The following is a 111,437-nucleotide window of genomic DNA, read 5'->3' as shown; positions in this document are numbered from 1 at the left end:
TACGGGCGTCGGCGCGCTGAGCATCGAGGACCGCGGACCGGTACGCCTCGGCGAGGTCCGGGGCGATGTCGACGTCACCCACCGGTTCCGGCACGCGCCCGGAAGCAGGGGGCAGGACCGGGCGCTCGTCCGACAGCGGCGGCTCGCCCGCAGCCACGCTCCGCAAGAACTCGGCTGCCGACTCCCGCAGCACTTCAGCCTCGGCAGCGTCGTAGGGGACGGTGTACTCGCGGTAGTCCTGTCCTGCCACCAGGACCGCGACGTGAGCCGTGTCGAGACCGAGGGTGTCGAGCTGCCAAAGGACCTGGCAGCGGTAGTAGAGGGGAACGCCGTCGGCCCAGTCCTCTTCGTGACGGCTGGTCTTGATCTCCAGCAGGGACGCCGGCCCGCCGTCGGCGGGGGTGAGGATGCGGTCCGGGGTGGCGCGCTGCCAGCCCCGGGCCCGGTTGGCCCACGTGCCCGTGGTGTGGACGGCGAGGTCCGGGTGGGCTTCCGCGAAGACGTCGGCGATCACCGGCTCCAGGCGGGTGCCCCACTTCATGGCGGCTGTGGATGCGACCGTCTTTGCCGGGGCGGTCCCGGCCTTCCTGTGCCACAGGGACGCGCGGGTCCGCCAGGGCGACAGTCCCATGACGGCCGCAACTTCTGTAGCAGTGATAACGAGGCCCGAACGGGCGCGATCCCACTCGGCCGTGCCCGGGGCGAAGGTGCCCAGGAGGCGGGCGGCGGGTATCTGCGGTGTGGTCATCGGATGTCACCCCCGCGGTGCCGGCCACGTCGGCGGCCGGGCATGCCCTCGGTACGGATGAGCCACGCCGCGGTCGCCCCGCCGACGAGCAGGGACCCGACGATGACCCAGGCGCTCATGCCGCCCACCGCTCACTCACGCGGCGGCCGGACCGGTCGCGCTTCGGCCGCGCCTGGTTGAGCGGGTTCAACTCCGGGTTCGACCGGGAGTCGGCCGCCTCACACGCGTCCAAGTAGGCGTCGAGTTCGACGAGTCGGTAGACAACGTGGCCTTCCATGCGGAAGGACTTGGGCCCGCGGCGGCGGTGACGCCAGGTGCGCAGGGTCGGGACGGCCACGCCGAGGTAGGCGGCGGCCTGCGCGGTGCGCAGGACAGCCGGCCGGATGACGTCTGCATGGGCCGTGGATGAGGCGATGACGGCGCCAGTGATCACAAAACCCCCCTGGGTTCAGCGGGGGCCTTGTTGCCCCCCGCGCCATCAACTTAGACAACGAAGGACAACGAAACAAGCGTTAAAAGCCATTCGATTGACATCGATGACCTCATGGCGTTCCATGGCGTTGCGGCGCGTTTCGACGCGTTGCAGATCAAGAGAAGGGGGACGTACTTTGACCACGACCGGGGAAACCACGGCTAGCCAACGACGGGGCAAGGATCGTGACCGACATGCCACAAGAGCGCTGGCCGGTACTCAGCGCCGCCCTGCGCCAGGAGCGGGAGCGCCAGGGCCTGAGCCAGCAGGAACTCGCCGAACGCGCCGGCGTGTCCGTGGGCAGCGTGAAGAACGCCGAGCGAGGTACCGCCCCGAAAGGTCGGCGACCGTACACCCTGACACTCATCGCGACCGCGCTGGGCTGGGCGCCCAGTTGCGTCGACGACGTTCTATCCGGCATGCCCGCCCCGACCTCGGCCCCCGAGGTACCCGTGGTGGAGGCGGAAGTGAAGCCCGCCATGAGCGGAATCGATGAGGTCGCCCGAGCCATGTACGGCGCACTCAAGTTCCAGATGGCATGTCAGCAGCACGGAGCCCCGCCGGAGGCGATCGCAGATTTTGAGGCAGCCACCCAAAGGCTCCTCGCCTTCACCATGCGCGCGCAGTCGGAGCGCCCACGGCTGACCCAGGAGCATTTCGAAGCGGTCGCGCATTCCGCCAAGGGCGACGGCGGGCCCGAGAGCGACCGCAACGCGGTGGACGAGGCCGTCCGCCGGTTTGACGGGGAAAACCTGTAAACCTGTAACAGGTTCGTCCCAAACACAACCCCATTTCAAGCAAATACCACTGTAAATGCCACTTGCACGCATCTGTGCAGCCGATTCATGATCGGACGGCCGCTTCACAGTTTGAAATGGGGGGACGAATGATGACCCATGCCTACAACCGGAAGGCCGCAACGGCACGGCTTTCCCCTGACCCCGTGTGCGCCCGCGTACCCGAATCTGCCGGGGAGCTCTACTCCCCCTTGGAGCGGGCCGAGCAGCTTGGCCTGCACGTCCGGTACGCGGAGCTGTCCGATTCATGGGCGTGGTGGGTCCCGTCCCGTCGTCTGATCCTCCTTGCCAACCGGCTTACGGCCGTCCAAGAGCGGTGCGCGCTCGCCCACGAGGTTGAGCACGCGCACCGCGGTGACGTCGACTGCCGCGCGGTTGAACACCCCGCCGCCCACATCTGGGGCCGCCGGCAGGAAAGCCGCGCCGATGAGGCCGCGGCCCGCCGGCTGATCTCCACCGCCGCCCTTGAGGCCGCGATGCGCTGGGCGGACTCCTACGAAGAAGCGGCGCAGGAGCTGCAAGTCACGGAGCACATGCTTCGGGTGCGGCTCCGCCTTCACAGAAGAGACCTTGAGTGCCTGGATACATTGAGGATCGCTGGCTGACCAAGAAGAAAGACCCGGTCACCGGCAAGCGCAAGCGGACTGCCCGTTACGGGAAAGGCAAGCGATACCGGGTGGCCGGCATACCCGGTGTCGCGGACTGTTCGTTCGAGCTGGAGGGCGACGCTAAGGCGTGGCTCTCCACCTCTCAGACGGACGTAAGCCGCGGCACCTTCGCCGACCCGCGCGACGGCCTGATTACCCTCTCTGAGTACATCACCACTGTGTGGTTGGAGGGCAAGGGCGGCACGGAGAAGAGCTCGCGGAACGTCCGCCACCAGCTCAACCACATCCACAACTTCGTCGGCCACCTGTCGCTGATTCACATCGATGCCGCGGTGGTGCGTAAGTTCATCGTCCAGTTGGACAAGGTGGCCAAGCTTGCCAACACCTATGCACACAGCATCTGTTCGACGCTGCGAAACATCCTCGATGTTGCGGTGGATGACAAGCGCATTGCGCAGAATCCGGCTCGGTCCAAGTCGGTTGTCTTCCCGTCGAAGAAGATCAAGGAGAAGCGGGAAGCGTGGGCTGCGGCGGTCGTCCAGCGGGTCCTGGCGGCGATCTCCCCCCGCCATCGCCTGTCAGTCGTGCTCGGCACCGGGTGCGGCCTGCGGCAGGGCGAGGTCTTCGGTCTCGCGGAAGAGGACTTCGACTTCGAACAGCATGTGATCCATGTGCGCCGGCAGGTGCAGATGATCAACAACAAGATCTTCTACAAGCTCCCCAAGGGCGAGAAGACCCGCGTCGTCCCCATGGCCCCCTCCGTGGAGGCGGAGGCGCGTGATCACATGGCGAAGTTTCCGCCCGTCGCGGTGGAGCTTCCGTGGGGCGAGTCGACGGCCACGGAGACGCAGACTCACCGCTTGGTGATGACCACGGTCAACGGGGCGGCGAACAACTTCAACACCTGGAACCTGCGCACCTGGAAACCGGCCCTCGTCAAAGCCGGCGTGATCCCCGCTCCGCCCCCGGGGGCCCGGCGCGGGACGTTCAAGATGCCCCGCAAGCTCGGATTCCACATCACGCGCCACACGTACGCCTCCACCGTGCTCCAGGGCGGCGAGGACATCGTCACGCTGTCTCACTGGCTCGGCCACGAGACGCCTACGATCACGTTCGAGCACTACGCGCACTTCATGCCGCAGTCCGGCCAGAAGGGGGCCGACGCCGTCGACCGCATGATGGGCTACGTCCCGCCCGCGGCGCCCGCCGCTCCCCCGGTGCTGAAACTCCCCAGATTCTCCCCAGAGCACATCTGGAAGCCCTACCCGCACCACAAACCCGCAGGTCAGACGGTGCGAGTAGGGGCGACGGCTCGAGTCTCCCCCCTCTTGACTCGAGCCGTCGTGGCCGGACGCGCGACCCCCGCACGAATGACCACCCGGTCAAGGCTAGTTGACTCTGCGTCAGTGTCCAATCACACCGGCGACACAGCCCTATCGACTTATTTATAGTTCCCCTACGACCGGCAAGCACCGAGTCAGGGGAGACGGCATGGATCTGGCCCTGCTGCGCACGTTCGTCACGGTGCACCGGGCCGGGTCCTTCACCCGCGCCGCGGCCCTCCTCGGCCTCTCCCAGCCCGCCGTCACCGGCCAGATCCGCACGCTGGAGACGCAGTTGGGCCGCCCCCTCTTCCTCCGCCTGGCCCGCGGCGTGCGCCCCACCACCACCGGCGAGGAACTGGCCCACAAGATCGCGCCGCACGTCGACGCGCTCCTGGAGATCACCGAGGCCGGCATCGACGAGGAGGGGGCGCCGAAGCGCACCCTCCACCTCGCCGGCCCTCCCGAGTTCACCGGCCTGCGCGCCCTCCCCGCGCTCACCCCCCTCATCGCCCAGGGCCTGACCGTGCGCGTCGCCCACGGCACGTCCGACGAGCTCTTCGAGAGCCTGTCCGCCGGCCACCACGACCTCGCGATCACCACCGTGCGCCCGCGAGGCCGGCTGCTGACCGCCACCCCGCTCTGCGACGAGGAGCACGTCCTCGTGGCGGCGCCGCGCTGGGCGGCGCGGCTGGGGGGACCGGCCGTCGTGCGCGACAAGGGCGTACGGGCCCTGGAGCACCTGCCCGTGGTCGAGGTCCACGAGACCCTGCCGCTCGTCACCCGCTACTGGGCCGCCGTCTTCGACACCGAGCCCGTCGCCTCCGGCAGCGTCGTCGTCCCCGACCTGCGGGCCGTCCTCTCCTGCGTCGTCGCGGGCGCCGGCATCGGCGTGCTGCCCCGCTACCTGTGCGCGGACGCCCTCGACACGGGCGAGCTCGTCGCCCTCCTGGACCCGCCCGTCCCCCCGCTGCGCACCTATTTCCTCGTCGTACGGACCGGCACGCTGGCCCACCCGCACCTCGCACGGGCACACGAGTGGCTGCTGCGCGCTGCCGTTTCCTGGTGAGAAAGGGCTGCCGCCAGGGGTTTCGCCGACCGCCGTACGCGGCAGATGTCCCCTATGACCGAACGTCCAGTGGTCAAGCGCACCGCTCGCGCCATCCTCCTCGACAGCGGCGGCGATCCAGGGCCCCACGCCGCCCTGGAGATGATCCTGATCAAGCGCACCAAACCCGGTCAGGCGCCGTACTGGATCACCCCCGGCGGCGGCATGGAGCCGGAGGACACCACGGTGGTCGCCGCGCTCCACCGCGAGGTCGACGAAGAGCTCGGCGCCAAGGTCGTCGATGTCGTCCCCGCCTTCGTCGACACCGTCACGCACTCCCTCCACCACGCCGCCCACGGCGTCAAGGTGCAGCACTTCTTCGTCTGTCGGCTCGCCTCCATGGACCTTTCACTGCGACACGGCCCCGAAGTCGACGAGCCGCGCGGGACGTACGAGGTGGTGCGGATCCCCTTCACGCGGGCCGGGATCGCCTCGGTGGAGCTGGTGCCCCCGTCGCTGCGCGCCTACCTCGACGCGAACATCGAGGGCGTACGGGCGCTGCTGGCCGACGACCTGGGGTAGTTCCCCGCGCCTCCGTGTTCGTTGTTCGTTCCGTGGTTCGTGCAGGTCAGCCCGGTGCTGCCGCCATGAGGCCGCCGATCTCGTCGTGACGTATGCGGTGGGACGGGATGCCGATGCCCACCAGCGTGTCCACACCGCTGCGGATCATCCCGGGCGGGCCGGACAGGTAGGCGTCGTAGGCGGGCCAGGGGCCGTACTGGCGCACGATGGCGGGGAGTTCGCCGCTCAGGCCGCGGGTGGGGCCGTCGGAGACGACCGGCCGCACCGAGAGCCAGTTGTGAGCCCGCTGCAACTGCAGCATGGTGTCGATGTCGTAGAGGTCACCGGCGTGGCGCGCCCCGTAGAAGACCTCGACGGGGCGGGAGCGGCCGTGCTCGGCGACGTCCTCCACCAGCGCCTTGATCGGGGCGATGCCGGTGCCGCCGCCCAGGCACAACAGGCCGTTGTCAGTGCTGTGGTCCACAATCATGGAACCGGCGGGGGGACCGAGCCGCAGGACATCGCCCGGGCGGGCGCGGTGGACGAGGGCGCCGGACACCCAGCCGGCGGGCACGGCCTTCACGTGGAAGGAGAGCAGCCCGTCCGGACGGGGCGCGGCGGAGAAGGAGTAGGGCCGCCACACACGCGGCCACCAGGGGGTTTCGAGGGTCGTGTACTGGCCCGCGAGGAAGGGGTACGGCTGGTCGGGCCGTACGGTCACGACGGCGATGTCCGGCGTGCGCAGCTCGTGGCGCACGATCTCGGCCTGCCACCAGGCGGGGGACTGCTCCTCGTCCTCGGCGGCCGCGTCGATCATGATCTGGGAGATCGCCGTGTACGTGCGCACCCAGGCGGCTTCGGTGGCCTCGTTCCAGGTGGCCGGGGCGTAGCGGGCGAGGGCGGCGAGCAGGCACTCGCCGACGGCGGGGTAGTGCTCGGGCAGCGTGCCGTACTTCCTGTGCCCGCGGCCGAGCCGGGAGAGGTAGGCGGTGAGGGCGACGGAGTCGTCCGCGTGCCGGGCGGCGGTCAGCAGCGCCTTGAAGAGACGGTCGCGCTGGGCGTCCATGGCCACGGGGAACAGGGCACGGAGATCGGGATTCCGTATGAACAGAAGCGCGTAGAAGTACGAGGTGGCCTTGTCGGCCACGGGTTCCAGCTCCGCCAGAGTGCTGCGGAGGGCGTGGGCGTCGGGGGACTGCGCCGCTCCGGTCGCGGGGGCGGGGGCCGGAGCGGGGCGGAACCTCTGGTCGGGCGGTGGTTCGGCCGGCCGCTGGTGCTCGGGTGGCCAGTGGTGTTCGGGTGGCCGGTGGTGTTCGGCCGGCCGCCGGTGCTCGGGCGGGGGAGAAGGGGGAGCGGCCGGGGGAGGGGCGGGGGCGGGAGCAGCCGGCGCCGGAGGCCTCACCGACCGCACCGCCACCCACTTTCCCGGCTGTGGCTTTCCCGGCTGTGGCTTTCCCGGCTGCGGCGCGGGCCGTACGGCTTCCGCCGCCCCGTGGCCCGGCGGCGGGCTGCCCTCCCCCGGCCTGCTGTGCCCGTCCGGGGCGGGTGCCCCGGCTCCGTCCGGCGGCTGCGTCGGGGTGAACCAGCCCCGGTCGCTTCCTCTGCCGTGCGCGCCGCCGTCGGCCGACCTGGTCGGAGCGTCCTTCATCGTCTCGCCTCGAACATCTCTCGGTCCGTCCTCGCACTTCCGTCCTAGCCGGAAGTGTTCGCATTTCCCCGCTCTGCTCATGGGTCGCTGTTCAGGCTGCGCAGCATGCCATCTTCTGTGCGGCCTCGCGCGAATCGCGGGAAGTGCGAGTGGTACGGCCCCGGTTGAGGCTAGGATCAGCCGCTCCCCCACCCGCGGGAACAGACCCCATGGACGGTTATGGCGAGGCAATGCCCTTTCCGCGAACGGACGTTGACCCTACCGCGCTACGCACCGGAGCCGACGAGTTCATACGCCTCTCTGAGGTCCCGGCCCGCATATGCGTGGACCGCGATATCCCGTACGTGGTGGTCCGCGTTCACCGCCACGGAAACCGGGACCACGGAGAACAGCTGGGCGTCGGACATCGAGTCCCCGTAGGCCACGCAGTCGGCGCGGGTCAGACCGAATTCCGCACAGAGCCCGTCGGCGATCCGCACCTTCGCCCCGGCGTCGAGGATCCCCGCCGGATCGACCGGATCCCGGAACGGCACCGCGGGCCAGAGCGAGCCGTGTGCGGCGTCGGCGCCCCAGGTCAGCAGGCGTTCCACGAAGAAGCCGGGGGACAGCGAAATCACGGCGCACCGCTCGCCGCGGGCCCGGATCTCCGCCCACACGTCGCGGATTCCGGCCATCCAGGGCGCCCCGTCGAAAGCCGCGGCGACGTGTTCTTCGGTGAGTTCCCGCCACAGTGCGCAGGCCAGTTCCGCGAAGCGCGGCGGGTCGAGCTCGCGGGCCGCGAAGGCCCTTTCCAGTTCGGCGATCTCCCGCTCGACCCCGAGCTGCCGGGATATCTCGATCGCCGCCGCGGACCCGTGCATCAGGGTCCCGTCCATGTCGAACAAATGCAGTCTGCTCACGGACCCCGAGCGTAGGCGGCCCGGCACCGGAGGACACGCGAATAGTGCGCGGCCGGTGCCGGGCCGGTGCCTGCGGTGCCGGGCCGGTGCGGGGCGTCAGCCGCCCAGCACCTCCTTGATCGCGGTCAGGGCGATGCCGTGGTCCTGGTCCGGCGCCCCGCCACCCACGCCGATGGCGCCGACGAGGCGGCCGTCGCGGTGCAGCGGCACTCCCCCGGCGATGAAGAGCAGCGGGCGGTCCAGGGCCGTGGGCAGGGTGTGGAAGAGCCCGTCGGGCCGGACGGCGTCGACCAGGTCCGCCGTCGGCGCGTCCAGCTGCAGCGCGGTGAACGCCTTGCGCGTGCTGGTCTCCCCCGCGATCAGCACGGCCCGGTCGTCCCGGCGGAAGGCCAGCAGGTGGCCGCCGGCGTCGAGGACGGTCACGGCGATCCGTACGCCCTGCTCGTCCGCGGCCCGGCGGGCGGCGGCGACGAGCGCATCGGCGTCGTCCGTGGAGAGGGGGAGGACGGGGGTGGCGGTGGCGGAGGTGGTCATCGGGTTCTCCTAGGTGGTGCGTGGTGCTGTCGTGCGTGGTGCTGTCGTGCGTGGGTTCTGTGCGCGTGGTGCTGTTCGCGCTTGGCGCTTGCGCTGTGATGCGTGGTGCTGAGGTGAAGCGGTACGAGGCGTGAAAGCCGTACGGGGTACCGGCGCGGCGCCCGCCGAGTTACGAGTGCTGCCGCTCCGGCGCGGACTCCTGCCGCGCCACGACGCGGCCCGCCCGCGCGCCGGCCGCGCCCGTCTCGCCCCGGGCTCCCATGCGGCGCTCCAGCGCCCGGGAGACGAGCGCCAGGAGGAGCGCGGAGGCGGCCATGGCCGCACCGACCCAGTTGGGCGCCGTGTAGCCGAAGCCGGCGGAGATCACGAGGCCGCCGAGCCAGGCGGCGATCGCGTTGCCCAGGTTGAAGGCGCCGATATTGGCGGCGGAGGCGAGGGTGGGGGCGTCCGCGGCCTGGTCCAGGACGCGCTTCTGCAGGGGCGGGACCGTCGCGAAGCCCGCCGCCCCGATCAGCGGGACGGCGATCACCGTGGCGATCTTGTTGTGGGCGGCGAGCGGCAGCAGCGCGAGGACGATCGCGAGGCCGGTGAGGGCGGTGAGCAGCATGGGCATCAGCGCGCGGTCGGCGTACCGGCCGCCGACGAGGTTGCCGGCCACCATGCCCAGGCCGAAGAGGACGAGGAGCCAGGTGACGGAGGAGGAGGCGAAGCCCGCCGCCTCGGTCATCATCGGCGTGAAGTAGGTGGTCATGGTGAAGACGCCGCCGAAGCCGAGGACGGTCATCGCCATCGCGAGGACGACCTGGGGGTTGCGGAAGGCGGCCAGTTCGCCGCTGATCCGGGCCCGTTCGGGGCGGGGCTGCCGTGGTACGAGCGCGGCGATGCCGAGGACGGCGAGGACGCCCAGTCCGGCGATGAGGAAGAACGTGATCCGCCAGCCGGCGCTCTGGCCGACCATCGTGCCCATCGGCACGCCCACCACGTTGGCCACCGTCAGCCCCGTGAACATCATCGAGATCGCGGCCGCCTTCTTCTGCGGGGCGACGAGCCCGGCGGCGACGATCGCGCCGATGCCGAAGAACGCGCCGTGCGCGAACGAGGCGACGACCCGTCCGGCCAGCATCACCGAGAAGACGGGGGCGGCGGCCGAGAGCGCGTTGCCGGCGACGAACAGGCCCATCAGGGCCATGAGCATCGCCTTGCGCGGCACCCGGTTGCCGAGGGTCGCGAGGATCGGGGCCCCGATCAGGACGCCGAGCGCGTAGCCGGTCGTCAGGTAGCCGGCGGTCGGGATGGAGACGCCGAAGTCGTCCGCGATCTCCGGGAGCAGGCCCGAGGTGACGAATTCGGTGGTGCCGATACCGAAGGCGCCGATGGCGAGCGCCAGCAGTGCGAGGGGCATGACGGGGTCCTTCAGGGAGGGGAGGGGTGGGGGATCCGGTCCGATGGAGGGATCCCAGGCCGCGCCGATCTCATTGCGATCGACCCTTACCGGCGTAGACAATAATTGCCTACGCCGATACTTGCAAGCGCGGGCTATTGCGGATGGGAGATATCCTGGTAGGTGACGACACGCGTGTGCGGTCAGAAGGAGGGCCACCCATGTCCCGCACCCCGGATCCCGCTCTGCTCGGCCTGGCGCAGGGCTGGTGCGCGCTGTCCGCCCTGCACGGCCGGATCGAGGCGCACATCGAGCGGGCGCTGCAGGCCGCGCACGGCCTGAGCGTGCGCGAGTTCTCCGTGCTCGACGTGCTCAGCAGGCAGCACAGCGGCGAGGGCGGCCACCTGCGGATGAACGAGGTCGCCGAGGCCGTCGTGCTCAGCCAGAGCGCGACGACGCGCCTGGTCAACCGCTTGGAGGACCGCGGCCTGCTGACCCGCTACCTCTGCCTCACCGACCGCCGGGGCATCTACACCGACGTCACGGAGGCGGGCCTCGCCCTCCTCGGACAGGCCCGGCCGACGAACGACACCGCCCTGCGCGAGGCCCTCGACGAGGCCTCCAAGCGCAAGGAGCTGGCCCCGCTCGTCACAGCCGTGGAGTCACTCGCTCCCGTCTCGTAACGGCGCCGGCTCCGACCTGCAGGCCCCTGGCAGCCCTGATGGCAGCCGGGGGCCTACGCGCGCGTCCTGGCCCGCTCCCGGTGGGCCTTCTGCCGGCAGGCCGCGCCGCAGTACCGGGCAGGCCGCCCCGTACGCGCGGGGGCCACCACGCCTCCGCACACCCCGCACTGCGTTTCGTTACGCCCAGTGGGCGGATTCGCCGGTAGTTTCGTTACGCGGCGGCCCGGACGGAGGCTGTCGCACGCCAGGGCCGTCAGCCTCCCCTGCGCCACACCCGCGCCGCGCCGCTGCTCCATCGACAGACAGCCCAGGAGCAGGGCCATCAGGTCGTCGATGGTCACGTCTTTCCGTACGGCATCGGCCTGTTGAGCCCGCTGCAGCAGGACGGAGAGGGCCTCCCGGAACGCCTCCTCGACGCCGGGAGAGGCCTCGAAACGGCCCTCCAGGGCCTCGCACAGCGCCTTGTTCCGCACGGTCAGCCGTATGACCGCCGAAAGGTAGCGGTAGAAGACCGCTCCGGGGTCGCCGGCATCCGCCAACTCCCGTGCGCTGTCCGTGAAAAGCCCGATCCGGTCACTGACGGCCGCTCTGAACAGGGCTTCCTTGGAGGGGAAATGGCGGTAGACCGTGCCCGTACCGACGCCTGCGCGGCGCGCGATCTCACCGAGCGGCACCCCCAACCCGGCTTCCTCGAAGGCGGATCGGGCCGCCTGGAGGACCAGCGCACGGTTGCGCCGGGCGTCCGAGCGCAGGGATGCGGAGGCCTGCGAGGGCAGCGAAGAGAGTCTGCGCTCTGCCATGCGGGAATGCCTCCGGAGGCCGGGAATCGAAACGGGTCGCCGGTTCCGATTTTATCCGGGCCTGTGAACGAGGGGCGCGACACGCCATATCGGGGCAAATCAAAGGAAGAGGGAGGGAAAGGGCGGCGGAAGGAGCGCAAAGCAAAAAGGCCGCCGCCGGTGCGTGCAGCACCGGCGGCGGCCCTGGGGCACGCCGAAGAACCGGGGGTCAGCCCGGGATCACCGCATCCCACGCCTTCCCCGCCGCCGTCAGTGCCGCCGCCGCGTCCGCGACCGGCACGCCCAGCGCGCGCAGCCCCTCTCCGAGCGCCGCCACCGAGGCCAGGACGACCTCGCGGTCCGCGTCGAGGCCGTAGTGGTTGACGCGGATCATCTCCTTGGCCAGCGGTCCGGCCGCCGCCTGGACGGGCACGGAGGCGTCGGCCGCCAGGGCGGCGGCCACCACATCGCGTGCGTCCTTGCCGTCAGGGGCGCGCAGGGTGGTGGCGACCGGGGCCGCGTCCTCGTCCCGGACGACGTACGGGGACAGGCCGTCCAGGGCCCGGACGCCGGCGCGCGTGGCGGCGGCGGCAGCGCGGTGGCGGGCCATGACGGCCTCCAGGCCGTCCTCCTCGATGCGGTCGACGGCCTGCTCCAGGGCCAGCATCTCCAGCTGCGCCGGGGCGTGCGGCAGGGCCGCGCGGCCGCCGTCGATCCAGCGCTCCTTCCAGTCCAGCAGGGAGAGGTACGAGCGGCGCGGCGCCTGCTCGTTGGCGGCGATGCGCTCCCAGGCACGGGCACTGACCGAGACGACGGAGACGCCGGCCGGGCCCGCCATGGCCTTCTGGCCGCCGATGACGCACAGGTCGACGCCCCACTCGTCGGTGAGGAGCGGCTCGGCGCCGACGGACGCGACCGCGTCCAGCATCAGCAGCGCGCCGTGCGCGCGTACGACCTCACCGATCGCGGCCACGGGGTTGGTGTTGCCCGTGGCCGCCTCGGCGTGCACCAGGCTGACGAAGTCGATCCCGGGGTGCGCGCGCAGCGCCTCCGCGACCTGCTCGGCGCCGACCGCGCCGCTGAACGGCGCCGAGATCGTGATCACTTCGGCGCCGCAGGAGCGCAGCCAGCCGCCGAACGTCTCGCCGTACGGGCCGGTGATGATGTTGAGCGCGGTGCTGCCGGGCCGGACGGCCGAGCGGATCGCGGCCTCCAGCGGCAGCAGCGCCTCTCCCTGCATCGTGACGACCGTCTCGCGCGTGCGCATCAGCGACGCGATCTTGTCCTCGATGCGCGCGAAGTGACCGGCGCCCAGCGGCGCGAGGTCGAGCAGGTCCGGTGCGTCCGGTGCGGTGTTCGCAGTCACGGTGCCAGTGCCTTCCGGGTGTCGCGCCGGCTGTCCGGCGCCCGCCAATCTCCCCCTGACCCTACGTCCGTGACCGGTTGCGCGCCGACCGTCATCCACAGGGCCGGAGGGATTATCGGACCGGCGCGGTCTCCTCCGGCATCCCCTCGGGTCCGGCGTCCGCCGCCTCGGCTCCGGCGTCCGCCGCCCGCCACCCCTCCGCGTCCACGCCTCCCGGCACCGGGGCCCCCGCCTCGTACGGTTCGCGGGTGAAGACGAACGTGCCGAGGTCGAGGTGGGTCACCCGGTCCCCTGCCGTACTGCGTACGGCCGTCAGCGTCTCCCCCGCGTAGTAGCCGTCGAGCCCGGTCCACGTGCCGTCCGCCTCCGGGCGGAAGCGCGCGGCGCGCCCGCCCGCGCCGAGGGGGGAGAGCTCCAGGGCTCCGCCGGCCTCCAGCCGCAGGGAGAACGGTGCCGCGCCCCAGTACCAGGGACCGGTCAGCTCCAGGTGCTCGTCCTTCACCTCCGTGAGGGGACGCCAGGGCGCGGGGAGCCGCGGTTCGAGATCGGCGACCGTCGTCAGCAGGTCCACCGCGACGCCTCCGGCCTCGAAGCAGGACGTGCGGTTGGCGAGCGCCACACCGGCCAGCCCGTCCCGCGGGCTCGCCAGCAGCATCGCCACGAAGCCCGGCATGGTGCCCATGTGCCCCACGAGCGTCCGGCCGTCCCGCTGCACCACCTGCAGGCCGAGGCCGTATCCGGTGGTCCAGCCCTGGTCCTTCGGGCCGCCCTCCGGGGCGCGCATCTCGGCGAGCGTCCGCGCCGCGAGCACCCTGTCGTCCCCGTCCAGCAGGAAGGTCGCGAACCGGCACAGATCGGCCGCCGTCGACCAGAGCTGACCCGCCGGCGCCATCCGCCCGGTGTCCACGGCGGGCTCGGGAAGGAGGACATCGGCCCAGGGGTGCACGGCCCAGCCCTCCGCGTGGGGCGCGACGGGCGCGAGCGTCGTCCGGTCCATGCCGAGCGGTTCGAGCACCTCGCGGCGCAGCACCGCGTACCAGCTCTCCCCACGGAGCCGTTCGACGAGCGCACCGAGCAGCGCGTAGCCGGGGTTGGAGTAGTGGTGCAGCCGTCCGGGGGTGTGGAGCTGGGGGCGGTCGCCGAAGAGATCGCCGAGCTCGGGGCGCAGCGCGCCGTCCGTGCGCTCCCACCACGGCCCGCGCGCCTCCGCCGCGAGCCCCGAGGTGTGCGACAGGAGCTGGGCGATGGTCGCGTCGCCTCCCGCCGGGGTGTCGAGGTACGCGCCGAGCCTGTCCTCCAGCTTCAGCAACCCCTCGTCGCGCAGCCGCATCACCAGCACGGCGACGAACGTCTTGGTGATCGAGCCGATGCGGTACTGGACGTCCTCGGCCCGTGCCCCGCCGGGGAGTTCGCCGCGGCCCGAGCTCCACACCAGGTGCCCGTCCCGCGTCACCGCCCCCACCATCGACGGCGCGCGCCCCTCGGACTGCCCGGTGGCGAGGCGGTGGAGGAGCGCGCGGCGGGTGGCCGGCAGCAGATCAGCGTCTTCGTACGGAGTGTCGATCATGTCCGCACCCTAACCAGCGTCCCGCCCCTGGACTTGACGTCAGCGTGAAGGTTTACGGTCGTGGCCATGCGCATCGGGGAACTGGCCCGGCAGGCGGGCACCACCACCCGCACGCTGCGGCACTACGAGGAACTCGGGCTCCTGCCCGCCCGCCGCACCGGCAACGGCTACCGCACCTACGACGACGGAGACCTCCGGCTGCTCCAGCAGATCCGCACGCTGCAGGACTTCGGCTTCGGCCTGGAGGAGACCCGCCCGTTCGTGGACTGCCTGCGCGCCGGGCACCCGGCCGGCGACTCCTGTCCCGCCTCCCTCGACGTCTACCGCCGCAAGCTCGCGGAGCTGGACGAGTGCATCGCGGACCTGCGGCGGATCCGGGCCGAAGTGGGCGCCCAGCTCGCCCGCGCCGAGCTGGAGGCGGCGGCCGACGTCCCCGGCGGCCCTCCGCCGCTGTGCGCCTTCGCCCCACCACCCGAACACGGAAGGGAAACCGGCACGCCATGACCACTGCCACGAACGCCCCGGCCACGCCTGTCGTGACCGTCACCGACGACACCTTCGCCGCCGAGGTCCTCGACGAGCGGCTGCCCGTCCTCGTCGACTTCACCGCCTCGTGGTGCCCGCCCTGCCGCATGATCGAGCCCGTGCTCGCCGAACTGGCGACGGAGGAGGCGGGACGCCTCAAGATCGTCCGGCTGGACGTGGACACCAGCCCGCGGACCCGGGCCGCCTACGGGGTCCTGTCCATGCCGACCCTCGTGCTCTTCCGCGGGGGCGAGCGCGTGACGACCCTCGTGGGCGCCCGCTCCAAGGCCCGCCTGCTCCGCGACCTCGGCGACGGCCTGGACTGATCAGGTCTGCGCCATGTCCACGAAGCGCGAGTAGTGGCCCTGGAAGGCCACCGTGATCGTGGCCGTCGGGCCGTTACGGTGCTTGCCGACGATGATGTCCGCCTCGCCCGCGCGGGGCGACTCCTTCTCGTAGGCGTCCTCGCGGTGGAGCAGGATGACCATGTCCGCGTCCTGCTCGATGGAGCCGGATTCACGCAGGTCGGAGACCATCGGCTTCTTGTCCGTACGCTGCTCGGGGCCACGGTTCAGCTGGGACAGCGCGATGACGGGCAGCTCCAGCTCCTTGGCCAGCAGCTTGAGGTTCCGGGACATGTCCGAGACCTCCTGCTGACGGCTCTCGGCGCGCTTGGAGCCGCCGGCCTGCATCAGCTGCAGATAGTCGATGATGACCAGCTTGATGTCGCTGCGCTGCTTCAGGCGGCGGCACTTGGCACGGATCTCCATCATCGACAGGTTCGGCGAGTCGTCGATGAACAGCGGGGCCTGGGAGACGTCCGGCATGCGGCGCGCGAGCCGCGTCCAGTCCTCGTCCGTCATGGAGCCCGAGCGCATGTGGTGCAGGGCCACGCGGGCCTCCGCGGACAGCAGGCGCATCGCGATCTCGTTGCGCCCCATTTCGAGCGAGAAGATCACGCTGGCCATGTTGTGCTTGATCGAGCAGGCGCGGGCGAAGTCCAGGGCCAGGGTGGACTTACCCATGGCGGGACGGGCCGCGATGACGATCATCTGGCCGGGGTGCAGACCGTTCGTCAGGGCGTCGAGGTCGGTGAAGCCCGTCGGGACGCCGGTCATCTCGCCGCTGCGCGAGCCGATCGCCTCGATCTCGTCGAGCGCGCCCTCCATGATGTCGCCGAGGGGGAGGTAGTCCTCGCTGGTGCGCTGCTCGGTGACGGCGTAGACCTCGGCCTGGGCCTTGTTGACGATGTCGTCCACGTCGCCGTCGGCCGCGTATCCCATCTGGGTGATGCGGGTGCCGGCCTCGACCAGGCGGCGCAGGACGGCGCGCTCGTGGACGATCTCGGCGTAGTACTCGGCGTTGGCCGCGGTGGGGACGGTCTGCACCAGGGAGTGCAGGTACGGCGCGCCGCCGACGCGGGTGATCTCGCCACGCTTGGTGAGCTCGGCGGCGACGGTGATCGGGTCGGCCGGCTCGCCCTTGGCGTAGAGGTCGAGGATGGCCTGGTAGATCGTCTCGTGCGCCGGGCGGTAGAAGTCGTGGCCCTTGAGGACCTCGACGACGTCGGCGATGGCGTCCTTGGAGAGCAGCATGCCGCCGAGGACGGACTGCTCGGCATCCAGGTCCTGCGGCGGGACGCGCTCGAAGCCCGCGGCCTCCGGCGGCCGGCCCTGGCCGCCGTCGCCCCGGGACCAGGAGCCGTCCTCCGCGCCGCGGTCGTGGCGCTCGCCGCGCCCCGGGCCGTCGCCGCGGCGGGGACGGGAGACGGGGAGTCGGTCGCCGGGACCCGCATCCGCCCAGGGGTCGTCCATGGGCTCGGGGATGCTCATCCCGCCACCTCCTCCCGTCCGCGAAGCGGACCTTGCCGTGCTGTTCTTTCTTACGGCACGGCTCTGACAAACAGGCCGCCCGACTCCGGTTCCGGCGCGTCGAGTTCAGGGCGGTCCCGTCAGGTCCGTCGGGCCCTTCGGGCTCCGGGAACAGGCGGCGGCCGCCGGTCCACGGTAGGCCCGCGGGCACCGTCAGCCAATCTGGTTATCCACAGGCCGTGTGGATGACGGGCCCCATCCTGTGGAGAACTCCGTGGATCCTGTGTACGGGGCGGGGGAAACCGCTGTGGACAAACCCACAGCCCCTCTTGCCGCAAGCCTCTGACCTGCAGCTTCACCATCCACCGGCTGTTGAGGAGAAAAACTTTCCCTCGCCGCCGGAGATCGCGACAAACGGCGCAGAGAAGATCGGACCGAGCAGCACAATGTAAGGGTCCAGATCCAGTTGCACCGATTACCTGTGGAAGATTAGGTTGGGGACATGACCCAGGCTCCCGCGCGTCCGCCGCGCACCGCCCGCCGGCACGACCGCGAGATCCTCTCGCTGGCCGTGCCCGCCTTCGGCGCCCTCGTCGCGGAGCCCCTCTTCGTCATGGCCGACAGCGCCATCGTCGGCCACCTCGGCACGCCCGAGCTCGCCGGGCTCGGCATCGCCGCGGCCCTGCTCACCACCGCCGCCGGCGTCTTCGTCTTCCTCGCCTACGCCACCACCGCGGCCGTCTCCCGGCGCGTGGGCGCGGGCGACCTCAAGGGCGCGATACGCCAGGGCATGGACGGCATCTGGCTCGCCGCACTCCTCGGCGCGGCCCTCGTGGCAGCCGTCCTGCCCACCGCCCCCGCGGTCGTCGACCTCCTCGGCGCCTCCCCGACCGCCGCCCCGCACGCCACGGACTACCTGCGGATCAGCTCGCTCGGCGTGCCGGCCATGCTGATCGTCCTCGCCGCCACCGGCGTCCTGCGCGGCCTGCAGGACACGCGCACGCCGCTCTACGTGGCCGTGGGCGGCTTCGCCCTCAACGGCGCCCTCAACGCCGGCCTCGTCTACGGCACGGACCTCGGCATCGCCGGCTCCGCCTGGGGCACGGTCATCGCCCAGTGGGCCATGACCGCCGTCTACCTCGCCGTGGTCCTCCGGGGCGCCCGCCGCCACGACGCCTCCCTGCGGCCCGACGCCGCGGGCATCCGGGCCTGCGCCCGGGCCGGCGTCCCGCTGCTCGTCCGCACGCTCTCGCTGCGCGCGGTCCTCGTGATCGCCACGGCCGTCGCGGCCCGGCTCGGCGACACCCAGATCGCCGCCCACCAGATCGTGCTCAGCCTGTGGAGCCTGCTGGCCTTCGCCCTCGACGCCATAGCCATCGCCGGCCAGGCGATCATCGGGCGCTACCTGGGCGCGGGGGACGCGGACGGGGCGCGGGCGGCCTGCCGGCGCATGGTGCAGTGGGGCATCGTCTCCGGCGCGGTGCTGGGGGTGCTGGTGGTGGCGGCGCGACCGCTGTTCATCCCGCTCTTCACCTCCGACGGCACGGTCCGGGACGCCCTGCTGCCGGCCCTGCTGGTGGTCGCCCTGTCCCAGCCCGTCGCCGGGGTGGTCTTCGTCCTGGACGGGGTGCTGATGGGGGCCGGGGACGGCACCTACCTGGCCTGGGCCATGGTCCTGGTGCTCGCCGCCTTCGCCCCCGCCGCCCTGCTCGTCCCCGAGCTCGGCGGCGGCGTGACGGCCCTGTGGTGGGCGATGACGCTGATGATGACGGTCCGGATGGTCACCGTATGGCTCCGGGCGCGGTCGGGGCGCTGGATAGTCACCGGGGCGACCCGCTGAAGAAACACAGCCGGAGAAACGTACCGGCGGAAGCCGGGCGCCCACAGCGCAGAACAGCAGGAGGGCCGTACCCCCGCAGGGGTACGGCCCTCCTTCAGGCTCTACCGATCACTGGTGGGTGATCAGGCAGCGACGACCTCGATGCCGAGCTTGGCAACGACGTCGGCGTGCAGACGCACGGAGACCTGGTGGGCGCCCAGGGTCTTGATGGGCGAGCCCACCTCGACGCGGCGCTTGTCGACGTCCGGGCCACCGGCAGCCTTGATCGCGGCAGCGACGTCGGCCTGGGTCACGGAGCCGAACAGGCGGCCGGCCTCGCCGGAGCGGGTGGCCAGGCGGACCTTGAGGCCCTCCAGCTGACCCTTGACCTCGTTGGCCTGCTCGATCGTGGCGATCTCGCGGATCTTGCGAGCGCGGCGGATCTGAGCGACGTCCTGCTCGCCACCCTTGGTCCAGCGGATCGCGAAACCGCGCGGGACCAGGTAGTTGCGGGCGTAGCCGTCCTTGACGTCGACGACGTCACCGGCGGTGCCGAGGCCGGAGACCTCGTGGGTGAGGATGATCTTCATTAGTTGGTCACCCTTCCCTTATCGCGCGGACGAGGTGTAGGGCAGCAGCGCCATCTCACGGCTGTTCTTCACGGCCGTGGCGACGTCACGCTGGTGCTGGGTGCAGTTGCCGGTCACGCGACGGGCACGGATCTTGCCGCGGTCGGAAATGAACTTCCGCAGCATGTTCGTGTCCTTGTAGTCCACGTAAGCGGTCTTGTCCTTGCAGAAAGCGCAGACCTTCTTCTTAGGCTTGCGCGGCGGGGGCTTCGCCATTGTCTCTCTCCTGTGTGATCAAGAAGTTTGTGTGCTGCTCGCCCTTAGAAGGGCGGCTCGTCCGAGTAGCCGCCGGAGTTGCCGGAGCCGCCGCCCCAGCCGCCTCCGCCGCCGCCCTGCTGGCCGCCGGACGGCGCGCTGGTGGCCCAGGGGTCGTCGGCGGGAGCGCCGCCGCCCTGCTGCTGCTGACCGCCGGGGCCACCGCCCCAGCCGCCCTGCTGCTGGCCACCGCCGTAGCCACCCTGGCCACCGCGACCCGCGGTCTTGGTGACCTTCGCCGTGGCGTTCTTCAGGCTGGCGCCGACCTCTTCGACGTCGAGCTCGTAGACCGTGCGCTTGACGCCCTCGCGGTCCTCGTAGGACCGCTGCTTCAGACGGCCCTGCACGATGACGCGCATGCCGCGCTGGAGCGACTCGGCGACGTTCTCCGCCGCCTGCCGCCACACCGAGCACGTGAGGAAGAGGCTCTCGCCGTCCTTCCACTCGTTGGTCTGGCGGTCGAAGGTGCGGGGAGTGGACGCGACGCGGAACTTCGCGACCGCCGCACCGGACGGGGTGAAGCGCAGCTCGGGGTCGTCGACGAGATTGCCGACGACCGTGATGACGGTCTCGCCTGCCATGGATGAACCTCTCGGCGGGTGTGCTGCTGGCTGCTTGCTGCTCGTTGAGCTACAGCCCGATTACCTCTGAACCGCTGGGGTTCAGTGGGTCTCGGGACGGAGGACCTTGGTCCGGAGGACCGACTCGTTCAGGTTCATCTGGCGGTCGAGCTCCTTGACGACCGCAGGCGTGGCCTGCAGGTCGATGACCGAGTAGATGCCCTCGGGCTTCTTCTTGATCTCGTACGCGAGACGACGACGGCCCCAGGTGTCGACCTTCTCGACCTTTCCGTTGCCCTCACGGACGACGGAGAGGAAGTTCTCGATCAGCGGGGAGACAGCGCGCTCCTCGAGATCGGGGTCGAGGATGACCATCACCTCGTAGTGACGCATGTGGAACCCACCTCCTTTGGACTCAGCGGCCACGGTCGTTCCGTGGCAGGAGGGTCGTGATGCGTGAACAACGGTATCGGCAGACACTGACAATCAGCGGAAAGTCCCTGGGTTGCCCCCGAGGACCGAAGCTGGTTCAGGGCAGACACCGGTGCAGACCGTACAGAGTACCCGCACTCCGGCTTCCGGTTGAAATCCAGCCGTCCGGGCCCGCAATCTGGACGGACCGGGTGTGACGGGCGCAACAATGCGCCGGTCGCCTTCAGGAGGAGGTAGCCCCCATGACAGAGGCAGTACGCCAGCCCCGCGGCCCCCGCACGCTGATCGGTGCGGTGCTCAACAGCGACGGCAAGCCGCATCCCCTCGAGAACACCTTCGTCGCCGTGACGGTGGTGCTCGGACTGCTGGCCTTCGTTTCCTCGGCCTTCAACAACCTTCATCTGCTGAGCTCGTGGAGCGGGCTGGCGGGCATCCTCACGGGTGCGTACGGCCAGTACATCTCGGCCACGACGGGCGAGCGCTTCCTGCTGATCATCGGGCTGGGCGCGGCCGCCTTCGGCTTCTTCCTCGGCATGGCCCACGGGGGTCTCTTCGGGGGGCTCATCGGATAGCGCGGAGGCCCGCCCGGCCGTACACCCGAACGGGCGCCCCAACGGTGTGCGTCCCTGTCGCAGTAGGCTTCGGCGCGAGAGCCGGAGCCCCGACCCTGGGGACACACCTGCCGAGGAGCGCCCCGCATGAGCCTGACCCTGAGGACAATCAGCCGAGAGCAGCATCTGGCTTACATCCAGAGCCTGCCCGCGGCCAGTCACATGCAGGTGCCGGCGTGGGCCGATGTCAAGGCGGAGTGGCGCTCGGAGAGCCTGGGCTGGTTCGACCGGAACGGCCAGATCGTGGGCGCGGGCCTGGTGCTCTACCGCCAGCTGCCCAAGATCAAGCGCTACCTCGCCTACCTGCCCGAGGGCCCGGTCATCAACTGGTTCGCGCCGAACCTCAAGGACTGGCTCGAGCCGATGCTCGCCCACCTCAAGCAGCAGGGCGCCTTCTCCGTGAAGATGGGCCCGCCGGTGGTCATCCGCCGCTGGGACGCGGGCGCCATCAAGGGCGGCATCTCCGACCCGGACGTCAAGCGCCTGCGCGACGTCGAGGCCACCTTCATCGAGCCGCGCGCCTTCGAGGTCGCCGACCAGCTGCGCCGGATGGGCTGGCAGCAGGGCGAGGACGGCGGCGCCGGCTTCGGTGACGTCCAGCCGCGGTACGTCTTCCAGGTGCCCCTGGCGAACCGCTCGCTCGAGGACGTCCACAAGAACTTCAACCAGCTGTGGCGCCGCAACATCAAGAAGGCCGAGAAGGCCGGCGTCGAGGTGGTCCAGGGCGGCTACGAGGACCTGCCCACCTGGCAGCACCTGTACGAGATCACCGCCGAGCGCGACAAGTTCCGCCCGCGCCCGCTGAGCTACTTCCAGCGCATGTGGACGACCCTCAACACCGAGGACCCCAACCGCATGCGGCTGTACTTCGCGGTGCACGAGGGCGAGGCCGTCGCCGCGGCCACGATGCTGATCGTGGGCGGGCACGTCTGGTACTCCTACGGCGCCTCCGCCAACCACAAGCGCGAGGTCCGGCCCTCCAACGCCATGCAGTGGCGGATGCTCCGCGACGCCTACGCCCTGGGCGCCAGCGTCTACGACCTGCGCGGCATCGGCGACTCCCTGGACGAGAGCGACCACCTCTTCGGCCTCATCCAGTTCAAGGTCGGCACGGGCGGCGAGGCCGCGGAGTACCTGGGCGAGTGGGACTTCCCGCTCAACAAGCTGCTCCACAAGGCCCTCGACATGTACATGTCGCGCCGCTGACGTCCTCTCCGGGGCCCCACGGCCCCGGACACTCAGCACGCACAGCATCCAGCAGGCACAGGGAAAGGTTCCGGACCGGCCATGGCGCTCACGCTCCACGTCGAAACCGCGCGCTGGCGGGCGCACCAGCAGACCGTCGTCCAGCAGTTCCCGGGCATCGTCCCGGTGTGCAAGGGCAATGGCTACGGCTTCGGCCACGAGCGGCTGGCCGACGAGGCCGCCCGCTTCGGCTCGGACATCCTGGCCGTCGGCACCACCTACGAAGCGGCCAAGATCAAGGACTTCTTCAGCGGTGACCTGCTGGTGCTCACCCCCTTCCGGCCGGGCGAGGAGCCGGTGCCGCTGCCGGACCGGGCCATCCGCTCCGTCTCCTCGGTCGAGGGCGTGCGCGGCCTGGTCGGCGCCCGTGTCGTCGTCGAGGTCATGAGCTCTATGAAGCGGCACGGCATCAGCGAGGAGGACCTGCCCAAGCTGCACGCCGCCATCGAGGACGTGCGCCTGGAGGGCTTCGCCATCCACCTGCCGCTGGACCGCACGGACGGCTCCGACGCCGTCCAGGAGGTGGCCGCGTGGATGGACCGGCTGGGCCGGGAGCGCCTGCCGCTGCACACCATGTTCGTCAGCCACCTGAAGGCCGAGGAGCTCGCGCAGCTGCAGCAGCGGTACCCGCAGACCCGCTTCCGGGCCCGCATCGGCACCCGGCTGTGGCTCGGCGACCACGGCGCCACCCACTACACGGGCGCTGTCCTGGACGTGACGGCCGTGTCCAAGGGCGACCGCTTCGGCTACCGCCAGCAGAAGACCGGCGGTGACGGCCACCTCGTCGTCGTGGCGGGCGGCACCTCGCACGGCGTGGGCCTGGAGGCGCCGAAGGCGCTGCACGGCATGATGCCGCGCGCCAAGGGCGTCGCCCGCGCGGGCCTCGCGACCATGAACCGCAACCAGTCGCCCTTCTACTGGGACAACAAGCAGCTCTGGTTCGCGGAGCCCCCGCACATGCAGGTGTCGATCCTCTTCGTGCCGAGCGACGCGAGGACCCCGCGGGTCGGCGACGAGCTGAAGGCCCAGCTGCGGCACACCACCACCACGTTCGACCGGATCGTCGACAAGTAAGTCGGCAAGTAACCGGACGGGGGGAAGCCCCTGTCCGGCCCCTACGGGCGGCTTCCGGATCCCCACTGGACGCTCGTGACGTCGGAGCGCTCCGCACACCGCGGCCGGTGCGCGGAGCCGAGGGCGACCACGTCCGGGGCGCCGTCGAGGACGCCGCCCGAGGGGTCGTCGGAACCGTCGCGGCGGACGACGTCCCGCTCGGGCATGAGGATGTCGCGCACGACGACCGCGCAGAGGTAGAGCGTGCCCAGCAGGTGCAGGGCGATGGCCAGTTGATAGCCCTCCGTGGGCAGGCCCTGGTGCTTGTCGCCGCTGCCCGTGTAGGCGAGGTACGACCAGATGCCCAGGAAGTAGAGCACCTCGCAGGCCTGCCAGATCAGGAAGTCACGCCACTTGGGCCGCGCCAGCACGGCGAGCGGGATGAGCCACAGCACGTACTGCGGTGAGTAGACCTTGTTGGTGAGGATGAACAGGGCCACCACCAGGAAGGACAGCTGGGCGAAGCGCGGGCGCCTCGGTGCGTAGAGGCCGAGGGCCACGAGGGCCAGGCAGCCCAGGACCATCAGCAGGCTCACGTACGTGTTGGCGTCCTCCAGGGGATTGCCCGTGCGCTGGGAGATCAGCAGCCAGATCGAGCCGAAGTCGATCGGCCGCTCCTGGCTGAACGTGTAGAACTTCGCCCAGCCCTCCCGGATGTGGAAGCCCGCGGCGTCGTGCATGAGCATCACCGGCAGGTTCACCACGAGCCAGGCGGCGACCGCGGCGGCGGTGCTCACCGCGAAGGCCCGCATGCGCCCGGCGCGCAGGCACAGCACGAACAGCGGCCCGAGCAGCAGCAGCGGATAGAGCTTCGCGGCGGCTGCCAGGCCGATGAGGACGCCCGCGAGCGCCGTCCTGCCGCGCGACCACATCAGCATCGCGCCGGCGGTGAGGGCGACGGCGAACAGGTCCCAGTTGACGGTGGCCGTCAGGGCGAAGGCGGGGGCGAGCGCGATCAGCAGGGCGTCCCAGGGCCGGCGCCGGTGCGTGCGGGCCGAGCAGAGCGCGATCACGGCCGTGCAGGCCATCAGCATCCCGGAGTTGACCAGCCAGTTGACCTGCTCGCGGTGCTGGATGGTGCCGCCGCCGGGGGTGAGCCAGGCGGCGATCTGCATGAACAGGCCGGTGAGGACCGGATATTCCAGATAGTCCATGCCGCCGGAGAGGGCCTGCGGGATGCGGTCGAAGTACGGGATCAGGCCCGCGTCGAAGCCACGGCCGCTGTAGAGGTGCGGGATGTCGGAGTAGCAGGCGTGGGTGTACTGCGTGGTGGCGCCGAAGAACCACCCGTACTCGTAGCAGGGCAGCTTCTGGACCATGCCCAGGGCGAACATCCCGATCGCCACCAGCACGATCACCCGGACCGGCGTCCACCACCCCGCACCGGGCAGTGCCCGCTTGCCCGCCGGCCCGCCGATGAGCTCGCTGCCTGCGGCGGCCACCTCGTCCTCGTCGGTGGGCCGCACCTGTCGGTCATCGTCCCGCGCGCTCCTCATGGGGCCATCCTGCCGTAAGAGCCTGTGGGCCGCCGGAGCCTGTGGATAACGCCGAGGGCCGTCTCACGCGAACGCGGGACGGCCCTCGAAGCAGTTGCCGGAACAGTCAGCTCCGGGCGGATCGGCGCTGGTCAGCCGTTCATGCCTCCGAAGAGACCACCGCCGCCGCCAGGGCGCCGGCTGGGTTCGGGCGACGGCGAGGTGCCGGGATCGCCGCCCGTGCTGCCACTGCCGCCCGGGCCGCCGCTGCTGCCGCCGCCGTTGCCGCCACCGCCGCGCTTGCACTTGAAGTCGAAGATCGAGCAGGAGCGGCTCGCCGACGGACTCGGCGAGGCGGGCTTCGACGGGGTGCCGGACGGAGTGGTGGACGGCGCCGCGGACGGGGGCGCGGAGGGCACGGCGCTGGGGGAGGGGCTGGCGCCGTCCCCGTAGATCTTCTCGCCGAGCGGCTGCGCCGGCTCGAACTGCTCGATCGGCTGGCCCTTGAGCGCGGCGTTCATGTAGTCGGCCCAGATCTCCGCCGGGAACGACGCACCGTGGATGCTCTCCTTGCCGCCCACGCCGCGCATGGAGAGGAACTCCTGCTTCTTGGCGTTGGGGTCGACCCGGTACATGCCGATCGCCGTGGACAGCTGGGGGGTGTAGCCGGCGAACCAGGCGGAGCGGTTCTCGTCCGTCGTACCGGTCTTGCCCGCGGCCGGGCGGCCGCCCGCCAGCTTCGCGGACGTGCCCGTGCCCTCCTCGACGACGGTCTTGAGCACGTCGGTGACGTTGTTCGCCACGTTCGGCGAGAAGGCCGTGTCGGACTTGAGCTCGTGCGTGAAGACGGGCTTGCCGTCCTGCTCGACCTTCTCGACGGAGTACGGGTCGATCTGCTTGCCGCTGGCGGCGAAGGTGGCGTACGCGCCCGCCAGCCGGATCGCGCTGGGCGCCGATGTGCCGAGCGAGAAGGTGGGCGTGGCGGCGGCGAGCTGGTCCTTGTCCAGACCGGCCCGCAGGGCGGCCTCCTTGACCAGGTCCGTACCGACGTCCATGCCGAGCTGGATGAAGGGGGTGTTCACCGAGAACTGCATGGCGGTGCGCAGGGTGACGGGGCCCTTGTCCTCTTCACCGTCGTTCTTCTGGTGCCACTCGCTGCCGTCGTTGTCGTGCCAGACCTGGCCGTTGTACTTCCGGAGCGTCACCTTGTTGTTGCCGTTGTAGATGCTCTCGGGGGAGACCAGCGTGCGCTGGCTGTCGCTCTGCGTCTCGCCGAGGGCCGGATTGCGCTTGCCGTGCGTCATGGCCGCCGCGAGGACGAAGGGCTTGAACGTGGAGCCCACCTGCACACCGGTGTAGTCGGCGTTGTTGGTGTAGTGCTCCAGGGCGTTCTCGCCGCCGTAGATGGCGACGATCTTTCCGGTCTTGGGGTCGACCGACGCCCCGCCGAACTGCACGAACTTGTCGCGCTCGCGCACGTCCGGCTTGATGTTCGCCTTGCGGACCTCTTCGACCGCCTTGGAGAGGGTCTCGACCTTCTGCCGGTCGAAGGTCGTGTAGATCTGGTAGCCGCCGCGGTCCAGTTGGGTCTTGCTGATGCCGGAATGGGCGACGACGTAGTTGTCGGCGAGGTCGGTGAGGTAGCCGATCTGGCCGGCCCGGTTCGTCGCGGGCTTGGGCTTCTGGGGGGTGGGGAAGCCCTTGGCGACCCACTTGTCGTGCTCGGCCTCCTCCAGGTTGCCCGTCTCGACCTCGCGGTCCAGGGTCCACTTCCAGCGGTCGGTGGCGCGCTTGGTGTTCTTCTCCGCGGTCGCCGCCGGGCCCTGGCCGCCGTACGGGTCGTAGAGGTTGGGGCCGTTGAGCGTGGCGGCGAGGAAGGCGCCCTCGCTCGGCGTGAGGTCCTTGGCGTCCTTGTCGTAGTAGGCCCGTGCCGCGGCCTGGATCCCGTAGGCCCCCCGCCCGTAGTAGGCGGTGTTGAGGTAGCCGGCGAGGATGTCGTCCTTGTCCTTGGTGGCGCCCACCTTTATGGAGATCAGCAGCTCGGTGGCCTTGCGCTTGAGCGTCTGTTCCTGGCTCAGGTAGGTGTTCTTCACGAACTGCTGCGTGATGGTCGAACCACTCTGGGTCTCACCGCCCTGCGCCATCTTGACGACGGCGCGCAGGATGCCCATGGGGTCGACGCCCCAGTCCTTGTAGAAGCTGGCGTTCTCGGCCGAGATCACGGCCCGCTGCATCGACAGCGGGATCTTGGAGATCGGCACGATCTGGCGGTTGAGCGCACCGCCTCCCGCGACCACCATCTGCTTGCCGTCGGACCAGTAGTAGACGTTCTTCTGCACCTGGGCGGTCTTCTGGGCGGACGGCACCTGCACCACGGCCAGGGCGATGCCGACGGTGCCCAGGATCAGCACGATGAAGGTGAAGGCGGCGCCCAGGACGAGCCGCCAGGAGGGGAGCCAGCGCTTGAAGCCCTGTTTCCCCGCCCGGGGATAGTCGATGAAGCGCTTCTTCCCCGGGCGGCCGCGGCCGCCCGCGCCCGGATCGGCGCCGCGTCTGCGGCCGCCGGCCGCCGGGCCGCGCTGGCTCGCACGGCGGGCGTCTGCCCGGCTGCCGTGCCGGTCGGACTCGCCGCGGCCGGACCCCGCGGCGGAACTGCTGGTTGGCGCGGAACGGCGGCCGGGTACCGGCTGCTGTGCCGCGCGCCTGGCCGCGGCTCGTCCGCCACCCTGAGGCTGCGGCGGCTTGCGGCGGTGCTCGCTCATCGAACGACTACTCCTCGGGCAGGCACTATCGCCTGGAAGCGGCAGGTGGCTTGCGTTCCCCCCGATGCGCCGGACGGCTGCCTGAGGCAACCGGGCGCATTGCATACGGGACGAGGACGCCTGTCGTCGTCACTCGGTTCCCGTAGGTCTGCATGGCGCACAGACTACGCACGGCCAAAACGCGTCGACTCCGGATGTTCACTCCAATTCAGGCAGGTTGTGTCCCACGAATCGGTGATGTGACCTCGTTCACCGTGCCCCCTCTTGTCGCATGCAGGTGGCCGCTCTATCGTCTGGATGTATCGAGTCGATACATCAGCTCGGCATAAAGGTCGGCTCGTCGTCGGCAAAAGGGACCAAAAAGGGACTAGGGATCACAAGGACTAGGCTGTGTGCGACAAGGAGGCGAAACATGAGCAGACGCTCCGGCATCCTCGAGTTCGCCGTCCTCGGCCTGCTCCGCGAGTCCCCGATGCACGGCTACGAGCTGCGGAAACGCTTGAACACCTCGCTCGGGGTGTTCCGTGCGTTCAGCTACGGCACCCTCTACCCCTGCCTGAAGGCCCTCGTGGCGAACGGCTGGCTGGTCGAGGAGCCCGGGAGTGCTCCGGAGGACGCTCGTGCGGCGTCCCTGGCCGGACGACGAGCGAAGATCGTCTACCGCCTGACGGCAGAGGGCAAGGAGCACTTCGAGGAGCTCCTCGCCCACACGGGTCCGGACACGTGGGAGGACGAGCACTTCGCCGCCCGCTTCGCGTTCTTCGGGCAGACCTCGCGGGATGTGCGGATGCGCGTGCTGGAAGGCCGCCGCAGCCGTCTGGAGGAGCGCCTGGAGAAGATGCGCGCCTCCCTGGCCCGCACCCGGGAACGGCTGGACGACTACACCCTCGAGCTTCAGCGACACGGCATGGAATCCGTGGAGCGCGAGGTCCGCTGGCTGAACGAGCTGATCGAGAGCGAGCGGGCCGGGCGTGACAAGCGCACCGGTCCGGACCAGTGAGCCCTGCACTCCGCAGGGCTTCGTCGAGTACTAACAGGGAGCAACCGGAATGGGTTCGGTTCGCGTAGCCATCGTCGGCGTGGGCAACTGCGCCGCCTCGCTGGTGCAGGGCGTCGAGTACTACAAGGACGCCGACCCGAACGGCCGCGTGCCGGGTCTGATGCACGTGCAGTTCGGCGACTACCACGTGCGTGACGTCGAGTTCGTCGCCGCCTTCGACGTCGACGCGAAGAAGGTCGGCCTCGACCTCGCGGACGCCATCGGCGCCAGCGAGAACAACACCATCAAGATCTGCGACGTGCCCGCGTCCGGCGTCACCGTCCAGCGCGGCCACACCCTCGACGGACTCGGCAAGTACTACCGCGAGACCATCGAGGAGTCCGCCGAGGCCCCCGTCGACATCGTCCAGGTCCTCAAGGACAAGCAGGTCGACGTCCTGGTGTGCTACCTCCCCGTGGGTTCCGAGGACGCCGCCAAGTTCTACGCGCAGTGCGCCATCGACGCGAAGGTCGCCTTCGTCAACGCCCTCCCGGTCTTCATCGCCGGCACCAAGGAGTGGGCGGACAAGTTCACCGAGGCCGGTGTGCCGATCGTCGGTGACGACATCAAGTCGCAGGTCGGCGCCACCATCACGCACCGTGTGATGGCCAAGCTGTTCGAGGACCGGGGCGTCATCCTGGACCGCACGATGCAGCTGAACGTCGGCGGCAACATGGACTTCAAGAACATGCTGGAGCGCGACCGCCTGGAGTCGAAGAAGATCTCCAAGACGCAGGCCGTCACCTCCCAGATCCCCGACCGCGAGCTGGGCGAGAAGAACGTCCACATCGGCCCGTCCGACTACGTGGCCTGGCTCGACGACCGCAAGTGGGCCTACGTGCGCCTCGAGGGCCGCGCGTTCGGCGACGTCCCGCTGAACCTGGAGTACAAGCTCGAGGTCTGGGACTCCCCGAACTCCGCCGGTGTCATCATCGACGCCGTCCGCGCCGCGAAGATCGCCAAGGACCGCGGCATCGGCGGCCCGATCCTCTCCGCCTCCTCGTACTTCATGAAGTCGCCGCCGGTGCAGTACTTCGACGACGAGGCCCGCGAGAACGTCGAGAAGTTCATCAAGGGCGAGGTCGAGCGCTAAGCGTTCCGCTCCTTCCGTTCCCTCTCCTCGCGCAGGTCCCCGGGTTGTCCGCCCGGGGACCTGCGCGTTGTGTGAGGCTGTGCCCATGCCCGTTGTGCGTGATCTTCGCGTCCTGCTCCGCCTTCGCGATTTCCGCCGTCTACTGGCTGTCCGGCTCCTCTCCCAGGCGGCCGACGGGGTCTACCAGGTCGCGCTCGCCACCTACGTGGTCTTCTCCCCGGAGAAGCAGGCCTCCCCGACGGCGATCGCCTCGGCCATGGCCGTGCTCCTCCTGCCGTACTCCCTGCTGGGCCCCTTCGCCGGAGTGCTCCTGGACCGGCGGCGCCGCCGCCAGGTCCTGCTCCACGGCAACCTGCTGCGTACGGCCCTCGCCACCGTCACCGCCGTGCTCATCGTCGCGCGCGTCCCCGACTGGCTCTTCTACGTCTCCGCCCTGTCGGTCACCGCAGTCAACCGCTTCGTGCTCGCCGGGCTCTCCGCCTCCCTGCCGCGCGTGGTCGACTCGCGCGAGCGGCTGGTCATGGCCAACGCGCTCTCCCCCACCGCCGGGACGCTGGCGGCCACCGCGGGCGGCGGCCTCGCCTTCGCCGTGCGCCTGGCCGCCCCTGCGGGCACGGGGGCCGATGCCCTGGTCGTCCTGCTCGGCGCGAGCCTCTACCTGTGCGCCGCCATGTCCTCGCTGCTGATGCCCATCGATCTGCTCGGGCCGGACACGCCGGTGGCCCGCCGGCTGGGCGAGGCCCTGACCGGCACCGCGCGCGGCCTGGTCGCGGGCCTGCGCCATCTCGCCGAGCGCCGCACGGCCGCCTACGCGCTCGGCGCCATGGCGCTGATGCGCTTCTGCTACGGCGCCCTGACCGTCACCGTGCTGATGCTCTGCCGCTACGCGTGGGCCGGCACCGAGTCCGCGGGCCTGGCCCTGCTGGGGCTCGCCGTCGCGGTCTCGGGAGCGGGATTCTTCGCGGCGGCCCTCATCACCCCCTGGGCCGTGTCCCGGCTGGGCCGCCTCGGCTGGATGACCGCCTGCGCGTGCGCCGCGGCGGTGCTGGAACCCGCGCTCGGCCTGCCTTTCGAGCGCGTGCCCATGCTGATCGCCGCCTTCGTCCTCGGCCTCGTCACCCAGGGCGCGAAGATCGCCACGGACACGATCGTCCAGTCGGCGGTGGACGACGCCTTCCGGGGCCGGATCTTCTCCCTCTACGACGTCCTCTTCAACGTCGCCTTCGTGGGAGCGGCCGGGGTGGCGGCCCTGATGCTGCCGCCCGACGGCCGCTCCGGCCTGCTGGTGTCCGCCGTCGCCGTGCTCTATGCGGTGGTCGCGGTCGCCCTGGCGGCCTTCCGGCGGCGTGATCCCGCATAAGCGCTGTTTCACGTGAAACGGTGGTGCCCTCGTTGTTTAACGGGAAACAACGAGGGCACCACCGGGCTGCGGGCAGGCTCAGCCCTGGGCCGCCCACCACTCCTTGAGTGCGGCGACGGCCTCGTCGTGGGACATCGGGCCGTGCTCCAGCCGCATCTCCAGCATGTGCTTGTACGCCTTGCCGACCTGCGGGCCGGGGCCCACGCCCAGGATCTCCATGATCTGGTTGCCGTCCAGATCCGGCCGGATCGCGTCCAGCTCCTCCTGCTCCTGCAGGCGGGCGATGCGCTCCTCCAGACCGTCGTACGCCCGCGAGAGCGCATTGGCCTTGCGCTTGTTGCGCGTCGTGCAGTCGGAGCGGGTCAGCTTGTGGAGCCGCTCCAGCAGGTGCCCCGCGTCCCGTACGTACCGGCGGACGGCGGAGTCGGTCCACTCACCGGTGCCGTAGCCGTGGAAGCGCAGGTGCAGCTCCACCAGCTTGGTGACGTCCTTCACCAGCTCGTTGGAGTACTTGAGCTTGGTCATGCGGGCCTTGGTCATCTTCGCGCCCACCACCTCGTGGTGGTGGAAGGAGACCCGGCCGTCCTTCTCGAAGCGGCGCGTCCGCGGCTTGCCGATGTCGTGCAGCAGGGCGGCGAGGCGCAGCACGAGGTCGGGGCCGCCGCCGGGCTGGTCGCGCGGGGCCTCCAGGGCGATGGCCTGTTCCAGGACGGTGAGCGTGTGCTCGTAGACGTCCTTGTGCCGGTGGTGCTCGTCGCGCTCCAGGCGCAGGGCGGGCAGCTCGGGCAGGACCAGGGCGGCGAGCCCGGTGTCGACGAGCAGCCTCAGGCCCTTGCGCGGGTGGTCGGAGAGGATCAGCTTGTTGAGCTCGTCCCGGATCCGCTCGGCGGAGACGATCTCCAGCCGGCCGGACATCTCCGTCATCGCGGTGACGACCTCGGGCGCGACCTCGAAGTCGAGCTGTGCGGCGAAGCGGGCGGCCCGCATCATGCGCAGCGGGTCGTCGGAGAAGGACTCCTCCGGGGTGCCGGGGGTGCGCAGGACGCGCGCGGCGAGGTCCTCCAGGCCGTTGTGCGGGTCGATGAACTCCTTCTCCGGCAGCGCGACGGCCATGGCGTTCACCGTGAAGTCGCGGCGGACGAGGTCTTCCTCGATGGAGTCGCCGTAGGAGACCTCCGGCTTGCGGGAGGTCCGGTCGTAGGCCTCCGACCGATATGTCGTGACCTCGATGTCGAAGTCCGCTTTGCGGCAGCCCACGGTGCCGAAGGCGATGCCGACCTCCCAGACGGCGTCCGCCCAGGGCCGGACGATCTTCAGAACGTCCTCGGGGCGGGCGTCCGTCGTGAAGTCCAGGTCGTTGCCGAGCCGGCCGAGCAGCGCGTCCCGTACGGATCCGCCGACCAGGGCAAGCGTGAACCCGGCTTCCTGGAATCGGCGGGCGAGGTCGTCGGCCACGGGGGAGACCCTCAGGAGCTCGCTCACGGCACGGCGCTGCACATGGCTGAGCTCGTTGGTCGACGACGGGGTCAGGCTGTCATTGTTGGCATTCGGCACAACAGAAGAGGGTACGTGGCTGCGCGCCCCGGGGCCTCCCGGTTACGGACGCATGGCGCAGGCCACACAAAGCGGGCGCAGCCGGGACATCGGGCCGACCGCGCGATCTTGTGGAGCGGTCCACGGCACTTCGTCACAGCGGGCCTCGTTACCATTCGTGGACGCACAACCGACGACCACTGACGACGACGAGGGACGGGCGAGCGCGTGGCCGAGGCGGCAGAGATCCAGGAGACCACCTCCGCTTCTGCCTGCCGGTTGTCCCGGCTCCTCACGACACTGCTGACGGGCGCGGCGCTGCTGCTCGGACTGGTGCAGCTGCCGGCCGCGCAGCCGGCCCGCGCCGAGCCCGCCGGTTCCCGCCAGGTCGACGTCTCCATCAACACGCTCACCCCCGTCGCGCCGAAGCAGGACGACACGCTCACCGTCTCGGGCACCGTCACCAACAACGGCGGTTCGACCGTCTCCGACGCGCACGTCGGCCTGCGGGTGGGCGGCCAGCTCAACAGCCGGGTCGACGCCGACGAGATCGGCAACCGCGCCGCCTTCTCGCCCGGCACCGACGGCTCCGAGATCGGCAAGCACACCCAGAAGATCGACCGGCTCCCCCCGGGGGCCAGCCGCGAGTTCAGCATCTCGCTGCCGGCCAAGGACCTGGACCTGAGCAAGGACGCGGTCTACCAGCTGGGCGTCTCCCTGTCCGGGCACACCGCGGACCAGGGGTCCGAGCGGGTCCTGGGCATCGGCCGGACCCTGCTCCCCTGGCAGCCCTCCGCGATCGAGGGCAAGAAGACGCAGCTCACCTTCCTGTGGCCGCTGATCTCCGCGACCCACCTGACGGCCCGCACCGAGTCCGACCAGCAGCAGACGCCGATCTTCCCCAATGACGACCTGGCGGCGGAGCTGGCGCCGGGCGGGCGGCTGCAGCAGCTGGTCGCCCTGGGCAAGGGCCTGCACATCACCTGGGTGATCGACCCGGACCTGCTGGCCACGGTCGAGGCGATGACCAAGGCGTACCGGGTGGGCGGCCCGGAGGGGAAGAACACCCCGGGCCGCGGCCAGGCGGTGGCCAAGCAGTGGCTCAGCCAGCTGCAGACCGCCGTCGCCGGCGACCAGGTGGTGGCGCTGCCCTTCGGCGACCCCGACCTCGCGTCGCTGGCCCACCACGGCAAGGACGTCTCGGGCTCCCTGAGCCACCTGCAGTCGGCCACGGAGCTCGCCTCGACGACCGTGGACACGATCCTCGGCGTGAAGCCGCGCACGGACTTCGCGTGGCCCGTCGACGGCGCCGTCGACTCGTCGGTCATCGACGTCGCCACCTCGGCCGGTTCCCACAACGTCATCGCCCGCAGCGACAGCTTCCGCGACCACACGTCGTACACGCCCACCGCGGCCCGCCAGATCGGCAGCGGCAACACGGCCGTCGTGGCGGATGCCCGGATGTCCACCGGCTTCCAGGGCGACCTGGTCCGCGCGGGCGAGTACTCGCTCGCCGTGCAGCGGTTCGCCGCCCAGAGCCTGCTGGTGAACCGGCAGGCGCCGGACAACGAGCGCAGCATCGTCGTGGCGCCGCAGCGCATGCCGACCGCGAGCCAGGCCCAGGCGATGGCCGCGGCGATCGCCGGCCTCTCGGACGGCCGCTGGACGCAGCCGCGGGACCTGGGCGACGCGGCCGCCGCCAAGCCGGACCCGGACGCGAACCAGCAGGTGCCCGGCTCCGGCTCGTACCCCGACCGGCTGCGCGAGCAGGAGCTCTCCACCAAGGCCTTCCAGGAGATCCAGAAGACCCAGGCGACCCTGGACGGCTTCAAGGTCATCCTGACCTCGCAGGACCGCGTGGTGACCCCCTTCGGCAGCGCGATCATGCGGGAGATGTCGACCTCCTGGCGCGGCGACCCCAAGGGGGCCGCCGAATTCCGCGAATCCGTGCAGTCCTATCTGTACGGGCTCACCCGCCGGGTGGAGCTGATCAAGAAGTCCGACGTGACCCTGTCCGGGCGCAGCGCGACGATCCCGATGACGGTCCACAACGGCCTGCTGCAGGGGATCGAGGGGCTCCACCTGGTGCTGGAGTCCAGCCAGACGAACCGCCTGCAGATCGACCGGTCCCAGCCGGTGAAGATCAACGGCGGCCAGAACCAGTCGGTGAAGTTCGAGACGCGGGCGAACGCCAACGGCCCGGTGCGGGTGACGGCCCGGCTGTACACGGACGAGGGCCAGCCCTACGGCGACCCGGTCGTCTTCACTGTGCATGTCACGTCCATCACCCCTATGGTTCTCCTCGTCATCGCCGGAGGGGTGCTCCTGCTGGTCCTCGCAGGGCTTCGCATCTACATCAAGCGGAAGCGGTCCGCCGCCCGCACGGCCGACGGTGGCGGGCCCGGCACGGACGGCGACGGGCCGGCCAACGGTGGCCCGGAAGACGACCGGCCGGGGCAGCAGCCGGGTGACCCGGCCCCGGACACCGGATCGCATGACACGGAGCCGTCCGGCTCGGGTGAGAAAGTGGAACGTTGACGCGTAGTGGGGCCGGCCGGCCGCGGACGATGAGGTGGGGTTAGCGATGAACGCGCCGTACGACGGTGACCGCGGGCAGGGCGCGGGTGGTGAGCAGCGGGGTCAGTACCCGCCGCCCCCGCCCGCTCCCGGCACGCCCCGCCAGGGCCCGTACGCCCGGGACCCCTACCTGCGGGACGCCTACGCCTCCGAGCCCTTCCCCGGCCACGACCCGGCCGCCCAGGACCCGGTGAGCGACGCACTGTACGACCAGGCCGCGCCCCCGGCGCCGCCCGGCACGTACCGCAACGCCTACCCGCCGCAGCAAGGCCCCGGCACCGGCTCCCACCCGTGGCCCCCGGCCTCCGGGCGGCCCGACGCCACGCAGGGCTTCCCGGCCACCGGTGACGCCGACGCCACGCAGCCGTTCGCGGCCGTGGACGGCTTCGCCGACCGGCCGGAGGAGGGCGGCCCCCGGCGGGACGCGTTCGCCCATCTCTACCGCGACCAGCAGCAGCCCTACGAGCCGCCGCGGCCGCCGGGGCAGCAGATCCCGGCGCCCGGGCAGTACGGCTCCCCCGTGCCGCCGCCGAAGGCACCGGCCGCCGAGCCCGCTGCGGAGCCGGAGTCCGCGCCGGCCCCGCAGGCGAAGGGCGGCAAGGCCGCGAGTCTGCTGAAGTCGAGCGCGCTGATGGCGGCGGGCACGATGGTCTCCCGCATCCTGGGCTTCGGCCGCAACCTGGTGATGGCGGCGGCGATCGGCGTCAGCACGCTCAACGACGGCTACCAGGTCGCGAACACCCTGCCGACGATGATCTACATCCTCGTCGCCGGTGGCGCGCTCAACGCCGTCTTCATCCCGCAGCTGGTCCGCGCGATGAAGAACGACGAGGACGGCGGAGAGGCGTACGCCAACCGACTGCTCACCCTCGTCATCGTGCTGCTGGCGGGAGTCACCACCGTCTGCGTGCTGGGCGCCCCGCTCTTCATCCGGATGATGTCGCCGACCATCGCCGACGACCCCACCCAGATGGACGTGGCGGTCGCCTTCGCCCGCTACTGCGTGCCGACCATGTTCTTCATGGGCGTGCACGTCGTCATGGGACAGATCCTCAACGCCCGCGGGAAGTTCGGCGCGATGATGTGGACCCCGGTCCTCAACAACATCATCATCATCGCCACCTTCGGCTCCTTCATCTGGGCCTTCGGCCCCGCCTCCGACACCCACATCACCGCGGCCACCATCACGCCCGAGGGCGTCCGCCTGCTCGGCATCGGCACGCTGCTCGGCCTCGTCGTCCAGTCCCTGGCGATGCTTCCCTATCTGCGCGAGGCGGGATTCCGCATCAGGCCGCGCTTCGACTGGCGGGGACAGGGCCTCGGCAAGGCCGCGGGCCTGGCGAAGTGGACGTTCTTCTTCGTTCTCGCCAACCAGGTCGGCCTGGTCGTCGTCACCCAGCTCGCCACCAAGGCGGGCGGGCTGGCGGCGAAGGCGGGCCACGACGGCACCGGCATCACCGCCTACAACTTCGCCCTGCAGCTCTGGCAGATGCCGCAGGCCATCATCACCGTCTCGGTGATGACCGCGGTACTCCCCCGGATCTCCCGCGCGGCCCACGACGGCGACGCCTCCGCCGTCCGCGACGACCTCTCCCACGGGCTGCGCACCTCGGCCGTCGCCATCGTGCCGTGCGCCTTCGCCTTCCTGGCCCTGGGCGTCCCCATGTCGACCCTGATGTTCGGCAGCGGCTCCGGAACCTCCGCCGCCACCAACATCGGCTTCATCCTGATGGCCTTCGCCCTCGGTCTGATCCCGTACTCCGCGCAGTACGTCATCCTGCGCGGCTTCTACGCCTACGAGGACACCCGCACCCCCTTCTACAACACGGTGATCGTCGCGGCCGTCAACGCCGCCGCATCCTTCGTGAGCTACCTCGTCCTCCCCGCCCGCTGGGCCGTCGCCGGCATGGCCTTCTCGTACGGTCTCGGCTACGCCGTCGGCGTCGGTGTGGCGTGGCGCAGGCTGCGTACCCGGCTCGGTGGCGACCTGGACGGCTCGCGGGTCATCCGGACCTACGCCCGCCTGGCCGGCGCGTGCGTGCCCGCAGCGCTCATCGGTGGGGCCGTGGCCTACGGGATCGGCGAGGTTCTCGGAAGGGGCGTGCTCGGTTCGCTCGCTTCCCTGATCGGTGGTGGTCTCATCCTGATCGCCGTCTTCTACGTCGCCGCGAAGCGGATGCGGATCGAGGAGCTGACGGCCATGGTCGGTATGGTCCGCGGGCGTCTCGGACGGTGACGGGAGCACAACCTTCGCCCGCCGCCGTGTGTCGTGCATAGCGCCGGACTGTGGGCACAATTGTCTTGGCCGTGGACAGCGTGCAACGGATGGGGAGGCAGGAACGACGGTGGCAGAACGGAGCACAGCTGCCGTCGACGTGGCAGGCAACAGCGGCGGTGAGCCGCTGACCGCCAAGGCGGGCAAGGCCACGGCCGACGGGGCGGAGGCCGCGATCAAGGCCGGCACCCAGAAGGACACCGGCCGCACGGACGGCAAGAAGACGGACGCCGGGAAGCCCGCGCGCGACGAGCGGACCCCGGAGCTGCACAGCGGTCACAAGCTCGCCAGAAGGTACCGCCTGGAGGAGTGCGTCACCCGTCTGGAGGGATTCAGCAGCTGGCGTGCCGTGGACGAGAAGCTCCGCCGCGCCGTGGGCGTCCACCTGCTGCCCGCCGACCACCCGCGCGCCCGCCCCGTCCTCGCCGCCGCCCGCTCCGCCGCCCTCCTCGGCGATCCGCGCTTCGTCCAGGTCCTCGACGCCGTCGAGGAGAACGACCTGGTCTACGTCGTCCACGAGTGGCTGCCCGACGCCACCGAGCTCACCAACGTCCTCGCCTCCGGCCCCATGGAGCCGCACGACGCCTACCAGCTCGTGAGCCAGGTGTCCCAGGCCATGGCGGCCGCCCACCGCGAGGGCCTCGCGCACCTGCGCCTCCACCCGGGCTCCGTGCTCCGCACGGGCACCGGGCAGTACCGCATCCGCGGCCTCGCCGTCATGGCCGCCCTCCGGGGCATCACGTCCGACCGCCCCCAGCAGACCGACACCGAGGCCATCGGCGCGCTCCTCTACGCCGCGCTCACCCAGCGCTGGCCGTACGAGGACAGTGCCCACGGCCTGCCCGGCCTGCCCAAGGGGGTCGGCCTGATCGCCCCCGACCAGGTCCGCGCCGGCGTCCACCGCGGCCTGTCCGAGCTCGCCATGCGCGCGCTCGTCAACGACGGCTCCACCGCGTCACGGCAGGAGAAGCCGTGCACGACGCCGGAGGAGCTGTCCAAGGCCGTCGCCGCCATGCCGCGCATCCGGCCCCCGGAGCCGTCCTTCACCCCACCGCCGGGCGGCTACCCGCGCCCGCACGCCTACGGCCAGCAGCCGCCGCACGGTGGCGTCGCCACGGGCCCCATGCCGGTGCCCCCGCCGCCTCCGCTGCAGGGCCGCACGGGCCGGGCGCTCAAGTGGAGCGTCGCCGCCCTGCTGATCGCCGCCCTGGGCCTGGCCAGCTGGCAGCTCGCGGACACCCTCCTGAAGGACGGGCAGGAGGACCGCCCGCAGATCTCCGAGTCGACGGGCGACGGCGGCTCGAAGCCGACGGGCGAGCCGCTGAAGATCATCGATGCCCAGGAGTTCGCCCCGGACGGATCTCCGCAGGGCCCGGACCGGGTGAAGAACACCTACACCCAGAACGACAGCCCCAAGGAAGTCTGGCGCTCGCGCACCTACAACGAGGGCCCTTCCCTGAAGAGCTACAAGGGCGGCGTCGGCATCATCTACGACCTCGGCTCCAAGCAGAAGATCAGCGCCGCGGACATCAAGCTGCTCTACGGCGGCGACCACACCGAGGTCACGCTCTACGCCGCGAAGTCCCTTTCCGGCTCCGAGTCGCTGAAGTCGATGAAGAAGCTCAAGTCCAAGCAGACGTCGACCGATTCGATAAACCTCTCGCTGGAGAAGCTGCCGGAGACCCGTTACGTCCTCCTGTGGATCACCGCGGCGCCTTACTCTGGCGCTGACAGTGACACCTACGCCGGCGCCGGCTACAAGCAGGGCATCACCAACGTGAAGTTCACCGGCTGACGCGCAGGACGGACCTCAGGGGGAGGGCTCGACGGTGGACGACGTCATGCGTGACGGCCTGAGCGACGCCGATCTCCTCTCCCGGCACGTCGCCGGCGACCCCGACGCCTTCGGCGAGATCGTGCGCCGGCACCGTGACCGTCTCTGGGCCGTCGCCCTGCGGACCCTCGGCGACCGGGAAGAGGCCGCGGACGCCGTGCAGGACGCACTCGTCTCCGCCTACCGCGCCGCCCACACCTTCCGCGGCCAGTCCGCCGTCACCACGTGGCTGCACCGCATCACCGTCAACGCCTGCCTGGACCGCGCCCGCAAGGCCGCCTCCCGGCGCACGGCGCCCCTCGCCGAGACCGAACGGCTTGAGCAGCTCATCGAGCCCCACGAGTCGGCTGCCGCCCCCGCGGAGCGCGGGGACCTGCACCGGGAACTGCTGCAGGCACTGTCCACCCTGCCTCCCGACCAACGCGCGGCCCTCGTTCTGGTGGACATGCAGGGGTATCCCGTGGCCGAGGCGGCAGAGGTGCTCGATGTTCCCGTGGGCACGGTGAAGAGCCGTTGCGCACGGGGAAGGGCCCGGCTGCTGCCGATCCTCACCCATCTGCGTCCCGGTGGCGGGGGTAGCCCACCGTCCGACGGGGGAAGGAACCGGACGCAAGGGGCGTCCGTCCCACCACCGGCAGGACAGAGCGACGCAGATCCAGTGAAGGGCGGAGGTGGGCGAGCGTGACTTCGACGACCGGCACGGATGGGCACCCGGAGGTCGCGGAGATCTCCGCGCTCACCGAGGGCGTGCTCTCGCCGGCACGTACCGCGGATGTCCGGGAGCACCTGGCGGTCTGCGAACTCTGCGACGACGTCCGCAGCTCCCTGGACGAGATCCGCGGCGCGCTCGGCACGCTCCCCGGCCCACCGCGGATGCCGGCGGACATTGCCGGCCGCATCGATGCCGCCCTCGCCGCCGAAGCGCTGCTGGACTCGACCACGCCGCCGTCGGGCGTCCGCCTTCCTGTCTCTGTTTCACGTGAAACAGAGACGTGCGGAACAGAGGCGCGTGAAACCGAGCCCCCGGCTCGCAACGCTGTTTCACGTGAAACGCACGACGCCGTTTCACGTGAAACAGGGGCCGCCTCCCGGAAGACCGCAGCACGCGAAACCGGTCGGCCTCGCCCCACCACCGGCCCCGGCCGGCAGACGCCTGCGACCCGCGCGCCCGGAAACAAGCGCACCCGGCGGCGCTGGCCCGCGGTGCTGCTCGGGAGCGCCTGCGTCGCCGCCGCGCTCGGCGTGGGCGGGTTCTTCCTGCAGTCCGGTGGAACGGACAGCCCCACGCAGACGCCTGCCAAGAGCCGCGAGAGCCATGCGACGGCGCCCGCCCTCGCCTCCGGCGACCTCACGGCGCGGGTGCAGGAGCTTCTGAAGCCGTCGCCCTTCAGCGCCAACGAGTCCCGTGGGAAGACCGCCGAGAGCCCGGAGACCCCGCCCGGTACGACGCTCAGTGCCCCGAACGGTGCTGCCCCGCTCTGTGTGCGGCAGGGCACCGGACGCTCGGAGCAGGCCCTGGTCTCCGAGCCGGAGACCTATCAGGGTGAGGACGCCTACCTCATCGTCCTGCCGCACCCCGGTGACGGCACGCTCGTCGACGCCTATGTGGTCTCCGCCACCTGCGTCGACGCCGGCGGCACCACGCCGGGCAAGGTACTGCTGAACGAGACGCTGCCACGCTCCTGAGTCCTACCGGCCGCAGCAGGCACCCACGGGAATGCCCGCCCCGTAGGATCCGTTGGGTGGGGTGAAACCCCTCAAGGACCCGAGACAGCAGTCGGCAGACAAGGAAGACTCCCGTGAGCGACGTCCGCAACGTGATCATCATCGGCTCCGGGCCCGCGGGCTACACGGCCGCGCTCTACACCGCCCGCGCCTCGCTGAAGCCGCTGGTCTTCGAGGGCGCCGTGACCGCCGGTGGTGCCCTGATGAACACCACCGATGTCGAGAACTTCCCCGGCTTCCGTGACGGGATCATGGGCCCGGACCTGATGGACAACATGCGGGCGCAGGCCGAGCGCTTCGGCGCCGAGCTGATCCCGGACGACGTCGTCGCGGTCGACCTCAGCGACGAGATCAAGACCGTCACGGACTCCGCGGGCACCGTCCATCGCGCCAAGGCCGTGATCGTCACGACCGGCTCGCAGCACCGCAAGCTCGGTCTGCCCCGCGAGGACGAGCTGTCGGGCCGGGGTGTCTCCTGGTGCGCCACCTGCGACGGCTTCTTCTTCAAGGACCACGACATCGCCGTCATCGGCGGCGGCGACACCGCGATGGAGGAGGCCACCTTCCTCTCGCGCTTCGCCAAGTCCGTCACCGTCGTCCACCGCCGTGACACCCTGCGCGCCAGCAAGGCCATGCAGGAGCGTGCCTTCGCCGACCCGAAGATCTCCTTCGTGTGGGACAGCGAGGTCGCCGAGATCCACGGCGAGAACAAGCTCTCGGGCCTGACGCTGCGCAACCTCAAGACCGGCGAGACCTCCGAGCTGCCGGTGACCGGCCTGTTCATCGCCATCGGCCACGACCCGCGCACCGAGCTCTTCAAGGGCCAGCTGGAGCTGGACGACGAGGGCTACCTCAAGGTGGAGGCCCCCTCGACCCGCACCAACCTGACCGGTGTGTTCGCCGCCGGTGACGTCGTGGACCACACCTACCGCCAGGCGATCACCGCCGCCGGTACGGGCTGCTCCGCCGCGCTGGACGCCGAGCGCTTCCTCGCCTCCCTCTCGGACAGCGAGCACGTCCGCGAGCCCGAGAAGACCGCCTAACCTACCCCATCCCCGCCCTCCCCCCGCAAGAAATAAGGAGACCTCCGTGGCTCTCAAGGCTGTGACCGACAAGACCTTCGACGAGGACGTCCTCAAGAGCGACAAGCCCGTTCTGGTGGACTTCTGGGCCGAGTGGTGCGGCCCGTGCCGCCAGATCGCCCCCTCCCTGGAGGCGATCGCGGCCGAGTACGGCGACAAGCTCGAGATCGTCAAGCTCAACATCGACGAGAACCCCACCACTGCCGCCAAGTACGGCGTGATGTCGATCCCGACCCTCAACGTCTACAAGAACGGTGAGGTCGTCCAGACGATCGTCGGCGCCAAGCCGAAGGCCGCCCTGGAGCGCGAGCTGAGCGACCACATCCACGCGTAAGCATCACGCACCACGCCCGGGAGGCCGGGTGCTGTTTCACGTGAAACAGCACCCGGCCTCCGGCGTGCCTCGGCACCTACGACGCCGACAGCGGCCGCCGCCCCGGCTCCTTCTGCACCGCCCCCAGCAGCCGGTCCAGCGCCAGCTCGACGTCCTCCTTCCAGGAGAGCGCCGTCCTGAGCTCCAGCCTCAGCCGCGGATAGCGAGGGTGCGGCCGCACGGTCTTGAAGCCGACGGCCAGCAGGTGGTCGGCCGGCAGCACACAGGCCGGCTCCTTCCAGCGCGCGTCGGCGAAAGCCTCGATGGCCTTGAACCCCCGCCGCAGGACGTCCTTGGCGACGGTCTGCACCATGACCCGGCCGAGGCCCTGACCCTGGAAGCCAGGGGTCAGCCATGCCGTCATCAGCTGGACCGCATCCGCGGCGACAGGGCTGGTGGAGAAGGCAGCCGAACGGGGGACGTAGGCGGGCGGCGCGTAGAGCACAAAGCCCACCGGGACCTCGTCGACGTACACCACGCGACCGCAGGATCCCCATTCCAGGAGGACTCCGGAGATCCAGGCTTCCTTCTCCAGCTCGGGCCGGCCCGCCTTCAGCGCGGCCTCACCGCTTACAGGGTCGAGTTCCCAGAAGACGCAGGAGCGACAGCGCTGGGGGAGGTCCGGGAGATTGTCCAGCGTGAGCGGTACGAGCCGACGCCCCATGGAGCCAATTCCTCACTTCCGTCGCGTGCCACACTCCGGGCGGCGCTCAACGCGCTCCGCTCCCGGAGGAGGCTGCCGACGAATCCGCCGACTGCTCCCAGGCCGAAGCCTGTTGCCACCAGTCCGGTCCGGCCCACCCATCGCATGGCCCCGCCCCTCCGCGAACTGTGTCAACGTGGTTGCGCCATACCCCAACGCATCGTATCCGGGCAGGGGTTGAGCGCACAGTGCGACAAGGCAAAGGGCGGGTGGTGTTTCACGTGAAACACCACCCGCCCTTTGCCTTCGGACTCAGTCCTCGGTCGTTCCTCAGTCCTCGTCGTCGGCGGAGAGCCTCTGCTCCATGACCCGGCCCTCGCCCGGGGCGAGCGTGCCCAGGATGCGCTCCAGGTCCTCCATCGAGGCGAACTCGACGACGATCTTGCCCTTCTTCTGGCCCAGGTCCACCTTCACCCGGGTCTCGAAGCGGTCCGACAGCCGGGTGGCCAGGTCGGTGAGCGCCGGGGAGACCCGAGCACCCGCGCGGGGGCCCTTGGGCTTGGCCGAGCCCTTCGTCTCCCGCTTCAACAGGGTCACGATCTCTTCCACGGAACGCACCGACAGCCCCTCAGCCACGATGCGCGTGGCGATCCGGACCTGTTCCTCGGGGTCCTCGACCGAGAGCAGGGCACGAGCGTGTCCGGCCATGAGCACGCCGCCCGCGACCTTCTTCTGCACCTCGGGAGAGAGCTTGAGCAGCCGCAGCGTGTTGGACACCAGAGAACGTGACCGCCCGATGCGGTCCGCCAGCTCCTCATGGGTGCAGTTGAAGTCCTTGAGCAGCTGGTCGTACGCGGCGGCCTCCTCAAGAGGATTCAGCTGCGCGCGATGCAGGTTCTCCAGCAGGGCGTCGAGAAGGAGCTTCTCGTCCTCGGTCGCCCGGATGATGGCCGGGATGGCCTCCAGGCCGGCTTCCCTGGAAGCCCGCCACCGGCGCTCGCCCATGATGAGCTCGTAGCGCTCAGGGCCCACTCGCCGGACGACCACCGGCTGCAGCAGCCCCACCTCACGGATGGAGTGGACCAGCTCATCATGAGCATCCAGGCTGAAGTCCACCCTCGGCTGCCGCGGATTCGGCGTGATCGCATCCAGCGGCAGTTCAGCGAAGTACGCCCCGGCCACCCGGACCTCCTCCGCCTCCGTTTCACGTGAAACGGCAACGTCCTTCACCGGCAGCGCGGTGACCTTGGCCCCCGCCACCCCCCGCTCCGGCGCGAGAACCGGCACCGCGGCGGGGGACGTCGCGCCCGGCCCCACGGCCGTGCCGGCGCTCTCCGATGCCTTCGGCGCCGCTGGAATCAGGGCACCGAGCCCACGGCCCAGTCCTCTACGTCGATCGCTCACTGCAGCCCCTCCGACATGCTGTGCTGGTCTTGCTGTTGTTGACGGCCCACCAGGTGAGCCCTACTGCCGTCGTAACGTACGCCGACCCCCCGCAGCGCGATCTCCCGGGCTGCCTCCAGATAGGAGAGCGCTCCCGTGGAACCCGGGTCGTACGTCAGCACCGTCTGCCCGTAGCTGGGCGCCTCGGAGATGCGCACGGACCGGGGAATGCTGGTCCGCAGCACCTCGTGGCCGAAGTGGGTGCGGACCTCATCGGCCACCTGGGACGCCAGCCGGGTCCGCCCGTCGTACATCGTCAGCAGGATCGTCGAGACGTGGAGCTTGGGGTTGAGGTGCCCTCGCACCAGCTCGACATTGCGCAGCAGCTGGCCGAGGCCCTCCAGGGCGTAGTACTCGCACTGGATGGGGATCAGCACCTCGGCGCCCGCGACCAGGGCGTTGACCGTCAGCAGGCCGAGCGAGGGCGGGCAGTCGATGAGGATGTAGTCCAGCGGCTGCTCATAGGCCTTGATCGCGCGGTCGAGGCGGCTCTCACGGGCGACGAGGGAGACCAGCTCGATCTCGGCGCCCGCCAGGTCGATCGTGGCGGGCGCGCAGAAGAGACCCTCCACGTCGACGACCGGCTGCACCACGTCGGCGAGCTTCTTGCTGTCCACGAGGACGTCGTAGATCGACGGGACGTCGGCGTGGTGGTCGATGCCCAGTGCCGTGGAGGCATTGCCCTGGGGGTCGAGGTCGATGACCAGGACACGGTTGCCGTGCAGGGCCAGGGAGGCCGCCAGGTTCACGGTCGTGGTGGTCTTGCCCACGCCGCCCTTCTGGTTGGCGACCACCATGACCCGGGTCTGCTCCGGCCGGGGCATCGGCGGCGGTGTTTCACGTGAAACCGAGCCGACGAGCTCATTCACGGGCAGCACCCCGGGATCAGCCGACGGTTCGGGGTCGGCGGGGCGGGGACCGGGGACCGGGTCGGCCATCGGCCCCGCGATATTGGCGTCGGACCGCAAGGATTCACTCTCCTCGACATCAGGCTCGCAATGGACAGAGCCTGCCATGCTTTCGGGGTTGTGAACCAGCGAGGCCCGTTCTCCTGTGGATGAATCCAGCGTTCCTGTGGATACACCAGCGTCGCCGTCCACATGGGAGGCCGCATTGGTGACCACATCGGAGACCGTATCGGCGTGCTCGGCCGTCCGCTGGCCGCGCGGCACGGCCGCGCGGCCCCGGTCGATGATTCCCTGCAGCAAGGAGCGTCGTTTCACGTGAAACACGATGCAGCGCACGCTCTGCACCGCGGCGACGACACTCCGTTACGGATAGGTTTGGCAGGTTGTATGGAGCATTGCGCTGCTCCACCGGAGTGACCCCAGGACGAGTGATCTTCAGCGCCGGCGGCGCGAGCGCCCCGCAGCCTTGGCCCGCTTGGCGGCGAAGCGCACACCACCCGGGCTCTCCCCCACCTCGACCCGGACCAGCGTGGACGGCGGGTCCACGATGCCCTGGCCGACCTGCAGGATCGAGGTCCGGACCACGCCGAGCTTGCTGAGCGCCGCACGCGCGCCCTTCAGCTCCTCCTCCGCGGTGTCGCCCTTGAGGGCGAGCATCTCGCCGTACGGCCGCAGCAGGGGCACGCCCCAGCCCGCGAGCCGGTCCAGCGGAGCCACGGCCCGCGCGGTGACGACGTGCACCGGCTGCACCTTGCCGAGCATCTCCTCGGCGCGGCCACGGACGACGGTGACGTGGTCCAGGCCCAGGAGCTCGACGACCTCCTGCAGGAACGTCGTACGGCGCAGCAGGGGCTCCAGGAGGGTGATCTGGAGGTCGGGCCGGACCAGGGCCAGCGGAATGCCGGGCAGGCCGGCTCCGGAGCCCACGTCGCACACGGAGACGCCGTCCGGGACGGCCTCGGCGAGCACCGCGCAGTTCAGCAGGTGGCGTTCCCACAGCCGCGGAACCTCACGGGGACCGATGAGACCACGCCGCACGCCCGCGTCCGCGAGCACCTCGGCGTACCGAACGGCCTCCGGCAGGCGGTCACCGAATACCTCCCGTGCCTCCGGGGGCGCCGGGGGGAGCTCCGCTGCCTCATCCACGGGAAACCGTCCTTCCGTACGACGTCTCTCTGAGCATCACTGGGATTCAGAGTCTGAATATCAGGCTGACAAGGATCGGCCCCGCCTGCGAGCAGACGGGGCCGGACACACCTAGAAGTGGGATCGGGAGAGCCGGGGGGAACCGAGCGGGGAATCCGCTCGGTCCGGTCGGGCCGGGAGGACGGCTCAGGCGGGGAGGACGACGACGAAGCGCTGCGGCTCCTCGCCCTCGGACTCGCTGCGCAGGCCCGCGGCGGCCACGGCGTCGTGGACGACCTTGCGCTCGAAGGGCGTCATCGGGTCCAGCTTGACCGGGCTGCCGGTGCTGCGGGCCTCGGCGGCCGCCTGGGCGCCGACCTTCGCCAGCTCCTCGCGCTTGCGGGCGCGGAAGCCGGCGATGTCCAGCATGAGCCGGCTGCGGTCGCCGGTCTCCCGGTTCACGGCCAGCCGGGTGAGCTCCTGGAGCGCCTCCAGCACCTCGCCGTCGCGGCCGACGAGCTTCTGCAGGTCACGGCTGGTCGAGTCGCTGATGATCGACACCGCGGCGCGGTCGGCCTCGACGTCCATGTCGATGTCGCCGTCGAGGTCGGCGATGTCGAGCAGACCCTCGAGGTAGTCGGCCGCGATCTCGCCCTCCTGCTCCAGGCGGGACAGGGTGTCGGTGCCCTCAGCGGCGACACCGCTGGTCTGGCGCTGCGTGTCCGTCACAGTGGACTCCTTCATCACTTCTTGGAGGGGTGCTTGGGCCGCTGCGGGCCGCTCTTGCGCTGCCCGGGCTTACCGCCCGCCTTGGCGTCCTTGGTGCCGCCGGCGGCCTTGGCGTCCGTCCCGGTCTCGCCCTGCTTCTTCTCCAGCGACGGCTTCTCCTCGGCCGCGGTGGAGGCAGTGGCGGAGGCGGCCGGCGTCGTGCCCGCGACCTGGCGCTTGGCCTTGGTCTGGCGCTTGGGCTGCTGACGCTTGGCACGGGCGGCCTCGACGGCCTTGCGCGCCTCGACCTCGGCCGGGTCCTCCTTGAGCTTGCCCTTGGCCCGCAGGCGCTCCTGGCGCTGCGTGAAGGCGAGGCTGCCCGGGGTGGGGTTGCGGCGGATGACGAACATCTGCTGGCCCATGGTCCACACGTTGGTGGTCAGCCAGTACAGGAGCACACCGACGGGCACGTTGATGCCGATGACCGCGAAGATCACGGGGAAGACGTACATCAGCATCTTCTGCTGCTGCATGAACGGCGTCTTCACCGAGAGGTCGACGTTCTTCGTCATCAGCTGGCGCTGCGTGTAGAACTGCGACAGCGACATCAGGACGATCATGATGATCGTGACGACGCGGACGTCGGTGATCGTGGCGCCGAGGCTCTCCACCTTGGAGGCGGAGTCGAGGAACTTCACCGACAGCGGGGCGCCGAAGATGTGCGCCTCACGGGCGCTGGCCAGCAGCTCCTGGTCGATGAAGCCGACCGTCTTGCCCTGGGCGATGTGGTTCAGGACCTGGTACAGCGAGATGAAGAAGGGCGACTGGGCCAGGATCGGGAGACAGCTCGAGAGAGGGTTGGTGCCCGTCTCCTTGTAGAGCTTCATCATCTCTTCGGACTGGCGCTGCTTGTCGCTCTTGTAGCGCTCCTGGATCGCCTTCATCTTCGGCTGGAGCGCCTGCATGTTCCGCGTCGCCTTGATCTGCTTCACGAAGAGCGGGATCAGGCAGATGCGGATCAGGACCACGAGGGAGACGATGGACAGCCCCCACGCCCAGCCGCTGTCCTTGTCGAAGACAAGGCTGTACAGCGAGTGAAACTGGACGATGATCCAGGAAACTGCGTAATAGAGGGGACCGAGGATCGTGTCCACGAATCAGGCTCCTTGGGCGTTGGGCTGAGTCTCGGGCTGTGCGACGGGCCCCGCGGCGGGGTGCCCGCCCAGTCGGCTCCTCAGCCGCTGGTGCCAGACCGGACGCTTCCGGGGAGGAACGTGGTCGACGCCACCGAGCGACCACGGATTGCAGCGCAGGATGCGCCAGGCCGTCAGCGCCGTTCCTTTGACCGCACCGTGCACGTCAATGGCCGTGTAGCCGTAGTGCGAGCACGACGGGTAGTACTTGCAGACCGGGCCCAGGAGCGGGCTGATGGTCCACTGGTAGATCTTGATCAACCACAGCAGCGGATACTTCACCGTGCGCTCCCTCCCTGGCTTCGGCCAAGGTCCCGGGGGGTCTCCCTGGGGGGATCGGAACGGCGCGGCGCCCCTCCCAACAGCCGCTGCAGTGCGGTGTCAAGATCACGGGCCAGCTCATCGTGGTCCGCCTCGCCCGAGCCGGGCAGGGCCCGTACCACCACCAGGCTACCGGCGGGCAGCTGATCGAGCCGGTCACGCATCAGGTGGCGAAGCCTGCGCTTCACCAGATTGCGGACTACTGCGACGCCGACGGCCTTGCTGACGACGAAACCCGCACGCACCGGGGGAACACTCTCCCCAGGTGTGTGCGGGTCCGTTGTACCGCTACGGAAATGGACGACGAGGAGCGGGCGACCAGCCCGGCGTCCTCGGCGTACCGCGGTCGCAAAGTCCTCGCGCCGCCTCAGCCGATTGTCGGTAGGCAGCACGGCATGGACCTATTGGTCGTCAGGCTGCTCAGGCCGACAGGCGGGCGCGACCCTTGCCACGGCGGGACGCGAGAATCGCGCGGCCGGCACGGGTGCGCATGCGCAGGCGGAAGCCGTGGGTCTTCGCGCGACGGCGGTTGTTCGGCTGGAAGGTGCGCTTGCTCACTCGGGGGCTCCAGAAATGAATCGGTGGTGGCGGGACATCGCCTGGCTGTCACCGTGCGCCCACGAGAAGCTCGCAACGCCCGAGTGCACCGCTTCTTGACCGTGTACTGATTCGACGCGATCTTTGCCCATCGGAGGCAGGCGGCAGCAGCCATCGACAACTCGACCTGGTCACGGTACGCGCGGCTACGCCATTCGGTCAAACCGGCAGCGCACCAGGGATACACCGTAGCCCGCCGCGGGCCGGTGGGACGACACGGCTCGCCCCATGGCACATTTGTACACACCCTGTGGACAACGACTTGAACCGCGCACCGCGGGCGGCCTACCGTGGCTGAACTCCGAATCCTTCCCGCCCGTCCCGAGAACCACACATTCGTGGGACTCACGGGGCGCCCCCAGTGACTGAGAGAGCGTGCCCTGTGGCTGACCTGCCCGCCGATCTTGCCGCAGTGTGGCCGCGCGTGCTCGACCAGCTCCTGGGCGAGGGCCGGGACAAGCGCGGCCAGGGCGTCGAGACCAAGGACGAGCACTGGATCAAGCGGTGCCAGCCGCTGGCCCTCGTCGCCGACACCGCCCTGCTGGCCGTGCCCAACGAATTCGCCAAGGGCGTACTCGAGGGCCGGCTCGCACCGCTGGTCAGCGACGCGCTCAGCCGTGAGTGCGGCCGCCCGATCCGGATCGCGATCACCGTCGACGACTCCGCGGGCGAGCCCCCGGCCGAGCGCCCCCAGGCCCCGCAGCAGTCGCGCTACGAGGAGCCCCCGGGCCGGGGCGGCGGCCAGGGCCGCGACGCCTACGAGTCCCGGGACGGCTACGAGAGCTTCGACAACGGCGCCTACGAGGGCCGCGAGAGCTACGGCCGCCAGGCCCCGGCCGACGACCTGCCGTCCGTGCGCCCGGCCTACCCGGACTACCAGCAGCAGCGCCCCGAGCCCGGCGCGTGGCCGCGCCACTCGGCCCCCTCGGGCCCCCCGGTGCTGCCCCCCGGTGACAGGGGTGACAGGAGTGACTACAGCTGGCAGCAGCAGCGCCTCGGCGGTTTCGCTGAAAGCGAACGCGATCCGTACGCCTCGCAGCAGCACCCCGGCGGCTACGAAACGCAGGGGTCCGACTACCGGACGCAGCCGTCGGAGCGCATGCCGTACGAGCAGCAGCGCCACGACATGCCGGGCCGCGACATGCCCGGTCGTGACATGGCCGGCCGGGACATCCCGGGCCGTGAGCTGCCGGAGAGCGGCCCGCGCGGCGGCGAGCGGGCCGAGCGGCCCCCGTCCGGCGGCGCCCCCGGCCCGCTCGCGGCGAAGCCGTCCCCGGCCCCCGGACCCGGCGAGCCGACCGCCCGCCTGAACCCGAAGTACCTCTTCGACACGTTCGTGATCGGTGCGTCCAACCGCTTCGCCCACGCCGCCGCGGTCGCGGTGGCCGAGGCGCCGGCGAAGGCGTACAACCCCCTCTTCATCTACGGCGAGTCGGGCCTGGGGAAGACCCACCTGCTGCACGCCATCGGGCACTACGCGCGCAGCCTCTACCCGGGCACGCGCGTGCGCTACGTGAGCTCCGAGGAGTTCACCAACGAGTTCATCAACTCCATCCGCGACGGCAAGGCGGACGCGTTCCGCAAGCGCTACCGCGACATGGACATCCTGCTGGTCGACGACATCCAGTTCCTCGCGAGCAAGGAGTCGACGCAGGAGGAGTTCTTCCACACCTTCAACACCCTCCACAACGCGAACAAGCAGATCGTGCTGTCCTCGGACCGGCCGCCCAAGCAGCTGGTGACGCTGGAGGACCGGCTGCGCAACCGCTTCGAGTGGGGCCTCATCACGGACGTCCAGCCGCCCGAGCTGGAGACCCGCATCGCGATCCTGCGCAAGAAGGCGGTGCAGGAGCAGCTGAACGCCCCGCCGGAGGTCCTGGAGTTCATCGCCTCCCGCATCTCGCGCAACATCCGCGAGCTGGAGGGCGCGCTGATCCGGGTGACGGCCTTCGCGAGCCTGAACCGGCAGCCCGTCGACCTGGGCCTGACCGAGATCGTCCTCAAGGACCTGATCCCGGGCGGCGAGGACGCCTCTCCGGAGATCACGGCGCCGGCCATCATGGCCGCGACCGCCGACTACTTCGGGCACACCGTCGAGGACCTGTGCGGGGCCTCGCGCAGCCGCGTGCTGGTGACGGCCCGGCAGATCGCCATGTACCTCTGCCGCGAGCTCACGGACCTGTCCCTGCCGAAGATCGGCGCGCAGTTCGGCGGGCGGGACCACACGACCGTCATGCACGCGGACCGGAAGATCCGCGCGCTGATGGCCGAGCGGCGCTCCATCTACAACCAGGTGACCGAGCTGACCAACCGCATCAAGAACGGCTGACGAGAGCCGCGAGAACCGCCTGAGGGCGCTTCGGGACGCTTCCCGGAGCGCCCTTTTCGCGGTCCTGAGCGGTCCTTGAGGGGGTCCCGAGGCAGTCCCGAGGCAGTCCTGAGGGTGTCGCAGGGGCGTCCCGGGGGAGCCGGGCGTCCACAGCCGTGGACAGCTCTGTTCGATTTCGTGCGCCGGACCCGGGGTTCTCCACAGTTTCCTTGCCGACCGGCCGTCCACACCCTGTGGGCTGCGAAGTTGTCCATACGCCGTCCACAGAGCAGGCTGTTGATAGCCCATCAGGCGAGGTCACGGGCGTGTGGATTTGTGGCTGACGGTCTTCCACAGCCTGTGGACAGACTAATCACCCACAAGGCCCCCTCGGCGTTGTCCACCGGCCGCCCACAGGGGAGTGGATGTTGTACACAGTCTTTCCACACCCCTGTCCACTGTTCGGCAACGAAACGCCCGCGCTCACCGCACCGAGTGAAAGGCGTCACACCAAGGTGCCGGATTGGGCTGTGGGGAACCTGGGTAAAACTGGGGACAGCCCTGGGGAGAAGTGCGCCCCGCCTGTGCACCGGTTGTGCAGAACTTTCGGCGGTCCACAGCGCACCCCGCTTATCCACTGCCCCCACCCACAGGCCCGGTGGACAAAAAAGCGGCGTTGACCTGGGCAAAGAGGGTTGTCCACCGTTTCCACAGGCCCTACTACTACGACCACAGAGATCAAGCGGGGAACTCGTTTCGAAGTGGGTCCTGTGCACAACTCGGCCGCGGGCCGCGCCACGCCCTCCGACCCGACTTGACCCCGAGTCGCACCAGCTGTCAGCGGCGTACGTCAGACTGGTCTCCGGCAAGCAGCCGACGAAGAAGCCAGCAGGGCGAGCCAGCAACAAAGCAGGAGGCGGTTCCGGTGAAGATCCGGGTGGAGCGCGATGTACTCGCGGAGGCAGTGGCCTGGGCGGCCCGCAGCCTCCCGGCCCGTCCGCCGGTGCCCGTCCTCGCGGGCCTGCTGCTGAAGGCCGAGGACGGCTCCCTGAGCCTCTCCGGCTTCGACTACGAGGTCTCCGCCCGCGTCTCGGTCGACGCCGATGTGGAAGAGGACGGCACCGTCCTCGTCTCCGGCCGCCTCCTCGCCGACATCTGCCGCGCACTTCCCAACAGGCCTGTGGAAATCTCCACCGACGGTGTGCGCGTCACCGTGGTCTGCGGCTCCTCGCGATTCACACTCCACACCCTGCCTGTGGAGGAGTACCCGGCCCTGCCGCAGATGCCCACCGCCACGGGCACCGTCCCCGCCGAGGTCTTCGCCGCCGCCGCCGCGCAGGTCGCCATCGCCGCCGGCCGTGACGACACGCTGCCGGTGCTCACCGGTGTGCGCATCGAGATCGAGGGCGACACCGTCACCCTGGCCTCCACCGACCGCTACCGCTTCGCGGTCCGCGAGTTCATGTGGAAGCCCGAGACCCCGGACATCTCCGCGGTCGCCCTGGTCCCCGCCAAGACCCTGCTGGACACCGCCAAGTCCCTCAGCGGCGGCGACTCCGTCTCGATCGCCCTGTCCGGCTCCGGCGCGGGCGAGGGCCTGATCGGCTTCGAGGGCGCCGGCCGCCGCACGACCACGCGGCTGCTCGAGGGCGACCTGCCGAAGTACCGCACGCTCTTCCCCACCGAGTTCAACTCGGTCGCCGTCATCGAGACCGCGCCGTTCGTCGAGGCCGTCAAGCGCGTGGCGCTCGTCGCCGAGCGGAACACCCCGGTGCGGCTGAGCTTCGAGCAGGGGGTGCTGATCCTGGAGGCGGGCTCCAGCGACGACGCACAGGCTGTGGAGCGGGTCGACGCGCAGCTGGACGGCGACGACATCTCGATCGCCTTCAACCCCGGCTTCCTGCTGGAGGGCCTGTCGGCGATCGACTCGCCGGTCGCCCAGCTGTCCTTCACGACGTCGACGAAGCCGGCGCTGCTGAGCGGCAAGCCGGCGGTCGACGCCGAGGCGGACGACGCGTACAAGTACCTGATCATGCCGGTTCGCCTGTCCGGCTGAGCGAGGCTGTGAGGGCCCGCGGCGGCTTTTCGGCTGCGGGCCGTCCGTGGCTGGTCGCGCAGTTCCCCGCGCCCCTTACAGGGCGCGCCCGGTCGGCCGCGTCCGCTCGGCGGAGCCGCAGAGTGATGCCGCCCCGCGCCCCCCTGGGGGCGCCGGCCCTCCTTTTGAGCGCCGTCACCCCACAGGTGTGCAGCGCCTGCCCGGCGTAGGCTCGGAGCCAGGTACGCACCCAATCAAGGCATAGAGGATCACCCATGGAGCTCGGTCTCGTCGGTCTCGGCAAGATGGGCGGCAACATGCGCGAGCGCATCCGCCGCGCAGGCCACACCGTCATCGGATACGACCGCAACCCTGACCTCGCGGATGTCAGCAGCCTCAAGGAGCTGGTCGACTCCCTCCAGGGCCCGCGCGTCGTGTGGGTCATGGTCCCGGCCGGTGGCGCCACCCAGTCCACGATCGACGAGCTCGGAGAGCTGCTCTCCCCGGGCGACATCGTCGTCGACGGCGGCAACTCCCGCTGGACCGACGACGAGAAGCACGCCGAGGAGCTGGGTGCCAAGGGCATCGGCTTCGTGGACTGCGGCGTCTCCGGCGGTGTCTGGGGCCTGGAGAACGGCTATGCCCTGATGTACGGCGGCGACGCGGCGAACGTCGCGCGCGTCCAGCCGGTCTTCGACGCGCTGAAGCCCGAGGGTGACTTCGGTGCGGTGCACGCGGGCAAGGTCGGTGCGGGCCACTTCGCCAAGATGGTCCACAACGGCATCGAGTACGCCATGATGCAGGCCTACGCCGAGGGCTGGGAGCTGCTGGAGAAGGTCGACTCCGTCACCGACGTGCGCGAGGTCTTCCGCTCCTGGCAGGAGGGCACGGTCATCCGCTCCTGGCTGCTCGACCTGGCCGTCAACGCCCTCGACGAGGACGAGCACCTCGACAAGCTGCGCGGTTACGCCGCCGACTCCGGCGAGGGCCGCTGGACGGTCGAGGCCGCGATCGACAACGCCGTGCCGCTGCCCGCGATCACCGCGTCGCTCTTCGCGCGCTTCGCCTCCCGCCAGGAGGACTCGCCGCAGATGAAGATGATCGCGGCGCTGCGCAACCAGTTCGGCGGCCACGCCGTCGAAAGCAAGTAGCACTCCGAGCGCAAGCAGCACTCGGACAACAGCAGTACAAGCAGTACACAGCGGAAGAGGTCGGCGCACCATGCATGTCACGCATCTGTCGCTGGCCGACTTCCGCTCGTACGCCCGGGCCGAGGTCTCCCTCGACCCGGGCGTCACGGCGTTCGTGGGCCCGAACGGCCAGGGGAAGACCAATCTCGTCGAGGCGATCGGCTATCTGGCCACCCTCGGCAGCCACCGGGTCTCCTCCGACGCCCCGCTGGTGCGGATGGGCGCCGAGCGCGCCGTCGTGCGGGCCGCGGTGGTCCAGGGCGAGCGACAGCAGCTGATCGAGCTGGAGCTCAACCCCGGCCGCGCCAACCGCGCCCGGATCAATAGATCGTCCCAGGTCAGACCGCGTGACGTGCTCGGCATCGTGCGCACCGTGCTGTTCGCCCCCGAGGACCTGGCCCTCGTCAAGGGCGACCCCGGCGAGCGCCGCCGCTTCCTGGACGAGCTGATCACCGCGCGCACCCCGCGCATGGCGGGCGTCCGCTCCGACTACGAGCGGGTCCTCAAGCAGCGCAACACCCTGCTCAAGAGCGCGGCCATGGCCCGCCGCCACGGCGGCCGGGGCCTGGACCTGTCCACGCTCGACATCTGGGACCAGCACCTGGCCCGCGCCGGCGCCGAGCTGCTGGCCCGGCGGCTGGACCTGATCGCGGCCCTGCGCCCGCTGGCCGACAAGGCCTACGAGCAGCTGGCGCCCGGCGGCGGCCCGGTCGCCTTCGACTACCGCGGGCCCGCCGGCATCGAGGGCGCCCACACCCGCGAGGAGCTGTACGAGGCGCTGCTCGCGGCGCTCGCCGAGGCCCGCAAGCAGGAGATCGAGCGGGGCGTGACGCTGGTCGGCCCGCACCGCGACGACCTCCTCCTGCGGCTCGGGCAGCTGCCGGCCAAGGGGTACGCGAGCCACGGCGAGTCCTGGTCGTACGCGCTGGCGCTGCGCCTGGCCTCGTACGAGCTGCTGCGCTCCGAGGGCAACGAGCCGGTGCTCGTCCTGGACGACGTCTTCGCCGAGCTGGACGCCCGGCGCCGGGAGCGGCTGGCGGAGCTGGTGGCCCACGGCGAACAGGTGCTGGTCACCGCCGCCGTGGACGACGACGTGCCGGAGGTCCTCACCGGGGCCCGGTACGCGGTCTCGGGCGGCACGGTGGAGCGCGTATGAGCACGCCGTCCGAGCACCCGAAGCCGCCCGAGTCCTCCGGCGTGGACCTGGCGCGGGTCGCGCTGCGCGCGGCCAAGGAGCAGGCGCGGGCGCGGGGCGCCGCGGCCCAGCAGAAGAAGCAGGTGCGCCGCGGCGGCGGGCTGCGCTCGGGCGCGCGCGCCGACGGCCGCGACCCGCTGCCGCTGGGCGCCGCCATCAACCGGCTGATCACCGAGCGGGGCTGGGAGAAGCCCGCCGCGGTGGGCGGGGTGATGGGCCGCTGGCCGCAGATCGTGGGTGACGCGCTGGCCCTGCACTGCACCCCGCAGAGCTTCGACGAGGACTCCCACGTCCTGACGGTGCAGTGCGACTCGACGGCGTGGGCGACGCAGCTGCGCCTGCTGGCGCCGCAGCTGGTGGCCCGGCTCAACGACGACCTCGGGCACGGCACCGTACGGACGATCAAGGTGCTGGGTCCGGGTGGCCCGGGCCGCCGCTACGGCTCGCTGCGCGCCCCCGGCAGCACGGGCCCGGGCGACACGTACGGCTGATCACGGAGCCGCCCGCGGAGCGGTGCGGGACACGGGTCGGCTCGCGGGGCGGGTGGGCCGGCGCTGAGACCCCGCTCACGGTAGCGGGCGGTTGACAGCCCGAAGCGCTGAGTGCCGCTGTGAGCCTCTCGGAGCCCGGGGGCGCATATAGGGAGTCGGCTGATGCCGGTTCAGGGCGGCACGTGCAGGCTCAGGCACCGCCAAACCCCCATTCATGTCAGCGCTACCGGTAGACTGGTCACAATCCCGCCGGCTTGCGGGACTCGTCGACCAACGCAGAACGACGCAGCCGCTCCTGCCTGCCTCGGGTGGGGTCTCCCCGCCGCAGTCGGGGATGGCCTGTGCTGTGCCAGAAAGGGCGCTTCGTGGCCGATTCCGGCAACCCCAACGAGAACACCACCCCTTCTACGGACGATGCGGCGGGGACCGCACCCGCGGGCGCACCCGGCGCCGCGTCCTACGACGCCAGCGCGATCACCGTCCTGGAGGGTCTGGACGCCGTCCGCAAGCGGCCCGGCATGTACATCGGCTCGACCGGTGAACGCGGCCTGCACCACCTCGTCTACGAGGTCGTGGACAACTCCGTCGACGAGGCCCTCGCGGGCCACGCGGACACCATCGACGTCACGATCCTCTCCGACGGCGGCGTGCGCGTCGTGGACAACGGCCGTGGCATCCCGGTCGGCATCGTGCCCTCCGAGGGCAAGCCCGCCGTCGAGGTCGTCCTGACCGTCCTGCACGCGGGCGGCAAGTTCGGCGGCGGCGGCTACGCGGTCTCCGGCGGTCTGCACGGCGTCGGCGTCTCGGTCGTCAACGCGCTGTCCACGCGCGTCGCGGTCGAGGTGAAGACCGACGGCTTCCGGTGGACCCAGGACTACAAGCTCGGCGTCCCGACCGCCCCCCTGCAGCAGAACGAGGCGACCGACGAGCACGGCACCTCGGTCACCTTCTGGGCCGACGGCGACATCTTCGAGACCACCGAGTACTCCTTCGAGACGCTCTCGCGGCGCTTCCAGGAGATGGCGTTCCTCAACAAGGGCCTCACCATCTCGCTGACGGACGAGCGCCCGGCCCACGTGGACGAGGAGGGCAAGCCCCTCACCGTCCGCTACCACTACGAGGGCGGCATCTCGGACTTCGTCCGCTACCTCAACTCGCGCAAGGGCGAGGTCATCCACCCCACGGTGATCGACTTCGACGCCGAGGACAAGGAGCGGATGCTCTCGGTCGAGGTCGCGATGCAGTGGAACACCCAGTACACCGAGGGTGTCTACAGCTTCGCGAACACCATCCACACCCATGAGGGCGGTACGCACGAGGAGGGCTTCCGCGCGGCGCTGACCGGTCTGATCAACCGCTACGCGCGCGACAAGAAGCTGCTCCGCGAGAAGGACGACAACCTCACGGGCGACGACATCCGCGAGGGCCTGACGGCGATCATCTCCGTCAAGCTGGGCGAGCCGCAGTTCGAGGGCCAGACCAAGACCAAGCTGGGCAACACCGAGGCCAAGACCTTCGTGCAGAAGGTCGTCCACGAGCAGCTGACGGACTGGCTGGACCGCAATCCGAACGAGGCCGCGGACATCATCCGCAAGTCCATCCAGGCCGCCACCGCGCGCGTCGCGGCCCGCAAGGCGCGTGACCTCACCCGCCGCAAGGGCCTGCTGGAGACGGCGTCGCTGCCGGGCAAGCTCTCCGACTGCCAGTCGAACGAGCCGGCCAAGTGCGAGATCTTCATCGTCGAGGGTGACTCCGCCGGCGGCTCGGCCAAGTCCGGCCGGAACCCGCAGTACCAGGCGATCCTCCCGATCCGCGGCAAGATCCTCAACGTGGAGAAGGCGCGGATCGACAAGATCCTGCAGAACCAGGAGATCCAGGCGCTGATCTCCGCCTTCGGCACGGGCGTGCACGAGGACTTCGACATCGCGAAGCTCCGCTATCACAAGATCATCCTGATGGCGGACGCCGACGTCGACGGTCAGCACATCAACACCCTGCTGCTCACCTTCCTCTTCCGCTTTATGCGCCCCCTGGTCGAGGCCGGCCACGTCTACCTCTCCCGTCCCCCGCTCTACAAGATCAAGTGGGGCCGGGACGACTTCGAGTACGCCTACTCCGACCGCGAGCGCGACGCCCTGATCCAGCTCGGCCGCGAGAACGGCAAGCGGATCAAGGACGACTCGGTCCAGCGCTTCAAGGGTCTCGGTGAGATGAACGCCGAGGAGCTGCGCGTGACCACGATGGACGTCGACCACCGCGTCCTCGGCCAGGTCACCCTGGACGACGCCGCGCAGGCGGACGACCTGTTCTCGGTGCTCATGGGCGAGGACGTCGAGGCCCGGCGCTCCTTCATCCAGCGCAACGCCAAGGACGTCCGCTTCCTCGACATCTGAGCCCGTCGGCCCATCCCGAGACAGCCGCAGCGCGAAAGGACTTTGAACACCCATGGCCGACGAAACCCCTGAGACCCCCACCGCCCCCGTGCCCGAGGTGACCCCCGAGGGCGCTCCCGCCCCGCTGGAGGGCGTGGGCATGCGCGTCGAGCCCGTCGGGCTCGAGACGGAGATGCAGCGCTCCTACCTCGACTACGCGATGAGCGTGATCGTCTCGCGTGCGCTGCCCGACGTGCGCGACGGCCTCAAGCCGGTGCACCGCCGCGTGCTCTACGCGATGTACGACGGCGGCTACCGGCCCGAGAAGGGCTTCTACAAGTGCGCCCGCGTCGTCGGTGACGTCATGGGTACGTACCACCCGCACGGTGACGCCTCCATCTACGACGCCCTGGTCCGTCTCGCCCAGCCCTGGGCCATGCGGATGCCGCTGGTCGACTCCAACGGCAACTTCGGTTCCCCGGGCAACGACCCGGCCGCCGCCATGCGGTACACCGAGTGCAAGATGGCGCCGCTGTCCATGGAGATGGTCCGGGACATCGACGAGGAGACCGTCGACTTCCAGGACAACTACGACGGCCGCAACCAGGAGCCGACGGTCCTGCCGTCGCGCATCCCCAACCTGCTGGTCAACGGCTCCGCCGGTATCGCGGTCGGCATGGCCACCAACATCCCGCCGCACAACCTGCGCGAGGTGGCCGAGGGAGCCCAGTGGTTCCTGGCCAACCCGGAGGCGAGCTCCGAGGAGCTGCTGGACGCGCTCATCGAGCGGATCAAGGGCCCCGACTTCCCGACCGGCGCCCTCGTGGTCGGCCGCAAGGGCATCGAGGAGGCCTACCGCACCGGCCGCGGCTCGATCACCATGCGCGCCGTCGTCGAGGTCGAGGAGATCCAGAACCGCCAGTGCCTGGTGGTCACCGAGCTGCCCTACCAGGTCAACCCGGACAACCTCGCGCAGAAGATCGCCGACCTGGTGAAGGACGGCAAGATCGGCGGCATCGCCGACGTCCGCGACGAGACCTCGTCCCGCACCGGCCAGCGCCTGGTGATCGTCCTCAAGCGGGACGCGGTCGCCAAGGTCGTCCTCAACAACCTCTACAAGCACACCGACCTGCAGACCAACTTCGGCGCCAACATGCTGGCCCTGGTCGACGGCGTGCCGCGCACCCTCTCCCTGGACGCGTTCATCCGCAACTGGGTGACGCACCAGATCGAGGTCATCGTCCGGCGCACCCGCTTCCGGCTGCGCAAGGCCGAGGAGCGCGCCCACATCCTCCGCGGCCTGCTCAAGGCCCTGGACGCCATCGACGAGGTCATCGCGCTGATCCGGCGCAGCGACACCGTCGACGTCGCCCGCGAGGGCCTGATGGGCCTGCTGCAGATCGACGAGATCCAGGCCAACGCGATCCTGGAGATGCAGCTGCGCCGGCTGGCCGCCCTGGAGCGCCAGAAGATCGTGGCGGAGCACGACGAGCTCCAGGCGAAGATCAACGAGTACAACGCGATCCTCGCCTCGCCCGAGCGCCAGCGCCAGATCATCAGCGAGGAACTCACGGCGATCGTCGAGAAGTTCGGCGAGGACCGGCGCTCGGCGCTGGTGCCCTTCGACGGCGACATGTCCATCGAGGACCTGATCGCCGAGGAGGACATCGTCGTCACGATCACCCGTGGCGGCTATGTGAAGCGCACCAAGACCGACGACTACCGCTCGCAGAAGCGCGGCGGCAAGGGCGTGCGGGGCACGAAGCTCAAGGAAGACGACATCGTCGACCACTTCTTCGTCTCCACCACCCACCACTGGCTGCTGTTCTTCACCAACAAGGGCCGGGTCTACCGCGCCAAGGCCTACGAGCTGCCGGACGCCGGGCGCGACGCCCGCGGCCAGCACGTGGCCAACCTGCTGGCCTTCCAGCCGGACGAGAAGATCGCCCAGATCCTCGCCGTCCGCGACTACGAGGCCGCGCCGTACCTGGTGCTCGCCACCAAGTCCGGCCTGGTGAAGAAGACCCCGCTGAAGGACTACGACTCCCCGCGGTCCGGCGGCGTCATCGCCATCAACCTGCGCGAGACCGAGAGCGGTGCCGAGGACGAGCTGATCGGTGCCGAGCTGGTCTCCGCCGCGGACGACCTGCTGCTGATCAGCAAGAAGGCGCAGTCCATCCGGTTCACCGCTACGGATGAAGCCCTCCGCCCGATGGGCCGGGCCACGTCCGGCGTCAAGGGCATGAGCTTCCGCGAGGGCGACGAGCTGCTCTCCATGAGCGTCGTGCGTCCGGGGACGTACGTCTTCACCGCGACCGACGGCGGCTATGCGAAGCGGTCGAATGTGGACGAGTACCGCGTTCAGGGCCGCGGCGGCCTCGGTATCAAGGCGGCCAAGATCGTGGAGGATCGAGGCTCGCTGGTCGGTGCGCTGGTGGTCGAGGAGACCGACGAGATCCTTGCCATTACGCTCGGCGGCGGCGTGATCCGCACACGGGTCAGCGAGGTCAGGGAGACGGGCCGTGACACCATGGGCGTCCAGCTGATCAACTTGGGCAAGCGCGATGCCGTTGTGGGCATCGCACGGAACGCCGAGGCCGGTCGCGAGGCTGAAGAGGTCGATGAGTTGGCCGACGCAGCCGAGGGCGACGGGGTCCAGGGTGCCGAGGGCGCATCCGCCCCGGCAGGAAACACCGAGGAGTAAGTCGTGAGTCGAGCCACGGGCGCCGCGGCAAGCGGTGCAGGTGCCGAGCGCAGCACTACCGCCGCACCTGCTACCGATGAGGCCGGCGCCCGTGGCTCCGCCGCGGACGCCGACTCCCAGGGGGGGACGTTGACGGACACGCGCAAGCCGGAGCCGTACCACCCGCCGCAGGCGTACGAGCCTCCGGCCGGGTCGGCCGGAGCCGGGGCGGCTGCCGGGTCCGGCGGTGCCGGGAAGTCCGGCAAGGCGGCGAAGGCCGCGACATCCAAGACCGCGCCTTCCGCAGAGGTGAAGGCGGCCGAGGCGGGGAAGGCTGCAGCCGTGGCGGATGACACCGACGGCGTGAGCGCCGGGAGCAACGGCGGCAAGTCCGCCGCGAAGGGCTCGGCGAAGGCCTCCTCGGCCGACCCGCGGAACGCCGTCAAGGCTCCGCCCCGCATCCCCGGCCAGGACGGCCCCAAGGCCGCCTCGGGTGCCCTCAAGAAGGGTGCCGCGGGCAAGGGCTCCGGTGCTGCCCAGACGGCCCGCCAGGAGCCTCAGAAGGCCGGTGGCGCGGGCACTGCCGTGCCGCGCCCCGCGGCCCGTCAGGAGCCCGTGCAGGCCGGCGGGGACTCCGGCGCCGCGCCCCGCCCGGCAGGGCGCCCCGCGCCCCGTACGCGCACCGCGCGCCTGCGGGTGTCCAAGGCCGACCCGTGGTCGGTGATGAAGGTCAGCTTCCTGCTGTCGATCGCGCTGGGCATCTGCACGATCGTCGCGGCGGGCGTGCTGTGGGGCGTCATGGACGCCATGGGCGTCTTCTCGACCGTCGGCGGGACGATCAGCGACGCCACGACCTCCAGCGACGGCGGCGGCTTCGACCTGCAGTCGTTCCTGTCGCTGCCCCGGGTGCTCCTCTTCACCTCGGTCATCGCGGTGATCAACGTGGTCCTGGCGACCGCGCTGGCCACCCTGGGGGCCTTCGTCTACAACCTCTCGGCGGGCTTCGTGGGCGGCGTGGAGCTGACCCTCGCCGAGGACGAGTAGTCGTGCGCAGGGGCCCGGCCGGACAGGATTTTGGGACTGGGCCCCAAGTGCGCTAATCTTTCGGTGTCGCGCGGGGCTATAGCTCAGACGGTTAGAGCGCTTCCCTGATAAGGAAGAGGCCACAGGTTCAAGTCCTGTTAGCCCCACCGCACGATCGGCCCGGTCGGAGATTTTCTCCGCCCGGGCCGATCTGTTTTCCCCAGGTGGGGAGTTGGGCCCGCGGCCGGACGGCGGACCGGGTGCCGCACAGGTCACCGATCGGTATCGGCCGGTGTGTATCATCGGCCACCAGAGGTCCCCTTACGTCAAGGAAAGACGAGGTCGCGCGGTGAAGAAGCTCCTCCTGGTCGCACTGGCCGCCATCGGCGGGCTCCTCGTGTACCGCCAGATCCAGGCGGATCGCGCCGAGCAGGACCTGTGGACGGAGGCGACCGACTCCGTGCCCGCAGGTTCGGGTGTGTGAGACAAACGAGTCCTGAGCAGGGCCCCGGCCGACACGGCCGGGGCCCTGCTATTTTCATACGCAAATGATTTATTTGCGAGAGCAACCTAGCTGATGCTGAGCGCCCAGAAGCCGATGCCCAGGCAGAGCAGCGCGACGATCAGCACGGGAACGGCCACCTTCGTGGGCGGGCCGGGCTGCCGCGCCGGCTGCCGGGCCGGCGGCTCCGCGGGCCGCGGCGGTACGAGCTCCGGCGGTACGGGCTGCGGCGCCGTGTACGCGCGCGTGGGCGGCGGATAGGCCGGCAGGGGCGGCGCCACCGGTCCCGCCGGCGCGGCCGGGCGCTGCGGGCCGTCCGGGCCGAACCCCGCGGGCAGCGGCCCGAGCTGGTCGAAGACCTCGATGGGCTCCTCGTCCGCGCCGGGCGCGCCCAGCAGCTCCACGGCCTCGGCGAGCGCCTTGCGCGCGCCCGTGGCCGTACGGAAGCGCAGCCCCGGATCCGGCTGCAGGAGGCCCGCGATCACGTGCCAGAGGGGCTCGGGGACCTCTTCCGGGGCGCCGGGCGTGCCGTGCTCGGCGAAGCGCTCCACGAGCGCCTCGGCGTCGGGCTTGCGGCCGGTGAGGAGATACAGCGCGGTGAGGCCGACGGCATAGAGGTCGGCGGGGAAATCGGGCTCGTCGCCCAGCATTTGCTCCGGCGCGAAATAACCGGGTGTGCCCATCACGTAGTTGGCGTCGGTCAGCCGGGGCTCGCCCTTTCGCATGGCGATGCCGAAGTCGGAGAGCCGGACGTGGGGCCGGCCGGTGCCGGTCGCCTCCAGGAGGACGTTCGCGGGCTTGATGTCCCGGTGCACCACGCCTTCGGCGTGCACCGCCGCGAGGCCCGACAGCAGCTGGTCCAGCAGGACGCACACGTAGTGCGGCGGCAAGGGCCCGTAGTCGCCGATGAGATGGGCGAGGGAGCCGCCGCTCACCACGTCCATGGTGAACAGCACCTTGTCGTCGTCGGCGGCCCAGCTCATCGGCGCGACCACGTGCGGGTGGTCGATCCGTAAGCCCTGCTCGCGGACGAACCTCAGCAGGGTGTGGGCGTCGCTCTGCTGGAGGACCTTGGCCGCCACGTAGCGGCGCCGGCGCCGGTCCCAGGCGCGCCAGACGGCCCCCACTCCGCCCCGGCCGATCGGGTCCACCAGCTCGTAGCGCCCGGCGAAGAGCTCACCCATCGCGTGCGCGCGGTCAGCTCTGGTGGGCCTCGTAGTGCGCGACCGCCTCGGCGGTCCGCCCGGCGCCGTACACCCGCAGGAACTCGGCGAGTTCGGGGTGGGTGGGGGCGAGGCTCTGCGCGGCCTCGATGATGTCGCCCGCGCCGGCGACGGAGCGCAGCAGGGACTGGATCTCGCGGACCACCCGGCGCACGGTCGGCGCGCCGCTGCTGGCCGTCGTCTGCGTGGAGTTGAGGACGGAGCCGCCCGAGCTCTTCTTGACCTCCTCCATCCGGTCGGCCGCCTCGGCGGCGCTCACGGTGCCGTCGGCGACCTGGCGGGAGAGCTCCTGCAGCGCCTGGACCCGCTGGACGACCGCGGGGTTGCCGATCTTCGCGCGCTGGCCGCTCATCAGCTGGGAGAGCATGGGAGCCGACAGGCCGAGCACGGAGGCGAGCCGGGCCTGGTTGAGGCCGAGGTCGTCGATGAGACGGCGGAAGAGCGCTCCCAGCGGCTCTCCGTACCAGCTCCGCTGCAGCTCCCGTGCGCGGGCGGTGGCTTCCTGCTGTGCTGCGTCCATCTCGCTCTCCCCTTCGCTTCGCTGCAGCGAATCTTGCGGTGCATCCTACGGAGAGTGCTGGTCCGCGGCGATACCCGGTCGGAAAACACCGCGGGCACCGGGTAGTCTGGTCGGCGACGGGGCCTTAGCTCAGTTGGTAGAGCGCTGTCTTTGCATGGCAGATGTCAGGGGTTCGACTCCCCTAGGCTCCACAAGAAATCCCCTCCGACCTGCAGAAATGCAGAGCGGAGGGGATTTTTCGTGGAGCTGTCGCCCGGCCCGCGTGACCGGGGCGGGCCGCGCCTCAGCCGTCCAGCAGCCCCGCGCGGCGGGCGTAGCTTCCCGCCTGGAAACGGCTCTGGGCGCCGAGCTCGGCGAGCAGTTCGGTGACGTGGCGGCGGTAGGTGGTGACGGACATGGCGAGCCGGCGGGCCGCCATGCCGTCCTTCATGCCGGACTCCAGGAGTTCGAGGACGGAGCGGCGCAGTTCGTCCTTGGCGCCGCCGTCGCCGGGCGTTCCGGTGAAGGGCCGCGCGGACTCCCAGGCGCTCTCCCAGGACCGGTAGAGGAAGCGCACGAGCGAGGGGTCCCGGACGGCGAGCGCGCCCTTGCCGTCGCCGGAGGAGCTGCCGTGGTCGGCGAGGACGGCGGTGCCTGCGTCGAAGAAGAGGACCCGGTCGGGCACGTGGGCGGTGGTGCGGACCTGGGCGCCGAGCGCCACCATCCGGCTCAGGTGCCGGCGCACATGGGCGTGGGTGAGGACGGAGTGGGGGTAGAGGGTCCGCGCGAGCACACCGCGGCCGATCACTTCGGTGGTGCGCTGCAGCCCTTCCTCCAGGGCCGCGGGGGCCGGCACGTCGGGGTGGGCGGCGGCGACCTCCGTGCGGGCGGCGGCGGAGAGGCGTTCGAGAGCGGAGCGGACGGCGTCGGGAAGGGTCAGGTACTCGATGGGCGTCCGGGTGAAGTGGCCGTGCCAGGACTCCTCGAAGACCGGCTTCATGGCCAGCACATGACTGCTCATCCGCTCGGACTCGCGGTGCAGCTGCTGGATCCGCGCCTCGATGGGGCCGGTCACGTGGGTGACGGCGGCGTCGGGGCTGCGGGCGGCGTACTCGGTGCCGTGGCCGGCGGTGTGCTCCCCGGGGGGCCGGCCGGCGCCGGTCCCCTCCTCGGCGGGGCGCAGCAGGTGCAGCCGGGAGAGGTCGTCCACAGCGGCGCTGACGTCGGCGCCCGGCACGTCTAAGCGGCGGGCGGCCGCTTCCGGCCGGAGACTGCCCTGTTCGAGCGCCATGCGGTAGAGCAGCACATGGAGGTCACCGAGAGGCGAGAGCGCCGGCGCCTCCGTAGCGAATTTATCCATCTTCTTCTCATTCGTCGGCCTGGTGGGGGTGCGCCCCAGGGCTGAGCCCGGCACTGCCCGACCGCCCGGGCAGTGCCGAGCGGGCCGGCGAGAAAGAAATACAGCGGCCGAAGGCCGGGCGGCCGCCCATGGAAACGAAGGCGAGGTCGCGGTGTGACCCCTTCGATCAGCCTTCTCAGACTCTACCGGCGGCTTTTCCGAAAAGGAATGGGAATACCCTGCGGGTAAGCATCGGTAATCTTTGAGTAACAGACTCCGCTTTTGTGCGGGTTTGAAGCCCGGCTGCGGGTTTGAAGCCCGGCTCGGATGCCCGGCCGAATGGCGGGTCCGAATGCCGGGCCCGCAAAAAATGCGCCCGCGCCGGGCCCGGAGGCCCGGCGCGGACGCGTGGGGCGCAGCCGGCCCGGGGCCGGCTAGAACGGCCGGTCGCCGGGGCCGTCGTCGTTGTCGGAAGAGGACTCCGCTTCGGCCTGCTTGGCCTGGACCTCCGGGTCGAGCGGTGAGGACGCGCTCTCGGGGCCCGTGCCGTCGACCGACGTCAGCGGAGGCCGGTCCCGGACCTCCGTGGCCTCGGGCGGCTCGACGAGCCAGTCCGGATTGGCCTGCTTGTCCCACCACTTCCAGGCCGCGTACGCCGCGCCGGCGACCAGGCCGGCCACCGCGAGGCGGCGCAGCACCCGCCCCGCCCGGCACCGGCGGTCGCGCCGGGCGACCAGCCTCTCGATCTCCTTGGGGCTCACCTGACCGCGCAGCGCGGCGAACGCGGCGACGCTCCTGGCGACGGCCTCGTCCCAGACCGGCTCGACGGTCGTGCGCGCCCGCACGGCGGCCTGGTCGATCTTCGGCGGCAGGGCGTCGCGGGCGTGCTCGATCCGGGGCTGCAGATGGGCGTCGTACTGGGAGTGAGCCTGGTGCGCGGCCTCCGCCACCTTGGGCGCCAGCCGTGTCCGGGCCTCATGCGCGTAGTGCACGGCGGCGTCCTTGGCCGTGCCGGCGTACGGCGCCACCACTTCCGCGGCGTGCCGGACACTGTCCTTCGCCGAGCTGGTCGCGGCGCGCACGCTGTCCTTGCGGGTCACGAGATCCTCCTCCTCGGTGGCGTATGTTTTGTCGCCTTTCCACCCAGTGAAAAATCATGCCTGCGCACGGGCGGTCCGGCATGTGCGAGCGTGCATCCGGGTCATCGGGGAAGTGAGCGTGGGGTGAAGGAGCGGTGAGCCCCGCTCGACCATGCCACGGTTTCGCGCGGCGCGCGGGCGTTTGTCCGCTACTCGCCGCCAACCCGTACGTGCGAGGATCGTTAGCCGTCAGTGGAGACTAGGGAAGGTAGACCGTGGCCGAGCAGCTTTACGCCACCCTGAAGACCAACCAGGGCGACATCGAGATCCGGCTCTTCCCGGACCACGCCCCGAAGACGGTGAAGAACTTCGTGGAGCTCGCGAAGGGCGAGCGCGCGTGGATCAACCCGGAGACGGGCCAGAAGACCACGGACAAGCTGTACGACGGCACGGTCTTCCACCGCGTCATCGAGGGCTTCATGATCCAGGGCGGTGACCCGCTGGGCAACGGCACCGGCGGCCCCGGCTACAAGTTCGCGGACGAGTTCCACCCCGACCTGGCCTTCACCAAGCCCTACCTGCTGGCCATGGCCAACGCCGGCCCGGGCACCAACGGCTCGCAGTTCTTCATCACCGTCTCGCCCACCACGTGGCTGACCCGCAAGCACACGATCTTCGGTGAGGTCGCCGACGAGGCCTCGAAGAAGGTCGTGGACGCCATCGCCACCACCGAGACCAACCCGCGCACCGACCGCCCGGTGAACGACGTGGTCATCAACTCGGTCGTCGTCGAGACCCGCTGACGGCAGGGCGCCCGAGGGAACCCGGCGCCCCGCTCGTCCGTATGACGGGCGGGGCCGCGCGTCCCGGACAGGTCCGCCCACCACCGGCGCAAGGGGAACGCATGAACGACCAGGCCGTCGGCTGCTACCGGCATCCCGACCGGGAGACCGGCATCCGCTGCACCCGCTGCGAGCGGCCGATCTGCCCGGAGTGCATGGTGAGCGCATCCGTCGGGTTCCAGTGCCCGGCCTGCGTCGCCGGCGGCTCCGGTACGGGACACCCGCCGCAGGCCACCGCGCCGCGCACCATCGCGGGCGGTGCACAGACCGCCGACCCCCGGCTGGTGACCAAGGTCCTGCTCGCGGTCAACGTCGCCCTGTGGATCGCGGTCATGGCCACCGGCGACGGCCTGCTCGACGGGATGGAGCTGTTCGGCCGGGCCGTGCTCGCCGGTGAGCCGCAGGGCGTCGCGGAGGGGCAGTGGTACCGCCTGGTGACCGCGGTGTTCCTGCACCAGGCGCCGATGCACATCGCCTTCAACATGCTGTCGCTGTGGTGGATCGGCCCACCGCTGGAGGCGGCCCTGGGCCGGGCCCGCTACCTCGCCCTCTACCTGCTGTCAGGCCTCGGCGGCTCCGCGCTCACCTTCGTCGTCGCGGATCCGCGCCAGCCCTCGCTCGGCGCGTCCGGCGCGATCTTCGGGCTGCTGGGCGCCACCGCGGTGATCATGCGACGGCGGGGCTACGACATGCGGCCGGTCGCGGCCCTGCTCGTGCTCAACCTGATCTTCACGTTCACGTGGCACAACATCGCCTGGGAGGCCCACATCGGCGGGCTGGTCGTGGGCGCGGCCGTGGCGTACGGGATGGTGCACGCGCCGCGGGAGAAGCGGGCGCTCGTCCAGGGGCTCACCTGCGGCGTGACGCTGGCGGTGATCGTCGCGGCGGTGATCGTGCGGGCGGCGACGCTGCCCGAGCTCGTCGGGTTCTCCGGCTGACCGAGGGCCTGCTCCCGGCCGGCCAGGGCCCGGCTCCTCGGCCGGCCCGGGCCTGCCACCGGCCGGCCCGGGCCGGACTTCCGACTGACCCGTAGGTTTGTCCACAGCGCGTACAGAATCTTGTGCACGCTGTGGGGAACGCGTGTCCGCACTCGCACAGAGCTGCGTTTTCGCTGGTGGGCGGGGCCGCCAAGCGGCCCCCCGCGCTTGTGATCAGTCACACCGGCGTCAACGCCGGGGAAGTTATCCACAGATCTTCTGAGTTTTTCCCCACTGTGGACGAGGGTGTGGATAACTCCTCGGAAGGCTGCCCGGAAGGCTTGCTACTTCCACTGTGTGGAGACTACGAACCCCGCCGCGATGAAGCCGAAACCGACCACGATGTTCCAGTTGTGGAGGGACTCGATGGGCATGTCGCCGCTGGTCACATAGAAGATGACGATCCATGCCAGCCCGATGAGGAACATCGCGAGCATCAGCGGCGCCACCCAGCCCCGCCCACTGCTCAGCTTGATGCTCTGCTGCTTCGCCGGCGGCGGCGTGAAGTCGTCCTTCTTGCGGATCCGTGACTTCGGCACGAGGAACTCTCCTGTCGATGCGCTGCGTGACCGCGCTGGGGCTGCATGGGGCGGGACAAAAGGCTGGTCCGGGGCGGTGGGCGGCGGGAACGCCACCTTGCCCCGGGCGTCCGTTAGCGTAGTGCTTCCGTGGCGCCGGAGAGGATAAGGGTACGTTGAGTAATTCTGCGGACTCCACCAGCAGGCCTTCCCGGCGCTTCAAGCCCGTCCGGCTGCTCACCGCAGGCGTGTTCGCGCTGGCGGGCCTCATCTTCTGGACGAGCTTCAACGCCGCCCACGGCACCAACATCCGCACCGACGACTCCATGCTCCGGCTCTCCGACCTCATCCAGGAGCGCAGCCGCAAGAACGCTGACCTGGACGAGAGCGCCGCCGCGGTCCGCTCCAAGGTCGACGCCCTCGCCGGGCGTGACGGCGGCAGCTCCGCCGCGCAGAACAAGAAGCTCGCCGCCCTCTCGGCGGCCGCCGGCACCACACCGCTCAGCGGCCCGGGCCTGACCGTCACCCTCAACGACGCCCCGCCGAACGCCACGGCCAGGATCCCCGGCGTCCCGCAGCCCCAGCCCAACGACCTGGTCATCCATCAGCAGGACCTGCAGGCGGTCGTGAACGCCCTCTGGCAGGGCGGCGCCAAGGGCATCCAGGTGATGGACCAGCGGCTGATCTCCACCAGCGCGCCCCGCTGCGTCGGCAACACCCTGCTCCTGCAGGGCCGCGTCTACTCCCCGCCGTACAAGGTGACGGCCGTCGGCGACCGCGGCGCGCTCCGCAAGGCCCTCGACGCCTCCCCGTCGATCCAGAACTACCTCCAGTACGTCAACGCGTACGGGCTCGGCTGGAAAGTCGACCAGCACGAGGCGGTGACTCTTCCGGGCTACTCGGGCACAGTGGACCTCCACTACGCCAAGCCCTTGGCGTGACCCTCGTGGTCCGGGAGGGGGCCCGCGGTGAGGCCGAGGACCGTCGTCCGCACGCTCAGCGAACTGTTCGTCACCACCGGCGCCCTGCTGGTCCTCTTCGTCGTCTACGTCCTCTACTGGACGGGCGTGCGCGCCGGGAGCGCCATGGACGAGGAGCTCGGCGGGCTCCAGGACCGCTGGTCGAGCGGGGCCGTGGGCGCGGCCGCCGCGCCGGGGGAGCCGGAGCCGGCACCGCAGCAGCAGCAACCGGGCGACACGCCGGAGGAGGCGGGCGCCCCGCCCGGCCGGCCATCTGACCAGCCGGGGGATCCCTCCGCCTCCTCGCCGCAGCCGGGAGCGCCGTCCCGTACCCCGCCCCGCGCCGGCACCACCGACCAGGCGCCGCCCCCCGAGCCGCGGCCCGGCCGGGCCTTCGCCGTCATGTACGTCCCCCGCTTCGGCGCCGGCTGGGCCAAGCCCGTCCTGGAGGGAACCGGCACCGAGCTCCTCAAGAGGGGCCTCGGCCACTACGAGAGGACCGCCCGCCCGGGGGCGCCGGGCAACTTCGCGGTCGCCGGCCACCGCCGCACCTACGGCGACCCCTTCAAGGACCTCGACGAGCTGCGCGCGGGCGACGCGGTGGTGATCAACGACGGCACCACCTGGTTCACGTACCGCGTGGACGGCCGCCCGTACCGCACCCGCCCGGACGACACGGGCGTCATCGACCCCGTGCCCGCCGCCTCCGGCTACCGCACCCCCGGCCGCTACCTGACCCTCACCACCTGCGAACCGGAGTGGGGCCACAGCCACCGGCTGATCGTGTGGGCGCACCTGGACGCCACCTCGCCCGTCGCACGGGGCCGCCCCGGGGCTTTGTCCGCCTGACCCCCTCGGCACGCGCCCGCCCCTTAGTCTGGTGCTGCAATTTCGACTACGTCATCGGCAAGTGGGGACAGCATGTACGGCTGGATCTGGCGGCATCTGCCGGGCAACGCATGGGTGCGGGCGATGATCTCGCTGCTGCTCGTACTGGCGGTCGTCTACGTCCTCTTCCAGTACGTCTTCCCCTGGGCGGAACCGCTGCTGCCGTTCAACGACGTGACGGTCGACAACGGAATGGCGGTCAACCAGTGAGTGCGCGCATCCTCGTCGTGGACAACTACGACAGCTTCGTCTTCAACCTCGTCCAGTACCTCTACCAGCTCGGCGCCGAGTGCGAGGTGCGGCGCAACGACGAGGTCGAGCTCGCCCACGCGCAGGACGGCTTCGACGGCGTCCTGCTGTCCCCCGGGCCGGGCGCGCCCGAACAGGCCGGCGTGTGCATCGACATGGTGCGGCACTGCGCCCAGCACGGCATCCCCGTGTTCGGCGTCTGCCTGGGCATGCAGTCGATGGCCGTCGCGTACGGCGGCGTGGTCGGCCGGGCGCCCGAGCTGCTGCACGGCAAGACGTCGCTGGTGACGCACGAGGGCGCGGGCGTCTTCCAGGGCCTCCCGTCGCCCTTCACCGCCACCCGCTACCACTCGCTGGCCGTCGAGCGGGAGAACTGGCCGGACGAGCTGGAGATCACCGCCTGGACGGAGTCGGGCATCGCGATGGGCCTGCGCCACCGCGACCTGCCGGTCGAGGGCGTGCAGTTCCACCCGGAGTCCGTGCTCACCGAGTGGGGCCACCGCATGCTCGCCAACTGGCTGGTCGCCTGCGGCGACACCACGGCGGTGGAGCGGTCGGCGGGCCTGGCCCCGGTGGTGGGCAAGGCCGGGGCGTGACCACGCCCCCGCGGGTCGTATCGCAGCCGCTGCCGCCCGAGGACCGGGCGACGATGGAGCTGCGCAGGGTGGAGGTGCCGGCCCAGGCCGCGCACCGGCCCGTACGGACCGGGGGGCGTGCCGCGCGGCGGCATGCGGCCCGCAAGGCGCGCCGGGGCAGCGTGGGCGTGCTGCTGTGCCGGCTGACGGGCGAGCTGTTCATCACCGCCGGCCTGCTGATGCTGCTCTTCGTCGCCTACCAGCTGTGGTGGACGAACGTCCGCGCCCTGCAGCAGGCCGGCGGGGCCGCCCACCACCTGCAGAGCCGCTGGGACGAGGACGGCCAGGGCGCCGCCGACCGGGACGCGGGCGACTTCTCGCCCGGCGAGGGCTTCGCGATCCTCTACATCCCGTCGCTGGACGTGAAGGCGCCCATCGCCGAGGGCGTCGGCAAGCAGAAGGTCCTCGACCGCGGCATGGTGGGCCACTACGGCGAGCCGTCCGGCGCGCTCAAGACCGCGATGCCGTGGGACAAGCAGGGCAACTTCGCCCTCGCCGGCCACCGCAACACCCATGGCGAACCGTTCCGCTACGTCAACCGGCTGAAGCCCGGCGACAAGATCGTCGTGGAGACGCGGAGCACCTTCTACACGTATGAGATGACGAGCCGTCTGGACCAGACGTCACCGGCGAATGTCACGGTCATCGCCCCGGTGCCGGCCGGATCGGGCTTCCGCGGCCCCGGCCGCTACATCACCCTCACCACCTGCACCCCCGAGTTCACCAGTACCTACCGCCTGATCGTGTGGGGCAAGATGGTCGACGAGCGGCCCCGGAGCAAGGGAAAGCCGGACGCGCTCGTCAACTGAGACACGCGGGGAACAGTGAGCGGGGTACGAACGTCAGTGGCACGGACTGACCGGGGACGGGGGCGCCTCGCCGTCGCCGTGGGCGTCATCGGCGAACTGCTGATCACAGCGGGCCTGATCCTGGCCCTCTTCGTCGTCTACTCCCTGTGGTGGACGAACGTCCTCGCCGACCGCGAGGCCAAGCGCCAGAGCCACCAGGTGCGCGACCGCTGGGCGAAGGCCCCGTCCGGTCCCGGCGCCCTCGACACCAAGGACGGCATCGGCTTCCTGCACGTCCCCGCCATGAAGAACGGCGAGGTCCTGGTCAAGCGCGGCACCGGCACCGACGTCCTCAACGAGGGCGTCGCCGGCTTCTACACCTCGCCCGCGAAGTCCGCCATGCCGTGGGACCGGCAGGGCAACTTCACCCTGGCGGCCCACCGCGACGGCCACGGCGCGAAGTTCCACAACATCGACAAGGTGAGGACCGGCGACCGGGTCGTCTTCGAGACGCGCGACGTCTGGTACGTCTACAAGGTCTACGCCGAGCTGAAGCAGACCTCGAAGTACAACGTCGACGTCATCGACCCCGTCCCGAAGGAATCGGGGAAGACGAAGCCGGGCCGCTACCTGACCCTGACGACCTGCACGCCCGTCTACACCTCCGACTACCGGTACATCGTCTGGGCGGAGCTGGAGCGCACGGAGAAGGTCGACGGGGACCGGACGCCGCCGAAGGAACTGCGCCGGCCCTGAAACGCCGAACGCCGGGTGGGCTGGAAATCCAGCCCACCCGGCGTTCTCCGCTAGCGCGGGATCATTGGCGGCGGCCCCCTATGAAACCGCCCCCGATGAAACCCGTGTTGCCCGTCGCGCCGGTGTCACCGCCCGGAGGGGTGCCCGGGTTGCCGGTGTCGGAGCCCGGGACGCCCGCCGTGGTCGTCACGTCGACCGCCGAGCCCTTGGCGACCTGGGTGCCCGGCAGCGGGTTCGTGGTCTGCACGACCGCGTTGTCGTCCTGCGGGCCGATGACGTTGCCGACCTTCAGGCCCGCGCCCTCGATCTCCTTCTTGGCGTCCTTGAACTTGTGCGTCAGCACCGGCGGCACGCCGACGTTCTGGGCGCCCTTGGCCACGGTCAGGGTGACCGTGGAGCCCTGGGCGGCCTGGGTGTTGCCGTCGGGGCTCTGCTTGGTGACGGTGCCGGGAGCCTGCCCGGGGGCGTCCTGCTCGGTCACCGACACGTTGAAGCCGTTGTCGGTCAGCTGCTTCTTCGCGGCGTCGACGTTCTGGCCCACCACGGACGGCACCGTCTTGGTCGGCTTGGCCGTGGCGACGGTCAGGGTGACCTCGGAGCCCTTGTCGGCCTTCGAGCCGCCCTTGGGGTCCTGGTCGGTGACCGTGTTGGCCGCGACGCTGTCGTCCTGCTTGGTCTTGGTGTTGACCTGGAAGCCTTCCTTCTCCAGGATCCGCCGGGCGTTCTCCAGCTGCTTCTCGGTGACGTCGGGGACGCTGACCTTGGCCGCGCCCGCGGACACCTTGACCTTGACCTCGCCGCCGCGGTCGATCTTGCCGCCGCCCGCCGGGTCCTGGCTGCAGATCTTGCCCTTGTCCTGCTCGCAGGTCTCGGTGCCGTTCTGCACGACCTTGAAGTCGCCGTTGACGCCCTGCTGCTGAGCGTCCTTCAGTGTCTGCCCGACGAGGTTGGGCACGGACACCTTGGAGCCGTTGTTGCTGCCGCTGAACAGCGACTTCCCGATGAAGATCGCACCGACCAGCACCAGGACGCCCGCGAGGATCAGCAGGATCGTCGAGAGGTTGCTCTTCTTGCCGCCGCCCCCGCCGCGCCGCCGGCCGTGGCCGTCGTCGTAGCCGCCGTACCCGCCGTCGTCGTCCCGTACGGGCGGCAGCATGGAGGTCTGGCCCGGGCCCTGGGGGGCCTGGGGGCGGAGCATGGCCGTCGGGGCGTCCGCGCCGTAGCCGACGGCGTTCAGGGAGGCCGTGGCGGCGACGGGCTGGCCCTCCAGGGCCGCCTCGATGTCGGCGCGCATCTCGTCGGCCGACTGGTAGCGGTAGTCCGGATCCTTGGCCAGCGCCTTGAGGACGATGGCGTCCATCTCGGGCGTGATCTCGGGGTCGTGGACGCTCGGCGGGTTCGGCTCCTCCCGCACGTGCTGGTAGGCGACCGCCACCGGCGAGTCACCGATGAACGGCGGCCGCACGGCCAGCAGCTCGTACAGCAGGCAGCCGGTCGAGTAGAGGTCCGAGCGGGCGTCGACCTGCTCGCCCTTGGCCTGCTCCGGGGAGAGGTACTGGGCGGTGCCGATGACGGCCGCGGTCTGCGTCATCGTCATGCCGGAGTCGCCCATCGCGCGGGCGATGCCGAAGTCCATGACCTTGACCTGGCCGGTGCGCGTCAGCATGACGTTGGCCGGCTTGATGTCGCGGTGGACGATGCCGGCCCGGTGGGAGTACTCCAGCGCCTGCAGGACGCCGATGGTCATCTCCAGCGACCGCTCGGGCAGCAGCTTGCGGCCGGAGTGCAGCAGCTCGCGCAGCGTCGACCCGTCCACGTACTCCATGACGATGTACGGGATCGAGACGCCGTCGACGTAGTCCTCGCCGGTGTCGTAGACGGCGACGATCGACGGGTGGTTGAGCGAGGCGGCCGACTGGGCCTCGCGGCGGAACCGGGCCTGGAAGGACGGGTCGCGGGCGAGGTCCACCCGCAGCGTCTTCACGGCGACGGTGCGGCCGAGCCGGGTGTCGTGGGCGAGGTAGACCTCGGCCATGCCACCGCGGCCGAGCACCGAGCCCAGTTCGTACCGGCCGCCGAGGCGACGCGGCTCTTCCATAGCTCCAGCCCTTCCGTTTTCCTGACCGCACCTTCACTACGTCCGGCGGTGTGCTGTCCGGCATACGGTACCCGGCAGGTCACGCCCGTTCCGGCCGTGACGGCCACCTGATACACGACCGGTACCGTCGCGGGCGGCGCCGGACGGCGGAGGTGAGGCCCGTCACTTCGACGTGCTGAGCACCGCCTCCATGACCTTCTTCGCCACGGGCGCGGCGAGCGCGCCACCGGCGATGTCGTCGCGGAGGGTGTCCGAGCTCTCGATCACCACGGCGACGGCGACGGGGGAGCCGTTCTGCCCCTTGGCGTAGGAGATGAACCACGCGTACGGGTTGTCCTTGTTGTCCACACCGTGCTGGGCGGTACCCGTCTTGCCGCCGACCGTGGCGCCGGAGATCTTGGCCTTGGTGCCGGTGCCCTCCGAGACCACGGTCTCCATGATCGACTGCAGCTTCCGCGCGGTGTCCCGCGACATCGGCTGGGACATCTCCTTCGGCTGGTGCGTCTCGATCACGTTGAGGTTGGGGGCGCGCACCTTGTCGACCATGTACGGCTCCATGAGCTTGCCGTCATTGGCGACCGCGGCGGCCACCATGGCCATCTGCAGCGGCGTGGCGCGGTTGGAGGCCTGGCCGATGCCGTCCATGGCGTTCTGCGGACGGTTGTCCTTGGGGTAGACGCTCTGGGCCGCGCGCACCGGCGTGTCGAGCTTGTCGTTGTTGAAGCCGAACTTCTGCGCCTGCTCCATCATCTTCTTGTTGCCGAGGTCGGCGCTGACCTTGCCGAAGACGCTGTTGCAGGAGACCCGCAGGGCCTCGCGCAGCGAGGCGTCCTTGCACTGGATGCTGCCCTCGTTCTTCAGCTCGGTGACCGTGTCCGGCAGCGTCCACGGCACGGGCGAGTCGGTCTTGGAGTCGACGTCCTTGTACAGGCCGTTCTCCAGGGCGGCGGTGGCCGTCACGACCTTGAACGTGGAGCCCGGGGGGTACGTCTGGCGCAGCGCCCGGTTGAGCATCGGCTGGTTCTTGTCCTTGTCCAGCGACGTCCACTCCTTGCCGTCGTTGGCACCCGCGATCTTCGACGGGTCGTACGACGGCGTGGACGCCAGGGCGAGGATCTTGCCGGTGCGCGGGTCGATGGCCGCGACCGCGCCCTTCTTGTCGCCGAGGCCCTCGAAGGCGGCCTTCTGGGCCTTGCTGTTCAGGGTGGTGATCACGTCACCGCCCTTCTTCCCCTTGCCCGTGATCATGTCGACGGTGCGGTTGAAGAACAGGCGGTCGTCGTCGCCGATGAGGACGCGGTCGTAGAGCTTCTCCAGCTGGGTGGATCCGTAGACCTGCGAGGAGCGGCCGGTGACGGGCGCCCACATGGGCCCGTCGTTGTACGTCCGCTTGTACTTGAAGTCCACGCCGCCGGTCTCGACGGAGCCGGTGACGGCCTGGCCGTCCACGATGATGTTGCCGCGGGGCTGGCTGTAGCGGGCGATGTCGACGCGGCGGTTGTTCTTGTGCGTCTTCAGCTCGTCGGCCTGGACGAACTGCAGCCAGTTGTCCCGCAGGAGCAGGGCCAGGACGAGGAGACCGCAGAAGATCGCGATCCTGCGTACGGGCTTGTTCACGGGCGGACCACCTGGGTCATCTCGGCGTCTGTGGACGGTGCGGGGGCCGGAGCCGGGCGGCGCGCCGTGTCACTGATCTTGATCAGGATGGCGACCAGCGCCCAGTTCGCGATGACGGACGAGCCACCGGCCGCGAGGAACGGCATGGTCATACCGGTCAGCGGGATGAGGCCCATGACACCGCCGGCCACGACGAAGACCTGGATGCCGAAGGCGGCGGAGAGGCCGGTGGCCAGCAGCTTGCCGAACGGGTCGCGGGCGGCGAGGGCCGTCCGCATGCCGCGCTCCACGATCAGGCCGTAGATCAGCAGGATCGCCATGGCGCCGGCCAGGCCGAGCTCCTCGCCGTAGGAGGCGAAGATGAAGTCGGAGTTGGCCGCGAACTGGATCAGGTCGGAGGCGCCCTGGCCCCAGCCGGTGCCGAAGACGCCGCCGGAGCCGAAGGCGAACATGGCCTGGGCGATCTGCTCGGTGGTGGCCCAGGAGGGGCGCGGGGTGTCGTAGACCGCGAAGGGGTGCAGCCAGGCCATCACACGGATCTTGACGTGCGGCTCGACGGAGCCGACGACGGCCGCGCCGCCCGCCGACATCAGCAGACCGAAGACGATCCAGCTGGTGCGCTCGGTGGCGACGTACAGCATGACGACGAACATGCCGAAGAACAGCAGCGACGAGCCCAGGTCGGTCTCGAAGACGAGGACGACGAGGCTGAGCGCCCAGACGGCGAGGATCGGGCCGAGGTCGCGGCCGCGCGGCAGGTACAGGCCCATGAAGCGGCGGCTGGCCAGGGCCAGGGCGTCGCGCTTCACCATCAGGTAGCCGGCGAAGAAGATCGCCAGGATGATCTTCGCGAACTCACCGGGCTGGATCGAGCCGAGGCCGGGGATGACGATCCAGATCTTGGCGCCGAACTTGCCGGGGAAGAAGATCGGGGCGATCAGCAGGACCAGCGCGACCACCATGGAGATGTAGGTGTAGCGCTGAAGGATGCGGTGGTCCTTCAGGAAGATCATGACAGCGACGAACAGTGCGATGCCGAGAGCCGAGAACATCAGCTGGTTGGGCGCCGACGCCTGGAACGTGAAGCCCTGCGCCTTGGCCAGGCGGGCCAGGCGCTCCGACTGGTCCAGCCGCCAGATCATCACGAGGCCGAGGCCGTTGAGCAGGGTGGCCAGCGGCAGCAGCAGCGGGTCGGCGTACTTGGCGAACTTGCGCACCACGAGGTGCCCGACGCCGCCGAGCAGGCCGAGGCCGAGCCCGTAGCCGAGCATGCCGGAGGGCATCTCGCCGTTGAGCGCGAGGCCGACGTTGGCGTACGCGAAGCAGGGCAGGATCACCGCGAACGCGAGCAGCGCCAGCTCGGTGTTGCGCCGGCTGGGCGGGCCCACGGTGCTGATCGTGGTCGTCGCGGTCGTGTTGCTGCCCGCGCTGGATGGCATGGATGGCATGGCTGACATGAGTTGATGGCCCCCTACGGCTTTACTGCTGAGCGCTGCACTGCGGGACCAACTTCTGCTCTTCCTCGGTGAGGGTGGGGACCGGGCTGGGCACCGGACTTGCCTGGGCGGAGAGGCCGGTGGCTCCCGGCTTGGCGTCGCCGGCCTTGGGGTCCTTCGGATCCTTGGGCAGATCGCCGACGGAGCCGACCCGGTCGCCGTTCTGCTTCTCCTTCTCCCGCTGGGCCTGCTCGGCCTTGCGGCGCTCGTCTTCCTTCTTGCAGGCGCCGGCGAGGAGACCGAGGTCCTTGGCCTTCTGCTCCGCCTTCTCGCGGCTGTCGAGGGCGATGGTGTCCTCGACGCGGCTGCGCTGGTCGACGGGCAGGTACTTGAGTTCGATCTCGGGGTGGTCCTGGTAGAGCTTGCTGAGGCTCACCCACGCCAGGTCCTGGTTGATGCCCTGGTAGACCGCCACGTGGTTGTTGTCCTTGGCGCCCACGTAGTACTGCGTCTGGGTCCAGCTGTAGCCGCCGTAGAGGCCGCCCGCGACGACGCCGAGGACGACGCCGAGGATGAGCGTCCGCTTGAGCCAGCGGCCGCGCCGGGGCTCCTTGACGAAGTCCTCGTCCATGAAGGCGCCGAACGAGCCGTCGGGGGTGCCGCCCATGCCGCCGTCACCGCTGCCGGGCGGGCCGAAGGCGCCGCCGGGCTGCTGCTGCGGCACGGGCCGGTTGGCGCGGGCGTGCTCGGCGGCCCGGCCGGCCGGGGTCTGCATGGCGCCGTCGACGCCCAGCTGCAGCTGGTTCTCGGCGACCGCGCCGACGATCACCGGCGTGTCGTTGAGCTGCTGGGCGAGGGTGTCGCCGCCGTCGACGTCGAGGACGTCGGCGACGATGCAGGTGATGTTGTCGGGGCCGCCGCCGCGCAGGGCGAGCTGGATCAGCTCCTGGACCGTCTCGTGCGGGCCCTGGTAGCTGGCGAGCGTCTCCTCCATCGTCTGATGGCTGACGACGCCGGACAGGCCGTCGGAGCAGATCAGATAGCGGTCGCCGGCCCGCACCTCGCGGATGGACAGGTCCGGCTCGACGTGGTCGCCACTGCCCAGCGCGCGCATCAGCAGGGAGCGCTGCGGGTGGGTGGTGGCCTCCTCCTCGGTGATCCGGCCCTCGTCCACCAGCCGCTGCACCCAGGTGTGGTCCTGGGTGATCTGGGTGAGGACGCCGTCGCGCAGCAGGTACGCGCGGGAGTCGCCGACGTGCACGAGGCCGAGGCGCTGGCCGGTCCACAGCAGGGCGGTCAGGGTCGTGCCCATGCCCTCCAGCTGGGGGTCCTCCTCGACCATGACGCGCAACTGGTCGTTGGCGCGCTGCACGGCGCTGCCGAGGGAGGTGAGGAGGTCCGAGCCGGGGACGTCGTCGTCGAGCTGGACGAGGGTGGAGATCACCTCGGAGCTGGCGACCTCGCCCGCGGCCTGGCCGCCCATGCCGTCGGCGATGGCGAGCAGGCGCGGGCCGGCGTAACCGGAGTCCTCGTTGCCCTCCCGGATCATGCCCTTGTGCGATCCGGCGGCGAAACGCAGAGACAGACTCATGCGCACCTCGCCCGTCGGCTCCGGGTACAGCCCCTTCCCAGCCACGCTGCCCACCCTCCGGTCGTCATGGTCCTACTACTTCCGCAGCTCGATGACGGTCTTGCCGATGCGGATCGGCGCGCCGAGCGGGATCGGGGTCGGGGTGGTCAGCCGGGTGCGGTCGAGATACGTGCCGTTGGTCGAGCCGAGGTCCTCGACGATCCACTGGCCGTCGCGGTCCGGGTAGATCCTGGCATGCCGGCTGGAGGCGTAGTCGTCGTCCAGCACGATCGTGGAGTCGTGGGCGCGGCCCAGCGAGATGGTCTGGCCCTGCAGGGCCACCGTGGTGCCCGCGAGGGAGCCCTCGGAGACCACGAGCTTGGTGGGGGCGCCACGGCGGCCCCGGTCCGCGCGCCGGTCGGCCCTGCGGCCGCCCGTCTGCTGCTGCTGGCGCTGCTGCGGGGGCGCGGCCTGGGCCTGCGCGCGCTGCGGCCGGCTCTCGCCACCGCCCCGGCGGGAGCCACGCTGGGTGACCCGGGTGCCGAAGAGATCACTGCGGATGACCTGAACGGCCACGATCACGAACAGCCACAGTACGGCGAGGAAACCCAACCGCATGACCGTGAGGGTCAGCTCTGACATTGCCCCCGCTTCACCCTTCGGCTTGCCGATAAACGATGGTGGTGCTGCCCACGACGATCCGTGAGCCGTCGCGGAGCGTAGCGCGAGTGGTGTGCTGTCCGTCCACCACGATGCCGTTGGTCGACCCCAGGTCCTGGATGGTGGCGGGGGTGCCGACCCGGATTTCGCAGTGCCGGCGGGAGACGCCGGGGTCGTCGATCCGTACGTCCGCCTCGGTGCTGCGGCCCAGCACGAGGGTGGGCCGGGAGATCTGGTGGCGGGTGCCGTTGATCTCGATCCAGCGCCGGGTCTGTGCGCCGGGCACGCTGGCCGCGGGGCCGCTCCCGCCCGCGCGCGGCGCGGGCCGCCCCGGGGGCGAGGAGGGCGGCGGCGACGCGGGCATGGGCGGCAGCCCCGACGGGGGTGCCGGATAGCCCGCACCGTGCGTGACGGGGCCGCCCTGGCGCGGGCTGCCGGGGCGCTGGCTCGGCTGGCCTTGGTGGTCCTGCGACTCGCTGGCGGCGAGGGTGCGGCTGCGCACCCGGTACAGGCCGGTGTCGAGGTCGTCCGCCTTCTCCAGGTGGACCTTGATGGTCCCCATGAAGGTGTACCGCTGCTGCTTGGCGTAGTCGCGGACCATGCCGGACAGCTCGTCGCCGAGCTGACCGGAGTACGGGCTGAGCCGCTCGAAGTCCGGGGTGCTCAGCTCCACGATGAAGTCGTTCGGGACGACGGTGCGGTCACGGTTCCAGATGGTGGCGTTGTTGTCGCACTCGCGCTGGAGCGCGCCCGCGATCTCGACCGGCTGCACCTCGGACTTGAACACCTTGGCGAAGGTGCCGTTCACGAGACCCTCGAGACGCTGCTCGAAGCGCTTCAGTACTCCCACGGGGCACCTCCTTCCCTCAGTGACGTTCCTGATGCTCGGTGTCGTTCCTGGTACTGCTTACTGATCGTATCCACGCGTTGGGGAAACGGCCGGTTCCCCTTCGGGGCCAGGAGTGACGAGTGTCGCCCCGGCCCGCGGGCCCGGCCTCCCTGTCCCCTTCATAGGGATCGTAGAGGCGGCCGGGAGCCAGTGTCCCGCAACCGGCGGGGTCCCCACCGGTCCCGGCGGCCGGGGACGGCCTCCGCGGTCCCCGCCGGGGCCGGTCCGGGGAGAACGAGTGTGAAGGCACCCGCGAAGGCGTGCTAATGTTCTCGATGTCGGAAGGCGCACGGCGCAGAAACCGGAAGGGCAAGTCCCCCGGAAGAAGCCCGGAAGCCCGAGGACGACACCCATGCGCGGGTGGCGGAATAGGCAGACGCGCTGGATTCAGGTTCCAGTGCCCGCAAGGGCGTGGGGGTTCAACTCCCCCCTCGCGCACAGTGAGGACAGACCCCTCGAAGTGACTTCGGTCACTCCGGGGGGTCTGTCTCGTTTTGCCCTGCCGTGCTTTTGTAGCCCACGGGACCCTTGTGATCCCGGAGCTTGGCCGGAACGTGGCACGCCGTAGTGGCTGGAGTGGGAACATCATTCCGTAGTCGTACCGGGGCGCTGTGTGATCCGGAATGGGGGACGCGGGGTGGCTGGTGACCAGACGTCCGTTTTTTCCGAGTGGATCCTGCCCGCTGCCGTCTGCGCGCCCGTGACCTGGGTGTGCCTCGTGCACCGCTTCCGCGGGCAGGGCCGGCTGCTGGGGACGGTGCGTTCGGCCGCCTCGGCGCTGGCCGTGGTGCTGTGGACGTCCGCGATGGCGGCGCTCGCCAGCGGACTGCTGTTACCGCACGCCTCCGCCGTGCCGCCGGCGGCGGTCGGCATCGTGGCGGGGGCGGGCCTGGTGCCCAAGCGGCGGACCGAGCAGGCCGACCATCCGGTGATGGCGATTCTCACACTCGGTCATTCCCTGCTGATCAACAGTCTGATGGACCGCCTGCAGACGGACCGGGCCGACTGGTGCGCCCGCCTGGCCGACGGCTTCGACAACTGCTGGGAGCTGGATGTCTTCGCCGACCGGGTCGCGCGGCACCTGAAATCGCGGGTCGAGGTGCCCGGGCGCCCGTCCAGGGGCAAGAACGGCCCGGCGTCCTCGATCGAGACGCGGTACGAAGAGGTGCGGGCCGCCGTGCAGAGGGCGGACACGCTGGAGACCGAGATCGAGAAGGCCTGTTCGGACGAGCAGCGCGAGCGGACGCGCGAGGAGATCGGGCGGACGCTGCGGGCCTTCGGCGAGGCCGAGCACCTGTGCGCGCGCCTGCTGGAGCTGGCTCATGCGCACGGCAAGCGCAGCGACGACGGGAAGATCCTCGAACTGCGGCGGCAGCCCCTGTACGCAGCCGCCGCCGAGCCTTCGGCGCGCTGAGCGGTGAGCGCTGAGAGGGTAAGCGCGAGCCGGTGAGCCGGTAAGTCGGTGGAAGGCCAGCTCAGTGATACGTCTTGGCCAACGCTCTGTGTGCGGGCTGTTCCTGGCGGCCGGCAGAGGAGGACTCGGTGAAGGAGATCTCCATCTTCACGTCGAGCGCATCGGCCACGGCGGCGAGCGAACGCATGGTCAGGTTCTCGTCACCGGAGAGGATTTGACTCACTCTGCCCGGCGAGACGCCCATGCTCTCCGCCAAGTCCTTGCGGGTCATGCCGCGTTCCGCGAGGAGGCCCGCCAGGGATGCGGTCGCGTGGCGTGCCAACCGGCCCCCGGCCTCGTCGGCCGCCAGTCCATGATCACGTCTGTTGCGCCACGTCATCCCTACCCCCTGGAACCAAGAACTCACGGCACCCTTAGGTGCCTTCTCCTAAGAGGATGCCACCTTTAGGGCTAACTAAAAGCCCGCATCCGGCTAAAGATTGCGGCATCCGGGGCGAGTTCACATTTTGATCAATCTGTGACCAGGGGCGATGAGGCAATCGGTCGAATTCGGCCAAGGTTCGGGCCATCCCTCGCGGCCCGGGGGTCGGCGGTCGGCTGCGGCGGACGTAGGTATTGCAAGGTTCAAGCATCAATAGAAACCACGCGGTCGGTTTGGTACGGTCGGGCGCCAGTCCGGTAGCCACCCACGTGGGGAGATCCGATGGAAGTCAGATCCGCGCAACCCGGCCCTGTGCCCAGCGGTACGGCAGCCCTCGCCGACGACTGGGACGTGGAGCCGGAACTGTTCGCTTCCCTCGCGCGGAACGACCAGCGCCGGATGGCCGAGCAGTACGTCCGCGGCCTGCTGGCGGCGGAGGGCCGCAAGACCCTGCGCAACGTCGCGGAACAGATCGGCGGAAAGGCGCTCCAGCAGAGCGTCCACCACTTCATCACCGCGTCGTCCTGGAACTGGGCGCCCGTCCGGGGCGCGCTGGCCCGGCTCGCGGACGAGGTCGTGCGCCCCCAGGCGTGGGTGGTCAACTCCACGGTCATCCCCAAGGCGGGGATCCACTCGGTCGGCGTCGACCAGCAGTTCCTCCCCCACCTGGGCCAGACCGTCAACGGGCAGCGGGCCTTCAGCGCGTGGAGCGCCTCGGAGCGGATGAGCGTGCCCTTCAACTGGAGCCTGGTGCTCTCCAGGAACTGGCTGGAGGACCCGGCCCGGCGCAGCCGCGCCCACATACCCGCCGCCAGCCGCGTCGTCTCCCTGGAGGAGCACGCCGGATCCGTCGCCCTGGAGGCCGCCGAGGCCTGGGGCCTGCGCCGGCGCCCCGTCGTCGTGGACGTGGACGGGCTGGACGCGGGGACGACCGTGGGGCGCTTCGCCCGTGCGGGCGCCTCCCTGCTCCTGCGCATCGACGGCGCGACGCCGCTGCGGGTCGACGGCTCCCTGCTGCAGGGGTACAGCGACAAGGAGGTGCCCGCTCTCAGCCTGATCTCCTCGATGAAGCGGATGCGCCGCCAGGTGGAGTGGTCGGACGCGAGGGGCGGCGGCATGCAGCTCGGGGTGGTGAGCGCCATTCCCGTGCTGCTGGCCTGCCAGGCGCCCGGCAGCGGGCCCGGGGGCGGCTCCGGCGTCGTCCACCACCGGCCGATGCTGCTCATCGGCGACTGGCGCTCCTCCGGCCGGTGGCCGTCCCGGCTGTGGCTCACCGACTCCCGGCGGCTGCCGCTCATCACCCTGCTGCGGCTGACCCGGCTCACGGACGTCGTCGAGCGCGACTTCGCGGAGATCTCCGAGCACACCGGCGTCCGGGACTTCGCGGGCCGCTCGTTCCAGGGCTGGCACCGCCACATCACCCTGGCCTCGGTCGCCCACCTCGTCGCCGCGCGGGCGGGGACGCGCCGGTTCCCGGCGCGGCGGCGCGTGACGGGGTCCGTCACGCCCCTGTGTGCTTGAACCGGCTGCTCGTCCGGCCCGTCCGGCGTTTTCCTCCTCTGTCTCCCGCGGGCGCTCCGCCGGTAGGTTCTCGGCATCCGATCGCGGCGCGACGCGCGCAGCACGACGAAGAGATGCGCGTCAGTGATGCGCGTAACTGAAGTGATGCGCGTAAGAGATGTGCGACGCGCGACGTAAGAGACGTATGAAGGGGGAGGTGGGCGCGATGCCGCGACTGCCGTACGTACCGGGGTTCGCCCGTCCCGCCGGTCCCAGGGGCGCGGCGGGGTCACCGAAGGCGGAGGGCAAGGCGCTGCGGGAACGGGTGCCGCGGTCCGCGCACGCGCGGTGGACCCCCGGGCCGGACCGGCCGGACGCGGTCGCCGAGGTCGAGGCCTCGAACGCGGGCCGGCTGCCCGAGCTCACGCCGATACGGGTCGGCCGGATGGCCGCCTCCCCGTTCGCCTTCCTGCGCGGGTCCGCCGGGCTCATGGCGTACGACCTGATGGACACCGCCGTGACCGGGGCCGGCGCCCAGATATGCGGCGACGCCCACGCCGCCAACTTCGGGCTCTACGGCGACGCGCGCGGCGAACTCGTCATCGACCTCAACGACTTCGACGAGACCCTGCACGGGCCCTGGGAGTGGGACGTGAAGCGGCTCGCCGCCTCGCTGGTGCTCGCCGGGCGGGAGGCGGGCGCGGACGAGGCCACCTGCCGGGCCGCGGCGCGGGACGCCGCGGGCTCCTACCGGCACACGATGCGACTGCTCGCCGGAATGCCCGTCGCGGACGCCTGGAACGCCATCGCCGACGAGCGGCTCGTCTCCCACGCGGACGCCCGCGACCTGACCGGCACGCTGGAGCGCGTCGCCGGGAAGGCCCGGCGGAACACGAGCGCCCGCTTCGCCGCCAAGGCCACGGAGAAGGCGGACGGCGGGCGGCGCTTCGTGGACGCCCCGCCGGTGCTGCGCCGCCTGCCGGACGCCGAGGCGGGCGCCGTCGCCTCGGCGCTGGGCGGCTACCTCGGCACCCTCCCGGAGGAAATGCTGCCGCTGCTCGCCCGGTACGAGGTGCAGGACGTGGCGTTCCGCATCGTCGGCACGGGGAGCGTGGGGCTGCGCTCGTACGTGGTGCTGCTCCTGGACCACCGCGGGGAGCCGCTGGTCCTCCAGGTGAAGGAGGCCCGGCCCTCGGTCCTGCTGCCGTACGCGGAGAAGGCCGGCTTCGCACTGCCGCCCGACGGGCACGAAGGGCGGCGGGTCGTGCTCGGGCAGAAGCGGATGCAGGTCGTGAGCGACGTGCTGCTCGGCTGGGCCACGGTCGAGGGGCGCCCGTACCAGGTGCGGCAGTTCCGCAACCGCAAGGGCAGCGTCGATCCGGCCGCCCTCGCCCCCGCCGAACTGGACGACTACGCCCGCCTCACCGGTGCGCTCCTGGCCCGCGCCCACTCCCACACCACGGACCCGCGCCTGATAGCCGCCTACTGCGGCAAGTCCGGGGCACTGGACGAGGCGGTGGCCGCCTTCGCCGTGATCTACGCGGACCGGACGGAAGCGGATCACGAGGCGCTGACCCGCGCGATCGGCGCGGGGCGCGTGGCTGCGGAGACGGGCGTCTAGCGGGCGACGCGGCCGCCCGGTGGGCGTTCGGTGCGGTGCCTGCCCCGGCTTCTTCGCCGCGGGCAAGAAGTTCGCGGGCAGGAAGTTCCCGCCGCAATGGCGAGAGACCACGACGGCGCGGTCCGGCGGTCCGGTCCGGCGGTGCTGAGCCGGCGGTGCCGCGCCGGCATCAGGCGGTATCGGCACCGCCGGGCTCCACCGCGGTGGTTGCGCGCCGTCGCGGCGGGGGACCGCCGGGGGCGGGCCGCCACGGTCCCGGTAACCCTCCGGGAGGGAACTACGCTGGTCGGGTGATGAATCCGGAAGCAGACACTTCCCGCCTGGAGCAAGCCGTCCGCACGGCCGAGACCGCGCTGATCGAGTTCGAGATCGCGGTGGAGACGTTCCGTGTGGAGGTGGAGAACTTCTCCCGCCTGCACCACCAGCGCCTCGGCCCGGTCTACGCCCGCCTCGAAGAGCTGGACGCACAGATCGCCGAGGCCGTCGCCGCCCGCAGCGGTGATCCGGAGGACCTGCGCAAGGCCCGCGAGGCCCGTGCGCTGGTGCAACCGCTGCCCGGGGTGGAGGAGCTGTTCGGCGGCTGGCTGGACTCGGACGGGCTGTCCCCGGAGGGCACGGCGATGCTCACGGAGAAGCCCGTCCGCCCGCCCCGCCGGGTGCGCCCGAGCGACGAGGCCCGCCGGGCCTTCCGGGAGCTGGTCCGCAAGGCCCACCCCGACCTGGCGCGGGACGAGGCCGAGCGGGTGCGCCGCGAGGAGTTCATCGTGCGCGTCAACGCCGCGTACGCGGCCGGTGACGAGGACCTCCTGGGCGCCCTGGCCGCGGAGTGGGCCGCGGGCCCGGCGCCGGAGCCGCGCCCCCTGGACCGCGCGGAGGAGCTCTACGCCCGCCTGGAGTGGCTGGCGCAGCGCAAGGAGATGCTGTCGGCGCTGGCCGCCGAGCTGGAGGGGTCGGCGATCGGCTCGATGCTGCGGATGGCGCCTGAGGACCCGGACGGCCTGCTGGAGGAGATCGCCGAGGGCCTGCGCGCCCAGGTCGCCGAGCGCGAGGCGCAGCTGCGGGAAATGGTCGGGTAGCGTCGTGGGCATGAGCTTTGGTTCCGGAATCCCCACGGTCGGCGTCGACGCCCTCTCGTCCGACGACTTTCTGCTGGATGTGCGTGAGGCCGACGAGTGGGCGGCCGGCCACGCGGAGGGCGCGCTGCACATTCCGATGAGCGACTTCGTGGCCCGCTTCGGCGAGTTGACGGAGAAGGCGCCGGACGGCGGCCGGATCAATGTCATCTGCCGCTCGGGCGGGCGTTCCGCGCAGGTCACCGCCTATCTGGTGCAGCAGGGCCTGGACGCGGTGAACGTCGAGGGCGGCATGCAGGTCTGGGAGGCCGCCGGCCGCCCCGTGGTGGACGGGAACGGCGGCCCCGGGGCCGTGATCTAGCCGGACCCGCCAGAGGGCCCGCCACAGGGCCCGGCAGAGGATCCGGCAGAGGGGTTAGCCCTCGGGCGCGTGGGCGGCCAGCAGGTCGCCCAGCGCCTCCTCGTGGGCCGCGGCCGGGCCGAGCGACAGCTCCAGCTGCTTGGCCCAGGCGTGGTAGCGGTGCAGGGCGTAGCCGGTGTCGGCGCCGAAGCCGCCGTGCAGGTGCTGCGCGGTCTGCACCGCGCGCCGCACGCCTTCCGAGGCCCACACCTTCGCCACGGCGAGGTCCGCGTCGGCCGGCAGGGCCCCGCCCGCGCCGGTCTCCAGGCGCCACGCGGCCTGCCAGAGCGTGGCCTCCATGGCCCGCAGGTCGACATAGCGGTCCGCTGCCTGGACGGCCACCGCCTGGAACGTGGCCAGCGGGAAGCCGAACTGCTCCCGCTTGCTCGTGTACGCGCTGGTCATACGGCATGCCGCCGTCCCCACCCCGAGCGCGAGCGCGCACGTCCCGGCCGTGAGGAGCGCGCGCAGCCGCGGCCAGGCCCCTTCGGTGGTGATCACCTGCGTGCCGGCGAGCCGTACGGAGTCGAGCCGCACTTCGGCGTACTGCTCGCCGTTGGTGGACACCTGCCGGCCCAGGGCGACCCCGGGGTGGTCGCGGGGGACGAGCCCGAGCACGGCACGGCCGTCCGCGTCGCACGCGGGAGCGACGATCAGATCGGCGCACGGCGCCCATGGCACGGCCGTCTGCACGCCGTCGAGCAGCCATTCCTCCCCGTCCGGCCGCTGTGCTGCCGTGACCGCCAGCTCCGCCGCATCGTGCCCGGTCCGGCCGCTGGAGGCGACCGTGACGACCAGCTCGCCGCGCCCGAGCGCCGGCAGGATCCGCGCCCCGGCCGCACCGCCGTGCGTGCTCAGCGCGAGCGCCGTGGCCCCGGCCTCCAGCAGCGGCACCCGGGCGAGCACCTGACCGGCCTCGTGCAGCACCAGACACAGGGCGATCGGCCCGAGCCCCGCTCCGCCGTGCCGGGTGCCGACGGTCAGGCTCAGCAGATCCGCCGCGGCCAGCCTGCGCCACAGCGCGCGGTCGAAGTCCTCCGCGACCGGGCCCCGGGAGAGGACCGGGCTGGGCACGCCGTCGGGGGAGACCCCGGAGAGAACGGCCCGTGCCGCTTCCCGGGCCGCCTGCTGTTCCTCGGTGAAGGTGAAGTCCACTGCCGCCGTCCTCCCGCGCCTGGTGTCCGGCCCGCTAGATCTGACGGGCCGTCAATCTAGAGCGGGCGGCGGCAAATGGGAACGCTCAGCGGTCGAAGTCGAGCTCCACCTCCTCCGTCAGCGGATGCGACTGGCACGCCAGGACATGGCCGCTCTCGATCTCCTCCGGCTCCAGCGCGAAGTTCCGGTCCATCCGCACCTCGCCGCTGACCAGGAAGGCCCGGCACGTCCCGCACACGCCGCCCTTGCAGGCGTAGGGCGCGTCCGGCCGGTTCCGCAGGACCGCTTCCAGCAGCGTCTCCCCTTCCCGCACCGGCCAGCGGCCGCCGCGCCCGTCCAGCGTGGCGGTCACCGTGCTCCGCGCGGGGGAGCCGGCGGGAGCGGCCCGGCCGGATTCCACGGCTGCCCCGGACTCCACATGGAAGATCTCCTGATGGATGCGCTCCCGCCCGATGCCCAGGGCGCGCAGTGCCCGCTCCGCCCCCCGCACCAGCCCGAAGGGCCCGCACAGGAACCAGCCGCCGATCTCCTCCACCGGCACCAGGGCGGGCAGCAGCCGGGTCAGCCGCTCCTCGTCCAGCCGCCCGGACGGCAGCCCGGCCTGCTGCTCCTCGCGGGAGAGGGTCTGCACCAGCTGGAAGCGGTCGGGGAAGCGGTCCTTGAGGTCGGCGACCTCCTCCAGGAACATCGTGGAGGCCGTGGTCCGGTCGCTGCGTATGAGGCAGAACCGGGCCCCGGGCTCCCGCGCCAGCAGCGTCGAGGCGATGGACAGCACGGGGGTGATGCCGCTGCCGCCCACGATCGCCGCGAAGTGCCCGGCCCGCGGCTCCAGGACGAACCGCCCGGCCGGCGCCATCACCTCCACCGTGTCCCCGGCGGCCAGCTCTTTGAGGGCGTACGTCGAGAACTCGCCGCCGTCCACCAGCCGGACCCCCACCCTCAGCTCGGTGGGCCCGGGCGCCTCCGGGGCGGGCGCGGGGATGCACACCGAGTACGTACGGCGGATCTCGGTGCCGTCCTGGGCGGTGCGGCGGACGGCGATGTGCTGGCCCGGAGCCCAGCGGTAGGCCTCCCGCAGCTCGGGCGGCACGGCGAAGGTCACGGCGACCGAGTCGTCGGTGAGGGGGTCGACTGCCGCCACCCGCAGAGGGTGGAAGGCGCCGTGGCGGGCCCCGGCCATCTACAACTCCTTGAAGTGGTCGAAGGGTTCGCGGCAGGACTCGCAGCGGCGCAGGGCCTTGCAGGCGGTCGAGGAGAAGCGGCTGAGCAGCGTCGTCTCGGTGGAACCGCAGTGGGGGCAGCGGATGGCCAGGCCGACCATGACGGGCCCGGCCGGGCCCGTGGGGCGGGGCGGCGCTATGCCGAACTCCTGCAGCTTGCGCCGGCCTTCGGCCGTGATGTCGTCGGTGGACCAGGCGGGGGAGAGCACCGTGCGGACGGACACCTCGGCCTGTCCGTGCTCGTGCAGCACGCGCTCGATGTCCGCGGACATCGCCTCGACCGCGGGGCAGCCCGTGTAGGTGGGGGTGAGCTCCACCTCGACCCGGCCGGGGCCGGTGACGTGCAGGCCGCGCAGCACGCCCAGCTCGGCCAGGGTGAGCACGGGCAGCTCGGGGTCGGGGACGGCTCCGGCCAGCGTGCGGAGCTCCTCTTCGAGGCGGGTGGACCCGCGGGCGGCGGATTCACCGGTGGTGGCGGATTCACGAGGGGCGGAGGTGGTCACCATGACGCCCCCGGGTGGCTGCGGTGCAGGTGCTGCATTTCGGCGAGCATGCGCCCGAACGGCTCGGTGTGGATGCCCTGCCGGCCCGCGCCGGCCGTCCACGCGCCGCTCTGCGGGCCGTCCGGGACCTTCAGCGTGGCGCGCTCGACGACCTCGGTCACCGCGGCGAGCCAGCCCTCGCGCAGGGCCGCCCAGTCGACGGACAGGCCCTCGACGGGCTCGAACAGCTCGCCCGTATAGCGCCAGAGGGCGTCCAGGGCGCGCTGCATCCGGGCGTGGCTCTCCTCCGTGCCGTCGCCGAGCCGCAGCGTCCAGTGCTCGGCGTGGTCGCGGTGGTAGGCGACCTCCTTGACGGCCTTGCCGGCCAGGGGTGCGAACGGGCCGTCGCCCGCGGCCAGCTGCCCGTACAGCAGGTGCTGGTGGACGGAGAAGTAGAGCTGGCGGGCGATCGTGCGGGCGAAGTCGCCGTTGGGCTGCTCGACGAGCTGGGCGTTGCGGAAGGAGCGCTCCTCCCGCAGATAGGCCAGCTCGTCCTCGTCGCCGACGAGGGAGAGCAGGGTGCGGGCCTGGCCGAGCAGGTCGAGGGCGATGTTGGCGAGGGCGACCTCCTCCTCCAGCACGGGTGCGTGGCCGGCCCACTCCCCCAGCCGGTGGGAGAGCACCAGGGCGTCGTCGCCGAGGGCCAGGGCGGCCGTGGCCGGAGAGGTCTCCCCGGGGGACACAGGTGCTGCGGTCACAGGTGCTTCACCCCTTCCGGGATCTCGTAGAAGGTCGGGTGGCGGTAGGGCTTGTCGGCGGCGGGCTCGAAGAAGGGGTCCTTCTCGTCGGGCGAGGAGGCGGTGACCGCGGCGGAGGGCACGACCCAGATCGAGACGCCCTCGGAGCGGCGGGTGTAGAGGTCGCGCGCATTGCGCAGGGCCATCTCCGCGTCCGGGGCGTGGAGGCTGCCCGCATGGGTGTGGGCGAGCCCGCGCCTGCTGCGCACGAAGACCTCCCACAGCGGCCAGTCAGCGTTCGTCATGCCGTCGCCTTTCCGTGCTTGGCCGCATACGCGGCGGCTGCTTCGCGCACCCACGCGCCCTCTTCATGGGCGCGCCGGCGCTGACCGATCCGCTGGTCGTTGCAGGGGCCGTTGCCGCGGAGCACCTCCTGGAACTCGGTCCAGTCGATCGCGCCGAAGTCGTGGTGGCCGCGCTCCTCGTTCCACCGCAGATCGGGATCCGGGAGCGTCAGGCCGAGGGAGGCGGCCTGGGGGACGCAGATGTCCACGAACCGCTGGCGCAGCTCGTCGTTGGAGTGCCGCTTGATCTTCCAGGCCATCGACTGGGCCGAGTGCGAGGACTCCGCGTCCGGCGGGCCGAACATCATCAGGGAGGGCCACCACCAGCGGTCCACGGCGTCCTGCGCCATCGCGTGCTGGGCCTCGGTGCCGCGGCTGAGGGCCAGCAGCAGCTCGTAGCCCTGGCGCTGGTGGAAGGACTCCTCCTTGCAGATGCGGACCATGGCGCGGGCGTAGGGCCCGTAGGAGCAGCGGCACAGCGGGACCTGGTTGGTGATCGCGGCGCCGTCCACCAGCCAGCCGATGGCGCCCACATCAGCCCAGGTCAGGGTGGGGTAGTTGAAGATCGAGGAGTACTTCTGGCGGCCCGAGTGGAGCTTGTCGAGCAGCTCGTCGCGCCCGGTGCCCAGGGTTTCGGCGGCGCTGTAGAGGTAGAGGCCGTGGCCGGCCTCGTCCTGCACCTTGGCCATGAGGATCGCCTTGCGGCGCAGCGAGGGCGCGCGGGTGATCCAGTTGGCCTCGGGCTGCATGCCGATGATCTCGGAGTGGGCGTGCTGCGCTATCTGGCGGACGAGGGTGGCGCGGTAGGCGTCGGGCATCCAGTCCCGCGGCTCGATGCGCTCGTCCGCGGCCACGGCGGCGTCGAAGACCGCCTCGTGGGCCGTGGTGTCCTGGGCTCCTGCGTCCGGCGCCATCGTCGTCATGGCATTGCCCCCTGCCTCTCCGGCCCGCTGCGCGACCGGCCCGACCGACCGATCGTTCGGTTCAATGGTGGTGCGGTCGCCGGGGGGTGTCAAGCCTGTGGATAACCCCGGGCGCTGTGCCCCGCGGGGCGACCTCGGTACCGTTCGGGTGCACAGCAGACGGCGGACGCAGGAACGGGGCGGGTATGGAGTCGGATGACGGGCACGAGCGGGCCGGCGGCCTCGAGGGGCTGTCCCTGCCCGCGCGCCTCGTCGTCGCGGGGGGCGCGGCGGTGATCGCGGTGACGGCGGCCGTCCACCTGGGGATGGTGTTCCTGCACGTGGCGCCGTCGAACACGGTCACCAAGCAGAACGCCACGGCGATAGACGACTACATCTATCCGGAGTACGAGCAGAACTGGAAGTTCTTCGCTCCCAACCCGCTCCAGCAGAACGTCGCCGTCCAGGCCCGCGCCGAGCTCCGCGCCCCCGACGGCCGGACCACCGTCACCGGCTGGACCGACCTCACCGCACGGGACGGCGCCGAGATCCGCCACAACCTCCTCCCCAGCCACACGCAGCAGAACGAGCTGCGCCGCGCCTGGGACTTCTACACCAACTCCCACGACGTCAAGGAACAGCCCAACGGGCTGCGCGGGGCCCTCTCCGAGCAGTACGTCCGGCGCATCGTCGTCGGCCGGCTCGGCGCCGGGGAGGACGGCCGCACCGTCCAGCGCGTCCAGGTGCGCGCCGTGACCACCCTGGTCGCGCCGCCGTCCTGGAGCGACGAGAAGAACGAGCCCAAGCCCGCCTACCGGGTGCTGGGCTGGTGGCCGGTCACCGCCGCCGACCGTACGGAGGCGAAGAACCGATGAGCACGTCCCTGCCGCTCGGCGCCCGGCTCGCACGCGGGATCGACCGCGTCACCGGCGCCGCGCTCGGTGCCCACCAGACGGCCGTGATCCGGATAGGCCTCTCCTTCACGTGGCTGGTCTTCCTGCTGCGCGAGTGGCCGAACCGGCACGAGATGTACGGCCCCGACGGGCCGTGGAGCTGGGAGATGGCCCGCCGGCTGACGGCCGACAACCACGCCTTCACCGCCCTGCTCTGGTCCGACGGCGGCCTGTGGTTCGAGGCGGTCTACGCCTTCGCCGTCGTCACCGCGGCCCTGCTCGCCCTAGGGTGGCGCACCCGGACCATGACCGTGCTCTCCATGGTCGGCGTGCTGTCGCTGCAGAACCGCAGCGTCTTCCTCGGCGACGGCGGCGACAACGTCATCCACCTGATGGCGCTCTACCTGATCCTCACGCGCTGCGGCCGCGTCTGGTCCCTCGACGCCCGCCGGGCGGCGAAGCGGGCCGGGCAGCCCGCCGGCCTCGACCTGACAGGCATCGTGCTGTGGGCCTGCTGCGGGCTTGCCCTGGCCGCGGTGATGGTCCTCGGCGACACCCGGATGTCGTGGACCGGCCACGGCCCGCTCCCCGGCGTCGGCTGGGCCACCGCCCTGTGGGCCCTCTGGCTGGTCCAGGGACTGTGGTGGCTCGCGCAGCGGTACGGCTCGGGCGAGCCCCGCGCCGTGCTCGACGTCCTGGCCAACCTGCTGCACAACGCCGGCCTGCTGGTGATCATGGCTGAGGTCTGCCTGATCTACGCCACGGCCGGCTGGTACAAGATCCAGGGTTCCCGCTGGCAGGACGGCACCGCGCTCTACTACCCGCTGCACCTCGACTACTTCTCGCCCTGGCCCGAGCTCTCCCACGCCCTCGCCGGCAGCGGCCTGCTCGTCCTGCTGCTCAGCTACGGCACCGTGGCCGTGCAGGTCGCCTTCCCCTTCACCCTGCTGAACCGGCGGGTGAAGAACGTCCTGCTCGCGGTGATGATGCTGGAACACCTCGGCATCGCCCTCCTGCTCGGCCTGCCCTTCTTCTCCCTGGCGATGATCGTCGCCGACGCGGTCTTCCTGCCCACCTCCTTCCTGCGCCGTCTGGGCGCCGCGGCCGGCCGCGCCCGCGACCGGCTGCTTCCGGCACGGGCACAGCAGGTCCCGGTGCAGCGCGAGGGCGACGAAGCGGCGGCCAGGACTCTCGTAGGCTGAGGTCATGACCGAGGACGAAGCCGCTGCCGCAGTCCGGCAGTGGGGCGAGCGCGCCCCCGACGCCGTACTGCTCGACGGCTTCCACGCCCTGAAGCACGCGCTGCGCTTCGGCGCCGACGTGCCGCTCGCGGTCACCAGCGACAAGGAGGCGGCGCTGGCGCTGGCCGAAGCCCTGGCCGAGGACCTCACCGGGACGCTCGCCGAGCGCCTGGTCGAGATCCCCGCCAAGGCCCTGCGCGAGCTGGTGCCCAGGATCCACCCCACGGGCGTGGCCGCCCTCGCCGTGCGGCCCGGACGCAGGGCGAACCTCGACGCGCTCTCGCGGGCGCCCCGCAAGGCCCCCGTCGTCGTCCTCGACAACCCGCGCAACCTCGGCAACGTGGGCGCCGTGATCCGGCTCGCCGCCGGCTTCGGCGCCACGGGCGTCGTCACCACCGGGGACATGGACCCCTGGCACCCCAACGCCGTACGGGCCGGGGCGGGCCTGCACTACGCCACCGCCGTCGAGCGGCTGCCGCTGCCCGAGCTCCCGCCCGGGCCGCTCTACGCCCTGGACCCGGAGGGCGACGACATCCGCTCCCTCACCCTGCCCGACGACGCGCTGATCGCCTTCGGCTCCGAGCGCCACGGCATCTCGCCCGAGCTGCGCGAGAGGGCGACCCGGCTGGTCGCCCTCCCCATGCGCCCCCAGGTCTCCAGCTACAACCTCGCCACGAGCGTCGCCATGGCGCTGTTCCACTGGGGCGGGCCGGGCCCGGGCCCGGCCCGGGGCTAGGCCGGGCGGCGCACCTCGACCCTGCGGAAGCGGCGCGCGACGCCCGCGCCGTCGCACAGGGCCGCGTTCGCGGCGGGGTTGCCGCCGGAGCCGTGGAAGTCGGAGAACGCGGCCGTCTGGTTCACGAAGACCCCGCCGGTCAGGTTGAGGGAGAGCTGGGCGCACTCCTCCAGGCAGGCCTCCTCCACCAGCCGCTCGACCTCGGGCGACGTGGTGTACGCCCCGACGGTCATCGCGCCCTTCTCGCGCACCGTGCGGCGCAGCAGCTCCACGGCGTCCGCCGTGGAGTCGACGGCGACGGCGAAGGACACCGGCCCGAAGCACTCCGAGAGGTAGGCCGCCTCGGCGTCGGGCTTGGCGCCGTCCAGCTTCACGATGACCGGGGTGCGCACGGTGGCGCCGGGGAAGTCGGGGTTCTCCACCGCGCGGGAGGCGAGGGCGACTTCGCCGAGCCGGCCCGCGGCATCGATCCGCTCCTTGACCTGCTCGTTGACGATGGCGCCGAGCAGGCCGTTCGCCCGGGCGTCGTCGCCCAGCAGGCCCTGGACCGCGGTGGCCAGATCCGCCACCACCTCGTCGTAGGACTTGGGCCCGGCGTCGGTCGTGATGCCGCCGCGGGGGATCAGGAAGTTCTGCGGGGTGGTGCACATCTGGCCGCTGTAGAGGGAGAGCGAGAAGGCCAGGTTGCCGAGGAGGCCCTTGTAGTCGTCCGTGGAGTCGATGACGACCGTGTTGACGCCGGCCTTCTCCGTGAAGACCTGCGCCTGGCGGGCGTTGGCCTCCAGCCAGTCGCCGAAGGCGGTGGAGCCGGTGTAGTCGATGATGCGGATCTCGGGGCGCACGGCCAGGGTCTTGGCGATGCCCTCGCCGTCCCGCTCGGCGGCCAGGGCCACCAGGTCGGGCGAGAAGCCCGCCTCGCGCAGCACCTCGCGCGCGATCCGCACGGTCAGGGCCAGCGGCAGCACCGCGCGCGGGTGCGGCTTGACCAGGACGGCGTTGCCCGTGGCGAGGGAGGCGAAGAGGCCCGGGAAGCCGTTCCACGTGGGGAAGGTGTTGCAGCCGATGAGCAGGGAGACGCCCCGCGGCACGGCCGTGAACTCCTTGCGCAGCTCCAGCGGATCGCGCTTGCCCTGCGGCTTGGACCAGTCGGCCGAGCCCGGGGTGCGGACCTGCTCCGCATACGCGTAGGCGACGGCTTCCAGGCCCCGGTCCTGGGCGTGCGGGCCGCCGGCCTGGAAGGCCATCATGAAGGCCTGGCCGCTGGTGTGCATGACGGCGTGCGCGAACTCGTGCGAGCGGGCGTTGATCCGGGCGAGGATCTCCAGGCAGACCGCTGCCCGCGCCTCCGGGCCCGCCTCGCGCCACTGCGGCATCGCCGCGCGCAGCGCCGGCAGCAGCTCATCGACGGCCGGGTGCGGATACTCGATGCCGAGCTCGATGCCGAACGGCGACACCTCGGTGCCCGCCCAGCCGTCGGTGCCCGGCTGGTCCAGCTCGAAGCGCTCGCCGCGGAGCGCCTCGAACGCTGCCTGACCCTCGGCGGCGCTCAGGCTGCCGGGCACGGCCCCCTCCGCGCCGTACGCCTTCGGGTGCTCGGGGAACGGGGACCAGTAGGCACGCGTGCGGATGGCTTCCAGGGCCTGATCGAGGGTGGGGCGGTGCTTCTCGGTCAACTGAGCGGTGGTGAGTCCGGCGGTCACGGCTGACCAACTCCTTGTCGAGCGGGGCTCCGATACGGGGGACCAGACGCACCCCCGGTGGATACAGTAACCGAACGATCGGTCGGGACAAGGGGGCCCGGCGAACCTGTGGACAACTCTTCGGGGAGGATCACTGCCATGACCCCAATCGACCCCGCCGGGACCGTCGCCGTCGTCGGCGCCGGCACCATGGGCCAGGGCATCGCCCAGGTCGCCCTGGCAGCGGGCCACGCCGTGCGGCTGTACGACGCCGCGCCCGGCCGTGCGGAGGAGGCGGCGCAGGCGATCGCCGCCCGGCTCGGCCGCCTGGTGGACAAGGGCAGGCTCGACGCGGCCGGCCGGGACGAGGCCCTCGCCCGTCTGCAGCCCGCCGCGCGGCTCGCCGAACTCGCCGACTCCGCCCTCGTCATCGAGGCGATTGTCGAGCAACTGGACGCCAAACAGAAGCTGTTCGCCGAGCTGGAACCGGTCGTCCCCGACGACTGCCTGCTGGCCACCAACACCTCGTCCCTGTCGGTGACCGCCGTCGCCGGCGCCCTGCGGATCCCCGGCCGCTTCGTCGGCCTGCACTTCTTCAACCCCGCCCCGCTGCTGCCGCTGGTCGAGGTGGTCCGGGGGTTCGCCACGGACCCCGGGGCGGCCGACCGCGCCCGGGCCACCGTGGCCGCGTGGGGCAAGACCCCGGTGGCCTGCGCCGACACGCCCGGCTTCATCGTCAACCGGCTGGCCCGGCCCTTCTACGCGGAGGCCTTCCGCGTCCACGAGGAGAACGGCGCCGACCCGGCCACCATCGACGCCGTGCTGCGCGAGTGCGGCGGCTTCCGCATGGGCCCCTTCGAGCTGACCGACCTCATCGGCCAGGATGTGAACAACGCCGTCACCCGTTCGGTCTACGAGGCGTTCTTCCACGACCCCCGGTTCACGCCCTCCCTCGCCCAGCAGCGGCTCGTGGAAGCCGGGCTGCTCGGCCGGAAGGCCGGCCGCGGATGGTTCCCGTACGAGGAGGGCGCCGACCGGCCCGAGCCCGCCACCGCGGCGCCGTGCGAGCCGCCCGCGGAGATCGGCTGGCACGCCGGGCCCCCGCGCGTCTGCTCCCCCCTGCGGGAGATGATCGAGGAAGCCGGGATCAAGGTCGTGCGCGACCGCGCGCCGCACGAGGGCGCCTGGCACATCACCCTTCCCGACGGCGCGGCGCTCACCCTCACCGGCGGCGAGGCCGCCACCCCCGGGAACGGCGGGCCGCACATCTACTTCGACCTGGCCCTCGACTACCGCACCTGCACCCGGATCGCCCTCGCCCCCTCCGAGAAGGCCTCGGCGCGGGACGTGCGGGCCGCCGTGGGCCTGTTCCAGGCGCTCGGCAAGAGCGTCAGCGTCATCGCCGACGTCCCCGGCCTGATCGTCGCCCGTACGGTCGCCATGCTCGTCGACTTCGCCGAGGACGCCGCCGGGCGCGGCGTGGCGAGCCGCGAGGACATCGACACCGCCATGAGGCTGGGCGTGAACTACCCGCGCGGCCCGCTGGAGTGGGGCCGCGAGATCGGCCTTACCCACGTGCGCGACGTGCTGCGGGGCCTCGCCCAGGAGTACCCGGGCGGCCGCTACGACCCCTCCCTGTCCCTCCGCCGCCGTGCGGCCGTCGAAGAGAGCCTGCTGTAATCATGACCATGGCCAAGCGCGACACCTACACGCCCGAATCGCTGCTCGCGGTCGCCGTCGGGGTGTTCAACGAGCGGGGCTACGACGGCACGTCCATGGAGCACCTCTCCAAGGCGGCCGGCATCTCCAAGTCCTCCATCTACCACCACGTGAAGGGCAAGGAAGAGCTGCTCCGGCTCGCGATAAGCCGCGCCCTGGACGAGCTCTTCGCCGTGCTGGACGAGCCCGGGGCGACCGGCGGCCCGGCCGTCGACCGGCTGCAGTACGTGACCCGCCGCACCGTCGAGGTGCTCATGGCCGAGCTGCCCTACGTGACGCTGCTGCTGCGCGTGCGCGGCAACACGAGCACCGAGCGCTGGGCCATGGAGCGCCGCCGCGAGTTCGACCACCGCGTCGCCGAGCTGCTCAAGCAGGCGGCGGCCGACGGCGACCTGCGGGCGGACGTGGACGCACGGCTGGCCACCCGGCTCCTCTTCGGGATGATCAACTCCGTGGTGGAGTGGTACCGCCCCGACCACGGCGGGGCGGTGACCAGCGAAGAAGTGGCCGACGCGGTGGTGCGCACGGCGTTCGACGGGCTCCGGACCGACCGCTAGAGCCCCCGGAACCCCCTAGCGGCCTCCCTCGTCGAGGTCCGTCTCCTCGAAGATCAGCAGGGTGCGGGTGCTGAGCACCTCGTCCATGGCCTGGATGCGGGTCAGCACCAGCTCGCGCAGGGCGCGGTTGTCCTTGGTGTGCACCAGCAGGAGCACGTCGAAGTCCCCGCTCACGAGGGCGATGTGCGCGGCCCCCGGCAGCTCCAGGAGCTTGTCGCGGACCGCGCGCCAGGAGTTCTGCACGATCTTCAGCGTGATGTACGCCGACGCGCTCTGCCCGGCCCGCTCCTGGTCGACGCGGGCGCTGAAGCCCCGGATGACCCCGTCGTCGATCAGCCGGTTGATCCGCGCGTAGGCGTTGGCGCGCGAGACGTGCACCCGCTCGGCCACGGACCGTATCGACGCGCGCCCGTCCGTCTGCAGCATGCGCAGGATGGCGCGGTCTATGTCGTCCAGCGGCCGCGCGGGTGCCCTGCCCCCGGTGAGAGCCATCTGTTCCTCCGGCATGGCGTCCCGCCTCCCCCTCTTGGACGTCCTGGCCATATCTCAGGCTGTGGAGAACCGTTTGTCCACAGGCTCGGGCCGCCTGTAGCCAAAATGTGCCGACGACCGAACAATCGGTAGGGAGGGCGTCCGGCGCATCCCGCCGCGCGTCCGGTCAAGCCCGTCCCCACGAAGGAGGTGCTCGTCATGACGGTTCTGGAGCAGCCCGGCTCGTACCGGCCCATCCCGCCGCCCGCCTGGCGGCCCCGCACCGACCCCGCACCCCTGCTTCCCGACGCGGAGCCGTATCGCGTGCTGGGCACCGAGGCGGCGGGCGGGCTCGACGCCGGGCTCCTGCTGCGGCTGTACGGGCACCTCGTCCGCGGCCGGCGGTACAACGGCCAGGCCACGGCGCTGACCCGCCAGGGCCGGCTCGCCGTCTACCCCTCCTCCGCCGGGCAGGAGGCGTGCGAGGTCGCCGCCGCGCTCGCCCTGCAGGAGCAGGACTGGCTCTTCCCGAGCTACCGCGACACCCTCGCCGCGGTCGCCCGCGGCCTCGACCCCGTCCAGGCGCTCACGCTCCTGCGCGGCGACTGGCACACCGGATACGACCCCCACGAGCACAGGATCGCACCGCTGTGCACCCCCTTGGCCACCCAACTGCCGCATGCCGTGGGTCTCGCGCACGCGGCCCGCCTCAAGGGCGACGACGTGGTCGCGCTCGCCATGGTCGGTGACGGCGGCACCAGCGAGGGCGACTTCCACGAGGCGCTGAACTTCGCCGCCGTGTGGCGGGCCCCCGTCGTCTTCCTCGTGCAGAACAACGGCTTCGCGATCTCCGTGCCGCTCGCCAAGCAGACCGCGGCCCCCTCGCTGGCCCACAAGGCCGTCGGCTACGGCATGCCCGGCCGGCTCGTCGACGGCAACGACGTCGCCGCCGTCCACGAGGTGCTCACCGACGCCGTGCGGCGCGCCCGCGAAGGCGGCGGCCCCACCCTGGTCGAAGCCGTCACCTACCGCATGGACGCCCACACCAACGCCGACGACGCCACGCGCTACCGCAGTGACGCCGAGGTCGACACCTGGCGCGGCCACGACCCCATCGTCCTGCTGGAGCAGGAGCTGACCGACCGCAAGCTGCTGGACCCGTCCGTCGTCGCCGCCGAGCGGGAAGCCGCCGAGCGCATGGCCGCCGACCTGCGCGACCGCATGAACCAGGACCCGCCGCTCGACCCCATGGACCTCTTCACCCACGTGTACGCCCAGCAGACCGCCCAACTGCGGGAGCAGGCCGAGATGCTGCGCGCCGAGCTCGACGCGGCGGCCGAGGCGGAGCCGGCGACCCGGGAAGGGGCGCAGCGATGACCACCGCCGCCGTCCGGGCCGGAGCCCGGCCCGCCTCCATGGCCCACGCCCTCAACCGGGCCCTGCGCGACGCCATGGCCGAGGACCCGTCCGTCCACGTCCTCGGAGAGGACGTCGGTGCGCTGGGCGGCGTCTTCCGCGTCACCGACGGCCTGGTGAAGGAGTTCGGCGAGGACCGCTGCACCGACACCCCGCTCGCCGAGGCCGGCATCCTCGGCACGGCGGTCGGCATGGCCATGTACGGGCTGCGGCCCGTCGTCGAGATGCAGTTCGACGCCTTCGCCTACCCCTCGTTCGAGCAGCTCATCAGCCACGTCGCCCGGATGCGCAACCGCACGCGCGGCGCCATGCCCATGCCCCTCACCATCCGGGTGCCCTACGGCGGCGGCATCGGCGGCGTCGAGCACCACAGCGACTCCTCCGAGGCGTACTACATGGCGACGCCCGGCCTCCACGTCGTCACGCCCGCCACCGTCGCCGACGCCTACGGGCTGCTCCGCGCGGCGATCGCCTCCGACGACCCCGTCGTCTTCCTGGAGCCCAAGCGGCTCTACTGGTCCAAGGCCGAATGGGATCCCGGGACGCCCGAAGCGGTGCCCGGCATAGGCCGCGCCGCCGTCCGCCGCCGGGGCACGTCCGCCACGCTCATCACCTACGGGCCCTCCCTGCCGGTGTGCATGGAAGCGGCCGAAGCGGCCGCCGACGAGGGGTGGGACCTCGAAGTCGTCGACCTGCGCTCGCTCGTGCCCTTCGACGAGGAGACGGTCTGCGCCTCCGTCCGGCGCACCGGGCGCGCCGTGATCGTCCACGAGTCCACCGGGTTCGGCGGTCCCGGCGGGGAGATCGCGGCCCGCATCACCGAGCGCTGCTTCCACCACCTGGAGGCGCCGGTGCTGCGCGTCGCCGGATTCGACATTCCGTACCCGCCGCCGATGCTGGAGCGGCACCACCTGCCCGGTGTCGACCGGGTGCTCGACGCGGTCGCACGGCTGCAGTGGGAGGGGGAGAGCTGATGCCCGAGGTCAAGGAATTCCGGCTGCCGGATCTCGGCGAGGGCCTCACCGAGGCGGAGATCGTGCGCTGGCTGGTGGAGGTCGGCGAGGTCGTGGAGATCGACCAGCCCGTCGTGGAGGTCGAGACGGCCAAGGCGATGGTCGAAGTCCCCTGCCCTTATGGGGGCGTGGTGACGGCCCGCTTCGGCGCGGAGGGCACGGAGCTTCCCGTGGGGGCGCCGCTTCTGACGGTCGCCGTCGGCGCGCCGTCGGAGGCGGGGGCCGCCCCCGAGGCGGAGGCCTCCGGCAACGTGCTCGTGGGCTACGGCACGGGGGCGCCTGCGGCGCGGCGCCGTCGTGTCCGGCCGAAGGCCGGTCCTTCCGGGGCGTCCGGCAGCTCCGCCGGTGCCGGTCCGGCGGGTGGCCCGGCGGGTCCGGGCGGCCCGGAGGCGGGCGGGCACCGCCGGTCACGTCCGCACGGGCCGAGCGCCGCCGCGGCGGACGATGCGGCCGGGGCCGACGGCGGACTGGCAGGCCTGGGGTCCTCCCGGGCCGAGCCCGCGCCCGGCGGAACCCCCGGAGCCGTGCCCACGGACGGCCTTGAGGCGGGCGGGCGCCGCCGGACAGGCTCGTACGGGCCGGGCGTCGCTGCGGCGGAAGGTGCGGCCGGGGCCGGCGTGGCTTCCGCTGCCCGGCCACAGGCGCCTGTGTCCACCGGGCCCGTGCCCGTCGTCTCTCCACTCGTCCGGAAGTTGGCCCGTGAACACGGACTCGACCTGCGGACGTTGACCGGTACCGGCCGGGACGGGCTGATTCTGCGCGCCGATGTGGAGCGTGCCGTACGCGACGCCGCGGCCGCGGACAGGGCGCCGGCCCCCGCCCCCGCCGCCGGGCCCGCCGGGGCAGAGCGCATCCCCCTGCGGGGGCTGCGCGGTGCCGTCGCCGAGAAGCTCAGCCGGAGTCGCCGGGAGGTTCCCGACGCCACCTGCTGGGTGGACGCCGACGCGACCGAGCTGCTGGCGGCCCGCAAGGCCATGAACGCCGCCGGCGGCGCGAAGATCTCCCTCCTGGCCCTGCTCGCACGCATCTGCACGGCCGCCCTGACCCGCTACCCCGACCTCAACTCCACCGTCGACACCGAGGCCCGGGAGATCGTCCGGCTGCCCGGCGTCCACCTCGGGTTCGCCGCGCAGACGGAGCGGGGGCTGGTCGTCCCCGTCGTCCGGGACGCCCACCTGCGCAATGCCGCCGGCCTCTCCGCCGAGATAGCCCGGCTGACCGAGGCCGCGCGCACGGGCACGCTGACCCCCGCCGAGCTCACGGGGGGCACGTTCACGCTCAACAACTACGGCGTGTTCGGCGTGGACGGCTCCACGCCGATCATCAACCACCCCGAGGCGGCCATGCTCGGCGTCGGCCGGATAGCCCCCAAGCCCTGGGTGCACGAGGGCGAGTTGGCCGTGCGGCACGTGGTGCAGCTCTCGTTCACCTTCGACCACCGGGTCTGCGACGGCGGCACCGCCGGCGGCTTCCTGCGGTACGTGGCCGACTGCGTCGAGCAGCCCGCCGTACTGTTGCGCTCCCTCTGAGCCTTCGCCCCGGGGCGAGCGGCCATACTCGTCGGGTGACTGGTTACGACGCCGTAGTGCTCGCCGGTGGCGCCGCCCGCAGACTGGGCGGCACCGACAAGCCCACTCTGCGCGTGGGCGGGCGCACACTGCTGGACCGGGTGCTGGAGGCGTGCGCGGACGCCGAGGAGACCGTCGTCGTGGGGCCCCGGCGCCCCACCGCACGGCCCGTGCGGTGGGCCCGGGAGGAGCCGCCCGGCGGCGGCCCCCTCGCCGGGCTCGCCGCCGGCCTGCGGCACACGGCCGCCGGCACCACCCTCGTGCTCTCCGCCGACCTGCCGTTCCTGCGCCCCGAGACCGTACGGGCCCTGCTCGCCGCATCCGCCACCGGCGGCCCGTACGTGGAAGGGGTGCTCCTCACCGACCTGGACGGCCGCGACCAGCCGCTGGTCGCGGCCTACCGCACCGAGCCGCTGCGCCGCGAGCTGGCGCTGCTCGCCTCCGAGCACGGCAGCCTCGTGGGACTGCCGCTGCGGCTGCTGACCGACGAGCTGACCCTCGGCCGGTTCCCGCACCCGACGGCCTCCTTCGACTGTGACACCTGGGAGGACGTCGCCACCGCCCGTGCGCGCATCAGGGACGATGGGAGCGTGCTGGATGAATGGATCTCCGCGGCCAAGGCCGAGCTGGGCATCGACCTCGACGTCGACACCACCGCCCTCCTGGACCTCGCGCGCGACGCCGCGCACGGCGTGGCCAGGCCCGCCGCGCCCCTGACCACCTTCCTCGTCGGCTATGCCGCGGGGCGCCTGGGCGGCGGCCCCGAAGCGGTGGCCGAGGCGACCCGCAAGGCCGTCGCCCTGGCCCAGCAGTGGGCGGCGGAAGCGGCCGCCGCCGAGGACCACGCGGCGGGCAAGCCCGGCGACGGCGCCGCCGGGAAGGCCGACGGCCCGCGATGAGGGAAGTGGACGGGGATTCCGCGCTCGACAGGGCGACGGAGGACGCGCTGGCGCTCTTCGCGGACCAGCGGCGCGGGCCGCGCTCCCGCGCCGGCGACCGGCTTCCGGACGACGGCGCGGAGACACCGGGCCGCTCCGGGGCCGGCCGCGCCGAGCCCCCGCACGCCGGACCCGCGCACGGCGGGCAAGCGGCCTTCGCGTACTTCCCGTTCGACGAGATCCCCGTCGGGGGCGGCGTGGTCGACGGCGGCCGCGCGGTGGGCACCGCACGGGCCGCGCATGCCACGCGGGGGCCTTCCGTCCCCGCTCCCGCGCCGGCTCCCGCCTACGATGACCTTCCGTTCACCGACATCGACGTCGCCCGGAACGGCAAGGACGAGAAGCGGGCCCGCGACATGACGGCCGACGACGCCCCCCACGCCACTCACAGCTCCCACGCCCCCCACGTCACCCCCTGGCCCACGGCCCGCGCCGTCGCCGCAGCCGCCGCCGGCGCCCTTCCGGCGGAGGACCGGACCCTCGGCGACGCCCTCGGACAAGTACTTGCCGAGCCGCTCGTCGCCCTCACCGACCTGCCCTCCTTCGACACCTCCGCCATGGACGGCTGGGCCGTCTCCGGGCCCGGCCCGTGGAAGCTCCCGCCGCCCGGCACGCAGGACGTCCTCGCGGGCCGCCCCGGCGCGCGGCCGCTGCGCGACGGGCGCGCCGTGCGGATCGCCACCGGAGCGCCGATCCCGCCCGGAGCGACCGCCGTGCTGCGCAGCGAGCACGGCGAAGTGACGGTGCAGGGCGAGTTGCTCGCCAGCCGGCACGTCAGCCACGGCCAGGACATCCGGCCGCGGGGCGGCGAGTGCCGGCAGGGCGACGAACTCGCGCCCGTGGGAACGCTCGTCACTCCTGCCCTGCTCGGGCTCGCCGCCGCCGCCGGTTACGACGCGCTGGCCGTCGTGCGGCGCCCCCGCGTCGACGTGCTCGTCCTCGGCGACGAGCTGCTCCGCGAGGGGCTGCCGGAGGGCGGGCTGATCCGGGACGCCCTCGGCCCCATGCTCGGTCCGTGGCTGCGGGCGCTCGGGGCGGAGCCGGGTGAGGCGTTGTACCTCGGGGACGAGGGTGGCGCCCTGCGCGAGGCGCTCGCCGCGTCCACGGCGGACGTGGTCGTCACCACCGGGGGTACGGCCTCCGGTCCTGTGGACCACGTTCACCCCACGCTGCGGGGGCTGGGCGCGGAGCTGCTGGTCGACGGGGTCGCGGTGCGGCCCGGGCACCCGATGCTGCTCGCCCGGCTCGGGCCCGGCCGGCACGTCGTCGGGCTGCCGGGGAATCCGCTGGCCGCCGTGGCCGGGCTGCTGACGCTTGCCGAGCCGCTGCTGCGGGCGCTCACCGGGCGAGCGGCCGGTGCTGCGGCACGGGCGGTGCGGGCCGTGCTTGCGGAGGCGGTGTCCGGGCATCCGGTGGACACGCGGCTCGTGCCGGTCGAGTACGAGGGGGCTGGTCGCGTTCGCCCCTTGCGGTTCCACGGCCCTGCGATGTTGCGGGGGCTGGCTGCGGGGGACGGCCTGGCCGTTGTGCCGGGGGGTGGGGCGGGGCGGGGTGCGGAGGTGACGGTGCTGGGGTTGCCGTAGCCGTAGCCGTAGCCGTAGCCGTAGCCGTAGCCGTAGCCGTAGCCGTAGCCGTAGCCGTAGCCGTAGCCGTAGCCCTGGCCGGGCCTTTGCCGGCTGCGGGCCGGCTGTGGCTGGTCGCGCAGTTCCCCGCGCCCCTTTCAGGGCGCGACCGCGCGGCGGAGCCGCAGAATGATGCCGGCCCGCGCCCCTTTCAGGGTGCTGCGGCCCGCAGATCGGCGCCGCCCCCTCAAGCTCCCTCCGGTACCGTCCCCTTCCTGATGGTGATCACTCGGTCCGCCAGCTGCAGCGTCGCCGCCTCCGGGTCCGTGAAGTGCAGCAGGCGGTGGCCCCGTACCACCGCCACCACCAGGTCCTCGCAGTCCCGTGGCGAATGACCCGCCTCGCGCTTCGTCACCGGGCGTTCCGCGACGTCCAGGCCGTCCCCGTACGTCAGCAGGTCCTCCAGCACCGTGCCGACGTTCGGGCTCATCATCGACATGCCGAGCAGGCGGCCCGCCGAGCTGGAGCTCGTCACGACCGTGTTCGCGCCGCTCTGCCGCAGGAGCGGCACGTTCTCGTCCTCCCGGACGGCGACGACGATCGTGGCGGTCTTGTTCAGCTGCCGCGCCGTCAGGGTGACCAGGGCCGCCGTGTCGTCCCGCTGCGTGGTGATGACGATCTGGGAGGCGCGCGCGAGCTCCGCGCGCAGCAGGGTTTCGGAGCGCGTGGCGTCGCCCAGGACGCCCACGAGGCCCTCGGCCGCCGCCGCGTCGACCACCTTCTTCTGCGGGTCGACCACGACGATCTTGTCCTTGGGCTTGCCCTGTCCGAGCAGCGTCCCGACGGCGTGCCGGCCCTTCGTGCCGTAGCCGACGACGACGGTGTGCTCTCGCATCCGGGACCTCCAACGGTGGACGCGCACCTGCTGGCGCGTCCGCTCGGTCAACACTTCCAGGGTCGTTCCGACCAGAATGATCAGGAACAGCACGCGCAGCGGCGTGATCACGAAGATATTCGTCAGCCGGGCCCCGTCGCCGACGGGCGTGATGTCTCCGTAGCCCGTGGTCGACAGCGTCACGGTCGCGTAGTACGCGGAGTCGAGGAAGCCGACGTCGCCGCCGGCGTTGTCGTGGTAGCCGCTGCTGTCCGCGTAGACGATCAGCGTGGTGACGGCCAGCACCAGCAGCGCCATGACCAGCCGCTGCAGCACCTGCCGCAGCGGCGGCGCGACGCGCCGGGCGGGCATGACAATCGAGCGGCCCGCCTCGGCGTCCTCCTCCGCCTCGCCGCGGGTGCGGTTCCACAGGGTGCGGAACAGCGACAGTCGGGTCATCTTGCGCGAAACCATGGCCCCCATATTCCGTGATCTTCCCCGTGCCCCGGCGGTAGCCTCGCGACCATGCATGCGATCACCATTACCGAACCGGGCGGGCCCGAGGCCCTGGTCTGGTCCGAGGTACCCGATCCGGTGCCCGGTGAGGGCGAGGTCCTGATCGAGGTCGTGGCCAGCGCCGTCAACCGCGCCGACGTCGTCCAGCGGCAGGGGTTCTACGACCCGCCGCCCGGCGCGTCCCCCTACCCCGGCCTGGAGTGCTCCGGCCGCATCGCGGCGCTCGGCCCCGGGGTGAGCGGCTGGGCGGTCGGCGACGAGGTGTGCGCGCTGCTGGCGGGCGGCGGCTACGCGCAGAAGGTGTGCGTCCCCGCGGGCCAGCTGCTGCCCGTGCCCGACGGCATGGACGTCGTCACGGCGGCCTGCCTGCCCGAGGTGACCGCGACCGTCTGGTCCAACGTGTTCATGGTCGCCCACCTGCGGCCCGGCGAGACGTTCCTCGTGCACGGCGGCGGCAGCGGCATCGGCACCATGGCCGTGCAGCTGGCGAAGGCCGTCGGCGCGCGCGTCGCCGTCACCGCGGGCAGCGCGGACAAGCTGGAGGCCTGCCGCGCGCTGGGGGCGGACATCCTCATCGACTACCGCGAACAGGACTTCGTCGAGGAGCTGCACAAGGTCACCGGCGGTGTCGGCGCCGATGTCGTCCTCGACATCGTCGGTGCGAAGTACCTCGCCCGGAACGTGGACGCCCTCGCCGTCAACGGGCGCCTGGTCATCATCGGCCTGCAGGGCGGGCGCAAGGCCGAGCTCGACCTCGGCGCGCTGCTCACCAAGCGCGCCGCCGTGATGGGCACCTCCCTGCGCGGCCGCCCGCTCGCCGAGAAGGCGGCGATCATCGCGGCGGTGCGGGAGCACGTGTGGCCGCTCGTCGCCGGCGGACGGGTGCGGCCGGTCGTCGACCGCACGATGCCGATGTCGGAGGCCGCCGAGGCGCACCGCGTCATGGAGCAGAGCGCGCACGTGGGGAAGATCCTCCTCACGGCCTGAGCCGGGTCCTGAGCCGGGCCCTGACCGGAACTGCTGACGCATCACCCGCTCGCATCACCCGCCGTGCCGCCCCGCCCACCCCGTGTGAGGGTGGGCGTGAGCGGCTCGGGCGGAGAGCGGAGGGCGGCGACGTGGGCATCGACGGCGGCAGGCTGCCGGGCAGTCTGCGGGCGGGCCTGCGCGCGGGACTGATAGCCGGGCCGGTGCTGGCCGCCACCGCCCTGGTCGTCGCCGTCGCGCCGGGCACCGAGCCCCCCGAGCCGTCCCGCGGGCGCCCGGCCCCGCGCGCGGTCACCGCCGCGCCCGGCCCGACGCCCGGCCCCACCCGCCGCCCCTCGGCCCCGCCGGCCCCCGGTGAGGGCAGGCTCGCCGGGACGTCCGCCGGCGAGGGGCGCCTCCACCCGGGCCGCGACCCCGGCCGGACCACCCGGCCGGGCCCGCCCGCGATATCCGGCTCACCCCCCTCCGACGAGTCTTCCGGATCGCCTTCCGCGGACCCCTCCGACGACACCGGTACGGAGACGGGTGAGGACGCTGTTGACCCGGTCGAGGACGCGCCGGGGGAGGACGCCCCCGACACCGCGCCGCCGGCCGCCGTGGACGAGGCGGGCGGTGTCCCCGAACAGCCGCAGGGGCCCGCCGGCCCGGTCACCCCGGACCCCGTGTCCACCCGCTCCGCCCCCGCCCGCGCCGCCAGGACCGCGGCCTACGGCGACCGCGTGCTGCGCGTCCTGCCCCTGGGCACCGGTCTCGCCCTCACCGGCCTCGGGCTCGGGTTCTTCGCCCTGCGGCTGCGCAGAGCGAAGTGAGCAATGCTGCGCAGAGCAAGCGAGAGCAATGCCGCGCAGAGCGAAGTGAGCAATATGGCGCAGGGAGTGAGAAACAGGGCGCGCGAAGCGGGAAAGGGGCGCGCGGCAGGGCGCGTAGCACGGTGGATCAGGCGTGTACGGGGGCATCAACAGGGGGAAATCACATGTGCGAGAGAATGGCGGCATGGATATGCCGAGGAATGAACGGTCGCAGGAGGAGAGCCCCAAAGTCCTGGTCGTAGGCCCGGACGGCATGGCTCTCGGCAGCGCCAGCCCCGGCGGCGGGGAGGGCGACGACGAGTCGCGCGAGGTCCCGGTGACGGAAATGGTCGAACAGCCTGCGAAGGTCATGCGCATCGGCAGCATGATCAAGCAACTGCTGGAGGAAGTGCGGGCCGCACCTCTCGACGAGGCGAGCAGGGTCCGGCTCAAGGAGATCCACCACAGCTCCGTCAAGGAGCTGGAGGACGGCCTGGCCCCCGAGCTGGTCGAGGAGCTGGAGCGCCTGTCGCTTCCCTTCATGGACGACAGCGTGCCCAGCGAGGCGGAACTGCGCATTGCGCAGGCCCAGTTGGTCGGCTGGCTGGAGGGCCTGTTCCACGGCATCCAGACGACGCTGTTCGCCCAGCAGATGGCGGCCCGGGCCCAGCTGGAGCAGATGCGCAGGGCGCTGCCCGCCGGTGTCCTCGCGGACGACGAGGTCGACGGTCACCAGCACGGCGGCGCGCGCTCCGGCCCGTATCTCTGAGCGCTCCGATCTCCGAGTACTCCGAGCACTCCGAGCGCGAACGCCCTGAGCGAGCGTCAGCCCGCTTGTGCGTGTGGCCGGTACGTCCTGTCAGGACGTACCGGCCACACGCCCAACCACAGCCTTACGAAGCCGGGTCGA

At 71.3% G+C, this 111,437-nt stretch carries 103 protein-coding genes, 3 tRNA genes and 1 pseudogene (1 of these 107 running past the window's edge); 60 read left to right on the top strand and 47 right to left on the bottom strand.

Annotated elements, in window-relative coordinates; genetic code table 11:
* Together ACOTKD_RS07460 and ACOTKD_RS07455 are read right to left on the bottom strand one after the other, a co-directional pair.
* On the bottom strand, window positions 1-748 hold the 5' portion of the coding sequence (locus ACOTKD_RS07460; protein WP_424888077.1) for a YqaJ viral recombinase family protein. The gene continues 152 nt to the left of window position 1, outside the view; 748 of the gene's 900 nt are visible here — the first part of the coding sequence; it begins with the start codon at window positions 746-748; the stop codon falls past the left edge of the window.
* Between the two features lie 115 nt (window positions 749-863).
* The gene (locus tag ACOTKD_RS07455; RefSeq protein ID WP_424888076.1) at window positions 864-1,181 is read right to left on the bottom strand and encodes a helix-turn-helix transcriptional regulator; all 318 of its coding nucleotides are present in this window, start codon (window positions 1,179-1,181) and stop codon (window positions 864-866) included.
* 233 nt (window positions 1,182-1,414) lie between these two features.
* Between ACOTKD_RS07455 and ACOTKD_RS07450 the strand changes: the two genes are divergently transcribed.
* The 5 genes from ACOTKD_RS07450 to ACOTKD_RS07430 all read left to right on the top strand — a co-directional run bounded on the left by ACOTKD_RS07450 (window position 1,415) and on the right by ACOTKD_RS07430 (window position 5,577).
* Window positions 1,415-1,978 carry a helix-turn-helix domain-containing protein gene (locus tag ACOTKD_RS07450; protein ID WP_424888390.1) on the top strand — a complete coding sequence of 188 codons (564 nt, stop codon included), beginning with the start codon at window positions 1,415-1,417 and terminating at the stop codon, window positions 1,976-1,978.
* A 128-nt stretch (window positions 1,979-2,106) separates the two neighbouring features.
* Complete coding sequence (locus ACOTKD_RS07445; RefSeq protein ID WP_424888075.1) at window positions 2,107-2,622, top strand: ImmA/IrrE family metallo-endopeptidase; 516 nt, start codon at window positions 2,107-2,109, stop codon at window positions 2,620-2,622.
* The gene (locus ACOTKD_RS07440) at window positions 2,592-4,076 is read left to right on the top strand and encodes a tyrosine-type recombinase/integrase (protein WP_424888074.1); all 1,485 of its coding nucleotides are present in this window, start codon (window positions 2,592-2,594) and stop codon (window positions 4,074-4,076) included. The genes ACOTKD_RS07445 and ACOTKD_RS07440 overlap by 31 nt, the downstream gene beginning before the upstream one ends.
* Window positions 4,077-4,116: 40 nt before the next feature.
* Entirely contained in the window at window positions 4,117-5,016 is a 900-nt protein-coding gene (locus ACOTKD_RS07435; RefSeq protein ID WP_424888073.1) for a LysR family transcriptional regulator, read from the top strand.
* A 54-nt stretch (window positions 5,017-5,070) separates the two neighbouring features.
* A complete protein-coding gene (locus ACOTKD_RS07430; RefSeq protein ID WP_030366805.1) occupies window positions 5,071-5,577 on the top strand; it encodes an NUDIX hydrolase in 507 nt (168 codons plus the stop codon).
* Between the two features lie 46 nt (window positions 5,578-5,623).
* Here the strand turns inward: ACOTKD_RS07430 and ACOTKD_RS07425 are convergent, their stop codons facing one another.
* The 4 genes from ACOTKD_RS07425 to ACOTKD_RS07410 form a co-directional block, all read right to left on the bottom strand.
* On the bottom strand, window positions 5,624-7,204 hold the full coding sequence (locus tag ACOTKD_RS07425) for a globin domain-containing protein (RefSeq protein WP_424888072.1): 1,581 nt from the start codon (window positions 7,202-7,204) through the stop codon (window positions 5,624-5,626).
* Between the two features lie 266 nt (window positions 7,205-7,470).
* Window positions 7,471-8,103, bottom strand: a complete 633-nt coding sequence (locus tag ACOTKD_RS07420; protein WP_424888071.1) for an HAD family hydrolase — start codon at window positions 8,101-8,103, stop codon at window positions 7,471-7,473.
* Between the two features lie 96 nt (window positions 8,104-8,199).
* On the bottom strand, window positions 8,200-8,637 hold the full coding sequence (locus tag ACOTKD_RS07415; protein ID WP_424888070.1) for a GlcG/HbpS family heme-binding protein: 438 nt from the start codon (window positions 8,635-8,637) through the stop codon (window positions 8,200-8,202).
* Window positions 8,638-8,806: 169 nt separating this feature from the next.
* Window positions 8,807-10,039, bottom strand: coding sequence for an MFS transporter (locus tag ACOTKD_RS07410; protein ID WP_424888069.1), 1,233 nt, complete (start codon window positions 10,037-10,039; stop codon window positions 8,807-8,809).
* Window positions 10,040-10,239: 200 nt separating this feature from the next.
* On the opposite strand from ACOTKD_RS07410, the gene ACOTKD_RS07405 reads away from it, so the two are divergent.
* On the top strand, window positions 10,240-10,701 hold the full coding sequence (locus tag ACOTKD_RS07405; RefSeq protein WP_424888068.1) for a MarR family winged helix-turn-helix transcriptional regulator: 462 nt from the start codon (window positions 10,240-10,242) through the stop codon (window positions 10,699-10,701).
* Window positions 10,702-10,754: 53 nt separating this feature from the next.
* Here the strand turns inward: ACOTKD_RS07405 and ACOTKD_RS07400 are convergent, their stop codons facing one another.
* The 3 genes from ACOTKD_RS07400 to ACOTKD_RS07390 all read right to left on the bottom strand — a co-directional run bounded on the left by ACOTKD_RS07400 (window position 10,755) and on the right by ACOTKD_RS07390 (window position 14,413).
* Window positions 10,755-11,501, bottom strand: a complete 747-nt coding sequence (locus tag ACOTKD_RS07400) for a TetR/AcrR family transcriptional regulator (RefSeq protein ID WP_424888067.1) — start codon at window positions 11,499-11,501, stop codon at window positions 10,755-10,757.
* 208 nt (window positions 11,502-11,709) lie between these two features.
* Window positions 11,710-12,846 (bottom strand): pyridoxal-phosphate-dependent aminotransferase family protein, encoded by a 1,137-nt coding sequence (locus tag ACOTKD_RS07395; RefSeq protein WP_424888066.1) that lies wholly within the window; start codon window positions 12,844-12,846, stop codon window positions 11,710-11,712.
* Window positions 12,847-12,958: 112 nt separating this feature from the next.
* Window positions 12,959-14,413, bottom strand: coding sequence for a serine hydrolase domain-containing protein (locus tag ACOTKD_RS07390; RefSeq protein ID WP_424888064.1), 1,455 nt, complete (start codon window positions 14,411-14,413; stop codon window positions 12,959-12,961).
* 66 nt (window positions 14,414-14,479) lie between these two features.
* Here ACOTKD_RS07390 and ACOTKD_RS07385 point away from each other — a divergent pair, with 66 nt between their 5' ends.
* Window positions 14,480-14,917: a MerR family transcriptional regulator gene (locus ACOTKD_RS07385; RefSeq protein ID WP_424888063.1), complete on the top strand. Its 438-nt coding sequence runs from the start codon at window positions 14,480-14,482 to the stop codon at window positions 14,915-14,917.
* The gene (gene trxA, locus ACOTKD_RS07380) at window positions 14,914-15,264 is read left to right on the top strand and encodes a thioredoxin (protein ID WP_424888062.1); all 351 of its coding nucleotides are present in this window, start codon (window positions 14,914-14,916) and stop codon (window positions 15,262-15,264) included. The genes ACOTKD_RS07385 and trxA (ACOTKD_RS07380) overlap by 4 nt, the downstream gene beginning before the upstream one ends.
* Here trxA (ACOTKD_RS07380) and dnaB read toward each other — a convergent pair whose 3' ends face one another.
* Window positions 15,265-16,770, bottom strand: a complete 1,506-nt coding sequence (dnaB, locus tag ACOTKD_RS07375; protein WP_030366816.1) for a replicative DNA helicase — start codon at window positions 16,768-16,770, stop codon at window positions 15,265-15,267.
* 481 nt (window positions 16,771-17,251) lie between these two features.
* Here dnaB and ACOTKD_RS07370 point away from each other — a divergent pair, with 481 nt between their 5' ends.
* Window positions 17,252-18,589 (top strand): MATE family efflux transporter, encoded by a 1,338-nt coding sequence (locus tag ACOTKD_RS07370; RefSeq protein WP_424888061.1) that lies wholly within the window; start codon window positions 17,252-17,254, stop codon window positions 18,587-18,589.
* A 122-nt stretch (window positions 18,590-18,711) separates the two neighbouring features.
* Here the strand turns inward: ACOTKD_RS07370 and rplI are convergent, their stop codons facing one another.
* The 4 genes from rplI to rpsF form a co-directional block, all read right to left on the bottom strand.
* Window positions 18,712-19,158: a 50S ribosomal protein L9 gene (gene rplI, locus ACOTKD_RS07365; protein WP_106681030.1), complete on the bottom strand. Its 447-nt coding sequence runs from the start codon at window positions 19,156-19,158 to the stop codon at window positions 18,712-18,714.
* A gap of 18 nt (window positions 19,159-19,176) precedes the next feature.
* Entirely contained in the window at window positions 19,177-19,413 is a 237-nt protein-coding gene (gene rpsR, locus ACOTKD_RS07360) for a 30S ribosomal protein S18 (RefSeq protein ID WP_004950692.1), read from the bottom strand.
* Between the two features lie 44 nt (window positions 19,414-19,457).
* Window positions 19,458-20,033: a single-stranded DNA-binding protein gene (locus ACOTKD_RS07355; RefSeq protein WP_106681031.1), complete on the bottom strand. Its 576-nt coding sequence runs from the start codon at window positions 20,031-20,033 to the stop codon at window positions 19,458-19,460.
* An 81-nt stretch (window positions 20,034-20,114) separates the two neighbouring features.
* On the bottom strand, window positions 20,115-20,405 hold the full coding sequence (gene rpsF / locus ACOTKD_RS07350) for a 30S ribosomal protein S6 (RefSeq protein ID WP_030366820.1): 291 nt from the start codon (window positions 20,403-20,405) through the stop codon (window positions 20,115-20,117).
* Window positions 20,406-20,686: 281 nt separating this feature from the next.
* Between rpsF and ACOTKD_RS07345 the strand changes: the two genes are divergently transcribed.
* From ACOTKD_RS07345 to ACOTKD_RS07335, 3 genes are all read left to right on the top strand, one after another.
* A complete protein-coding gene (locus tag ACOTKD_RS07345; RefSeq protein WP_424888060.1) occupies window positions 20,687-21,016 on the top strand; it encodes a hypothetical protein in 330 nt (109 codons plus the stop codon).
* A 126-nt stretch (window positions 21,017-21,142) separates the two neighbouring features.
* On the top strand, window positions 21,143-22,261 hold the full coding sequence (locus ACOTKD_RS07340) for a lipid II:glycine glycyltransferase FemX (RefSeq protein WP_424888059.1): 1,119 nt from the start codon (window positions 21,143-21,145) through the stop codon (window positions 22,259-22,261).
* 81 nt (window positions 22,262-22,342) lie between these two features.
* A complete protein-coding gene (locus tag ACOTKD_RS07335; protein WP_424888058.1) occupies window positions 22,343-23,374 on the top strand; it encodes an alanine racemase in 1,032 nt (343 codons plus the stop codon).
* A 41-nt stretch (window positions 23,375-23,415) separates the two neighbouring features.
* Here ACOTKD_RS07335 and ACOTKD_RS07330 read toward each other — a convergent pair whose 3' ends face one another.
* Together ACOTKD_RS07330 and ACOTKD_RS07325 are read right to left on the bottom strand one after the other, a co-directional pair.
* Window positions 23,416-24,909, bottom strand: a complete 1,494-nt coding sequence (locus tag ACOTKD_RS07330) for a glycosyltransferase family 87 protein (RefSeq protein ID WP_424888057.1) — start codon at window positions 24,907-24,909, stop codon at window positions 23,416-23,418.
* Between the two features lie 131 nt (window positions 24,910-25,040).
* A complete protein-coding gene (locus ACOTKD_RS07325) occupies window positions 25,041-27,650 on the bottom strand; it encodes a transglycosylase domain-containing protein (RefSeq protein ID WP_424888056.1) in 2,610 nt (869 codons plus the stop codon).
* A gap of 412 nt (window positions 27,651-28,062) precedes the next feature.
* Here ACOTKD_RS07325 and ACOTKD_RS07320 point away from each other — a divergent pair, with 412 nt between their 5' ends.
* The 3 genes from ACOTKD_RS07320 (at window position 28,063) to ACOTKD_RS07310 (ending at window position 31,142) form a co-directional block, all read left to right on the top strand.
* A complete protein-coding gene (locus ACOTKD_RS07320; protein ID WP_030366826.1) occupies window positions 28,063-28,650 on the top strand; it encodes a PadR family transcriptional regulator in 588 nt (195 codons plus the stop codon).
* 49 nt (window positions 28,651-28,699) lie between these two features.
* Complete coding sequence (locus ACOTKD_RS07315) at window positions 28,700-29,782, top strand: inositol-3-phosphate synthase (RefSeq protein ID WP_424888055.1); 1,083 nt, start codon at window positions 28,700-28,702, stop codon at window positions 29,780-29,782.
* Between the two features lie 85 nt (window positions 29,783-29,867).
* Complete coding sequence (locus ACOTKD_RS07310) at window positions 29,868-31,142, top strand: MFS transporter (protein WP_424888054.1); 1,275 nt, start codon at window positions 29,868-29,870, stop codon at window positions 31,140-31,142.
* A gap of 78 nt (window positions 31,143-31,220) precedes the next feature.
* On the opposite strand, the gene ACOTKD_RS07305 is transcribed toward ACOTKD_RS07310, so the two are convergent.
* Window positions 31,221-32,696 (bottom strand): CCA tRNA nucleotidyltransferase, encoded by a 1,476-nt coding sequence (locus tag ACOTKD_RS07305; protein WP_424888053.1) that lies wholly within the window; start codon window positions 32,694-32,696, stop codon window positions 31,221-31,223.
* A gap of 207 nt (window positions 32,697-32,903) precedes the next feature.
* Here ACOTKD_RS07305 and ACOTKD_RS07300 point away from each other — a divergent pair, with 207 nt between their 5' ends.
* The 7 genes from ACOTKD_RS07300 (at window position 32,904) to trxA (ACOTKD_RS07270) (ending at window position 42,502) form a co-directional block, all read left to right on the top strand.
* Window positions 32,904-35,213, top strand: coding sequence for a DUF6049 family protein (locus ACOTKD_RS07300; protein ID WP_424888052.1), 2,310 nt, complete (start codon window positions 32,904-32,906; stop codon window positions 35,211-35,213).
* Between the two features lie 46 nt (window positions 35,214-35,259).
* Entirely contained in the window at window positions 35,260-37,488 is a 2,229-nt protein-coding gene (gene murJ, locus ACOTKD_RS07295; RefSeq protein WP_424888051.1) for a murein biosynthesis integral membrane protein MurJ, read from the top strand.
* Between the two features lie 109 nt (window positions 37,489-37,597).
* Complete coding sequence (locus ACOTKD_RS07290) at window positions 37,598-39,322, top strand: protein kinase family protein (RefSeq protein ID WP_424888050.1); 1,725 nt, start codon at window positions 37,598-37,600, stop codon at window positions 39,320-39,322.
* Window positions 39,323-39,368: 46 nt separating this feature from the next.
* A complete protein-coding gene (gene sigM / locus ACOTKD_RS07285) occupies window positions 39,369-40,046 on the top strand; it encodes an RNA polymerase sigma factor SigM (RefSeq protein WP_424888389.1) in 678 nt (225 codons plus the stop codon).
* Window positions 40,043-41,047, top strand: a complete 1,005-nt coding sequence (locus ACOTKD_RS07280; protein ID WP_424888049.1) for a hypothetical protein — start codon at window positions 40,043-40,045, stop codon at window positions 41,045-41,047. Before sigM ends, ACOTKD_RS07280 begins: the two co-directional genes overlap by 4 nt.
* A 113-nt stretch (window positions 41,048-41,160) precedes the next feature.
* On the top strand, window positions 41,161-42,129 hold the full coding sequence (trxB, locus tag ACOTKD_RS07275; protein WP_424888048.1) for a thioredoxin-disulfide reductase: 969 nt from the start codon (window positions 41,161-41,163) through the stop codon (window positions 42,127-42,129).
* Window positions 42,130-42,175: 46 nt separating this feature from the next.
* Complete coding sequence (gene trxA / locus ACOTKD_RS07270) at window positions 42,176-42,502, top strand: thioredoxin (RefSeq protein ID WP_424888047.1); 327 nt, start codon at window positions 42,176-42,178, stop codon at window positions 42,500-42,502.
* Window positions 42,503-42,578: 76 nt separating this feature from the next.
* On the opposite strand, the gene ACOTKD_RS07265 is transcribed toward trxA (ACOTKD_RS07270), so the two are convergent.
* From ACOTKD_RS07265 to rpmH, 9 genes and pseudogenes are all read right to left on the bottom strand, one after another.
* Complete coding sequence (locus ACOTKD_RS07265) at window positions 42,579-43,205, bottom strand: GNAT family N-acetyltransferase (RefSeq protein WP_424888046.1); 627 nt, start codon at window positions 43,203-43,205, stop codon at window positions 42,579-42,581.
* 309 nt (window positions 43,206-43,514) lie between these two features.
* Window positions 43,515-44,588, bottom strand: a complete 1,074-nt coding sequence (locus tag ACOTKD_RS07260; protein WP_424888045.1) for a ParB/RepB/Spo0J family partition protein — start codon at window positions 44,586-44,588, stop codon at window positions 43,515-43,517.
* On the bottom strand, window positions 44,585-45,643 hold the full coding sequence (locus ACOTKD_RS07255; RefSeq protein WP_424888044.1) for a ParA family protein: 1,059 nt from the start codon (window positions 45,641-45,643) through the stop codon (window positions 44,585-44,587). Before ACOTKD_RS07255 ends, ACOTKD_RS07260 begins: the two co-directional genes overlap by 4 nt.
* Before the next feature lie 327 nt (window positions 45,644-45,970).
* Window positions 45,971-46,681 carry a 16S rRNA (guanine(527)-N(7))-methyltransferase RsmG gene (rsmG, locus tag ACOTKD_RS07250; RefSeq protein ID WP_030366840.1) on the bottom strand — a complete coding sequence of 237 codons (711 nt, stop codon included), beginning with the start codon at window positions 46,679-46,681 and terminating at the stop codon, window positions 45,971-45,973.
* 186 nt (window positions 46,682-46,867) lie between these two features.
* Entirely contained in the window at window positions 46,868-47,389 is a 522-nt protein-coding gene (locus ACOTKD_RS07245) for a protein jag (RefSeq protein WP_302862566.1), read from the bottom strand.
* Window positions 47,390-47,403: 14 nt separating this feature from the next.
* Complete coding sequence (gene yidC / locus ACOTKD_RS07240) at window positions 47,404-48,522, bottom strand: membrane protein insertase YidC (protein WP_424888043.1); 1,119 nt, start codon at window positions 48,520-48,522, stop codon at window positions 47,404-47,406.
* 3 nt (window positions 48,523-48,525) lie between these two features.
* Window positions 48,526-48,843: a membrane protein insertion efficiency factor YidD gene (yidD, locus tag ACOTKD_RS07235; RefSeq protein WP_424888042.1), complete on the bottom strand. Its 318-nt coding sequence runs from the start codon at window positions 48,841-48,843 to the stop codon at window positions 48,526-48,528.
* 62 nt (window positions 48,844-48,905) lie between these two features.
* A pseudogene (rnpA, locus tag ACOTKD_RS07230) lies at window positions 48,906-49,274 on the bottom strand (ribonuclease P protein component); the annotation flags it as partial.
* Between the two features lie 28 nt (window positions 49,275-49,302).
* Window positions 49,303-49,440 carry a 50S ribosomal protein L34 gene (gene rpmH, locus ACOTKD_RS07225; RefSeq protein WP_003949374.1) on the bottom strand — a complete coding sequence of 46 codons (138 nt, stop codon included), beginning with the start codon at window positions 49,438-49,440 and terminating at the stop codon, window positions 49,303-49,305.
* 421 nt (window positions 49,441-49,861) lie between these two features.
* On the opposite strand from rpmH, the gene dnaA reads away from it, so the two are divergent.
* The 10 genes from dnaA (at window position 49,862) to ACOTKD_RS07175 (ending at window position 63,260) form a co-directional block, all read left to right on the top strand.
* Window positions 49,862-51,808: a chromosomal replication initiator protein DnaA gene (gene dnaA / locus ACOTKD_RS07220; RefSeq protein ID WP_424888041.1), complete on the top strand. Its 1,947-nt coding sequence runs from the start codon at window positions 49,862-49,864 to the stop codon at window positions 51,806-51,808.
* A gap of 904 nt (window positions 51,809-52,712) precedes the next feature.
* Window positions 52,713-53,843: a DNA polymerase III subunit beta gene (gene dnaN, locus ACOTKD_RS07215; protein WP_120754966.1), complete on the top strand. Its 1,131-nt coding sequence runs from the start codon at window positions 52,713-52,715 to the stop codon at window positions 53,841-53,843.
* Between the two features lie 254 nt (window positions 53,844-54,097).
* Entirely contained in the window at window positions 54,098-54,973 is an 876-nt protein-coding gene (gnd, locus tag ACOTKD_RS07210) for a phosphogluconate dehydrogenase (NAD(+)-dependent, decarboxylating) (protein ID WP_424888040.1), read from the top strand.
* 70 nt (window positions 54,974-55,043) lie between these two features.
* Entirely contained in the window at window positions 55,044-56,168 is a 1,125-nt protein-coding gene (gene recF, locus ACOTKD_RS07205; protein WP_424888039.1) for a DNA replication/repair protein RecF, read from the top strand.
* Window positions 56,165-56,698: a DUF721 domain-containing protein gene (locus ACOTKD_RS07200; RefSeq protein ID WP_424888038.1), complete on the top strand. Its 534-nt coding sequence runs from the start codon at window positions 56,165-56,167 to the stop codon at window positions 56,696-56,698. Before recF ends, ACOTKD_RS07200 begins: the two co-directional genes overlap by 4 nt.
* A 341-nt stretch (window positions 56,699-57,039) precedes the next feature.
* Complete coding sequence (gyrB, locus tag ACOTKD_RS07195) at window positions 57,040-59,091, top strand: DNA topoisomerase (ATP-hydrolyzing) subunit B (protein ID WP_424888037.1); 2,052 nt, start codon at window positions 57,040-57,042, stop codon at window positions 59,089-59,091.
* 52 nt (window positions 59,092-59,143) lie between these two features.
* A complete protein-coding gene (gene gyrA, locus ACOTKD_RS07190) occupies window positions 59,144-61,774 on the top strand; it encodes a DNA gyrase subunit A (protein ID WP_424888036.1) in 2,631 nt (876 codons plus the stop codon).
* Window positions 61,775-62,062: 288 nt separating this feature from the next.
* Window positions 62,063-62,797, top strand: a complete 735-nt coding sequence (locus ACOTKD_RS07185) for a DUF3566 domain-containing protein (protein ID WP_424888388.1) — start codon at window positions 62,063-62,065, stop codon at window positions 62,795-62,797.
* Window positions 62,798-62,869: 72 nt separating this feature from the next.
* Window positions 62,870-62,943: transfer RNA gene (locus tag ACOTKD_RS07180), tRNA-Ile, on the top strand.
* A 182-nt stretch (window positions 62,944-63,125) separates the two neighbouring features.
* Window positions 63,126-63,260, top strand: a complete 135-nt coding sequence (locus ACOTKD_RS07175; RefSeq protein ID WP_003958712.1) for a DLW-39 family protein — start codon at window positions 63,126-63,128, stop codon at window positions 63,258-63,260.
* Window positions 63,261-63,346: 86 nt separating this feature from the next.
* Here ACOTKD_RS07175 and ACOTKD_RS07170 read toward each other — a convergent pair whose 3' ends face one another.
* Both ACOTKD_RS07170 and ACOTKD_RS07165 read right to left on the bottom strand, forming a co-directional pair.
* Window positions 63,347-64,462, bottom strand: a complete 1,116-nt coding sequence (locus ACOTKD_RS07170; protein ID WP_424888035.1) for a serine/threonine-protein kinase — start codon at window positions 64,460-64,462, stop codon at window positions 63,347-63,349.
* 13 nt (window positions 64,463-64,475) lie between these two features.
* Window positions 64,476-65,021: a helix-turn-helix domain-containing protein gene (locus ACOTKD_RS07165; RefSeq protein WP_030366854.1), complete on the bottom strand. Its 546-nt coding sequence runs from the start codon at window positions 65,019-65,021 to the stop codon at window positions 64,476-64,478.
* A 118-nt stretch (window positions 65,022-65,139) separates the two neighbouring features.
* Between ACOTKD_RS07165 and ACOTKD_RS07160 the strand changes: the two genes are divergently transcribed.
* Window positions 65,140-65,212, top strand: a tRNA-Ala gene (locus ACOTKD_RS07160).
* A 92-nt stretch (window positions 65,213-65,304) separates the two neighbouring features.
* Here ACOTKD_RS07160 and ACOTKD_RS07155 read toward each other — a convergent pair.
* Both ACOTKD_RS07155 and ACOTKD_RS07150 read right to left on the bottom strand, forming a co-directional pair.
* Window positions 65,305-66,360 (bottom strand): hypothetical protein, encoded by a 1,056-nt coding sequence (locus ACOTKD_RS07155; RefSeq protein WP_424888034.1) that lies wholly within the window; start codon window positions 66,358-66,360, stop codon window positions 65,305-65,307.
* Window positions 66,361-66,773: 413 nt separating this feature from the next.
* Window positions 66,774-67,439: a DUF5324 family protein gene (locus ACOTKD_RS07150; RefSeq protein ID WP_424888033.1), complete on the bottom strand. Its 666-nt coding sequence runs from the start codon at window positions 67,437-67,439 to the stop codon at window positions 66,774-66,776.
* Between the two features lie 254 nt (window positions 67,440-67,693).
* On the opposite strand from ACOTKD_RS07150, the gene ACOTKD_RS07145 reads away from it, so the two are divergent.
* On the top strand, window positions 67,694-68,221 hold the full coding sequence (locus tag ACOTKD_RS07145; protein WP_424888032.1) for a peptidylprolyl isomerase: 528 nt from the start codon (window positions 67,694-67,696) through the stop codon (window positions 68,219-68,221).
* 101 nt (window positions 68,222-68,322) lie between these two features.
* Entirely contained in the window at window positions 68,323-69,198 is an 876-nt protein-coding gene (locus tag ACOTKD_RS07140) for a rhomboid family intramembrane serine protease (protein WP_424888031.1), read from the top strand.
* 323 nt (window positions 69,199-69,521) lie between these two features.
* On the opposite strand, the gene crgA is transcribed toward ACOTKD_RS07140, so the two are convergent.
* Window positions 69,522-69,776 (bottom strand): cell division protein CrgA, encoded by a 255-nt coding sequence (gene crgA / locus ACOTKD_RS07135; protein WP_391828452.1) that lies wholly within the window; start codon window positions 69,774-69,776, stop codon window positions 69,522-69,524.
* Between the two features lie 155 nt (window positions 69,777-69,931).
* On the opposite strand from crgA, the gene ACOTKD_RS07130 reads away from it, so the two are divergent.
* The 6 genes from ACOTKD_RS07130 (at window position 69,932) to ACOTKD_RS07105 (ending at window position 74,030) form a co-directional block, all read left to right on the top strand.
* Complete coding sequence (locus tag ACOTKD_RS07130; RefSeq protein WP_424888030.1) at window positions 69,932-70,696, top strand: DUF881 domain-containing protein; 765 nt, start codon at window positions 69,932-69,934, stop codon at window positions 70,694-70,696.
* Window positions 70,697-70,723: 27 nt separating this feature from the next.
* Window positions 70,724-71,563: a class E sortase gene (locus ACOTKD_RS07125; RefSeq protein ID WP_424888029.1), complete on the top strand. Its 840-nt coding sequence runs from the start codon at window positions 70,724-70,726 to the stop codon at window positions 71,561-71,563.
* 72 nt (window positions 71,564-71,635) lie between these two features.
* On the top strand, window positions 71,636-71,812 hold the full coding sequence (locus tag ACOTKD_RS07120) for a hypothetical protein (protein ID WP_424888028.1): 177 nt from the start codon (window positions 71,636-71,638) through the stop codon (window positions 71,810-71,812).
* Window positions 71,809-72,447 carry an aminodeoxychorismate/anthranilate synthase component II gene (locus ACOTKD_RS07115; RefSeq protein ID WP_424888027.1) on the top strand — a complete coding sequence of 213 codons (639 nt, stop codon included), beginning with the start codon at window positions 71,809-71,811 and terminating at the stop codon, window positions 72,445-72,447. Before ACOTKD_RS07120 ends, ACOTKD_RS07115 begins: the two co-directional genes overlap by 4 nt.
* A complete protein-coding gene (locus ACOTKD_RS07110) occupies window positions 72,444-73,295 on the top strand; it encodes a class E sortase (protein WP_424888026.1) in 852 nt (283 codons plus the stop codon). The genes ACOTKD_RS07115 and ACOTKD_RS07110 overlap by 4 nt, the downstream gene beginning before the upstream one ends.
* A gap of 36 nt (window positions 73,296-73,331) precedes the next feature.
* The gene (locus ACOTKD_RS07105; protein ID WP_424888025.1) at window positions 73,332-74,030 is read left to right on the top strand and encodes a class E sortase; all 699 of its coding nucleotides are present in this window, start codon (window positions 73,332-73,334) and stop codon (window positions 74,028-74,030) included.
* A 61-nt stretch (window positions 74,031-74,091) separates the two neighbouring features.
* Here ACOTKD_RS07105 and pknB read toward each other — a convergent pair whose 3' ends face one another.
* From pknB to ACOTKD_RS07075, 6 genes are all read right to left on the bottom strand, one after another.
* Complete coding sequence (pknB, locus tag ACOTKD_RS07100; RefSeq protein WP_424888024.1) at window positions 74,092-76,128, bottom strand: Stk1 family PASTA domain-containing Ser/Thr kinase; 2,037 nt, start codon at window positions 76,126-76,128, stop codon at window positions 74,092-74,094.
* A gap of 162 nt (window positions 76,129-76,290) precedes the next feature.
* Window positions 76,291-77,745 (bottom strand): penicillin-binding transpeptidase domain-containing protein, encoded by a 1,455-nt coding sequence (locus tag ACOTKD_RS07095; RefSeq protein WP_424888023.1) that lies wholly within the window; start codon window positions 77,743-77,745, stop codon window positions 76,291-76,293.
* On the bottom strand, window positions 77,742-79,184 hold the full coding sequence (locus ACOTKD_RS07090; RefSeq protein ID WP_424888387.1) for an FtsW/RodA/SpoVE family cell cycle protein: 1,443 nt from the start codon (window positions 79,182-79,184) through the stop codon (window positions 77,742-77,744). Before ACOTKD_RS07090 ends, ACOTKD_RS07095 begins: the two co-directional genes overlap by 4 nt.
* Before the next feature lie 40 nt (window positions 79,185-79,224).
* Window positions 79,225-80,772, bottom strand: a complete 1,548-nt coding sequence (locus tag ACOTKD_RS07085; protein ID WP_424888022.1) for a protein phosphatase 2C domain-containing protein — start codon at window positions 80,770-80,772, stop codon at window positions 79,225-79,227.
* 75 nt (window positions 80,773-80,847) lie between these two features.
* Window positions 80,848-81,393, bottom strand: a complete 546-nt coding sequence (locus tag ACOTKD_RS07080; protein WP_235481313.1) for an FHA domain-containing protein FhaB/FipA — start codon at window positions 81,391-81,393, stop codon at window positions 80,848-80,850.
* A 10-nt stretch (window positions 81,394-81,403) separates the two neighbouring features.
* Complete coding sequence (locus tag ACOTKD_RS07075; protein WP_424888021.1) at window positions 81,404-82,261, bottom strand: FhaA domain-containing protein; 858 nt, start codon at window positions 82,259-82,261, stop codon at window positions 81,404-81,406.
* 393 nt (window positions 82,262-82,654) lie between these two features.
* Between ACOTKD_RS07075 and ACOTKD_RS07070 the strand changes: the two genes are divergently transcribed.
* Window positions 82,655-82,738 (top strand) — tRNA-Leu (locus ACOTKD_RS07070).
* Window positions 82,739-82,937: 199 nt separating this feature from the next.
* Window positions 82,938-83,714, top strand: a complete 777-nt coding sequence (locus ACOTKD_RS07065; protein WP_424888020.1) for a hypothetical protein — start codon at window positions 82,938-82,940, stop codon at window positions 83,712-83,714.
* A gap of 61 nt (window positions 83,715-83,775) precedes the next feature.
* On the opposite strand, the gene ACOTKD_RS07060 is transcribed toward ACOTKD_RS07065, so the two are convergent.
* Window positions 83,776-84,093, bottom strand: a complete 318-nt coding sequence (locus ACOTKD_RS07060) for a helix-turn-helix domain-containing protein (RefSeq protein WP_424888019.1) — start codon at window positions 84,091-84,093, stop codon at window positions 83,776-83,778.
* A 324-nt stretch (window positions 84,094-84,417) separates the two neighbouring features.
* Between ACOTKD_RS07060 and ACOTKD_RS07055 the strand changes: the two genes are divergently transcribed.
* The 4 genes from ACOTKD_RS07055 to ACOTKD_RS07040 all read left to right on the top strand — a co-directional run bounded on the left by ACOTKD_RS07055 (window position 84,418) and on the right by ACOTKD_RS07040 (window position 88,690).
* Window positions 84,418-85,656: an IS701 family transposase gene (locus tag ACOTKD_RS07055; protein WP_424888018.1), complete on the top strand. Its 1,239-nt coding sequence runs from the start codon at window positions 84,418-84,420 to the stop codon at window positions 85,654-85,656.
* A gap of 184 nt (window positions 85,657-85,840) precedes the next feature.
* Window positions 85,841-87,256 (top strand): DUF2252 domain-containing protein, encoded by a 1,416-nt coding sequence (locus ACOTKD_RS07050; RefSeq protein WP_424888017.1) that lies wholly within the window; start codon window positions 85,841-85,843, stop codon window positions 87,254-87,256.
* 293 nt (window positions 87,257-87,549) lie between these two features.
* The gene (locus ACOTKD_RS07045) at window positions 87,550-88,332 is read left to right on the top strand and encodes a hypothetical protein (protein ID WP_424888016.1); all 783 of its coding nucleotides are present in this window, start codon (window positions 87,550-87,552) and stop codon (window positions 88,330-88,332) included.
* A gap of 10 nt (window positions 88,333-88,342) precedes the next feature.
* Window positions 88,343-88,690, top strand: coding sequence for a rhodanese-like domain-containing protein (locus ACOTKD_RS07040; RefSeq protein ID WP_424888015.1), 348 nt, complete (start codon window positions 88,343-88,345; stop codon window positions 88,688-88,690).
* Between the two features lie 54 nt (window positions 88,691-88,744).
* Here ACOTKD_RS07040 and ACOTKD_RS07035 read toward each other — a convergent pair whose 3' ends face one another.
* The 6 genes from ACOTKD_RS07035 to paaA form a co-directional block, all read right to left on the bottom strand.
* Window positions 88,745-89,884 (bottom strand): acyl-CoA dehydrogenase family protein, encoded by a 1,140-nt coding sequence (locus ACOTKD_RS07035; RefSeq protein ID WP_424888014.1) that lies wholly within the window; start codon window positions 89,882-89,884, stop codon window positions 88,745-88,747.
* A gap of 85 nt (window positions 89,885-89,969) precedes the next feature.
* The gene (locus tag ACOTKD_RS07030) at window positions 89,970-91,064 is read right to left on the bottom strand and encodes a 2Fe-2S iron-sulfur cluster-binding protein (protein WP_424888013.1); all 1,095 of its coding nucleotides are present in this window, start codon (window positions 91,062-91,064) and stop codon (window positions 89,970-89,972) included.
* Window positions 91,065-91,610 (bottom strand): 1,2-phenylacetyl-CoA epoxidase subunit PaaD, encoded by a 546-nt coding sequence (gene paaD, locus ACOTKD_RS07025; RefSeq protein ID WP_424888012.1) that lies wholly within the window; start codon window positions 91,608-91,610, stop codon window positions 91,065-91,067.
* Window positions 91,604-92,344 (bottom strand): 1,2-phenylacetyl-CoA epoxidase subunit PaaC, encoded by a 741-nt coding sequence (gene paaC, locus ACOTKD_RS07020; RefSeq protein WP_424888011.1) that lies wholly within the window; start codon window positions 92,342-92,344, stop codon window positions 91,604-91,606. Before paaC ends, paaD begins: the two co-directional genes overlap by 7 nt.
* Window positions 92,341-92,628 (bottom strand): 1,2-phenylacetyl-CoA epoxidase subunit PaaB, encoded by a 288-nt coding sequence (paaB, locus tag ACOTKD_RS07015; protein WP_030366881.1) that lies wholly within the window; start codon window positions 92,626-92,628, stop codon window positions 92,341-92,343. The genes paaC and paaB overlap by 4 nt, the downstream gene beginning before the upstream one ends.
* Window positions 92,625-93,590 (bottom strand): 1,2-phenylacetyl-CoA epoxidase subunit PaaA, encoded by a 966-nt coding sequence (gene paaA, locus ACOTKD_RS07010; RefSeq protein WP_424888010.1) that lies wholly within the window; start codon window positions 93,588-93,590, stop codon window positions 92,625-92,627. Before paaA ends, paaB begins: the two co-directional genes overlap by 4 nt.
* A 185-nt stretch (window positions 93,591-93,775) precedes the next feature.
* Here paaA and ACOTKD_RS07005 point away from each other — a divergent pair, with 185 nt between their 5' ends.
* Genes ACOTKD_RS07005 through ACOTKD_RS06995 form a run of 3 tightly spaced genes read left to right on the top strand, consistent with a single transcriptional unit; the run spans window position 93,776 to window position 96,439 of the window.
* A complete protein-coding gene (locus ACOTKD_RS07005) occupies window positions 93,776-94,444 on the top strand; it encodes a DUF5819 family protein (RefSeq protein ID WP_424888009.1) in 669 nt (222 codons plus the stop codon).
* The gene (locus tag ACOTKD_RS07000; RefSeq protein ID WP_424888008.1) at window positions 94,441-95,664 is read left to right on the top strand and encodes an HTTM domain-containing protein; all 1,224 of its coding nucleotides are present in this window, start codon (window positions 94,441-94,443) and stop codon (window positions 95,662-95,664) included. The genes ACOTKD_RS07005 and ACOTKD_RS07000 overlap by 4 nt, the downstream gene beginning before the upstream one ends.
* A 4-nt stretch (window positions 95,665-95,668) precedes the next feature.
* Window positions 95,669-96,439: a TrmH family RNA methyltransferase gene (locus tag ACOTKD_RS06995; protein ID WP_424888007.1), complete on the top strand. Its 771-nt coding sequence runs from the start codon at window positions 95,669-95,671 to the stop codon at window positions 96,437-96,439.
* Here the strand turns inward: ACOTKD_RS06995 and paaN are convergent.
* The gene (paaN, locus tag ACOTKD_RS06990; protein ID WP_424888006.1) at window positions 96,436-98,139 is read right to left on the bottom strand and encodes a phenylacetic acid degradation protein PaaN; all 1,704 of its coding nucleotides are present in this window, start codon (window positions 98,137-98,139) and stop codon (window positions 96,436-96,438) included. The two genes, ACOTKD_RS06995 and paaN, sit on opposite strands and share 4 nt — an antisense overlap.
* A 138-nt stretch (window positions 98,140-98,277) precedes the next feature.
* On the opposite strand from paaN, the gene ACOTKD_RS06985 reads away from it, so the two are divergent.
* Complete coding sequence (locus ACOTKD_RS06985; protein WP_424888005.1) at window positions 98,278-99,798, top strand: 3-hydroxyacyl-CoA dehydrogenase; 1,521 nt, start codon at window positions 98,278-98,280, stop codon at window positions 99,796-99,798.
* Window positions 99,799-99,800: 2 nt separating this feature from the next.
* Entirely contained in the window at window positions 99,801-100,394 is a 594-nt protein-coding gene (locus ACOTKD_RS06980; RefSeq protein ID WP_424888004.1) for a TetR/AcrR family transcriptional regulator, read from the top strand.
* A gap of 15 nt (window positions 100,395-100,409) precedes the next feature.
* Here the strand turns inward: ACOTKD_RS06980 and ACOTKD_RS06975 are convergent, their stop codons facing one another.
* Window positions 100,410-100,901, bottom strand: coding sequence for an Lrp/AsnC family transcriptional regulator (locus tag ACOTKD_RS06975; protein ID WP_424888003.1), 492 nt, complete (start codon window positions 100,899-100,901; stop codon window positions 100,410-100,412).
* Window positions 100,902-101,084: 183 nt separating this feature from the next.
* Between ACOTKD_RS06975 and pdhA the strand changes: the two genes are divergently transcribed.
* From pdhA to ACOTKD_RS06950, 5 genes are all read left to right on the top strand, one after another.
* Window positions 101,085-102,242, top strand: coding sequence for a pyruvate dehydrogenase (acetyl-transferring) E1 component subunit alpha (gene pdhA, locus ACOTKD_RS06970; protein WP_424888002.1), 1,158 nt, complete (start codon window positions 101,085-101,087; stop codon window positions 102,240-102,242).
* Window positions 102,239-103,255 carry an alpha-ketoacid dehydrogenase subunit beta gene (locus ACOTKD_RS06965; RefSeq protein ID WP_424888001.1) on the top strand — a complete coding sequence of 339 codons (1,017 nt, stop codon included), beginning with the start codon at window positions 102,239-102,241 and terminating at the stop codon, window positions 103,253-103,255. Before pdhA ends, ACOTKD_RS06965 begins: the two co-directional genes overlap by 4 nt.
* Window positions 103,255-104,823 carry a dihydrolipoamide acetyltransferase family protein gene (locus ACOTKD_RS06960; RefSeq protein WP_424888000.1) on the top strand — a complete coding sequence of 523 codons (1,569 nt, stop codon included), beginning with the start codon at window positions 103,255-103,257 and terminating at the stop codon, window positions 104,821-104,823. Before ACOTKD_RS06965 ends, ACOTKD_RS06960 begins: the two co-directional genes overlap by 1 nt.
* A 35-nt stretch (window positions 104,824-104,858) precedes the next feature.
* A complete protein-coding gene (locus ACOTKD_RS06955) occupies window positions 104,859-105,761 on the top strand; it encodes an NTP transferase domain-containing protein (RefSeq protein WP_424887999.1) in 903 nt (300 codons plus the stop codon).
* 236 nt (window positions 105,762-105,997) lie between these two features.
* Window positions 105,998-107,383: a molybdopterin molybdotransferase MoeA gene (locus ACOTKD_RS06950; RefSeq protein ID WP_424888386.1), complete on the top strand. Its 1,386-nt coding sequence runs from the start codon at window positions 105,998-106,000 to the stop codon at window positions 107,381-107,383.
* Between the two features lie 226 nt (window positions 107,384-107,609).
* On the opposite strand, the gene ACOTKD_RS06945 is transcribed toward ACOTKD_RS06950, so the two are convergent.
* Complete coding sequence (locus ACOTKD_RS06945) at window positions 107,610-108,710, bottom strand: potassium channel family protein (RefSeq protein ID WP_424887998.1); 1,101 nt, start codon at window positions 108,708-108,710, stop codon at window positions 107,610-107,612.
* Between the two features lie 51 nt (window positions 108,711-108,761).
* Here ACOTKD_RS06945 and ACOTKD_RS06940 point away from each other — a divergent pair, with 51 nt between their 5' ends.
* The 3 genes from ACOTKD_RS06940 (at window position 108,762) to ACOTKD_RS06930 (ending at window position 111,296) form a co-directional block, all read left to right on the top strand.
* On the top strand, window positions 108,762-109,739 hold the full coding sequence (locus ACOTKD_RS06940) for an NAD(P)H-quinone oxidoreductase (RefSeq protein WP_424887997.1): 978 nt from the start codon (window positions 108,762-108,764) through the stop codon (window positions 109,737-109,739).
* Window positions 109,740-109,870: 131 nt separating this feature from the next.
* On the top strand, window positions 109,871-110,548 hold the full coding sequence (locus ACOTKD_RS06935; RefSeq protein ID WP_424887996.1) for a hypothetical protein: 678 nt from the start codon (window positions 109,871-109,873) through the stop codon (window positions 110,546-110,548).
* 184 nt (window positions 110,549-110,732) lie between these two features.
* The gene (locus ACOTKD_RS06930; RefSeq protein WP_424887995.1) at window positions 110,733-111,296 is read left to right on the top strand and encodes a bacterial proteasome activator family protein; all 564 of its coding nucleotides are present in this window, start codon (window positions 110,733-110,735) and stop codon (window positions 111,294-111,296) included.
* Window positions 111,297-111,437 lie beyond the last annotated feature (141 nt).

This window comes from Streptomyces sp. XH2 (assembly GCF_049725035.1).
Classification (GTDB): Bacteria; Actinomycetota; Actinomycetes; order Streptomycetales; family Streptomycetaceae; genus Streptomyces; species Streptomyces roseoverticillatus.
This window is presented reverse-complemented; position numbering and strand designations above follow the sequence as displayed.

What these genes read in the sequence shown, in the direction of transcription:
- ACOTKD_RS07450 (WP_424888390.1), top strand. Translation starts at nt 1,415, where the DNA reads ATGCCACAAGAGCGCTGGCCGGTACTCAGCGCCGCCCTGCGCCAGGAG.
- ACOTKD_RS07445 (WP_424888075.1), top strand. Translation starts at nt 2,107, where the DNA reads ATGATGACCCATGCCTACAACCGGAAGGCCGCAACGGCACGGCTTTCC.
- ACOTKD_RS07435 (WP_424888073.1), top strand. Translation starts at nt 4,117, where the DNA reads ATGGATCTGGCCCTGCTGCGCACGTTCGTCACGGTGCACCGGGCCGGG.
- ACOTKD_RS07430 (WP_030366805.1), top strand. Translation starts at nt 5,071, where the DNA reads ATGACCGAACGTCCAGTGGTCAAGCGCACCGCTCGCGCCATCCTCCTC.
- ACOTKD_RS07425 (WP_424888072.1), bottom strand. Translation starts at nt 7,204, where the DNA reads ATGAAGGACGCTCCGACCAGGTCGGCCGACGGCGGCGCGCACGGCAGA.
- ACOTKD_RS07415 (WP_424888070.1), bottom strand. Translation starts at nt 8,637, where the DNA reads ATGACCACCTCCGCCACCGCCACCCCCGTCCTCCCCCTCTCCACGGAC.
- ACOTKD_RS07410 (WP_424888069.1), bottom strand. Translation starts at nt 10,039, where the DNA reads ATGCCCCTCGCACTGCTGGCGCTCGCCATCGGCGCCTTCGGTATCGGC.
- ACOTKD_RS07405 (WP_424888068.1), top strand. Translation starts at nt 10,240, where the DNA reads ATGTCCCGCACCCCGGATCCCGCTCTGCTCGGCCTGGCGCAGGGCTGG.
- ACOTKD_RS07400 (WP_424888067.1), bottom strand. Translation starts at nt 11,501, where the DNA reads ATGGCAGAGCGCAGACTCTCTTCGCTGCCCTCGCAGGCCTCCGCATCC.
- ACOTKD_RS07390 (WP_424888064.1), bottom strand. Translation starts at nt 14,413, where the DNA reads ATGATCGACACTCCGTACGAAGACGCTGATCTGCTGCCGGCCACCCGC.
- ACOTKD_RS07385 (WP_424888063.1), top strand. Translation starts at nt 14,480, where the DNA reads ATGCGCATCGGGGAACTGGCCCGGCAGGCGGGCACCACCACCCGCACG.
- trxA (WP_424888062.1), top strand. Translation starts at nt 14,914, where the DNA reads ATGACCACTGCCACGAACGCCCCGGCCACGCCTGTCGTGACCGTCACC.
- dnaB (WP_030366816.1), bottom strand. Translation starts at nt 16,770, where the DNA reads ATGAGCATCCCCGAGCCCATGGACGACCCCTGGGCGGATGCGGGTCCC.
- ACOTKD_RS07370 (WP_424888061.1), top strand. Translation starts at nt 17,252, where the DNA reads ATGACCCAGGCTCCCGCGCGTCCGCCGCGCACCGCCCGCCGGCACGAC.
- rplI (WP_106681030.1), bottom strand. Translation starts at nt 19,158, where the DNA reads ATGAAGATCATCCTCACCCACGAGGTCTCCGGCCTCGGCACCGCCGGT.
- rpsR (WP_004950692.1), bottom strand. Translation starts at nt 19,413, where the DNA reads ATGGCGAAGCCCCCGCCGCGCAAGCCTAAGAAGAAGGTCTGCGCTTTC.
- ACOTKD_RS07355 (WP_106681031.1), bottom strand. Translation starts at nt 20,033, where the DNA reads ATGGCAGGCGAGACCGTCATCACGGTCGTCGGCAATCTCGTCGACGAC.
- rpsF (WP_030366820.1), bottom strand. Translation starts at nt 20,405, where the DNA reads ATGCGTCACTACGAGGTGATGGTCATCCTCGACCCCGATCTCGAGGAG.
- ACOTKD_RS07345 (WP_424888060.1), top strand. Translation starts at nt 20,687, where the DNA reads ATGACAGAGGCAGTACGCCAGCCCCGCGGCCCCCGCACGCTGATCGGT.
- ACOTKD_RS07340 (WP_424888059.1), top strand. Translation starts at nt 21,143, where the DNA reads ATGAGCCTGACCCTGAGGACAATCAGCCGAGAGCAGCATCTGGCTTAC.
- ACOTKD_RS07335 (WP_424888058.1), top strand. Translation starts at nt 22,343, where the DNA reads ATGGCGCTCACGCTCCACGTCGAAACCGCGCGCTGGCGGGCGCACCAG.
- ACOTKD_RS07330 (WP_424888057.1), bottom strand. Translation starts at nt 24,909, where the DNA reads ATGAGGAGCGCGCGGGACGATGACCGACAGGTGCGGCCCACCGACGAG.
- ACOTKD_RS07325 (WP_424888056.1), bottom strand. Translation starts at nt 27,650, where the DNA reads ATGAGCGAGCACCGCCGCAAGCCGCCGCAGCCTCAGGGTGGCGGACGA.
- ACOTKD_RS07320 (WP_030366826.1), top strand. Translation starts at nt 28,063, where the DNA reads ATGAGCAGACGCTCCGGCATCCTCGAGTTCGCCGTCCTCGGCCTGCTC.
- ACOTKD_RS07315 (WP_424888055.1), top strand. Translation starts at nt 28,700, where the DNA reads ATGGGTTCGGTTCGCGTAGCCATCGTCGGCGTGGGCAACTGCGCCGCC.
- ACOTKD_RS07310 (WP_424888054.1), top strand. Translation starts at nt 29,868, where the DNA reads ATGCCCGTTGTGCGTGATCTTCGCGTCCTGCTCCGCCTTCGCGATTTC.
- murJ (WP_424888051.1), top strand. Translation starts at nt 35,260, where the DNA reads ATGAACGCGCCGTACGACGGTGACCGCGGGCAGGGCGCGGGTGGTGAG.
- sigM (WP_424888389.1), top strand. Translation starts at nt 39,369, where the DNA reads ATGCGTGACGGCCTGAGCGACGCCGATCTCCTCTCCCGGCACGTCGCC.
- ACOTKD_RS07265 (WP_424888046.1), bottom strand. Translation starts at nt 43,205, where the DNA reads ATGGGGCGTCGGCTCGTACCGCTCACGCTGGACAATCTCCCGGACCTC.
- ACOTKD_RS07255 (WP_424888044.1), bottom strand. Translation starts at nt 45,643, where the DNA reads ATGGCAGGCTCTGTCCATTGCGAGCCTGATGTCGAGGAGAGTGAATCC.
- gnd (WP_424888040.1), top strand. Translation starts at nt 54,098, where the DNA reads ATGGAGCTCGGTCTCGTCGGTCTCGGCAAGATGGGCGGCAACATGCGC.
- recF (WP_424888039.1), top strand. Translation starts at nt 55,044, where the DNA reads ATGCATGTCACGCATCTGTCGCTGGCCGACTTCCGCTCGTACGCCCGG.
- ACOTKD_RS07200 (WP_424888038.1), top strand. Translation starts at nt 56,165, where the DNA reads ATGAGCACGCCGTCCGAGCACCCGAAGCCGCCCGAGTCCTCCGGCGTG.
- gyrA (WP_424888036.1), top strand. Translation starts at nt 59,144, where the DNA reads ATGGCCGACGAAACCCCTGAGACCCCCACCGCCCCCGTGCCCGAGGTG.
- ACOTKD_RS07170 (WP_424888035.1), bottom strand. Translation starts at nt 64,462, where the DNA reads ATGGGTGAGCTCTTCGCCGGGCGCTACGAGCTGGTGGACCCGATCGGC.
- ACOTKD_RS07165 (WP_030366854.1), bottom strand. Translation starts at nt 65,021, where the DNA reads ATGGACGCAGCACAGCAGGAAGCCACCGCCCGCGCACGGGAGCTGCAG.
- ACOTKD_RS07155 (WP_424888034.1), bottom strand. Translation starts at nt 66,360, where the DNA reads ATGGATAAATTCGCTACGGAGGCGCCGGCGCTCTCGCCTCTCGGTGAC.
- ACOTKD_RS07140 (WP_424888031.1), top strand. Translation starts at nt 68,323, where the DNA reads ATGAACGACCAGGCCGTCGGCTGCTACCGGCATCCCGACCGGGAGACC.
- ACOTKD_RS07120 (WP_424888028.1), top strand. Translation starts at nt 71,636, where the DNA reads ATGTACGGCTGGATCTGGCGGCATCTGCCGGGCAACGCATGGGTGCGG.
- pknB (WP_424888024.1), bottom strand. Translation starts at nt 76,128, where the DNA reads ATGGAAGAGCCGCGTCGCCTCGGCGGCCGGTACGAACTGGGCTCGGTG.
- ACOTKD_RS07090 (WP_424888387.1), bottom strand. Translation starts at nt 79,184, where the DNA reads ATGCCATCCAGCGCGGGCAGCAACACGACCGCGACGACCACGATCAGC.
- ACOTKD_RS07085 (WP_424888022.1), bottom strand. Translation starts at nt 80,772, where the DNA reads ATGAGTCTGTCTCTGCGTTTCGCCGCCGGATCGCACAAGGGCATGATC.
- ACOTKD_RS07080 (WP_235481313.1), bottom strand. Translation starts at nt 81,393, where the DNA reads ATGTCAGAGCTGACCCTCACGGTCATGCGGTTGGGTTTCCTCGCCGTA.
- ACOTKD_RS07060 (WP_424888019.1), bottom strand. Translation starts at nt 84,093, where the DNA reads ATGACGTGGCGCAACAGACGTGATCATGGACTGGCGGCCGACGAGGCC.
- ACOTKD_RS07055 (WP_424888018.1), top strand. Translation starts at nt 84,418, where the DNA reads ATGGAAGTCAGATCCGCGCAACCCGGCCCTGTGCCCAGCGGTACGGCA.
- ACOTKD_RS07050 (WP_424888017.1), top strand. Translation starts at nt 85,841, where the DNA reads ATGAAGGGGGAGGTGGGCGCGATGCCGCGACTGCCGTACGTACCGGGG.
- ACOTKD_RS07045 (WP_424888016.1), top strand. Translation starts at nt 87,550, where the DNA reads ATGAATCCGGAAGCAGACACTTCCCGCCTGGAGCAAGCCGTCCGCACG.
- ACOTKD_RS07040 (WP_424888015.1), top strand. Translation starts at nt 88,343, where the DNA reads ATGAGCTTTGGTTCCGGAATCCCCACGGTCGGCGTCGACGCCCTCTCG.
- ACOTKD_RS07030 (WP_424888013.1), bottom strand. Translation starts at nt 91,064, where the DNA reads ATGGCCGGGGCCCGCCACGGCGCCTTCCACCCTCTGCGGGTGGCGGCA.
- paaD (WP_424888012.1), bottom strand. Translation starts at nt 91,610, where the DNA reads ATGGTGACCACCTCCGCCCCTCGTGAATCCGCCACCACCGGTGAATCC.
- paaB (WP_030366881.1), bottom strand. Translation starts at nt 92,628, where the DNA reads ATGACGAACGCTGACTGGCCGCTGTGGGAGGTCTTCGTGCGCAGCAGG.
- paaA (WP_424888010.1), bottom strand. Translation starts at nt 93,590, where the DNA reads ATGACGACGATGGCGCCGGACGCAGGAGCCCAGGACACCACGGCCCAC.
- ACOTKD_RS07005 (WP_424888009.1), top strand. Translation starts at nt 93,776, where the DNA reads ATGGAGTCGGATGACGGGCACGAGCGGGCCGGCGGCCTCGAGGGGCTG.
- ACOTKD_RS07000 (WP_424888008.1), top strand. Translation starts at nt 94,441, where the DNA reads ATGAGCACGTCCCTGCCGCTCGGCGCCCGGCTCGCACGCGGGATCGAC.
- ACOTKD_RS06995 (WP_424888007.1), top strand. Translation starts at nt 95,669, where the DNA reads ATGACCGAGGACGAAGCCGCTGCCGCAGTCCGGCAGTGGGGCGAGCGC.
- ACOTKD_RS06985 (WP_424888005.1), top strand. Translation starts at nt 98,278, where the DNA reads ATGACCCCAATCGACCCCGCCGGGACCGTCGCCGTCGTCGGCGCCGGC.
- ACOTKD_RS06980 (WP_424888004.1), top strand. Translation starts at nt 99,801, where the DNA reads ATGACCATGGCCAAGCGCGACACCTACACGCCCGAATCGCTGCTCGCG.
- ACOTKD_RS06975 (WP_424888003.1), bottom strand. Translation starts at nt 100,901, where the DNA reads ATGCCGGAGGAACAGATGGCTCTCACCGGGGGCAGGGCACCCGCGCGG.
- pdhA (WP_424888002.1), top strand. Translation starts at nt 101,085, where the DNA reads ATGACGGTTCTGGAGCAGCCCGGCTCGTACCGGCCCATCCCGCCGCCC.
- ACOTKD_RS06965 (WP_424888001.1), top strand. Translation starts at nt 102,239, where the DNA reads ATGACCACCGCCGCCGTCCGGGCCGGAGCCCGGCCCGCCTCCATGGCC.
- ACOTKD_RS06960 (WP_424888000.1), top strand. Translation starts at nt 103,255, where the DNA reads ATGCCCGAGGTCAAGGAATTCCGGCTGCCGGATCTCGGCGAGGGCCTC.
- ACOTKD_RS06945 (WP_424887998.1), bottom strand. Translation starts at nt 108,710, where the DNA reads ATGGTTTCGCGCAAGATGACCCGACTGTCGCTGTTCCGCACCCTGTGG.
- ACOTKD_RS06940 (WP_424887997.1), top strand. Translation starts at nt 108,762, where the DNA reads ATGCATGCGATCACCATTACCGAACCGGGCGGGCCCGAGGCCCTGGTC.
- ACOTKD_RS06930 (WP_424887995.1), top strand. Translation starts at nt 110,733, where the DNA reads ATGGATATGCCGAGGAATGAACGGTCGCAGGAGGAGAGCCCCAAAGTC.